This window comes from Atopomonas hussainii (genome assembly GCF_900109735.1).
Lineage (GTDB): Bacteria > Pseudomonadota > Gammaproteobacteria > Pseudomonadales > Pseudomonadaceae > Atopomonas > Atopomonas hussainii.
Genome location: NZ_FOAS01000003.1, coordinates 1 through 114,454, shown reverse-complemented (window position 1 = coordinate 114,454; position 114,454 = coordinate 1). Strand labels below are relative to the sequence as shown.

Genomic DNA, 114,454 nt, shown 5'->3' with positions numbered 1-114,454 from the left:
CGGGGTTGCGCCAGCTGATGATGAAGGTCTGCAAGCCATGCTTTAAGCAGTAGCGCACAAAGCTTTTTTCCGGCGACAGGTCGAAGATATAAAACTTGTTGATCTGCGGCGGCACGATCAGCAGAGGCTTAGCGTAGACCTGTTCGGTAAGCGGTTTGTATTGAATCAGCTCGAACATGTCGCTGCGATACACCACGGCGCCTTCGCTGGTGGCGAGGTTTTTACCCACTTCGAAGGCGTGCTTGCTCACTTGGCTAGGCAGGCCGCCATTGTGCAGCCAGTCGTCAAACAAGTTGCGTAGGCCTTTGACCACGCTGTAGCCGGCGGTATCGAACAGCTCTTTAACCGCCTGCGGGTTAATCAGCGCGTTGCTCGGTGATGCGGCGTCGGTCAGTAGGCCCATCACAAACAGGGCGCGGGCTTTGTCTTCGCCAGGCAAGTCACTTTCTTTTAGCCAGCTGTGCAGCTGTTGCTGTACGGCTAAGTAGCTCTGCATGGTGCGGCGGTACAGCGGATTGAATTGCCACGTCGGGTCGTTAAAGCGTAAGTCGGTTTTGTTCGGCGCAATGGCGCTATCGCCCAGCACTACATGCCCCAAGGACTTACCCAGTTGGCCCAGATGCTTCAGGGTGTGCAGTGGCTGGCGCAAACCATGAAAGGCGATCTGGCGCAGACTGCCGAGTAAATTGCTGCCGCTGACGCCCACCATGGCGTTGCTGGCCACCATGATTTCGGCGTTACTGGGAAGTTCAGCGGGGTTTTGACGATGGGGCATGACAAAGCACTCCTGTGCAAAGCTCAGGTCAGTTCAATCGGCTGGAAAGGTGAGTCGTGCGCCTAACTGCGGCACGAAGGCATAAGCGTAGTCGCTGCGGGGCGACTACGCCGGTAACGCGGGGATTAAGAGCGGGCCAGCTGCGGGCGCGGGTGGATAATGGCACGCTGACGTTCCTCTTCGAGGAATTTCATAATGATGGGGGCAACGGTTTCGGCGCGGGTGACGAGGAACAGATGGCCATCATCGATGACATGTAACTCGGCATTGGGAATGCGCCAAGCCAGCAAACGCATGTTGGCCAGCGGGATAATCGGGTCATCATCGCCGGCCAGCACGAGGGTCGGTTGCTTGATCTTGTGCAGCCAGTGAATGCTGGTCCAGCCGAGGCCGGCAGCCAGCTGCCAGTAGTAGCCTACCTTGCCGGACGAACGCACTTTGGCCGCATGCTTCATGGCCAGGCCCGGGTCGCGGCGAAACGCACCACCGTAGATGTCTGGGGCGATATGTACGCCGTAAGACGGCTGAATGTAGCGCCGCGGACTGGCCATGCGCATCAGCACTTTGGGCTTGCCGGGGATCATCACGGCGCCGGCGGAGGTAGCGCACAGCACCAGCTTTTTGCAGCGCTCGGGGTAGTCGTGGGCAAATTGCTGCGCCAAGGCGCCGCCCCACGACACGCCGAGGGCGCACACTTGACCGTAATCTAAGTAGTCGAGCATGCGCGCGGCCAACTTCGCCAAACCGGGAAAACGGTAGGGCGTCGACGGCGTGGAGGAGCCGCCCACGCCCGGCACGTCAAACGCAATCACTTCTAAGTCGGGGCTCAGCGCTTGAACAAAGGGAAAGACCAGTTCCAAGTTGGCACCGATGCCATTGAACAGCAGTAACGGCGTGAGTGTGCCGTTACCGGGGCGGACAGCGGTACGAATCCGCTGGCCGTCCAGTTCAATGGTGCGAAAAATAAATGCGTTGGACATGACGACCGCTTCCTGTCTTGCTTATCGCTCGTGCACGTAAGTGCCGGGCGCAGCTTCAGCGGCGGGGAACTTGTTACTACCCACGCCTGCCGGAGCTTCTTTGTGTTTGCCGGAATGTTCGGTAATCCACTTGCCCCAGTGCAGCCACCAGGAATCCGTGTGCTTCGTACCTTTCTTCAGCCACTCATCCGGTGTGCCGGCCATATCCGGGTTGGTAATAAAGCGTGCCTTGGGGTTGCCAGGCGGGTTCAGAATACTCTGAATGTGGCCGCTCTGCGAAAGCACGAACTCGCACTTGCCGCCGAACATCTGCGCAGATTTGTAGCAGGCTTGCCACGGGGTGATGTGGTCGGTGACACCGGCCACGTAATACATGTCGCATTTGACCTGCTTGAGATCAATCGGTGTGCCACAGACTTCCAGCGCACCGGGGCGGGCCAGCGAGTTGTTCTTCAGCAGGTCAATGAAGTCGCCATGCAGGGCTGCCGGTAGACGCGTGGTGTCGTTGTTCCAGAACAGGATGTCGAACGCTGGCGGCTCATTGCCGAGCAGGTAGTTGTTAACCCAGTAGTTCCAGATCAGGTCGTTGGGGCGCATCCAGGCGAACACTTTGGCCATCTCGCTGCCTTCCAGCACGCCAGCTTGGTAGGAGTGGCGCTTGGCCGCTTCCAGCGTGCGCTCGTCGGCGAACAGGGCAGCCGGGGTGTCGACGCCTTGTTGCGGCTCGGTGTTCATCACGCTCACCAACTGGGTGAAGCTGTGCACCTTCTTTTGTCCCAGTGCGGCGTAGTGGCCCAGCAGCGATGAGGTGGTGATGCCGCCCGAGCAAGCGCCGATCATGTTGACGTCTTTGCTGCCGGTGATCGACAGGACGACATCGATGGCTTCTTTCAGGGCTTCGATATAGGTGTTCAACCCCCACTCGCGCTGCGACTTAGTCGGGTTGCGCCAGCTGATTACGAAGGTTTGCAGGCCTGTTTTAACGCAGAAGCGCGCCAAGGATTTTTCCGGCGACAGGTCGAAGACATAAAACTTGTTGATCTGCGGCGGCACCACTAACAGGGGGCGCTCAAGCACTTGCTCGCTCAGCGGCTTGTACTGAATCAGCTCCAGCACATCGTGGCGGAACACCACGTTGCCTTCGGTAAGGGCTAAGTTCTTGCCCACTTCAAAGGCTTTTTTGTTCACTTGGCTGGGCATGCCGCCGTTTTGCACCAAGTCTTTGGCCAGATTACTTAAGCCATCCAGCAGGCTTTTGCCGCCGGTTTCAAAAAAACGCTTCAGCGCTGCCGGGTTGGCCAGGCTGTTGGTCGGCGACATGGCTTCGGTCATCAGGGCGATAACGAATTTGCCGCGTTGCCGATCGAGGTCGGAGAGGCTGCTCTGGTCGGCCCAGTCATTGAGCTCTTTGCGCCAAGCTAAGTAGGTCTGCATGTAGCGCTTATACAGCGGGTTTTGGCTCCATGCCGGGTCACTAAAGCGGCGGTCATCGGCGGTGGGGGTCAGCTCAGATTGGCCGAGCATGACGTTCTTTAATTCAACGCCAAAGTGGCCGACGTGCTTGAGGCTATGCACAGGCTGACGCAGAAACTGCATCATCACCATGCGTGCCGACGACAGAATATCGCGCCCTTGAATACTGATGACCGGGTTCAGGTTCAGCGTATTCTCAGCTGCCTGGTCCTTTAGCTGCTCTTTTTCGTGACTCATGTCGTTCTCCGTCATCCTCGAAAGAGGGGAATCCAGCGGGACAGCAACGCATCGCGAACCGTGACGCTGGTCTGTTTGCTTATTTTTCTTGTCAAACGCAAAGCGCCATTACCTGTTACTCCAGTTACACGGTAATGACAAGCAAAAGACAAACACGCAAAAACTTGGCCAATTATGCCAACAAGCGGTTAGAAATTACTTTCTAGAGTTGACGTAGATGTGTGGTGTTTTGTAGCGCGGTGTTACAACCGAACGATGGTTGTGTGCGGGTCGCGGCTTTGTCCGGCGTCACGCAGCTGCTCTAGATAGCGGGCCCAAAGCTGTTCGCGCTGCGTGGCGAGGTGATACAGATAATCCCAGCTGTATAGACCGGAATCGTGGCCGTCATCGAAAACTAATTTCAACGCGTATTGCCCGGCAGGTTCGAGCGATACGAGGGCAACGTGTTGTTTGCCGTGCTGTAAAACAGGGCGTCCGTGGCCACGCACTTCGGCTGACGGTGAATGCACACGCAGGAACTCGGCGCTGAGCCGATAGCACTGTTCGCCGTAGCAAAGTTCTAGCTCGCGTGAGGCTTTGTGCAGTTTGATTTTGCTGGGCAGCATCAAGCCATCCTCCGGCGAAATAACGCCCCCAGCGCTGCTTGAGCGCTGGGGGCGTTCACTTAGCGATTGCCGCGATTGTCGTTACCGCCGCTACCACCTTTGCCGCCGTTGCCACGGTTGTTGGGCTTGCGACTGCCACCGCCACGGCGGCGATTGCTGCTGGGCTTGGCCGGTGCTTTGGGCACGTAATCGACACGGTTACCGAAGTCGTCATCGATGTTGTCAGGCAGATCCGGCATGTCGATTTGCAGGGTCTTCAGCAGCGCTGGGCGCTCGCGCTCTTGGCGGGACCAGGGCGTGTCGAGCAGGTCTTCCATGCGTGGCATGTTATGCCCGCCAAACGGCTTGCGCCCCGACTGGCGTGGTTGCCCTCCACGCCCGGTATTGTTGTTAGCTGGGCGGCGCTCTTGGTTATTGCGCGGATTGCTGCCGTTTTGCTCGCCGCGCGGCTTGCGTGGACGGTTCTCGCCGTTGTTATCACGCGCGCTATTACGCGGGTTTTCGCTGGCGGCAGCTGGGGTGCTGGTTTCGGCGCCGTCGGTGGGCTTTTTGCCACGGCGACGACGCTTCTTCTGCGCGTCACTGTTACTGGCGTCGCTGTTTTCATGGCGCGGCTTGTCGCCACGACCGTGGCCGCGACCTTGGCGTGGCGGGCGCGGGGCGTCTTGGCTTTGGCTTAAGTCGATGCTGCCCGCATCAAAGCCCATGCTGTCGCCGGCGGGAATCTTCTGCTGGGTGAACTTTTCGATCGCCTTGAGCAGTTTTTCTTCATCCGGTGCGACCAGCGAGATGGCCTCGCCACTACGCCCGGCGCGGCCGGTACGGCCAATGCGGTGCACGTAGTCTTCTTCGACATTGGGCAGCTCGTAGTTGACCACGTGCGGCAGTTGGTCGATATCCAAGCCACGTGCCGCGATATCGGTGGCGACCAAGACGCGAACTTCGTTGGCTTTAAAGTCAGCCAAGGCTTTGGTGCGGGCGTTTTGGCTCTTATTGCCGTGAATCGCCGCCGCGGTGAGGCCCTGCTTGATCAGGTATTCGGCCAGCCGATTGGCGCCGTGCTTGGTGCGGGTGAAGACTAGCACTTGCTCCCAGGCACCTTGGGTGATCAAGTGGGCCAGGAGCGGGCGCTTATGGGCGTTTTCCAACCGGTACACCGCTTGAGCGATGCGCTCGACGGTGGTGTTTGGTGGAGTGACTTCGATGCGCTCGGGGTTATCCAGCAGGCGGTTGGCCAGCGCGATGATGTCTTTATTAAAGGTGGCCGAGAACAGCAGGTTCTGCCGCTTGGCGGGCAAGCGGGCGAGCACCTTTTTAACGTCGTGGATAAAGCCCATGTCGAGCATGCGGTCGGCTTCGTCCAGCACAAGAATTTCAACTTGGCTCAGGTCTACGGCGTTTTGTCCCAGCAGGTCGAGCAGGCGTCCGGGACAGGCGACCAGCACGTCGACGCCCTTGCTGAGCTTTTTGATCTGCGGGGTCATGCCCACGCCGCCAAAAATACACGCGCTATTGAGCAGCAGGTCACGGGCATACAGCTGGAAGCTGTCGTGCACTTGCGCGGCTAGCTCGCGGGTGGGGGTCAATACCAGCACGCGGGCTTGCTTGGCACCGTGGCGCTGCTCGCGATCGGGGTGCCCGGCGGGGAAGAGTTTTTCCAGCACGGGCAAGGCAAAACCGCCGGTTTTACCGGTACCGGTTTGTGCCGCAACCATCAAATCGCGGCCGCTTAATACGGCGGGGATGGCGCGTTGCTGGACAGGGGTGGGTTCGTTGTAGCCTGCAGCGGCTACGGCTTGGCTCAACGCCTCAGAAAGTCCGAGGTTTGCAAATGGCATGCACTGTACCTATGTGGTCGGCGGGGCCGATCGTCATGCGCGGGTCTATGCATCTGGCAAACTGGTGAGTTCCGTCGGCGGCTTGCTCCGTGCGCTGGGAGCAGGCTCCGGCGGCGGCCGGATGCGAATAAGCGAAGCAGTTCGCAGTACCACAACAGCAGGCGGGTGAGCGGCCTTCAACGCTGAAGGCCGCCAAGGTTTAGCGCGGTAACTTCAAGTTGTGCCAGATGGCAAGGCTGGGCTCGGCTTGGTTCAGTGTGTAGAAGTGCAGGCCGGGGGCGCCGCCTTGAAGGAGGCGTTCGCACATGGCGGTGATCACTTCTTCACCAAAGGCCTGGATGCTGTCGATGTCGTCACCGTAGGCTTCCAGCTGTTTGCGGATCCAGCGGGGGATTTCCGCGCCGCAGGCGTCCGAGAAACGGGCCAGCTTGCTGTAGTTGGTAATCGGCATGATGCCCGGCACGATCGGTTGTGTCACCCCTAATTTTTCTGCGCACTCGACAAAATGGAAATAACAGTCGGCGTTGAAGAAGTATTGGGTGATGGCACTGTCGGCGCCGGCCTGCATTTTGCGCACGAAGTTGTTCAGGTCGGTTTCGAAGCTGCGCGCCTGCGGGTGGGCTTCGGGATAGGCGGCCACTTCAATGTGAAAATGATCGCCGGTTTCGGCGCGAATGAATTCGACCAACTCGTTGGCAAAGCGCAGTTCGCCGGAGGCCATGCCCATGCCAGAAGGCAGGTCGCCACGCAGCGCAACGATGCGTTGAATGCCGTTGCTTTGGTAGGTATTGAGCAGCTCGCGCAGCTCGGCTTTGCTGTCGCCGACGCAGGATAAATGCGGTGCGGTGGGGACTTTCACCTCGCCATCCAACTGCAAAACAGTGTTGAGCGTGCGGTCGCGGGTGGAGCCACCGGCGCCATAGGTGCAGGAGAAAAAGTCCGGGTTATAGCCAGCCAGTTGGCGGGCGACGTTGAGCAGTTTTTCGTGGCCAGCGTCGGTCTTCGTCGGGAAGAACTCAAAGCTGTAGCGGCGTTCTTGAGACATACACAATCCGTCAGTCAGGGCAGCTTAGGCTGCCCAACGTAAAAATGACGATGGGCAGCGGCTGCCCATCGTGCGGGCCAGGCTTAGTAGCGGTAGGTGTCCGGCTTGAAGGGGCCTTCTTGCGGCACGTCGATGTACTCGGCTTGCTTGCTGGTCAGCTGGGTTACCACGCCGCCGAAGCCTTTCACCATTTCCAAGGCGACTTCTTCGTCGAGCTTCTTCGGCAGCACAGTCACGCTCAGCTTGGCGGCTTTGTCGGCAGCCGGTAACTCAGCGAACTTGCGTTCGAACAGGTACATCTGCGCCAGTACTTGGTTGGCGAACGAGCCATCCATGATGCGGCTTGGGTGGCCAGTAGCGTTGCCCAAGTTCACCAAGCGGCCTTCGGCCAGCAGGATCAGATAGTCATCATTGGTCGGATCGAGGTCTTTGCCGGTGCGGTGAATCTTGTGCACCTGCGGCTTCACTTCTTCCCAAGCCCAGTTGGCGCGCATGAAGGCGGTGTCGATTTCGTTGTCGAAGTGGCCGATGTTGCACACCACAGCGCGGGCTTTCAGTGCCTTGAGCATGCCGGCGTCGCAGACGTTGACGTTGCCGGTGGTGGTGACGATCAGGTCGATCTTGCCCAGCAGCGCAGCGTCGACGCTGGCGTCGGTGCCGTCGTTAATGCCGTTCTTGTACGGCGAAACCACTTCGTAGCCGTCCATGCAGGCTTGCATGGCGCAGATCGGGTCGACTTCGGTGACTTTAACGATCATGCCTTCTTGGCGCAGCGAAGCAGCTGAGCCCTTGCCCACGTCGCCGTAACCGATCACCAGCGCTTGCTTGCCAGACAGCAGGTGGTCGGTGCCGCGCTTGATGGCGTCGTTAAGGCTGTGACGGCAGCCGTACTTGTTGTCGTTCTTACTCTTGGTGACCGAGTCGTTGACGTTGATGGCCGGCACTTTCAGGGTGCCTTTTTTCAGCATCTCAACCAGACGATGTACGCCGGTGGTGGTTTCTTCGGTGATGCCGTGGATCTTCTCCAGCATCGCCGGGTACTTCTGGTGGATGATCTGGGTCAGGTCGCCGCCGTCATCCAGAATCATGTTGGCGTCCCACGGCTGGCCATCTTTGAGGATGGTTTGCTCGATGCACCACTCGTACTCTTCTTCAGTTTCACCTTTCCACGCGAAGACCGGAATGCCGGCGTTGGCGATGGCCGCAGCGGCTTGGTCTTGGGTGGAGAAAATGTTGCAGCTCGACCAGCGCACTTCGGCACCCAGGGCGATCAGGGTTTCGATCAGTACGGCGGTTTGGATGGTCATGTGGATACAGCCGATGATCTTCGCGCCTTTCAGCGGCTGCTCGCCGGCATATTTGCGGCGCAGGCCCATCAGGGCAGGCATTTCAGATTCGGCGATGATGATTTCTTTGCGGCCCCAATCGGCCAGGCTTATGTCGGCAACCTTAAAGTCTGCAAACGCGGTCATGCGCTTCTCCATTCGTTGTGTGAATGGGCGCCGTTGTGCGTGTGACCATGCTGGTCGAACGCGCCCCAACCGAGCCTGACAGAGAACCTGCTGCAGCGCCCCTCGGGTGGGTGGCGGGACACGGCGTAGCGCCGTGCAAAGTGCAGGCAAGTATAGCGGCCACGGCGGGTCTGCCCAAGGCTTTCTGTCGTTTGCGGAGATTTTTACTAACAGTTTTTGTCTAGGGCCAAAGGCTGGGCTCGGGCACACTGCGCGGCTTTTGTTGCTGAGGCAGTGGGCATGCAGTGGTTGCGTTGGTTGGGGTGTTGCAGTGTGGTGTTGTTGGTGGGCTGCAAAGAGGTCGACCCCAATTCGCCTGAGGGCAAGCGCAGCGCGGTGTTTAAACAAATGCTCAGCCACAGCCAGACCTTGCGTGATTATCAGCGTGGTGAACGATTATTCGATTCGGCTGAGGTGGCCCAGCACGCGCAAGCCTTGGCCGGCTTGAGTGGGCAGGCGTGGCAGTATTATCCGCCATTGCCGGAGGATGCCGATGTGGCGCAGTCGGCGCGTCAAGCACAGTTTGCCGGCTATGCGCAGCAGCTTGAACAGGCGGCCCAGCGCTTGCAACAAGTGACGCAAGAGTTGCCGGCGGTAAACGCGACGTTTGTGGAGGCGCTACAGGCCGTGAATGCCGGGTGCAGCGGTTGCCATCAAGAGTTTCGTGGTTATTAAGGCATGAGCTGCTGAGCGGCGAGCAGTTTGCGACAAGCATAAAAAAACGGCGCGCCGGATCTCCGAGCGCGCCGTTTTTTATGGCGGGGCTTACAGGCCGGCAGCAGCTCGCAGTGCGGCGGCTTTGTCGGTCTGTTCCCACGAGAAGGTGGTGAAGGTGTCGTCGCCGACGGTGATTTGCTCCGGCAGGCGACCAAAGTGGCCGTACGCGGCGGTGCGGCGGTACATGGGGTGCAGCAGGTCGAGCATCTTAGTGATGGCGTACGGACGCAGGTCGAAATGCTCACGCACCAGCTGAATGATCTGCGCATCGCTGAGCTTGCCGGTGCCGAAGGTGTTCAGCGAAATGGACGTCGGCTGCGCCACACCGATGGCGTAGGACACCTGAATTTCGCACTTGTCGGCCAGGCCGGCGGCGACGATGTTCTTCGCCACGTAACGACCGGCGTAGGCGGCCGAGCGGTCCACCTTAGATGGGTCTTTACCAGAGAACGCGCCGCCGCCGTGGCGGGCCATGCCGCCGTAGGTGTCGACGATGATTTTACGGCCGGTTAAGCCGCAGTCGCCCACCGGGCCGCCGATCACAAAGTTGCCGGTCGGGTTGATGTGGAACTGGGTGTCTTTGTGCAGCAGCTCGGCAGGGATGACGTGCTTAACGATCAGCTCCATCACGCCTTCACGCAGGTCGGCTAGCGACACATCGGGGTTGTGCTGGGTCGACAGTACGATGGCGTCGATGCCGGCCACTTTGCCGTTTTCGTAGCGGCAGGTGACTTGGCTTTTCGCATCCGGGCGCAGCCACGGCAGTAGGCCGCTCTTGCGCGCTTCGGCTTGACGCTCGACCAAACGGTGGCTGAAGCAGATCGGCGCAGGCATCAGCACGTCGGTTTCGTTGCTGGCGTAGCCAAACATCAGGCCTTGGTCGCCGGCGCCTTGGTCTTCGGGCTTGCTGCGGTCGACGCCTTGGGCGATGTCCACCGATTGCTTGCCGATCACGTTCATCACGCCGCAAGTAGAGCCGTCGAAGCCCACTTCGCTGCTGGTGTAGCCGATGTCGTTGATCACATCACGCACGATCTGCTCAAGGTCGACCCACGCGCTGGTGGTGACTTCGCCGGCGACAATCGCCACGCCGGTTTTTACCAGCGTTTCCACTGCCACGCGGGCGTGCTTGTCTTCGGTGATGATGGCGTCCAGTACGGCATCGGAGATCTGGTCGGCGATCTTGTCCGGATGGCCTTCAGAGACGGATTCAGAGGTAAACAGGGAGTATTCGCTCATTGGGGCAATGTCCTATGACCGGAGTGTGGAAACGTCTGCCGTAGGCAGGCGATAAAAATGGCGGATTTGCAGTTGGAAGCCGTTACGCAGGCCTAAGTACAGGCTGTCGCCGCTGGCAAGCTCGGCGTGCGAGGCCCACTGGGCCAATTCTTCTTGCTCGAAGCCTAGCCACAGATCGCCGCAGGCGTCGCGCGCCCAGGCTTGATCGTGCGGGCACAACTCGCTAATCAGTAAATGACCGCCGGGCTTCACCAGCTGGCTGAGTGCTTGCAGCGCCTCGGCGGGCGCTGGCAAGTGATGCAGCACCATGTTCAGCACCACGCAGTCAGCCGGCGCGCAGGGCTGTTGCAGGGCGTCGGCCAGCAGTAGTTTGACGTGCTTGAGGCCTGCGCTGTGGCAGTGCTCGCGGGCTTGTTCGAGCATTGCTGGGCTGTTGTCTAGCGCGATCACACGGCTAAAACGCTCGGCCAGCGCCGGTAAAAAACGTCCATCGCCGGAGCCCACGTCAATCGCGCAGGCGTTGTCTGGCAGGCTCAAGGTGTCGAGCAGGTTAAGCACGGCGTCGTGGTACTGCTCTAGGCCGGCGATCAGATCCTGCTGGGCTTGGAATTTATCTGCCACACGGGCGAAGTAGTCGCGGCTGACGGCGGCGCGCTGCGCGTGGATGAGCTCGATTTGCTCGCTGATGGCTGCTTCTAACTCGCACTGATCGACACTCGCCAGCAGGGCGCTGTGCAGCGCGGTATGCGGATGCTCGGCTTTGGGTAGGGCACGGCGATAGAAGATCGCATTGCCTTCACGGCGTGTAGCCACCAAGCAAGCTTGGGCAAGCACTTTTAAGTGGTGGCTCATGCCCGATTGGGTGGTGGCGAAGATCTGCGCCAGTTCCAGCACGCCGAACGAATCGTTGGCCAGCGCACGCAAAATATTCAGGCGCAGCGCATCGCCGGCAGCTTTATTCAGCTGCGCGAGGCTGTCGAGCGTCGAGAAGGCGGGCGTGGCGATACTGTTCATGGCGAGCCAGTCTAGAGAGGTAATTCCGACTCGGCAAGCAAAGCATCAAAAAAAATTGATATAGGTTTTGGCTAATAGGTGTCGATGGGGTCGACATCCAACGACCAGCGCACCTTGCGGCCCTCGGGCAGGCTCTCAAGTTGCGCCAGCCATGGCGCGAGCAGTTGATGCAGCGGCGCGCGTTGTTCGCTGAGCAGTAACAGCTGCGCGCGATGCTTGCCGCCGCGCTTGGCCATGGGCGCGGGCACGGGGCCCAGTAGTTCGACACTGGCGCTTGGGCATAGGCCCTCGGCCAGCGTGCAGGCCTGCTGCAAAAACTGCTCGGCCAGCGCCGGTTGGTTGGCTTCGGCGCGCAGCAAGGCCATCTGGCTAAAGGGTGGCAGGCCGGCTTGGCGGCGCTCGTGCAGGGCTTGTTCGGCAAAGGCGAAATAGCCGCTTTCGCACAGCTGCACCAATAAAGGATGGTCGGCCAGCTGGCTTTGGATCAGTACACGGCCGGGTTGGCTATCGCGCCCGGCGCGCCCAGCGACCTGAATAATCTGCTGCGCCATGCGCTCGGCGGCGCGGAAGTCTGCCGAGAACAGCCCGCCGTCGGCTTCCAGAATGGCCACTAAGGTGACCTGTGGAAAGTGATGCCCTTTGGCGAGCATTTGCGTGCCCAGCAAGATGCACGGCTCGCCGCGTTGAATCTGCGCGAACAAGGCTTGCATGCTGTGCTTGCCGCGCGTGCTGTCGCGGTCGATGCGCAGCACCGGGTAGTCGGGGAAGAGTTCTAGCAGGCGCTCTTCGCTGCGTTCGGTGCCCACGCCAATCGGCAGTAACTCAGTGGATTGGCATTTGGGACAGGCCTCCGGAATGCGCCGCTGACTATCGCAGTGATGGCAGCGCAAACGTTGCTGGCGTTGGTGTAGGGTCAGGCGTGCATCGCAGCGCGAGCACTCGGCCTGCCAGCCGCAATGGCTGCACAGCAGGGTGGGGGCAAAGCCGCGCCGGTTAAGAAACACCAATACCTGCTGGCCTTTGCCGAGCGTGTCACGCATGGCGCCGAGCAAAGGTTGCGACAGACCGCCATCCAGCGGGCGGCTTTTAATATCTAGGCGCAATAGCTTGGGCGGCTGGGCGTGACCGGCGCGCTGGTTGAGTTTGAGCTGCGCATAGCGGCCTTGTTGGGCGTTGTGCAGGCTTTCCAGCGACGGCGTGGCGGAGCCAAGCAGCACCGGTACGTTCTCTAGACGGCCGCGCAGCACAGCTAGATCGCGCGCGTGATAGCGCAGGCCTTCCTGCTGCTTATACGAGGCGTCGTGTTCCTCGTCGACCACAATCAGGCCGGGCTTAGCCAGCGGCGTGAACAGTGCCGAGCGGGTGCCGATGACGATATCCAGCTCACCGGCGCGGGCTTTAAGCCATACATCCAAGCGTTCGCGGTCGGTGAGGTTGGAGTGCAGCATGGCGATGCGTGCATTAAAACGCTCGGTAAAGCGGCTTAGGGTTTGCGGGCCAAGGTTGATCTCCGGGATCAGCACCAGCACTTGCTGGCCAGCACGCAGCACTTGGTGAATTAGCTGCAAATACACTTCGGTTTTGCCGCTGCCGGTGACACCAGCCAATAAGTACGGCTGAAAGCGGCCAAGCCCGGCGCTCAGGGCGTGCAGTGCTGTTTGTTGCTCGCTGTTCAGCGGCAGCTCGGCAGCATGCAGCCATTGACTGGGGCGTGGCTTGCTCTGGTGGCGGTGACAGGTGAGGCTCACCAAACCTTTGCTTTGCAGGTTATCTAGAGTGGCTTTTTGTAAGTCGAAACGCGCCAGATTGGTGTGCTGGATGCCGTGCGGGTGCTGCTTGAGTACGCGCAATGCGGCTTGCTGTTTGGGTGCGCGATTAAGGCTTGGGTCGTCGGCGCGCGCTTCTGGCGCTGCCTGCCAAATCCACTGGTCGGGCATTTGCGCGGCTTCGCCTTGGCGCAACAGGCTTGGCAGTGCCCACGCCAAGGTGTCGCCTAAGCTGTGCTGGTAATACTGCGCGGTGCGCAAGGCGAGCTGCCAAACGCTGTCGGGCAGCAGTGGCTCGTGGTCGAGTAGCTCGAGCGCGGCGCGCAGTTTGTCGGCCGGCACTTCGCTGTGCTGCTGCGTGCGAATCAACACGCCGACCACTTCACGACGGCCAAACGGCACGCGCAAACGCACGCCGGGGCGCAGCAGAGCTGGGTTGCAACCGAGCGGTGGCAGGTAGTCGAATAAGCGGCGCAGGGGCGAGGGCAAAGCCAGTTGCAGAATCACAGGGCAGCCACGGCGAATAAATACGGGCCGGCGAGCATAGCACGCAGGCGCAAAAGTCTTGCCCACCTGCCGCACTCTGGTATGATGCCGCCCTATTTTTCCGCACAGCGCTGGCTGTGTTAATGCGTGCGGTGCCCGTTCAAGTCGGATGGGTGGCGGCACTACTCTTAATGAGGATCTCCCATGAAAGCTGATATCCATCCGCGCTACGAAGACATCGAAGCTACCTGCAGCTGCGGTGCCACCATCAAGACTCGCTCTACCCTGTGCGCCCCGATCCACCTGGACGTTTGCGCTTCTTGCCACCCGTTCTACACCGGCAAGCAGAAGATCGTTGACGCTGGCGGCCGTATCGATCGCTTCAAGCAGCGCTTCGGCGTGGTTAGCAGCAAGAAGTAATCTTGCTGTGGCGAGCAAGCTGATGCAGCTTGGCAAGCTAGTAAAAAAGGCGCTGATGATCAGCGCCTTTTTTGTGCCCATGGGTTTTGTGCAAGCCGCCTGTGAGGCACCCACCAAGCTCACGTGGCATACGGTGGCTAAGGTGGTGGATGGCGATACGCTAAAGCTCGCCGATGGCCGGAGCGTGCGCTTAATTGGCATCAATACGCCTGAGCTGGCGCGCCAAGGGCGCAGCGCCGAGCCGTTTGCTGAGCAGGCACGGCGCGCCTTGCAGGCTGAGTTGAGCGCTAGTGGTGGTGAAGTCGGCTTGCTGCTCGGGCGCGATCGCCAGGATCACTACGGCCGTACCTTAGCGCACGGTTTCACTCGCAGCGGCAGTAATCTTGAGGAGCACTTGCTGCGTGATGGCTTGGGCTGGCAAGTGGCGATAGCGCCGAACACTCAGCTTGCCGCTTGTCACTTGGCGGCCGAACGCGTGGCGCAGCAGGGCAAGCGTGGTGTGTGGTCGCGCCCCTTGAGTGCGCACGTGCAGCAGGCAGGGTTTCAGCCTTTGCTGGCGCGCGTTAAAACGGTGCAGCGCAATCGTGGTGGTATCTGGCTAGAGCTGGAAAACGGCGCCGTGGCGCGTATTGCTTGGGCGCATGCTAAACAGGTCTGGCCCAGTGATACGCAGCTGCAAGCGCGCCAGTGGCTGGTCAAAGGCTGGTGGCGCGATCGTCAGCGCGAGGTGGCCGCCAGCGGGCGCGCGCGTTGGTTGGTAGACTTGCAGCATCCAAGCATGTTGAGGGAATGGCCATGATGTCTTGTGTGCGCAGCGTATTGGCGCTGCTGCTGTTGGGTTTGCTCGCCGGATGCGCGGTCAACCCGGCCACCGGTAAAACCGATTTTGTGATGATGAGCGAGCGCGACGAAGTCAGCCTCGGCCAGCGCTATCACCAAGAGGTGCTCAAGCAATACAGCTTGGTGGAAGACCAAGCCTTGCGTGCTTACGTCGAGCGCATCGGTCAGCGCATGGCGCGCGCCAGTCACCGCAGTAATCTCAATTACCAGTTCACTGTGGTGGATAGCCCGGATGTCAACGCCTTCGCGCTGCCCGGTGGCTATATCTATATCCATCGCGGCCTGCTCAGTTACTTAAACACCGAAGCCGAGTTGGCCGCGGTGTTGGGTCATGAGATTGGCCACGTTACTGCGCGACATAGCGTGCGCCAGCATGGCCAGTCGACCGCGCTTAGCGTGCTTGCCAACGTGGTGGCAATCGGCACCGGCGTAGGCGCGGCGGGCGATTTGACCAACGTGCTCGGCACCGCCGTGGTGCGTGGCTATGGCCGCGATATGGAGCTAGAAGCCGACGGCTTCGGTGCGCAGTATTTAGCGCGCGCCGGTTATGACCCGCAGGCGATGATCCAAGTGGTGCGCGTGCTCAAGGCGCAGGAGGACTATGCCAAGGCTCGCGCTGCCGCGCAGGGCAAGCCCGTGCAAACCGGTTACCACGGTTTGTTTGATACCCACCCCGATAACGATCGCCGTTTGCAAGAAGTGATCGCCAAAGTGCCTGGTGGCGGCGCGGGTGAGGTGAATCGCGAGGCCTTCTTGCAGGCGCTTAATGGCATGGCCTTTGGTGACTCAGCTGCCTCGGGGGTGCGCCGTGGGCAGCGTTTTTATCATGCGGATTTGAACTTCACCCTCGAATACCCAGCGGGCTGGGGCATAGTCAATCAGCCGGATAAACTGATCGGCCATACGTCCGACGAGCAGGCCTTCATCATCATGGGCATGGAAGATAAAGACGCGCGCCTGACGCCCGAAGAGTTCTTGCGCAAGAAGCTTGGTCGCGAGCGCTTGGTGGATGAGTTTCAGCTCAATCAGTCCGGTGTGACCGGCTATGCCGCGATGATCCCCGGCGACAAAGCGCGGCGCCTAGCGGTGCTTTATCACGACAAGTACGCCTACCTGTTTGTCGCAGCCGTGAAAGGCCGAGCGCCGATTGAAACGCAAGACGATCAGTTCTTGCGGGTGATTCGTAGCTTCCGCCCGCTGACCAGCAAAGAAAAAGCCTTGGCGCAGCCGCTGCGCATTCGCCTACACACGGTCAAGGCCGGCGAAACCATTCGTAGCCTCGCGGCGAAGAGCAAATTTAACGACGACGGCGAAAATCAGCTGCGCTTACTCAATGGCCTGTATCCGCAGGGCGAGGTACGTGCCGGGCAGGTGATTAAGGTCGTCAAGTAAGCCCAGCGAGCGAATCTTGACCTGTGCGTCGAGCTTTGTTCTTGAGCGATTAGGGGAGTTTTCGTATGCTCGACGACCTCCCCGTTGTCACCACCAACCGGAACTGTAGACATGTCTGATCTGAAACAAGCTGCACTCGCGTATCACGCCGAGCCCCGTCCGGGCAAAATCAGCGTAGAAATCAGCAAACCCACCGCCACGGCGCGTGACCTGACCTTGGCCTACAGCCCCGGTGTGGCAGAGCCTGTGCGTGAGATTGCGAAAGATCCGGAAGATGCCTACAAGTACACCGCCAAGGGCAACTTGGTCGCGGTGATTTCCGACGGCACGGCGATTTTGGGCTTAGGTAACTTGGGCCCGCTGGCCTCCAAGCCGGTGATGGAAGGCAAGGGTGTTTTATTCAAGCGTTTTGCCGGTGTGGACGTGTTCGACATCGAAGTGGCCTCAGAAAGCCCGCAAGCGTTTATCGATACCGTTAAGCGCATCTCGATTACCTTCGGTGGCATCAACCTCGAAGACATCAAGGCTCCTGAGTGCTTTGAAATCGAGCGCGCACTGATTGAGCAGTGCGACATTCCGGTCTTCCACGATGACCAGCACGGCACCGCCATTGTGACCGCTGCCGGCATGCTCAATGCGCTGGAAATCGCCAACAAGAAGATTGAAGACGCGCGCATCGTGTGTTTGGGCGCCGGTGCGGCGGCCATCGCGTGCATGAAGTTGCTGGTGAGCATGGGCGCGAAGATCGAAAACATCTTCATGCTTGACCGCAAAGGCGTGATTCACGCCGGTCGTGATGACCTGAACCAGTACAAAGCTATGTTCGCCCACGAAACCGCTGCACGCACCTTAAGCGATGCCATGGACGGTGCGGATGTGTTCGTTGGTCTGTCGGGCGCTAACCTGCTGTCGCCGGAAGACCTCAAGCGCATGGCGCCGAATCCGGTGGTGTTTGCCTGCTCTAACCCGGACCCAGAAATTCAGCCTGAGCTGGCCCATCAAACCCGCTCTGACCTGATCATGGCCACCGGTCGTTCGGACTACCCGAACCAAGTGAACAACGTGCTGGGCTTCCCCTTCATCTTCCGCGGTGCGCTAGACGTGCGTGCGACGCGCATCAATGAAGAGATGAAGATCGCCGCTGCCTACGCCCTGCGTGATCTGGCCAAAGAGCCAGTGCCGCAAGAAGTACTGACCGCGTATGGCGTGGATAAGCTGGAATACGGCACTGAGTACATCATTCCTAAGCCGTTGGACCCGCGCCTGATTTCTGTGGTTTCCGCAGCTGTAGCGCAAGCGGCGGTCGACAGTGGCGTCGCTTCGCTGCCGTATCCGGCGCACTATCCGCTGGGCAGTGTGGATGACGTGTTTAAGCGCTAACCGCGCCGTGTAAAAAAAGCCCCGCGAATGCGGGGCTTTTTTGTTGGGGTTGGCTGGCGGCTAAGCGCTTAGAACAAGTCAATCGGTGCAGCGCTACCGCCAGCGCTGGGCGCGCCACCGTAGTTGTCCTGCGGGAAGCTGCCAATCGGCTCGGCCGGCGGTGGCGTGTGTTCTGATTTGAACACTTCGAAATAGGCATCGTTGGCGCCCGGTGCGGCGGCGCGGCCCGTGTTGGGGTCTACGCGCATGCTCACCATGCCAGCCGGTTCGCTGGGCAGATGGTTGGGCATGTCTTGCAATGCGGCGCCCATGTAGCTCATCCAGATGGGCAGGGCTGCGGTGCCGCCGTACTCGTTGCGGCCGAGGCTTTCCGGCTGGTCGAAGCCGACCCAGACAGTGGTCACTAGGTCGGCGTTGTAGCCGGAGAACCAGGCATCTTTGCTGTCGTTGGTGGTGCCGGTTTTGCCGGCCAAGTCGCTGCGCCCTAAGGCTAATGCGCGCCGCCCGGTGCCGCGACGGATCACGTCTTGCAGCATGCTGGTCATCAGGTAAGCGGTGCGCTCGTCGATTACTTGCTGCATGTGCAGGTCTTCGACGGCAGCCTCGTTCGCGGCGACTTCGGCAGCCAGTTGGCTAAGGCTCATACTTTCGCCGGTTTCTTCTTGGTCGAGCGCGGTGGTTTGTTTAGCTGGCGGCAGGGTGCTGAACAGCTCTTTGCCGTCGCGGTCGGTGATGCGTTCGATCAAGTAGGGTTTGATCTGGTAACCACCGTTGGCAAACACACTCCAGCCCGTGGCGATTTGCATCGGCGTGAGGCTGGCGGTGCCCAAGGCGAGCGAGTAATTGCGCGGCAGGTCGTCGGGCTCGAAGCCAAACAGCTGAGCGTATTTCAGTGCGTAGTCGATGCCGATGTCTTGCAGCAGGCGAATCGACACTAAGTTGCGTGAGCGATACAGCGCTTCGCGTAGGGTAATGGGGCCGAGGAACGTGTTGTTGTCATTCTTCGGGCGCCACACCTTGTCGAGATGCTCATCGACAAACACGATCGGTGCGTCGTTGACTAGGCTGGCCGGGGAGTAGCCCTTGTCCAGCGCGGCAGCATAGATAAACGGCTTAAAGCTGGAGCCCGGCTGGCGCTTGGCCTGCACGGCGCGGTTGTAGTTGCTTTGCTCAAACGAGAAGCCGCCGACAAGTGCTTCAATTGCCCCTGTGTGCGGGTTGAGCGATACCAGTGCGCTTTGCGCTTTGGGTACTTGGGCAAACTGCCAGCTCTGCACCTCGTCTTTAGTAATTTTCTCAAGGCGAATGATATCGCCCACTTGCACCACGTCAGCGGGCTGCTTGGGGCTGGCACCCATGCTGCGGCTGTTGATGAACGGGCGTGCCCATTTCATGCTGTCCCAGGCCACTACGTGCTCTTCGCCATTGCGCAGGCGCGCCATCAGGCCGCTGGCCTCAACGCTGGTGACTAGCGCTGGCTCCATGCCGTTCATGGTGCTGAGTTGGCTGAGGCGTTGCAGTTGTTCGGCAAGTGGCTTGTCACCAAGGCGCGCTTCCGGACCGCGATAGCCGTGGCGGTGGTCGTACTCAATCAGGCCTTTACGCAGTGCCTGATTGGCAATTTGCTGTCGCTCACTGTTGATGGTGACGAACACATTGAAGCCGTCGGTATACGCCGCGCTGCCATAGCGGCCGACCATCTCCGCGCGGGCCATTTCGGCAATATAGGGGGCGCTGACTTCGGGGCTGGGCACGTGATAGCGAGCATCCACTGGGGCGCTCAGTGCCACTTGCAGGCTTGGCTCGTCGATATAGCCCAGCTTGTTCATGCGGCCGAGAATCCAGTCACGTCGCTCTTTAGCGCGCTCAGGGTTGACCAGCGGGTTGAAGCGCGAAGGCGCTTTGGGCAGGCCAGCGATCATCGCTAGCTGCGCGAGAGAGAGCTCTTGGATGCCTTTGCCGTAGTAAACATTGGCAGCCGCCTCAATGCCGTAGGCGCGGTTGCCGAGGTAAATCTTGTTCACGTACAGCTCAAGAATTTCATCCTTGCTCAGCTGACGTTCGATCTGTAATGCCAGCAGGATCTCATTCAGTTTGCGCGAGAAGCTACGCTCACTGGAGAGGAAGAAGTTTTTCGCCACCTGCATGGTGATGGTCGAGCCGCCCGTTTGAATGCGCCCGCTTTGCAATAATTGAGCGGCAGCGCGCATCAAGCTTTTTACATCGACGCCATAATGATGTTGAAAGTTGTCGTCTTCAGCGGCCAGTAACGCATGGACAAAATCCTGCGGCACTTGCTCGATCGTGATGGGGTTGCGGCGCATTTCGCCAAATTCGGCGATCAAGCGCTGATCCTGGCTGTAGACGCGCAGAGGGATCTGCAACTGCACCGACTTCAGAGCGTCGACGTCGGGCAGGGTGGGGTTGAGGTACAGAAAGGCACCGCTTAGAGCCATGATGGGTGCGCAAAGCAACGCCAGCAGCGACCACCAGAAAAACTTAATAACGCGCATGGGGCTGAGAAAGTCCTGAAAAAATAACAGGTTAAGAAATGCGGATGAGGACAGGAGGAAGCGCTTCACATTATACGCGGATTTTTTCGTGGTGAGCTATTTGCGCTTCTGTCAAGTCTGTTATTTAATGTTGAAAAACATAAATCGTCCGTAAGTGTCGGATGTTGATAGGGAATTAGCCGTGCTAGGGCTCAATAAGAAAGCGAATACGCTCCTGGGGATCGACATCAGCTCTACTTCGGTGAAGCTGCTCGAACTGAGTAAATCTGGCTCTCGCTACAAGGTCGAGGCCTATGCTGTGGAGCCACTTCCACCGAACGCGGTGGAAGAGAAAAACGTGGCCGACATCGAGCAGGTCGGGCAAATCGTTGCCCGCGTGCTGGCTAAGTCGAAGTCTGGTGTCAAAGTCGCCGCCGTAGCCGTGTCCGGCTCTGCGGTGATCACCAAGACCATCGAGATGGAAGCTGGCTTGTCGGATGACGAGTTGGAAAATCAGATCCGTCTCGAAGCTGATCAGTACATCCCCTACCCGCTGGATGAAGTGGCCTTAGACTTCGAGGTCATTGGCCCCTCTAAGCGTAATCCTGAGCGTGTCGATGTTTTGCTCGCCGCCTGCCGTCGTGAAAACGTTGAAGATCGTGAAGCGGTGCTCTCAGTCGCTGCGCTAACCGCCAAAGTGGTGGATATCGAAGCGCATGCGATGGAGCGCGCTTGCGAGCTGATCATGCCGACGCTTGGTGGCGATGCGGAAGACTTAACCGTTGCCGTCGTGGATATCGGTGCCACGATGACCACGCTTAACGTGTTGCATGGTGGGCGTAACGTTTACAACCGCGAGCTTTTGTTCGGCGGCAAGCAGCTGACCGAGGAAATTCAGCGGCGTTATGGTCTGTCTGTTGAAGAGGCCGGCCTTGCCAAAAAGCAGGGTGGCCTGCCGGACGACTACGAGACAGAAGTGCTGGCTCCCTTTAAAGAGCAAGTTGTGCTGCAGGTTTCTCGTGCGTTGCAGTTCTTCTTCGCTGGCGGCCAGTTCAATGATGTCGACCATATTCTTTTGGCTGGCGGCACCGCGTCCATTGCTGGGCTGGATCAGTTGATCCAGCAAAAGATTGGTACCCCAACGCAAGTGGCAAACCCGTTCGCGCAGATGGCTTTAGGCGGCAAGGTTAATGCCGGAGCGCTGGCCAGTGATGCGCCCGCGCTGATGATTGCCTGCGGTCTGGCGATGAGGAGTTTCGACTAATGGCAAAAATTAACCTTTTACCGTGGCGCGAAAAACTCCGCGAAGAGCGCAAGCAACGCTTTATTGCCTCAATCATGGGGGTGTTAATGGTGGCTGCTGGCTTGGTGTTTCTGGGCGGGCAATACCTTTCCTCGCAAATTGAGTATCAAAATGCTCGCGCTGAGTATCTGCGCAAGGAAATTGCTGTCCTAGATGCGCGTATTTCTGAAATTAAAGAACTGCAAGAGCGTCGTAAGCAGTTGCTTGAGCGGATGAAAATTATTTCCGACTTACAGGGTAATCGACCGGTCATTGTTCGTGGCTTTGATGAGCTGGTGCGTACGCTTCCTGATGGTGTTTTCTTTACCAAGTTGAGCAGTAAAGGTCAGCAAATATCAGTCGAGGGTATGGCAGAGTCTAATAACCGTGTTTCCAAGCTGATGCGGCAACTGGATGCGTCTGACTGGCTTAATGGGCCGGTGTTGACGGGTGTGAAGGCTCTAACTCAGGGGGAGGTGGAGCAGAGAAATAGTTTTGCTTTGACAGTTACCCGTGTGGCGCCGAAAGCAGAGGAGTCTGGTAAATGAGCTTTCAGCAAAGCCTGCAGGGCTTGAAAGATTTCGATCTTAATGATCTTGATTTTGAAAATGTCGGTTCTTGGCCAGCAGCAGTAAAGGTAATAGCTTGTGTTTTGGTGTTTATCCTAGTTCTTTTTTTGGGGTATAACTTCTACCTAAAAGATTTGCAAGGAAGCTTGGATGCGGCAATCTCTAAAGAATCAAATTTAAAACAAGATTTTCAGCGTAAAGCGTTTCAAGCGGCGAACTTGGAAGCTTATAAAGAGCAGATGGTTGAAATGGAAGCGTCATTTGGCGCTTTGCTTCGTCAGCTTCCGAGTGATACAGAAGTGCCTGGCTTGCTCGAAGATATCACTCGTACAGGGCTTGGTGCAGGTTTGGAGTTTGAGGAAATAAAACTTCAGCCTGAGGTTGCCCAGCAGTTTTATATTGAGTTGCCAATTTTGATTTCGGTTGTTGGCGGTTATCACGATCTGGCTACTTTCGTTAGCGGTGTCGCGGCTTTGCCTCGCATTGTTACTTTGCACGATTTTGAAATTGTGCCAGAGAAGGCAGATCAAGCTGGCGCTTCTAGGTTGCGTATGAGTATTACGGCAAAAACCTATCGCTATAACGATAAGGGGGCTAAGTAATGAAAGGGATGCTGGGTGTTTCTCTTCTTTCTGTCCTCTTGGTTGGCTGTACGGGCGGTGATTTTAGTGACTTAAATGCCTTTATGGATGAGGTTAGGGCTAAGCCAAAGGGTAGTATTGAGCCGTTGCCTCAGTTTACGCCCTATGAGGCTTTTGCCTACAGTGCGGTTAATATGCGCTCCCCCTTCCAGCCTCCCGTTAAGTTTGAAGTTGTTCAGCGGCAGAAGGGCGAAAAAGAAGTGAAGCCTGATGAAGCTCGCGTGAAGCAGTTCCTTGAAGGCTTCAATATCGAAACGTTTACAATGGTTGGCACCTTGGGTGATCAGCGCGGCCTTTTTGCTCTGGTTAGCGGTGCGGGAAGCGTTCATCGTGTGATGGTCGGCGACTATCTGGGGCGTAATCACGGCAGGATTGTCGCAATTGATGCCGGGAAGATTGAGGTCTTGGAAATCGTCCCTGATGGAGAGGGCGGGTGGCTTGAGCGTCCTCGTCAACTGCCGTTAAGAGATAACGGATAAAGAAAAGACAGCTAGTGGGATTAATGAAATGAAAATTATAAGTAATGGCTTTGCCCTTCTTGCTGCGCTTGGGCTGATCTCTTCGGCGGTTAATGCGGCGGATTTAAAAACCTTAGATGTGGTTACCTTGCCGGGTGATCGCATGGAGTTACGCATGGGCTTTGATAGCCCGGTAGATATTCCTCGTGGATATACCATTGAGCAGCCTGCGCGTATCGCTTTGGATCTGCCGGGGGTAAAGAATAAGCTGGGCGTTAAGGTGCGAGAGTTGGGCATGGGGAATGCCCGTAGCGTTACCTTTGTGGAGGCAGCAGATCGCACCCGGATGATCATTAATATGACTACGCTCACGCCGTACTCTGCTCGTGCAGAAGGGAGCAGCGTGATTGTGGTTGTTGGCGCTGGCGAGAAAGCGGTGGTAGCTCCTGTGAAGCCGGTGGTTGTTGCGCCAGCAGGCGTTCCAAGCATTAAAAATCTAGACTTTCAGCGCGGTGAAAATGGTGAGGGCAGTGTTGTTATTGAGCTGTCGGATCCCTCCATCGCTCCTGATATTCAAGATGTTGGCGGTAAGATTCGTCTTGAGTTTCCCAAGACGCAACTGCCGGAAGCGTTGCGCGTCCGCCTGGACGTGAAAGATTTTGCTACTCCAGTTCAGTATGTCTACGCACGCGGCGCATCTGATAAATCGACGGTGATTATTGAGCCAACGGGTTTCTATGATTATTTGGCTTATCAGACTGATAATAAGCTTACCGTTAGTGTAAAGCCTTTGACTCGCGAAGAGTCTGAAAAGCGCAACTCTGATAAGTTCGCTTACACTGGCGAGAAGTTATCGCTGAACTTCCAGGATATTGATGTTCGATCTGTTTTGCAGCTGATTGCTGATTTTACTGACTTGAACTTGGTGGCTAGTGATACTGTTCAGGGCAGCATCACTCTACGTCTCCAAAATGTCCCATGGGACCAAGCGCTTGATCTTGTCCTGAAAACGAAAGGCCTTGATCAGCGGAAGGTCGGCAATGTTTTGCTTGTAGCTCCAGCTGATGAGATTGCCGCACGTGAAAGGCAGGAATTGGAGACTCAGCGTCAGTTAGCCGAGCTTTCTCCAATTGTTAGAGAGGTTCTTCAGGTTAACTATGCTAAAGCTTGTGATTTGGCCAAACTCTTTGATGAGTTCACTGAGGCTGGCGAGCAAAAGGATATGCGTGGGTCGATTATTTGTGATGATCGATCAAACAGCTTGATTGCTCACTATACTCGTGAGCGGATGGAAGAATTGCGTCGTATCGTTGCTCAGCTCGATATACCTGTGCGGCAGGTAATGATTGAGGCGCGTATTGTTGAGGCGAATGTTGATTATAATCGTCAGCTCGGTGTTGAGTGGCGTGGCATTAGTCGGGCTGATAATAATTTTGTGGTGGGTGGTACGAATAGTCTGGAAAAGGGCACAGATCCTCTGGAGTTTCAGGCGGGTAGCTTCGTTAATCTAGGCGCACCTGGTCGCACCTCGGGTATAAATATTGGCTTTATAACGGACAATACTTTGCTGGATCTTGAGTTGTCTGCGATGGAGAAGACCGGCAATGGAGAAGTCGTGTCGCAGCCTAAGGTGGTTACTTCGGATAAAGAGACGGCGAAAATCCTGAAGGGTACAGAAATTCCTTTTCAGGAGGCTAGCTCAAGCGGTGCAACAACAACCTCATTTAAAGAGGCGGCGCTTTCCTTAGAGGTCACTCCGCAAATTACGCCAGATAGCCGAGTGATTATGGATGTTAAGGTCAATAAGGACTCGCCGGATTTTTCTCGCTCTGTTGGTGGTGTTCCCCCGATCAATACGAACGAGGTAACCGCTAAGGTTTTGGTAAATGACGGCGAAACTGCTGTAATTGGTGGGGTGTTTACAAATACTCAGACTAAAACGGTCGATAAAATTCCATTCCTTGGCGATCTTCCGGTGGTTGGACGGCTCTTTAAGCGAGACTTGATCGAGGATAGTAAAACGGAGTTGCTGATTTTCTTAACTCCGCGCATCCTGAACAGCCAAGGCGTTGCCCTTAAGAACTGATCGTTCGTGAACTTAGTCCTCGTAGGCCCGATGGGTGCTGGCAAAAGCACCATCGGGCGTCTTCTTGCTAAAGAGCTGCGTTTGCCCTTTATTGACTCCGATAAAGAAATTGAGGAGCGCACAGGGGCGGATATCCCGTGGATTTTTGACGTTGAAGGCGAGCAGGGCTTTCGTGATCGTGAGCAGGCGGTTATCGAAGAGTTACTGCTTGACGATAACCAGCTACTGGCAACCGGTGGCGGTGCGGTTATGCGCGAGGCTAATCGTGCGGCGCTTAAGCGTGGTGCCGTTGTGGTCTACTTGTTCGCCTCTGTAGAGCAGCAGATTGTGCGCACGGCGCGAGATCGCAATCGGCCTTTGTTGCAAACGGAAGATCCTGCCGCTGTACTTCGCCAGTTGATGGCGGTGCGTGATCCGCTGTATCGAGAAGTTGCCGATATCGTGGTGGAGACCGATGAGCGTCCGCCGCGGATGGTGGTTCAGGAAATCCTCGCGCAGCTCGACTCCCGCAACCCTGCCTGACAGGTTATCCTAGCGCCTTCTGAGCGCGAGGATGGTATGGCGACACTCAAGGTTGATTTAGCTGAGCGTAGTTACCCGATCTACATTGGTGAGGGACTACTGGATCAGGCAGAGCTGTTTCAGGCGCATATCAAAGGGCGCCAGGTTGCAGTTGTAACCAACGAAACGGTTGCTCCGCTATACCTTGCTCGCCTAGAGGCAGCATTGAGCGGCTATCAGGTTGATAGCGTGGTGCTCCCTGATGGTGAGCAGTTCAAAAATTGGCAAACCCTTAATCTGATTTTTGATCGCCTGCTGGAGTGTCGTCACGACCGAAAAACCACTCTGATTGCCTTGGGCGGTGGTGTTATCGGCGATATGACGGGTTTTGCGGCTGCGTGCTATCAGCGAGGCGTGCATTTTATTCAGGTGCCGACAACCTTGCTATCGCAGGTAGATTCGTCGGTGGGCGGTAAGACCGGTATCAATCATCCATTGGGAAAAAATATGGTGGGGGCCTTTTATCAGCCCGACGCCGTGATTATCGATACCGCAAGCCTAAATACTTTGCCCGCGCGCGAGTTGTCCGCCGGTTTGGCGGAAGTGATTAAGTATGGCTTGATTTGTGATCAAGACTTTTTTGTCTGGCTTGAAGCAAATCTAGAACGCTTGTTGGCATTAGATGCGGCGGCGCTCACGGAGGCGATTGAGCGCTCCTGTGCAGCGAAGGCGGATGTGGTGGCACAGGATGAGCGCGAAGGCGGAATTCGCGCGATTCTCAATTTGGGCCACACCTTCGGGCACGCCATTGAGACCGAGCAAGGTTACGGCACTTGGCTGCACGGTGAAGCTGTAGCGGCGGGCACAGTGATGGCGCTGGAGTTATCGCACCGTCTCGGTTGGATTGACGAAAGTGTCGTGCGTCGCGGTTGCGCCCTGCTTGAGCGGGCTAAGTTGCCGGTCGCGCCGCCTGCGGGCATGACTGCGCAGGCCTTTATCCAGCACATGGCGGTGGATAAAAAGGTTCTCGATGGTCAATTGCGCCTGATTCTGTTGAAAGGCCTCGGTGAGGCTTGTGTGACCGCTGATTTTTCTCGTGAAGCCCTGCAGGCTACCTTGCAGGCGCGTTACCCCCTTTTCGTTGCTTGAGTGTTAGTGATGCTGCATGCGGATGATGCTTTCTTAGACCATTACGGCTTTGCTCATGACCCCTTTGCGGCTCGTGTGCCGGGGATGAAGTTTTTCCCGGCGCAGCGCAAAACGGTTTTGAGTCAGTTGCATCACTTGGCGCGCTACAGTCAGCTGATGCTGCTGGTAAGCGGCCCTGAAGGGAGCGGGAAAACCTTGCTGCGCAAGGCCTTGGCCGGTAGCGCAAATAAAGATTCGGTCAAATGCGTTGTGTTAAGTGGGCGCGGCCTAATGGCTTCGCGCGACGTATTGATGGGTATTGCGCAGGGGCTCGGGGGCGCTTCCAGTGATCTTGAGGAAGTGTTTGAGCAAATTGAGCAGTTGGCTTTAACCGGACAGGAGCTCTACCTGTTGGTGGATGAGGCCGATGACCTTCCGGATGAGCTGTTGCCGTTGTTGTTCACCTTGGCAGATGGTCAAGGGCAGGCGCGACCGCATGTGTTTTTGTTTGGCACCGCAGCTTTGGCCGCGCGCTTAGAGCGCTTAGCTGGCGATCAGGAGCGTTTCCACCCCATCACCCTTGCGCCTTATGAATATGAAGATACTTGCGAGTATTTAGCTCAGCGCTTGAAAGCGGCGGGAGCTGACTTGGATATCTTCAGCGAAGAGCAGCTGGAGCACATTCACGAAGAGTCTGGCGGCTGGCCTGGCTTGATCAATCAAGTGGCGCGAGAAGCGGCTATTGATGCCATGCAGGATGGCCAGGATGCTCCTGAAGCCGGGCGCAAGGCGCGCTTTCCGATTAAGCACCTCGCTATGGTGGCGGTGATTGCTTTGGGGGTTGGTGCTGCGTGGTTTATGCAGGGCAAGAGTGGCGATGATGTGGTTGCTACGCAGTCGTCTGAGTTGACGCTGCCGCCAGTCACACCTGTGGTTGAGGCGACAGTTGAGCCTGTTGCGGCCAATCCTGAGCCGACCCTTGCTGAAGTCAGTGAGCCTGCTCAGCAAGAGCCGCAAGTACAGTTCGACGGGGTTGCGCAGCCATTACCGTTACCGGTGCCGACGCAGCCCATTGAGCGCAGCGCTACACCTGCTCCGGCTGAGGCGGCTTCCGCGCCAGAGCCGGCGCCTGTGGTTGTTGAGCCAAGTGCGGCACCAGTCGCTGCGCCTGTGGTGGCGGCAAAGCCAGTTGTCGAGCCGGCGCCTAAGGCTCAAGAGCCGGCTAAGCCGGTTGCTACGCCCGTCGCTAAGCCTGCGCCTGTGACTGCTTCAGTGTCAGCAGTTGCCGGAGAGGGGCATGAGGGTTGGTACGCCGCTCAGGCGGGTGGTCAGTATGCGTTGCAAGTGTCGGCGTTATCATCGGCTGTAGCCGCTAAGGCGGTGGTCGCCAAGGAAGGGGCGCAGTTCCGTTTTTATCGCAAGTTGGTGTCGGGCAAACCTATGTTTGTCGTCACCTACGGCCAGTTTGCTACGGCGCTGGAGGCCAAGCAGGCTGTGGCTAAGTTGCCTGCGCAGTATCAGCGTAATAAGCCTTGGCCAAAGCGTTTTGCGGATATTCAGCGCGAAATCCGCGCGTCGCGCTGACGCCATAGCTGCGCCGCGCAAGGCGTGCGCAGTGTTGACCGGCGGGTCATTAACATGCGGGCCGGTTGCAAGCCATTCGTAATCGCGACATTGGCTTTAACTCAGGTGTCACGAAAATTTGTGGGGGCGTAGGGTGGTGTGTACAATGACCTCCCTTTTGCCCTTGTGTAGGGCTTTTTGCGCCCAAAATTTTGTGGCAAGTATTTGATTTTTAAAGGTTTTCCAGGTGAGGGTCTATGAAAGCAGGTTTGTATCATCCTGGTGAGTTCAAGGATAACTGCGGATTTGGTCTGATCGCCCATATGCAGGGCCAGCCCAGTCACCACCTGTTGCAGACAGCCATTGAAGCGCTGACCTGCATGACCCACCGTGGCGGCATCAACGCTGACGGCAAGACGGGTGACGGTTGCGGTCTGTTGATCCAGAAGCCGGACGAATTCCTCCGCGCGACGGCTAAGGAAGCCTTTGCATGTGATCTGCCGGCGCAGTACGCCGTAGGCATGGTGTTCTTTAACCAAGACGCCGCCAAAGCAGAAGCCGCGCGTGCCAACATGAATCGCGAGATCGAGGCCGCTGGCCTTAAGCTGATCGGCTGGCGCCAAGTGCCGATCGACACCAGCGTGCTCGGTGAGCTGGCCTTGGCACGTCTGCCGCAAATTGAACAAGTGTTTATTGGCGGTGAAGGGCTGGACGACCAGCAATTCGCGGTCAAGCTGTTTAGCGCGCGCCGTCGTTCTTCGGTGGCTAACGCCGAAGACAGCGATCACTACATTTGTAGCTTCTCGCACAAGACCATCATTTATAAGGGCCTGATGATGCCGGCGGACCTCGCCGCGTTTTATCCGGACTTAAGCGACGAGCGCCTGAAAACCGCTATCTGCGTGTTCCACCAGCGCTTCTCGACCAACACCTTGCCCAAGTGGCCGCTGGCTCAGCCGTTCCGCTTCTTGGCGCACAACGGTGAAATCAACACCATCACTGGCAACCGTAACTGGGCGCAGGCGCGTCGCACTAAGTTTGCCAATGAGATGATTCCGGATCTGGAAGAGCTCGGCCCGCTGGTTAACCGCGTGGGCTCTGACTCCTCAAGCATGGACAACATGCTCGAGCTGATGGTTACCGGTGGCATCGACCTGTTCCGTGGCGTACGCATGATCATTCCGCCGGCTTGGCAGAACGTCGACACCATGGACGCCGAGCTGCGCGCCTTCTACGAATACAACTCCATGCACATGGAGCCGTGGGATGGCCCTGCCGGTGTGGTACTGACCGACGGTCGCTACGCGGCGTGCTTGCTTGACCGTAACGGCTTGCGTCCGGCGCGTTGGGTGACCACCAAGAACGGTTACATCACCTTGGCCTCGGAAATCGGCGTGTGGAGTTACCAGCCCGAAGACGTACTGGCCAAAGGCCGCGTGGGCCCAGGGCAGATTCTGGCGGTGGATACCCAGACCGGCCAAGTGCTGCACACCAAAGATATCGATGACCGCTTGAAGTCGCGCCATCCGTATAAGCAGTGGCTGCGTCAGAGCGCGCTGCGTATTCGTGCCAACTTGGACGAAGATCACGGCAGCGCCAGCTACGACCAAGAGCAGCTCAAGCAGTACATGAAGATGTTCCAGGTCACCTTCGAAGAGCGTGACCAAGTACTGCGCCCGATGGCCGAGCAAGGCCAAGAGGCCGTGGGCTCGATGGGCGACGACACGCCAATGGCGGTGCTCAGTCAGCGTGTGCGCTCGGTGTACGACTACTTCCGCCAGCAGTTCGCCCAGGTGACCAACCCGCCGATCGACCCGCTGCGCGAATCCATCGTGATGTCGCTGGAAACCTGTTTGGGTGCCGAGCGCAACATCTTCGATGAAACCGTTGATCACGCGAAGCGCGCGATTCTCACCTCGCCGGTTATTTCTCCGGCCAAGTGGGCGTCGATCCTCGAACTGCAGGATGAAGCCTTCAGCCATCAGCGTATCGACCTCAACTACGACGAAGCGCTGGGCCTGAAAGCCGCGATTGAAAATATCGCCGATCAAGCCGAAGAAGCCGTGCGTGCTGGTAAAGTGCTGCTGGTGCTGTCGGATCGCAATATCGCTCCGGGCAAGCTGCCGGTGCATGCCGCCTTGGCTACCGGTGCGGTGCACCACCGTTTGGTGGAAAAAGGCCTGCGTTGCGACTGCAACATCTTGGTAGAAACCGCCACGGCGCGCGACCCGCACCACTATGCCGTGCTGCTGGGCTTCGGTGCCTCGGCGGTGTACCCGTACTTGGCTTACGAAGTGCTGGAAGACTTGGTACGCAGCGGCGAAGTGCTGGGCGATAGCCATGAAATCTTCAAGTATTACCGCAAAGGCATCGCTAAGGGCCTGATGAAGATCCTGTCGAAGATGGGTATCTCCACTGTGGCGTCTTACCGTGGTGCGCAGCTGTTTGAAGCCGTGGGTCTGTCGAAAGATGTCACCGAGTTGTGCTTCCGTGGTGTGGCCAGCCGTATTCAGGGCGCCCGCTTCGAAGACTTAGAAGCCGAGCAAAAGCTGCTGGCTGGCGAAGCTTGGGCAGCGCGTAAGCCGATCCAACAGGGTGGCCTGCTGAAGTTCGTCCACGGTGGCGAATACCATGCCTACAACCCGGATGTGGTGAACACCCTGCAAGCGGCGGTACAGCAGGACTCCTACGAGAAGTATCAAGAGTACGCCGAGCTGGTGAACAGCCGTCCGGTGTCGTCGCTGCGTGACATGTTTAAGGTCAAGTTGGCTGACGCACCGCTGTCGCTGGACGACATCGAGCCGCTGGAAGCCATCTTCAAGCGCTTTGACTCGGCCGGTATTTCACTGGGCGCCTTGTCGCCCGAGGCGCACGAAGCCATCGCCGAGGCGATGAACCGCTTGGGCGCGCGCTCTAACTCCGGTGAGGGTGGCGAAGATCCGGTGCGTTACGGCACCATGAAAACCTCAAAAATTAAGCAGGTGGCCTCGGGCCGCTTTGGTGTGACGCCGGAATATCTGGTCAACGCCGAAGTGATCCAGATTAAAGTCGCGCAGGGCGCTAAGCCCGGCGAAGGCGGCCAGCTGCCCGGTGGTAAGGTGAATCCGCTGATTGCTCGCCTGCGTTACGCAGTGCCGGGGGTGACGCTGATTTCCCCGCCGCCGCACCACGACATTTACTCGATCGAAGACTTGGCGCAGCTGATTTTCGACCTCAAGCAGGTCAACCCTGCCGCACAAGTGTCGGTCAAGCTGGTAGCTGAAGCGGGCGTGGGCACCATCGCCGCTGGTGTGGCCAAGGCCTATGCCGACCTGATCACCATCTCCGGTTACGACGGTGGTACCGGCGCTTCGCCGCTGACCTCCATCAAGTACGCCGGTAGCCCGTGGGAGCTGGGTCTGTCTGAAGCGCACCAAGCGCTACGTGCCAACGACCTGCGTGGCAAGGTGCGGGTACAGACTGACGGCGGCCTGAAGACCGGCCTCGACGTGGTCAAAGCGGCTATCTTGGGCGCAGAAAGCTTCGGCTTCGGCACCGCGCCGATGATCGCACTGGGCTGTAAGTACCTGCGTATTTGTCACCTGAACAACTGCGCTACCGGTGTGGCTACCCAGAACGAGCGTCTGCGTCGCGACCACTACATCGGCACCGTAGAAATGGTGATGAACTTCTTCACCTACGTGGCGATGGAAACCCGCGAGTGGCTGGCCAAGCTTGGCGTGCGCAGCTTGGAAGAGCTGATCGGCCGGACTGATCTGTTGGAAGTGCTGCCGGGCAGCACTGGCAAGCAGAACAACCTCGACCTGTCGCCGCTGCTGGCTAACGACCTGATTCCGGCCGATAAGCCGCAGTTCTGCCTGAGCGAGCGCAACGCGCCGTTCGACAAGGGCGAGCTGGCTGAGCGCATGGTTGAACTGGCCAAAGATGCCATCGCCAACAAGGCGGGCGGCACCTATGAGCTGGATGTGTGTAACTGCGACCGTTCGATTGGTGCGCGGGTGTCGGGCGAAATCGCCAAGGCCCACGGCAACCAAGGCATGGTCGATGCGCCGATTACCTTCCGCTTTAACGGCACCGCCGGGCAGAGCTTCGGCGTGTGGAACGCCGGCGGCCTGAACTTGTACCTCGAAGGCGATGCCAACGACTACGTGGGCAAAGGCATGACTGGCGGTAAGCTGGTGATTGCACCGCCCAAAGGCAGCCCGTTTGCCAGCCAAGAAAGCGCCATTATCGGTAATACCTGCTTGTACGGTGCCACCGGTGGCACCTTGTTCGCTGCCGGTACTGCCGGTGAGCGTTTCGCGGTGCGTAACTCGGGTGCGCATGCGGTTATCGAAGGCGCTGGCGACCACTGCTGCGAATACATGACCGGCGGCATGATCTGCGTGCTGGGCCGTACCGGCTACAACTTCGGTGCGGGTATGACCGGTGGCTTCGCGTATGTGCTCGACGAAGACAATAGCTTCGTTGACCGCGTGAACCACGAGTTGGTGGAAATCACCCGCATCAGCAGCGAAGCGATGGAAGCCTACCGCAGCCATCTGCAAGAAGTGATTGCCGAGTACGTGACCGAAACTGGCAGTGCTTGGGGCACCAACCTGCTGGAGAACTTGGATGACTACATCCGTAAGTTCTGGCTGGTCAAACCGAAAGCGGCCAACTTGGCGTCGTTGCTGTCTTCGACCCGCGCTAACCCGCAATAACAAGCCCCGCACGGCAAGCCTGTTCGCAGGCTTGCCGGCTACCGTGAAAGTCTTGCGGTGTGCCGCTAAGCGTGCCGCTGCAATAAAGAGGTTTTGATATGGCTGAACGTCTGAATAACGACTTCCAGTTCATCGAAGTGGGGCGTAAAGACCCGAAGAAGAAGCTGCTGCGTCAGCGCAAGAAGGAGTTCGTGGAAATCTACGACACCTTCAAGCCGGCACAGGCGTGCGAGCAAGCGCACCGTTGCTTGGGTTGCGGTAACCCGTACTGCGAGTGGAAGTGCCCGGTACACAACTACATTCCTAACTGGCTGAAGCTGGTCAGCGAAGGCAACATTCTGAAAGCGGCCGAGCTGTCGCATCAGACCAACACCCTGCCGGAAGTGTGTGGCCGCGTATGCCCGCAAGACCGCCTGTGTGAAGGCGCCTGTACGCTGAACGACGGTTTCGGCGCGGTAACCATTGGCTCGGTGGAGAAGTACATTACCGATACCGCCTTTGCCATGGGCTGGCGTCCGGACATGTCCAACGTCAAACCGACCGGCAAGAAAGTCGCGATTATCGGCGCCGGCCCGGCAGGCCTTGGCTGTGCCGACATTCTGGTGCGTAACGGCGTCACCCCGGTGGTGTTCGATAAGAACCCCGAGATCGGTGGCTTGCTGACCTTCGGTATCCCCGAATTCAAGCTGGAAAAAACCGTTATGAGCCGCCGCCGTGAAGTGTTCACCGGCATGGGTATCGAGTTCCGCCTGAACACCGAAATCGGTACAGACGTGCAGATCGACGATCTGTTGCGCGATTACGACGCGGTGTTCATGGGCATGGGCACTTACACCTACATGAAAGGCGGCTTCCCCGGTGAAGACCTGCCGGGCGTGTATGACGCGTTGGACTTCCTCATCGCCAACGTCAACCGCAACCTGGGTTTCGAGAAGTCGGCCGACGACTTTATCGACATGAAAGGTAAGCAAGTTGTGGTGCTTGGCGGTGGTGACACCGCGATGGACTGTAACCGTACCTCGATTCGTCAGGGCGCGACTAAGGTCACCTGTGCCTACCGTCGTGACGAAGAAAACATGCCCGGCTCGCGCAAAGAAGTGAAAAACGCCCGCGAAGAGGGTGTGCAATTCCTCTTCAATCGCCAGCCCATCGCTATCGTCGGCGAAGGCAAGGTGGAAGGCGTGAAAGTGGTGGAAACCCGCTTGGGTGAGCCCGATGCGCGTGGCCGTCGTAGCCCTGAGCCAATTCCCGGCTCTGAGCAAGTCATTCCGGCGGATGCCGTGCTGGTGGCCTTCGGCTTCCGTCCGAGCCCGGCCAGCTGGTTCGAGGCGCAAAACATCAAGACCGACAGCAGTGGTCGCGTGATTGCCCCGAGCGCCGCACAGTACAAGTTCCAGACCAGCAACCCGAAGATCTTCGCCGGTGGCGATATGGTGCGCGGTTCGGACTTAGTAGTCACCGCGATCCACGAAGGTCGCGAAGCCGCTGAAGGTATCCTTGACTACCTCGGCGTGTAATCGAGCTGATTGGCGCTTGCGCTAGATCAACCGCTTAGCAAAAGGCACGGCACTCACCGTGCCTTTTGTTTTTGCCTTTGCGACAATGCGCGCAACTGAATTTGGGGTGATGTATGTCTGAACTGAAAAACGACCGTTTCCTGCGTGCGCTGCTCAAGCAACCCGTGGACGTCACGCCGGTATGGATGATGCGCCAAGCGGGCCGCTACCTGCCGGAATACCGCGCTACCCGCGCCAAAGCCGGCGACTTTATGAGCCTGTGCAAAAACGCCGAGCTGGCTTGCGAAGTTACTTTGCAGCCGCTGGAGCGTTACCCGCAAATCGACGCGGCAATTCTGTTCTCAGACATCCTCACTGTGCCGGATGCGATGGGCTTAGGCCTGTACTTCGAAACCGGCGAAGGCCCGCGTTTTAAAAAGGTGGTCGATACCCCAGAAGCCATCGACGCGCTGCCGATCCCCGATGCGGAAAAAGACTTGGGCTATGTGATGGATGCCGTGCGCACCATCCGCCGCGAGCTGAACGGCCGCGTGCCGCTGATCGGCTTCTCCGGCAGCCCGTGGACGCTGGCGACCTACATGGTGGAAGGCGGCTCGAGCAAAGACTTCCGCAAGTCCAAGGCCATGCTCTACAGCAACCCGCAAGCCATGCACCAGTTGCTGGATAAGCTCGCGCAGTCGGTCACCGCTTACTTAAACGGGCAGATCAAGGCCGGCGCGCAAGCGGTGCAGATTTTTGACTCATGGGGCGGCTCGCTGTCAGCCGCTGCGTACCAAGAGTTCTCACTGGCCTATATGCAGAAGATTGTTAACGGCCTGATCCGCGAGCACGAAGGCCGTCAGGTGCCGGTGATTCTGTTCACCAAAGGCGGCGGCTTATGGCTGGAATCTATGGCCGACAGCGGCGCCGAAGCCTTGGGCCTCGACTGGACCTGCGACATCGCCAGCGCCCGTCAGCGCGTGGGTCACAAAGTCGCCCTGCAAGGCAACATGGACCCCAGCGTGCTGTACGCCAGCCCAGCGGCGATTCGCGCCGAAGTCGGGCGCATTTTGGCCGCCTACGGCACCGGCAGCGGCCACGTGTTCAACCTCGGCCACGGCATCACCCCCGAGGTTAACCCCGAGCACGCCAAAGCTTTCTTCGAGGCCGTGCACGAGCTGTCGGCGCAGTATCACTAAGCAGCACCACCTGCTTAGAAACAACAAGGGCCGCAGTTGCGGCCCTTGTTGTTGGTGCAGCACGCTTAGGGCTGCTTGAGGGTGCGAATATGCGCCACCAGCTGGTCTATCTCAGCATCCGTGAGTGTGCCCTCGTAGGCCGGCATCGCACCGGGGCCGCGGCGAATGGCTGCGGCCAGTTCGTCGTCGGACTCGCGGCTTTGCCAACTGGCTTTACTCAGGTTCTGCGCGAAGAACAGCCAGCCACGCAGGGTGCGCGCTTTGCCGTTGTCACCGTGACATTTGCTGCAGTGCTCGCTATACAGCTCTTTGCCAAGAGGCGTCTCAGCGTTGGCGGCTGTGCCGAGAGTCATGGCAATGAACAGCGCAAAGTAGATATGTTTGTTTTTCATTGTTCTATTCGATGTTGGTAATAGTGCCGCGTAACGCAACGCTGGCGACTACTAAGCCAGAGTGACATTGGAACTTATCTTTGCTCTTATAAACATCTCGTGCATAGTAGCTGACTATTCCAGTGACGGCATTTGCACCGAGAGACTTGGCTTTATTTTGCAACGCGATTAGAGCTGTTTGTGCAGCCCACAAACAGGCTTCTTCTGAGGTTTTATTAGAAGAGTTTGTTTTACGGTGAGCTGTCACGCTATCACGAAGATGAAGGCTAGCTGGAAGTTGCTCGCCTTCCATGAAAAACCTGACCGAGCCATCTAGTTGGCCTGCGTCGGTTGCTCGTGTGATGGCCTCTTGGATACTGAAGTACTCCGGGGTTTCGGCGCCTTGCTTGACGATTCCTAAGTTATCAGCGTAAGCATGGCCGGCGCTTAAATCAAGCTCCTTTAGAATGTTGTTTCTAAGGTTGTTGACCCACTTGTTGTAGCTGCGGTGAATCTTTTCCCCAGACTGATTTAAGCCCCAGCTGCTTCGATAGTTGATGCTGAATCCAGTGTTGCTATAGGGGATGTCTACTTCGGCGTGGTGCCGGTTGCGCACGGTAAGTTCGGCTTGGATTAAATTTGGCTTGACTGACTGCACTTGCCATTGCCGATCGTTAATGGCAGTAATAATGGCGCGCTGTACTTGTTGCTCATCAATGTTTAAGTCACGTGAGAAAGACTCTGAGGCGTTATGGATTTTAGCGCTGGTACAGCCGCCCAGAGCTAAAAGTATTAACAAGAGTCCTGTTATACGAGTTTTACTGCGTGTCATTCCCTGATCTCCTTTCGGTGCTGAGTTAAGCCCAACGGCGGAAAATCAACGAAGTGTTGACGCCGCCGAAGGCAAAATTGTTGTTCATCACGTATTCGTTGCTGATCACGCGGTCTTCGCCGCGCAGGTAATCCAGTTCGCCGCAGCGCGGGTCAATATCGACCAAGTTGAGCGTGGGTAGGTAGCGGTCGCTGTTGAGCATTTCGATGCTGAACCAAGACTCCAGCGCGCCGCAGGCGCCTAAGGTATGACCGAGGTAGCTCTTTTGCGAGCTAAGCGGCATCTGCGTGCCGAACAGGCTGCTGGTAGCTTGGGTTTCCGCAATGTCGCCTTGCTCGGTGGCGGTGCCGTGGCCGTTTACGTAGCCAATTGCGCTGGGCGGCAGGTTGGCATCGGCCAACGCCAGCTCCATCGCGCCGCGCATGGTGGCTTGTTCGGGGCGGGTGGTGTGTTGGCCGTCGGCATTGCAGCCAAAGCCGACGATTTCGGCATAAATGGTCGCGCCGCGAGCCTTGGCGTGTTCGAGCTCTTCGAGCACCAGCATGCCGGCAGCTTCGCCGATCACCAGGCCGTCACGGCCACTGTCGTAAGGGCGCGGGCTCAGCTGGGGGGTGTCGTTTTTCAGGCTGGTGGCATACAGCGCGTCGAACACCATGGCCTCGGTGGGGCACAGTTCTTCCGCGCCGCCGGCGAGCATCATCGGCAGGCGGCCAAACTTGATTGCCTCGTAAGCGAAACCAATCCCTTGGCTGCCGCTAGTGCAAGCGCTAGAGGTAGGAATCAAACGCCCCTTCAGGCCAAAGAAGATGCTGATATTGGCGGCTGTGGTGTGCGGCATCATGCGCACATAGGAGTTGGCATTCAGGCCGTCGGCGCTGCCATTGAGCAGCATGTTGCCGAAGGCTTTGACTTCGTCGGTGCTGCCGGTGGATGAGCCGCAGGCAACGCCCATGCGCCCATCACGAATGCTGGCGTCATCGCTCAGGCCTGCTTGGGCTAGCGCCAGCTCGGCGGCGCGCACCGACAAGCGTGATACGCGGCCCATACTGCGCATTTGCTTGCGTGTCCAATGGCTGGGGGCTTGAAAGTCATCCACCGGGCCGCCTAGGCGGGTGTTGAGGTCGGCATAGCGGTCCCATTCGCTCATGTAGCGAATGCCGCTGCGCCCGGCGCGAAACGCGCTGGCGATGCTTGGCCAGTCGCTGCCCAGTGAGGTGATGCCGGCCATGCCGGTGACGACGACGCGTTTGAAACTACTCATTCAACACAAACCACCATTAACCGCCAGCACTTGGCGTGTGATGTAACCTGCTTCGGCAGACATTAAAAAATTAACCGCCGCGGCGACTTCTTCCGGGCTGCCCATGCGCGCGGCGGGAATCATTTTTAGAATCTCGTCGATGGGCACGTGCTCGTCCAGCATGTCGGTTTCAATCAGCCCCGGCGCAACGCAATTCACGGTGATCTTACGTTTACCCAGTTCAATGGCCAGCGCTTTAGCGGCGCCGATCACCCCGGCTTTGGACGCACTGTAATTGACTTGCCCACGGTTGCCGATCAGCCCCGATACCGAAGTGATGCAGACGATACGGCCGGCCGCGCGGCGGCGGATCATCGGCATGATCAGCGGATGCAGCACATTGTAAAAGCCATCGAGATTGGTGCGTAGCACTTGGTCCCAATCTTCTTCGCTCAGCGCCGGGAAGGCGCCATCACGGGTCAGCCCGGCATTGCACACCACACCGTAGTAGGCGCCGTGGGCTTCGATGTCGGCCTCCAGGGCGGCGCGGCTCTGTGCGCGGTCGCTGACATCGAATTGCAGAATCTGCACTTGGCGGCCCAGGGCGATGATCTGCTCTGCCACCTGTTCGGCTTCGTCACGGCGGCTGCGGCAGTGCAGCACGATATCGAAGCCAGCTAGCGCCAAGCGCAGGGCGATGGCACGGCCAATGCCACGGCTTGAGCCAGTCACGAGGATGCGGTCAGTCATTGCGATTGCGGGCTCCGGGGGCGGGTTCGTTGAGGTAATCGGCGATGTTGTTCGGCCGATACACGTTTAAGCGCGCCTGCAGTTGAATGTCGTCGCTGCTTAAGCGGCATTCAAAAACGGCCATGCCGCTGTCATCTTGCAAGGTGCGCTCTACCTGTAACTGCAGCACTGTACCGGCCGGTAAGCGGTCGTGGCTGGTGTGAAATTGCCGGGTGCCGAGTAAAAAACCCAGCTCTGGCGCTTGCCCGGCGGCGCGCGCATGGCAGCCGGCATAGGCGGCGATGCCTTGCGCCATGATTTCAATGCCCACCCACGCGGGCAGGCTGTCGTCAGCTTGGTTAAACAAACCCTGCCGGTTAATGGTGACTTGGGCCTGCAAGTGCTCCGCGCCGTATTCGAGCACGTGATCGAGCAGAATCATATCGCCGGCATGCGGCACTAGCTCGTGGATTGGCCAGAGGCTCATGTGCTGGCTCCTAAAATGACGCAGGCATTGTTGCCGCCAAAGGCAAAGGAGTTGCTCATGGCGTAGGGCTTGGCCAGGCGTGCGTTGCTGTCAGCTAAGGCTAAGCGGGGTAGTTTGGGATCGGCTTGGCCATCCCAGCAGTGCAGCGGCAGGCGCCGCTCGGGGTTGTAGTCGGGGTGCAAGGTGAGCCAGCAGAAAGCCGCTTCCAACGCACCGGCAGCACCTAAGGTGTGGCCGGTCAGCGGTTTGGTGGATGAGCAGGGCACGTGCTCGGCAAACAGCTGGTGCGCGGCGAGGCTTTCCATGGCGTCGTTATGCACCGTCGCGGTGCCGTGCAAGTTGAGATAGCCGATGTCGCTCGCGCTCAGTTGCGCATCCTTGAGCGCGCCTTGCATGGCGCGCAGCGCCCCTTGGCCGCTGGGGTCGGGGGCAGACATATGGTGCGCGTCGCTGCTGGCGGCGGCGCCTAATAAGCGAATCGGGCTGGGTTCTTTGCTAAGCAAAAACAGCGCTGCTGCCTCGCCGATATTGATGCCTTGGCGGTTAGCCGATAGCGGCTGACAGGGCTCGGCGGCAATCGCTTCCAAGGCATTAAAACCGTTCAGCGTGAGGTGGCATAACGAGTCGGCGCCGCCGCACAGCACGACATCGCACAGATCACTGTGCAGCAGACGCTTGGCGGTGAGCAGCGCCCGCGCGCCTGAGGTGCAGGCGGTGGAAATCAAAATCACCGGCCCTTGCAAGCCTAAATACTGCTCCAGCCAGCGGGTGGCCGAGGTCAGTTCTTGGCGGCCATAGTGCGCTGCGGCGTGGCCTTCGCGCACCGCTTGGCCGCCTTCCAAAATACCCGCCGTGCTAGTGCCGATGACCAACCCCACACGTGCGCGGCCATAGCGGGTTAGCGCTTGGTCGAGCTCGGCGGCTAAGGGCGCTAAGGCGGCATACAGCAGGCGATTACAGCGGTTCTCGTAGGCGTGCAGCGCGTCGGGCAATGCCGCGAGCGGGGTGTTAACCGCGCCGACCGGGATTGATTGCTCAGGGATCCAGCCCGCTTGCTTTTGCAAGCCACTGCGGCCACTGAACAGTGCCTGCGCCGTGCTAGCAAGGTCGTTACCCAGCGGCGAGATCAGGCCTAGCGCATTCAGGTAGGTGTTCATGGCTGGGCCTCCGTGCGGGTGATGGGTTGCAGAGTTAATTGCAGGCCATTGCTGAGCGTTAACTGGGCGGGCGCTAGTGTGCCCTCTGGGTAGCTGACCTGCCAACGACACTCCGTCGTACGCGGTGTGGGTAGGCAGCGCTGCTGTGCTGTGCTGCGCGCGGTGGGGAACGCTTTAACCACCTGCTCGGTAGGGGTGAGGGCAAATTGCAGCGCAGCAAACAGCTCACGACTGTCGGTGAGGGTAAAGGGTGGCAGAAAGCCTTGGCGTTGCCATTGGCCAGACTGCCAAAGCAGACGCTCGCGCGGTACGCCTAGCGGGTCGTAGAGCGCCCACAGACTACCCTGTGCTTGGTTTTGCACCACCAACAGCCACGCTTGCAGCGCGCCTTGCGCGGGGCGGTGTTCAAGCAGCCATTGCTGCGGGCTGGCCAGTGTCACGCTGGGGTTAAGCGTGGCGACATTGGCGCAGCCGCTGAGCAGGGCCAGCGCAAGGCTAATCAGGCCAGCGCGCATAGCTCACTGACCACGCGCAGACGGCGCTTGGCTTCGGCGACAAAGGGGTTGTCGGCATTCCAGGCGTAGCCAGCCAGAATCGCGCAGATCATTTTCTTGATCTCATTGTTGCGCTCGCTCTGGAAGATCACGTTTTGGAAGCTGCCGTCGTACCAGCCCTCGACATAGGCGCGGAAGGTGTTCACGCCGCGCATCAGTGGGGTGCTAAAGGCGCTGTCCCAGTCGATCTGCTCGCCGCCCAGCTGACGATGCACAAGACCCGCGGCCAAGCTGGCGGAGTGCATGGCGATGGTGACGCCGGAGGAGAACACCGGATCGAGAAATTCTGCGGCATTACCCAGCAAGGCGAAATTGCGCCCGTGCAGTGCTTTGACGTTGGCGGAGTAACCGGCTTGGCGGTTCACTGGGGTGTCCCACACGGCGTTCTTCAGCAGGCGGGCCAGCATCGGCGGTTCGCTGGCCAGCTTTTGCAGGCAGGCTTGCAGTTCGGCGGGCTGGTCGCGGTAGAAGCTTTCTTCGGCCACTACGCCGAGCGAACAGCGGCCGTTACTGAACGGGATCAGCCAGTACCACACGCCGCGATGTTCTGGGTGGATGGTGATGAGGATCTTGTTGCGGTCGAAGTCGGGGTCGTCGATACGGTCTTCGATATGGGTGAATACCGCGCAGCGGTTGGGGAAGGCCGAGGGCGTGTCGAGATCGAGCAGGCGTGGCAAGACGCGGCCATAGCCGCTGCCGTCGAGGACAAACTGGGCGCTCACCTCGTATTCGCTGCCGTCTTCACGCTGTACGCGCAGCGCGGCTTGCGCACCGCTAAAGTCGGCGGCGATGACGCTTTCGCCGTAGCGAATCGCGACCCCTTGCAGCGCGGCTTGATCGGCCAGCAGTTTGTCGAAGCTGGCACGCTGTACCTGAAAGGTGCTATCGCGGCCGTGGCCAAATTTGTCGCCAAAGTCGAAGTCGGTGTAGCGCTCGCCCCAGCTGAATGCCGCGCCGTTTTTAAACTGAAAGCCGGCCGCTTCTACTGCCGGCAACATGCCGGCCTCTTCAACAAAGTCGAGGCAGTGGGTGAGCAAACTCTCGCCGATACTAAAGCGGGGGAAATGCTGGCGCTCCAGCACCAGCACATCGTGACCTTGGCGCTTGAGCAAGGCGCTGGCAATCGCGCCGGAGGGCCCAGCACCGATAACGACGACTTCACGTGTTTGCATGATGACTCCGCAACATGGACGCGCTGGCCAGTGGCGTCAGCGCAAGAGTGGCAGCCAGGCCAAGGCTAAGGGTGAGGCCAAAATTATGAATTACTGGGGTTTGGCTGAGCGCCAGTAGGCCAAACGACAGCAGAGTTGTCGCTGCCTGCAGCCACAAGCCGCAGGCGGTGCTGAGGCTAAATTGCTGCTGGATAAAAATGGCGTAATCCACGCCGATCGCCAGCACTAACCACAGGGCAAACAGGCTGAATAGGGTCAGCGGCTCGCCCAGTAAACCCAGCAAGCCCAGACTGGCCGCGCTGGCCAGCACAGGCACACTTAAAATACGCAGCCCCGCGCGCAGCCCACAGCGCAGCACCAGCAGCAACCCCATGCAGGCACTGGCCAAGGCAATCAGCCAAGCGGCGTGTTGCCGCGTGTTGTTCAGTTGTTGCTGTACTTGCGCGAGCGGGTCGGCCCAGCGCACCCCGGGCAGATCACTTAACGTGGCCATAGCCTCGGTATCGCGCAGGCCATTGAGGCTCACCACGCTATGCAGCTGGCCATCGTGCTCGCCTAGCCACAGCACAGCAAAGGGTTGGCCGGTTTGGCTGGCTAACCAGTCCTCAATACTCACCAAGGGCAGCGCCGCTAGCGACTGCAGCGCTGCTTTAAGTGTGTTTGGCGAAACACCAGCGGCTTGCCAGCGCGGTAGTGCCAGCGAGCTGTCAGCCAGCTGGCGGAACTGCTGCTGCAGCGCCTGTTGGGTTGACGGTGGGGTGAACTGCTGGCTTAGCGCTAGGGCGCTGTTAAGCCTGCCTTGATCAATCAACGGCTGCAGCTTAGCCAGCAGCGCCTGCTCGCGCTGCAACAGCTCGCTGAGGTTGGCGCCGCTAACAATAAAGTGCTGACTGGTGGGTTGCTGGCCGGACAGCTGGGCAAAGCGTTGCTCCTGCTGTTGCAGTGCGGGCGGGGTACTTACCCAGCTGCGCAAGCCTTCGCCAAAACCCAGCTGCGGGGCGCCGGCCAATAAGAGCAGCACACTCACGATCGCGGCTAACGGGGCTAGGTAGCGGCTGTGTAGCCAAGCCTGCACCGGGCGGGCCAGCCAGCCGGGCGCGGGCTGTGCTGGCCAGTTGCGCAGTAGGCGCGGCAGCAAGGCGATCACGCTGCAGTAGGCGGCGAGCAAGCCGCTGGCGGAAAACACCGCGACTTGCTGCAGCGCCGGCATGGGCGTTGAACCCAGCAGTAGGTAGCCAGCCAGACTGGTGACAAGGCCTAGGGTCAGGCTCGGTAACAGATAACTGAGGGCGCGCTCAGCGGGCCAGCGTTCGGCTTGCCAGCGCTTGGCCAACAGGTGCAGCGGATAGTCGATGGCCACGCCCAGCAAGCTGCAGCCGAGCACTAGGGTGAGCACATGCACGCTGTCAAACCAGCACAGGGTCACCAGCGTGCCCGCGGCCATGCCCAAACAGACCGGCAACAAAGCGCTGAGGGCGCGCACGCTGCGAAAGCTCACGGCGAGCAGTAGCACGATGCCGAACAGACCGCCGCCGCCGACCAGATTGATTTCGCGCTGCGCCTGTTGTTGTGCAGCGGCGGCATGCAGCACGCCGCCGCTGGCCAACAAGGTCACGCCTTGGGCGGCCAGCTGTTGTTGGCTGTCTTGCAGTAAGGCGGCAATCTGCGTGGGGCTGTCTAGCTGCCATGCATCGCTATGGCTGCGCGCTTGCAGCAGCAACCAGTGTTGCCCCTCGGCGTGGCGTTGCAGGCTGCCATCGGCAAGTTGCAGATTAAAATCAGCCAGCGGCGCGCGCAGGCTGAAATTGGCTAGGCCAAACCAGTCTTCAGGTAATGGCAGTAGGTCGTCACGCAGCGGGCTAAACAAGCGTGCGCTGCGTTCGTCGAGCCATTGGCTGGGCTTATCGAGCAGTGCCTGAACCTCATGCGCCGGTAGCCGCGCCAGACGCTGCTGGCGCAGTGTTTCACGCAGCTGCGCAAGGTCACCCTGAAACTGCCAGCGCACCTCACGAAATAAACCACTGTCTTGCCAATCGGCGCTGAGCTGGGCGGCGGCTGGCGCTAAGCGCGCGGCATCTGGATGACCGATCAGCAACCACAGTTGGCCATTCACTGCTGCTTGCATGCGCGCTTGGGCGCGCTGGCTGAGCGGGTCTTGCGCCAGCGTGGGCAACAGTTGCAATAAGTCGGCACTGACTTGCGCTTGGCGTGCGCCACTGCCGAGCAGTAACAGCGGCAGTAGCAGCAACAGCGCTAAACCGAACCAGCTGGCGTTGCGGGCGAGGCTGTCAGGGCGCAAGATCGAGCGCTTCCTGCGGGCTGAGTGGCTGGTCGGTGTGCTGCGCGCTAAAGGTGAGGCGGGTGTGCTCGCCGCTGGTGTCGTGCAGGTCGATCTGCTCAAGCAGCGCGCCGCCGCGCACCTCGATACGGGTAAAAATTTGCTTCAGCAGCAGGCTCTTGGGCTGCAAGGTCAGCTGCCATTGCGCACTGCTGCCGCTGAGTTGGCTGTCGAACAGCTTGTCGAGCTCGGCGCGATCACCGCGCAGCAACGCCAAGAACAAACGCGAGGTGTGGCTGCTGGCATGTTGTGCGTTAAGGCTCAGCCATTGACCGTCTTGTTGCTGCGCGAGGCCTTGCGCGGTTAAGCGCAGGTTAAGTTGCCAAGGCTGCGCTAACTGCCAGAGCAAACCCTGCTGGCGATCCATCACAAAACGGCCGTGGCTTTGCAGCGGCGCGGCTAAGCCGGGAATAAACCGGCTTTGGCTGAACTGGCCGTGAATACGCTGGTGGTGTGCGAGCTGCTGCTCCAGCGCAGCCAAGTCAAACCCCCAGGCGTGACTGGCGAGTAGGGCGAGCGCGAAACAGACTGCGCGCATCATGCGGGCTTGGCTGCCAAAGTGCGTTCAACGGCGTCGGTAAATACGCGCGGTGAAGCCAGCTGCATTTCCATACTGTGCACCTCGACAGCCACTTGGATGGTGCTGGCGCGGGTGAGCCTCTCGCCACTGGCGGCATCACAGACGAGGTAGTGAATCTTCAGGCGATTTTCCCACTCGATCAGGTCGGCGGTGACGCGCAGTTGCTGGCCGAAACGCGCCGGTTTTACGTAGCGCACTTGCAGGTCGATCACCGGCCAGGCGTAGCCTGATTCGAACATCTGCGTGTAGCCATGGCCGATGCGGTCGAGCAGCAAGCAGCGCGCTTGTTCGAGGTATTTGATGTAGTGGCCGTGCCAGACCACGGTCATCATATCGACATCAAAAAACGGCACTTCCAGCTCGAAGCTGGCTTGCAGCACACCTTTACCGCGCATAGAGCCTCCAGTGCTGGGCGCGCAGTTGGCTGAGCAGCTGGCGCAGCTCGGCTTCTAGGGCGCGGTCTTCGATGACGGGCGGGTAATCGTGATTCAGGCTGGCGTAGGTTTCGGCCAAGGGCGCGGGTAGCTCGCCTAGCTCGCCGGCTTGTTCGCGCAGCCACAGGCCTTGGCGCGCCGCCAACAGCGTGGCCACGGCGACTTGCTCGGTGAGGCTCAGTACGCGCAACGCATCGCGCGCGGCGATGGTGCCCATGCTGACCTTGTCTTGGTTGTGGCACTCGGTCGAGCGGGAGAACACGCTGGCCGGCATGGTGTGTTTAAGCGCTTCGGCAGTCCAAGCGCTGGCGCCGATCTGCACGGCTTTAAAGCCGTGGTTGAGCATGGCGCGCTCGTGCGGCGCGCCGGATAAGTTGCTCGGCAGGCCATGGTTGTAGCGGGTGTCGACCAGCAGGGCCAGTTGCCGGTCGAGCAAATCGGCGACGTTGGCGATCAGGTTTTTCAGGCTGTCCATAGCAAAGGCGATGTGCCCGCCGTAGAAGTGCCCGCCATGCAGTACGCGCTCGGCGTGTGGGTCGATCAGCGGGTTGTCGTTGGCGCTATTCAGTTCGGTTTCGATCAGTTGGCGCAGGAACGGCAGGCTGTCGGCCAGTACGCCCAGCACATGCGGCGCACAGCGCAGCGAGTAGCGATCTTGCAGGCGATGCAGCGGCGCTTGCGGGCCTTCAATCGCCAGATCCGCACGTAGCCACGCAGCGACTTGGGTTTGCCCAGGGTGTGGTTTGGCGGCAAACAGGCGCTCGTCAAAGTGCTGGGGGTTGCCTTGCAAGGCGACCACGTTCATCGCGGTGATGCGCGTGGCCAGCTGTAGCAGATAGTTGGCGCGGTCGAAGGCCAGACAGGCCAGTGCCGTCATCACCGCCGTGCCGTTCATCAGCGCTAAGCCTTCTTTGGGCTTGAGCGGCAAGGGCGCGCGGCCGCAGGCGCGCAGGGCGTCGGCAGCGCTTAGGCGCTCGCCCTGGTGGCGCACGTCGCGTTCGCCAGCCAGCGCTGCGGCGACGTAGCTCAGCGGGGTGAGATCGCCACTGGCGCCGACCGAGCCTTCTTCGGGAATCAGCGGCAGCACATCGTGCTCTAGCAGCGCGTGCAGTTGCTCCAGCAGCTCATAGCGCACGCCCGACACACCCTGACACAGCGACTGTAAGCGCACGGCCAGCACAGCACGGGTGGCTTCATCGTCGAGCAGTTGGCCTAAGCCACAGCCGTGGAAGGTGTACAAATGGCGCGGCAGTTCATCGACCACCGCCGGTGGAATCGCCACCACACAGGAGTCGCCATAGCCGGTGGTGACGCCGTAGATCACCCCTTCGCGGGCCAGCAGGTTTTCCAGAAAACGCGCCCCAGCACGGATGTTCTCAACAAAATCCGCTGCGTTGTCGAGCTGGCTGCGCGTGCTGCGGCGGGCCAACGCAACAATGTCTTCAATGCGTAACGCGGCGGTGCCAAACGTCAGGCCGGGTTCAGTCTTGGCGGGGGGCATGGGAACTCCAGAAGGGATAAAAATTGAACCATTGCAGCGGTGCGCGTAGGCACTGCTCGGCCAAGCGGTCGGCGTAGCGCTGCGCCTGCTCGGCAATCACCGCCTCGCGGGTGCTGCGCTTCCAGCGAATGCCATCGCTAAAGTGTTCGAGGTCGATACGAAATTGCTTGCCCTGGCGCAGGCAAAACAGCAAATACACCGGGCATTGCAGCAAGCCGGCGAGTAGGTACGGGCCTTGCGGTAGCGGGGCTTTGGCGCCGAGGAAGTCCACCTCTACGGTGCGGCCGCCGTGCACGGGGATGCGGTCGCCGACAATCACTACCCATTCGCCGCGTGCTAGGCGCTCGTTGAGCATCATCATGGTGTCGGGGCCGACTTCGGTGACTTGCAGCAGGTTAAGGTGGCTGGCGCCGCTATCGCCGAGCAGCTGGTTGAACTGCACGGCGTGCTTGGTGTGCACCAGCACATTGAGCGGCACGCGGTCGGTGAGCTGCGCCATGGCGCGGCAGACCTCTAAATTGCCTAAGTGCGAGCCCATCAGCAGCACGCCTTGGCCTTGGCGCTGCAAGCGCGGAATCAACTCGGGGTCGTTAAACAGCAGTTGCTGGCGCTGAATCTTGCCTTGCCAGGCGTCCAGCTTGTCGAGCAACGCTTCGGCAAAGCACATGAATTGCTGGAACACTCGCCAGTAGCTGGCCGCTGGTTGTTGCTCGGGGGCGAACTTCGCCAGTTGGCTTTGGTAGGTGTAAATGCTCTGGCGCGCACGGCGGCCAAAAATAAAAAAGTACAGCACGATCACGTGCAGCAGCGGGCTAATCAGGCGCCGACCTAAATGCCGCGCACACCACGCGGTGAAGCGCATCAGCAGCAATGAACCGCGCTCTTTTTCTTGCGCCCAGGTGTTCTGGCTCATCGGCGATCTGCCCTCAAGCGGCGGTACAGCAAGGCTGGGGCGCGGCACAACATGCCGAAGAACAGCCGCGCGTGCATGCGCGATATCAGCCAGTTGTCTTGCCATAAGCGAAAGTGTGAGAGGCCGTCTTCGGGGTAGGTCACTCGGGTGGCCAGCCACTGCATGGGCTGCCCGCGCCAATGCAGGCGCACGAGAATTTCCGGATCGAAATCCATGCGCAGGCCCAGTTTGGCGCTGTCGAGCACGGCCAGTACGGGCGTTAAAGGGTAGAGGCGAAAGCCGCACATAGAATCGCGAATGCTCAGCGAGAGGGTGTTAATCCATACCCACACATGGGTCAGATAACGACCGTACAAACGCCCCTTAGGGATGCTGGCGTCGTATTCCGGGTAGCCGCAAATTAGCTGTTCAGGGGCTGCCGCGCCGGCAGACAGAAAACGCTGCACGTCATCCAGGCAATGCTGGCCGTCGGCATCGACCTGTAAGGCATGAGTAAAGCCTTGCGCGTCCGCCGCACGTAAACCAGCCATCACCGCGCCGCCTTTGCCGAGGTTATGCGGCAGACTGACCAGATACACCGCAGGCTCTGCCGCTAAACGTTGCATCACCGCTTGGCAGCTGGCGCTGGAGGCATCGTCGACCAGCACGCAAGGCAAGCCAGCGGCACGCAGGGCAGCCACCACGCCGGGCAGTGGGCCTTCGTGGTTATACACGGGGATTACCGCACAGGGCTTAAACATCTGTGCTCTCCCAGCGAATGCGGCCGCTGGCGCAGGGCTCGTCGGCGCAGCGCACGGCGAAGTGCAGTTTGCCTTTGGCGGCATCAAAACGCAGGGTCATCACCGGCTCGTCGCCGGGGCGCAGTAGGCGTTGGAACTTGATCACTTCCATGCCGCTAAAACGCCCAGCTAGCTGCAGGTACTGACGACCGAAGTCGATGGCCCAGTCGATCAGCAGCACGCCCGGTACCACCGGGGTGGCGGGGAAGTGGCCGCTAAAGTGGGCCAGATCCAACGGGATGCGCAGCTGTAAATGCAGGCCATCAGCACTGCTGTGTTGATTAAGCACCTCGGCGTGGCGTGGACGCTCAGCCAAGAGCAAGGCGTTGATCTGCGCTTGGCCTAATTTGCCTTGGGCGTTGACCGGCAACTGCTCGAGCAAGCGCCAGCGGCGCGGCAAGGCGAGGTTTTCGCAGTGGCCATGGAGGTGTTTGCGTAGGGCGTCGGTCAGTGCGCGGCGACCACCATTACGTAAGGCGTGACGCCCGGCAGTGTTAAGCACCACGAGCGCGCCTAGATGCGCGCGGCCCGCTTCAATCAGCCCGAGACGACATTCGGCGACCCACGGATGTTGCTCTAAACGCTGTTCTAGTGCGGGCAGGGCGATGCGCTTTTCTTCCAATTTAACGATGCGGTCGAGGCGTTGCAGCAGACGCATGCCTTGCGGCGCGAAGGCGACCTGATCGGCCATCACCTCACAGTGCCCGGCCGGTAAAAACGCCGAACGCACCTGTAGCGCGCCGCTTTCATCGGCGCTGAGCGCAACGCCCGGCAGGGCTTGCCAATACTCGCCGCCTTGGCGCCAGGCAATGCCGCCGGTTTCTGAGCTGCCATAGATTTCCAGCGGCGCGTGACCTAGCCAGTCGGCCACTTGCGCGCTGGCGCTGGCGGGCAGTGGTCCACCGGAAGAAAACACGCTGCACAGGCGCTCGCGCTGGGCCGACCAAGGCAGGTGCTCAGGAAGGCGTTTGAGCAAGGCCGGGCTCGCCACCCACGCGCTGCGCGGTTGGCGCTGCACCTGTGCGAGCACATCTTCGGGATAACCCAGTTGTAAGGGGTGTAAGCAACGCCCAGCGGCCATGGGCCACAACAGGCGGAATAACAAGCCGTACAGATGCTGCGTGGCGACGCTACCTAGGATTTGCGCGCTGCCCAACTGCGCGCCCCAGAGCTGCTCGAGCACCTGCACCTCGGCCGCCAGTTGGGCGAGGGTCTTGCGGATTTGTTTTGGCTGGCCGCTGGAGCCAGAGGTGCACACCCACAGGCAGGCTTGCTCGGCGGCTAGGGCTTGGCCGGCTAAGGGCTCGTGAGCGTTGGCAATCAGTTGTTCGATGTCGGTAAGCGGCGCTTGCTGATGGTCGCCCAAGCAGAGATCGGCACGGCCTTCTAGGTTGGCAAGGCTGGCAGGTTGCACATCGCTAAGCAGGTAAACCTCAGCACCCACGCGCCACGCGGCAAATAGACCGCTGGCTAGGTTAAGGGCGTCTAAACAGTGCAGGGCAATCCGCTGGCTGTTGCACTCGGCTAGGCTGGCGGCCAAGCGCAAGGTGCGCGCTTGCCACTGGCTTAGGCTCAGTTCGGGTTGCTGGCACAGCAGACGGTCGTGTGTCGGTGCGAGCAATAGCTCGTGTAGATTAATCCAGCTCATGCTTGGGCCTTAACGCGCTGGCGCACCAGCCATTCCACAATAAACAGACAGCCCATTAGCAGGTAGGCAATCAGGCCGTTGTACAGCGTCCACCAACTTAGCGGCGCCCACAGGCTGAGCAGCAGTGCAACGCTGCCGTTGGCGAGAAAAAACGCCAGCCAGACTTTGGTCACTTGCCGGGTATAACGCACGCCGCTCGGTGGTAAGTCCGGCTCTTGCAGACGCGCTAAGCGCTCAATGACCGGCATGCCGTGATACAAACTGTGGGCGAACAAGGCGGCGAGGCCGGCGTTAATCAGCACGGGGTAGAGGCGTAGTAGCTGGTCGTCGGCGCTAATTGCCAACACGCCGCAAAACACCAAGGCCAGTGCGGGTAGTTGCCAAGTGCCCGGCTGGCGGGTAGCCGTCAGCGCCCGCATTAGCCAGAGGGCGGCCAGCAGTAGGGCAAACCAGCGTGGTGAAACATGCTCTAGGCCAAAGTACACGGCAAACGGGTAGAGCAAGCCCACCAGCACCAGAGCGGTGCTGGCTAGGCGTGTCATGCGTCTTGCTGGGCGAGGCGGAACACCGCATCGACCACGTCGTCGACGGTGCGCACGCTCTTAAAGTCTTCGGCGGCCAGCTTTTTGCCGGTCTGGCGCTTGATGTGGTCGATCAGGTCGACGGCGTCGATGCTGTCGATTTCCAAATCTTCATACAGGTTAGCGTCGCCGGTGATGCTCTCCGGGCTTAGTTCAAACAGTTCGATCAGCGCTTCGCGCAGGGTATTGAATACGTCTTCTCGGCTTTGCATGGGGAGGGCGTCCTTAGGCGCTACGGTGCTGGCTGACAAAGGCCGCTAGGCTGGCCACGTTGCGAAAATGCTCACGGGTGTCTTTGGATTCCGCGTCGATTTTAATGCCGTAGCGCTTTTGAATCGCCAGGCCCAATTCCAAAGCGTCGACACTGTCGAGACCCAAACCGTCGCCAAATAAAACCGCTTGGCTGTCGATATCGCTGGGCGTCATATCCTCTAAGCCGAGGGACTCAATGATGAGCGTTTTGATCTCTTGTTCCAGTTGGCTCATACGGCGAGCTCCTGCGTGTATTGCTGATGGAGTTGTTGGTTGAGATGGCGCGAGGCAATGGGCGCCGAGTGCCCCGCTAGATACTGCGCCGGCTGCAGGTCGGCGCCGACGCGCAGCTGGTAGTGCATGCGGCGTGCGGGGATGCGATACCAGGGCTCGGCTTTGGTCAGCGTGGTGGGGTTAACGCTGATGTAGACCGGGGTAATGACCTGCGCGCCGCGCAGGGCAATGGCTGCCGCGCCGCGATGGAAGGTCGGCGGCAGGCCCGGCGTGGTGCGCGTGCCTTCGGGGAAGATGATCAGGGTTTGCCCATCGCGCAGGGTTTGCGCGGCGTCGTCGAGCATCTCAGCGCTGCCGTTATTGCTGATGTAGCCGCAGGCTTGCACTGGGCCGCGCATGCTAGGGTTGCGCCACAGGCTCTCTTTGACCACGCAGCCGGTGTCGCGCAGGTGGGCAATTAAGAACACCACATCCAGTAGCGAAGGATGGTTGGCAATAATCAGCTGGCCGGGGCGGCCGAGGCGTTCGGCGCCGTCGAACTGAAAGGTCAGCACGCCCATGGCGCGCATGAACTTAATAAAGAACATAAAGAGGCGACTGACGGTAAGGCGCGCACGACGGCGGCGTTGCAAGGCGTCGCCCGGTAGTAGGCTCTGTAGCGGGAACACCACCAGTAAGAGGATCACGCCACCGATGCCGAACACGCTGAAGCTAAGCGCGGTGGCGATGAGGCGCCAATAGTAGGCGTCTTGTTTTACTGCGCTCTGTGGCATTGCCAGCTCCAACTACGTTGTGTGCCGTGGTGTTGCCAAGCTGGCGTGTTTAACAGCCAGTGGCGTAGCCAGTTCAATGGGTTAGGTAAAGAAGCGGCCGGTGAGCTGGCCGTGGCTTGCCAGCTCAGTTGGCACTGTGAACCGCGGCTTAACAGCAGCCCCAATGCATAGGCGTGCGGAATATCATCAATAGCGGCGGCATACAGGGGCGCCGGCTGTTCTTCGGCGGCGATGAGTAACACCTGCGGATGCTCCTGTAACAGGAGTGCTGCCTCGATAAGCGCCTGTTCAAAGCCGTCTTCACCGCCGGACAGCGCGGTCATTTCGGTCGTTTCGCCGCGCAGAATTGACCATTGGCCGATGATCGCGTTGTGTACAGAAAGGCCAAACTGGGTGGGTGAGAGTGGTTCGGCGTTAGCTAAGCATTGCAATAACTCAGCCGTGCGGCCGGTTTCGCCATGCCGTGAATAAAACACTAACGGCAGCTGCTCACAGCCCTCCGCCAGCGGCCAGCCGACGTGAAAGGCCATGCGCGCGAGCGGGCTGAGGCGGCGTCGTTGCATGGCGGGCAAAAAGTCGACCTTGGGCGCGCTGTAATCATTTTGCGCGCGCACTTCACCCTTGGCCCAAAGTAGCCAACGGTCGAAGGTATCAATGTCGGGTGCCCAGGCTTGCCAGGCAGCAATAGAAAAGTTCAGCACGGTCATCCTGCGAGCTACTTCATACTTCCCTGCGGGAGTGCTTGCAGAGTCGTCTCGACTCAAGGGCGCGAATGATATCACCCTAACTTTTGTCGGCCTACAGCAGGTTGTCGTATGCTCGCAGCACATTACGTGCCCAATACACGCTGCAAGGCCTGAAGGAAACGGGTGCGATAAGCTGGGTTTAGTCTGCAGGAATGCTGGGGGTAGGTATGCGACGCGTAGTGTTTAACCAAAAAGGCGGGGTGGGTAAGTCGAGTATTACCTGCAATTTGGCGGCGGTGAGTGCGCAGCAGGGCTTGCGCACGTTGGTGGTGGATTTGGATGCGCAGGCCAATACCACGCATTACTTAACTGGGCTGGTGGGTGATGAGATTCCCGAAGGCATGGCGGAGTTTTTTAAGCAGGTGTTGTCCTCTGGGCTTCTTGCTAAGAAGCCGGTAGCGCAGATCCATGAAACCCAGTTTGAAAACCTGCACATCATCACTGCCTCGGCGGAGTTGGCCGAGCTGCAGCCGAAGCTGGAAGCCAAACACAAGATCAACAACCTGCGAAAGTTGTTGGAGAACTTGAGCAAGGACTACGAGCGGATTTATATCGATACGCCGCCGGCGCTGAATTTTTATACCGTTTCCGCGCTGATCGCCGCCGATCGCTGCTTGATTCCCTTCGATTGCGACAGCTTCTCGCGCCAGGCCTTGTACGGTTTGCTGCATGAGCTGGCGGATTTAAAAGAAGACCACAATGAAGACCTCGAAGTGGAAGGCATTGTGGTCAATCAGTTTCAGCCGCGCGCGAGCTTGCCGCAGCAGTTGCTGGATGAGTTGATCGCCGAAGAGTTGCCTGTGCTGCCGGTGCACTTGACCAGCTCGGTGAAGATGCGTGAATCGCACCAGCTGTGTAAGCCGCTGATCTACTTAGACCCACGGCATAAACTCACTCAGCAGTTTGTGTCGCTGTATGAGCATCTGGAAGGTTAAGAAACATCGAAGGGGCCGCGAGGCCCCTTCGTTTTATCTGCACTCTGTATTACTTACAGATCAGCAAGTCACACGGGGGATTGCGCAGGTAGTGCTGGGTGAGGCTGCCCAGCAGGGCTTCGGAGATCACTCCACGGCCATGGCTGCCCAAGGCCAGAAGTTGGCTGTGACGGGTGTAGATGCTTTCGTCCAGCGCATTGGCGATGCCGCCTTGGCGCACGTCGTGGTGAATGGTCGGGCCGTCGACACCTAAGCGCTCCTGCTCGTCTTTCACCAGTTGGGCGATCATTTGTTTCTGCGTTTCGATCATCTTCTCGGTGCTGCGCGGGCGACCTAAGAAGCCTGAGGCCGGCAGGTCGAACACGTGCAGGGCGAAGATGTCGGCATTGCTGGGCAGTAAGTCGAACAAGTTGCCTAAGGCATGGGTGGCGCACAGCGAGAAATCTAGCGCAATGCTGGCGCGGCCGTAGGGTTGGCCGTCGGCGTTTTTCACCACCAGCACCGGCAGGGCGCTTTGCCGTACCACGCGCTCTAGCGTGGTGCCGACAAACATCTCGGGGCTTTTCTGGTGGTGCAGGCCCATGACGATTAAATCGACGTCGCCTTCGTGAGAGTTCTCTAAGATGGTTTCCGCCACGCGGCCTTGGATGATGGTCAGCTGGGTATCGCTGGGGGCGCCGGTGCGACGCAGGCTTTCATCCAGCGCGCGCTGAGCGGCTTCTTTGGCGGAGGCCATCACGGCTGGCGGTAAGTGCCCTTGAATGACGTGCAGCACATGCAGCTCGGCATCATGCTGGCGGCTCAGCTGCACGGCACGCAGCAGCGCGGCGTCGGCTTCATGGCTGAGGTCGTGAACAATCATCAGAGAACGCATGGGCTGCTCCTTTAGCGGTGTGCGTTAAGTATGCGTCAGCGTTGTGACGCTACGTTGACCTGTGACAGTTTAGCGGCCGATTTGGCGTAATTGGTACTGGCCTTGGCTGATGGCGACGACTGCGCCTTGGGCGTCTTTTAGCTCTAGGGTCAGGGTGTAAGGCGCTTTGCCGTCGGTTTCGGCCTGTTGCTCGATGCGCTGAATTTCTGCATCGCTAAGGCGGGCGGTAACGCTAATATCGCCCAAGGCGGGGCGCTTAAAGTCGACGTTCATGCCTTTAAGCACCGGGTAAAAACGCTGCGTGTTGAAGCTGGTGAGAAACAGCGCGCCACCGGGGATTTCTGCCAAGGTAAACAGCGCGCCGGCGTACATGCTGCCGATGTGGTTTTGGTTGCCGGCGGCGGGGGCCAGTAGCTCGACATGGCCGCGCTCCAGCACTTCAGCCTTTAAGCCCATGCGTTTAACGAAGTCGATTTTTTCTTCCAGCAGTTGTTTCAGCACGCGGTTCTCCTTATCTGGGCTGCGGCGGCGCAGCGTTGAGCGCGCCGCCGTGTGGCTTAGGGCTTAAGCGCTGGCGCGTAGGGCTTGGTCGAGGTCGGCGAGAATGTCGTCGCTGTGCTCGATGCCAATCGACAAGCGCACCATGTCGGCACTCACCCCGGCGCGGGCCAGTTCTTCGGCATTCAGCTGGCGGTGGGTGGTGCTGGCGGGGTGGCAGGCCAGCGATTTGGCATCGCCGATGTTAACCAAGCGCACGATGAGCTGTAGGGCGTCGATAAAGCGCGCGCCCGCCTCGGCGCCGCCTTTGATGCCGAAGCTTAGAATCGACGCTGGGGTACCCTGCATATAGCGCTGTGCGAGGGCGTGGTCGGGGTGGCTAGGCAGGCCGGCATAGCTGACCCACTCCACTTGCGCGTGGTTTTGCAGAAATTCGGCGACTTTCAGCGCGTTTTCGCAGTGACGCTCCATGCGCAGCGGCAAGGTTTCCAGCCCCTGCAAAATCAGGAAGGCATTAAACGGTGACAGTGCCGCGCCCATGTTGCGCAGCGGCACCACACGGCAGCGGCCGATAAAAGCCGCAGGGCCGAAGGCCTCGGTGTACACCACGCCGTGGTACGAGGCATCCGGGGTATTGAAATGCGGGAAGCGCTCGCGCTGCTCGGTCCATGGGAATTTACCGGAGTCGACCACCATGCCGCCGATGCTGGTGCCGTGGCCGCCGATGTATTTGGTCAGCGAGTGCACCACGATATCCGCGCCGTGCTCAAACGGCCGGCACAGCGCCGGACTGGCCACGGTGTTGTCGACAATCACCGGTACGCCGTGACTGTGCGCCATGCTGCTTAGCGCGGCGAGGTCGGTGATATTACCGGCGGGGTTGCCGATCGACTCACAGAACACCGCGCGGGTGTTGGCGTCGATCAGTTGCTCCATGCCGGCGATATCGTCGTGTGCGGCGAAGCGGACTTCGATGCCGTAGCGCGGCAGGGTGTGGGCAAACAGGTTGTAGGTGCCGCCGTACAGCTTGCTGCTGGCGATGATGTTATCGCCGGCCTGCGCCAAGGTGAGAATCGCGTAGGTGATCGCCGCCATGCCCGAGGCCACCGCCAGTGCGCCGACGCCGCCTTCCAGCGCGGCAATGCGCTGTTCGAGCACGTCGTGGGTGGGGTTCATGATCCGGGTGTAGATATTGCCCGGCACTTTTAAATCGAACAGGTCGGCGCCGTGTTGGGTGCTATCGAAGGCGTATGAGCTGGTCTGGTAGATAGGCACCGCCACCGCTTTAGTGGTCGGGTCTGGGCTGTAACCGGCGTGGATGGCTAAGGTTTCGCGTTTCATCGGGTCCCTCGAAGCAGGCAAGAAAACCCCGAGCATGGCCGAGCCGCGCGCAGGGTTCAATACATCCAAAGAGGTGTGACGGGATAGCCCTTGGTTTCGGCACGGCAAGCCGTGCCTATGAAACGGGGTTACAACGGAGCAAGTGCGGGCTTAGAAAGGGAAACACAGTGGGATGACGATCATCCCCACAATCCACATTAAAAAGTTCAGCGGGCTGCCGACTTTCATAAAGTCGGTAAAGCGGTAGCCGCCGGCGTTATACACAAAGGTGTTGGTTTGGTAGCCAATCGGCGTGGCAAAGCTGGCGCTGGCAGCGAACATCACCGCGACCACAAAGGGCATGGGGCTCACGCCTAAGGTTTCTGCCAAGCCAATACCAATCGGCGCGATCAGTACCGCCACGGCGTTGTTCGACAGCACTTCGGTCAGCGCCGAGGTCATAAAGTAGATAAACGCCAGCATGATCAGCGGGTGCGCGGTGGGCGTCACCGCCATCACGCCATCGACAATCACGCTCACCAGCCCGACCTTGTCCATCGCGATACTGACCGCGAGCATGCCGAGAATCAGGCCGAGAATCTTCCATTCCACCGCCTTGTAGGCGTCTTCGACATCCAAGCAGCCGGTGGCCAGCACAGTGACGGCAGCGATCATCGCCAAGCCTTCAATGGGCATGACTTTAAACGCGGCTAACACCATCACCGCGAGGGTAGCGATGATGGCAATCGGTGCCTTATCGCGACGGTAGGCGCGCTCTTGCACGGTGTTGAGGCTGATCAGCTCACCGTTATCGGCAAAACGCTTGATCTGCGCGGGGGTGCCTTCGAGCAGCATTACATCGCCAAATTGCAGCTCGAAATCATCCAAGTTGCCCTGAATATTTTCGTCTTGGCGGTGCACGGCCAGCACATGAATGCCGTAACGCGCGGTTAAGTCGAGGTCGCGCATCGGGCGATGGCTGTAGCGCGAGTTTCGCCCCACGATGGCTTCGGCCAGCACCACGTCGCGGGTGCTGATGGTCTCGAAGGCCTCGCCACGGTTGAACTCCAGTAGACCGCTTTCGCGCAGCTCCACCACATCCTGCCGCGTGGTGTGCAGCACCAGCTGATCGCCGGCCTGCAGAACAGTGGTGTTGGCCGGCTCGGTGATGGCTTCATCGGCGCGGAAAATCTTCAGTACCTTAAGGCCAGAACCGCCGTTTAAGCTGGCCTCGCTGATGCTTTTGCCCACCACAGGCGAGCCTGCGGGCACCAATAGCTCGCTCATAAAGGTGCGGCCAGTATTGCTGCGCAGGGTGCGCGAGAAGGGCTCGCGATCAGGCAGCAGGCGATAGCCGAAGGTGAGCATGTAGATGAAGCCCACGGCGGCCATCACTAGGCCCGGCAAGGTGATGTCGAACATGCCAATCGGCGGCAGGCCGGCATTACGCGCCACGCCATCGACCAGAATATTGGTCGAGGTGCCGATCAGCGTTAGCGTGCCGCCCATGATGGTGGCGTACGACAGCGGAATCAGCAGCTTAGAGGGCATAGTGCCGGCGCGGGCGGCCAAGGCAATCGCTACCGGGGTCATGATGGCGACCACCGGGGTGTTGTTGATAAACGCCGAGACCAGCATCGCGGTGGCCATTAAACCAGCCAGCGCTTTCAGCGGGCTGCCGCCGACTAAGTTGCTCAGCCACGCGCCGAGGGCATCCACACAGCCGGTGCGCTCTAAGGCGGCGGACAAGACGAACATACAGGCGATAGTGATCGGCGCCGGGTTAGACAGCACGCTGAGCACTTCGGCAGGGGTGAGAATTTGCACGGCAAGCAAAATGGCCACGGCAATCCCGGCCACCACATCGGGGCTCCAGGTTTCGCGGACAAACGCTACCAGCACACCGATAAGTAAGGCTGCGACCAGTAGCAGAGACATTGTTTCGCCGAGCATGACACCCTCAAAGGCGGTTTTCCTGAGGGCGCCACGATAAATAAGCTTGGCTTAGAATGTCCAAGACTGTTTTCTGAAATTTATATGCTTTTGAGGAATATGCTGCTTAGCGGTTTTCAGGGGAGCTAAGTAGGTTGCGCAGGTATTCATACTCGGCATCCGCAAGGCGGAGCTGATAGTCGCCAATTACCAATGAGTCTTTGCGCAGGTTCGCGGTAGAGACTGTGCCGTCGGTATGGGTGAGGCTGATGGTAAGCGCGGGTAAAAAAGTGCCGTGCACCGGCAGCCAGCCCCAGCGGTGGTCTGTTAGCCACGCGTCAAACTGAGCGGTGGCGACGGGCGACAGCGGTTTTACCTCGCCCTGCAGTTTGCCGTTTTGCCACTGAGTGACGCTGGCTTGGCTTATCGAGTCGGTTTTCACAGTGCAGCCCGCTAACAGAGCGGCCATGAAGAGAGCCGCTAGGCAGCGCAGCAGCGTTTTTGCGCTTTGAAAGGTGGACAGGCGAGCCATGGTTCTGCGTATGCCTTAAGACGAGCAGCTAATGCACAAGCGCTTACCGTCTTCCGGCGGGGCGCTGCTTAAGTCGTCGCAGCCCGGTTGTGCGCTAAAGGGTTGGCTGAGCACGCGGTGCAGGCGGCGCAGTGGGGCGAAGTCGTTGTTTTCCGCGGCGCGGATGACCTGTTGCGCTAGGTGATTGCGCAGCACATACAGTGGGTTAACCGCTTGCATGGCGGCCATGCGTTGGCTGTCGTCGCCGGGTTGTTGCTGCAGGCGCTGTTGGTAGGCGCTGAGCCACTGGCGGGCGCCGGTTAAATCGGCGAAGTGCTCGGCCTGCTGCATAAGCTCGGCTTGCGGCGTGCTGCTTAGGCGGCGGTGGCTTAAGTGAAAGTCCGCTTGGCTACGGGCGAGCAGGCTCAGCCAGTCGCGGGTCAGCTCGTCATCACCGGCTAGCGCGCTGCTTAAGCCCAAGCGCTGGCGCATGAGGGCCAAGAAGGCATTTTGGTACTGCGGTAAAAACTGCGCGTGCAGGCTGCGTAGCTGTTCGCCGTCCACCAGCGGGGTGAGCGCTTGGGCGAAGGCGGCGAGGTTCCACGCGGCGATATCCACCTGACGGTTAAAGGCGTAGCGGCCGTAGTCGTCGGAGGCGTTGCAGATATAGCCCGGCTCGTAATCATCGAGAAAGGCGTAGGGGCCGAAGTCGAAGGTTTGCCCGGTGAGCGCCATGTTGTCGGTGTTCATCACGCCATGACAGAAGCCATAGGCTTGCCAATACGCGAGCAAGTTGGCGGTGCGCTGCACCACCTCGGTATACAGCGCGGCGTAGGGCTGGGCTTGCTGTTGCGCGCTGGGGAAGTAGTGCTCAAGGGCGTAGTCAGCGAGCTGTTTGAGCCGGTCGAACTGTTGGCGGTAATAGAACAGCTCGAAGTGGCCAAAGCGCAGGTGACAGGGCGCCACGCGCAGCAGGCTAGCACCGCGCTCCAGCTGCTCGCGCTGTACCGGCGAGTTGGAGCTGATCACGCACAGCGCGCGGGTGGTGGGAATGCCTAGGGCGGCTAAGTATTCGCTGGCGAGAAATTCACGAATCGACGAGCGCAGCACCGCGCGGCCATCGCCCATGCGTGAATAGGGTGTTAAGCCCGCTCCTTTTAGGTGCAAGTCCCATGAGCTGCCGTGGGCGTCGCGCACTTGGCCGAGTAGCAAGCCACGGCCATCGCCAAGCTGCGGGTTGTAGCCGCCAAACTGGTGGCCGGCGTAGATCATCGCCAGCGGGTCGCTGTCGGCCCAGCGCTGCGCTCCGGCGCACACGCTGACTAAGGCTGGGTCGTTGGCGGTGTCGGCGTCGAGGCCGAGTAACTCCAGCACGCTGGGGCTGACCACGGCCAGTTGCGGTTCGCGCAGCGGGGTGGGTTCTACGCGGGTGTAGAAGGCCTCGCCAAGACGGGCAAAGTGATTATCAAAGGGTAATTCGGCCCAGCGCACGACAGCGGCTCCTGCAACAACAAACCCGAGCATTGTGCTCGGGTTTGTGCTGGCTGGCCAGTTGGCGCGGGGCTGCGTTTGCTCCGCTTAGCCTTGGCTGGGCGGTAGTTCGCGCTTGTCGACTAGCTGCTGTTCTTCGCCTTTGAAGTTTTTCACGAAGATATCCAGCTGACGGAAGGCGATCTCGATGTGGTGCTCACGGAACAGCTGATCGATGCGCCGGTTGATTTCGTCGGTGGCCGCTAAGCGGTCGCCCAACTCGCGCACATGGAAGCGCACTTCGTGATCCAACGTGCTTTCGCCGAACACCAAGAACAGCACTTGCGGCTCGGGCTCGCTCATCACCCGGCTGTTTTCGCGCACCGCTTGCAGCAGCAGTTGTTTGGTTAGCGCAAGGTCTGAGCCATAGGCCACGCCGACATTTAGCACCACGCGGGTGACGGCGTCGGTGAGCGTCCAGTTGATCAGCTGATCGGTGACGAACACCTTGTTCGGCACGATGATTTCTTTGCGGTCGAAGTCGGTGATGGTGGTGGCGCGGATACGAATGCGGCTGACTGTGCCAGACAGATTGCCGAGGGTGACGGTGTCACCAATGCGCACCGGGCGCTCGAACAGAATGATCAGGCCCGAGACAAAGTTGGCGAAGATTTCCTGCAAGCCAAAGCCCAAACCCACCGAGAGCGCGGCGACCAGCCATTGCAGTTTGTCCCAGCTGACCCCGAGCGAACTCATGGCGCTGACAATACCGATGGCGGTAATCACATACGACAGCAAGGTGGTAATGGCGTAGGAGCTGCCTTGCTTTAAGTGCATCTTCGACAGCACCAGCACTTCCAAGAGGCCGGGCAGGTTGCGCCCCAAGGCGACGGTGACGGCCACCACCAGCAAGGCAGCCAGCACATCGCGCACGCTGATCGGCACTAAGGCGGGGCCTTCTGGGGTTTCGCTGCTGTATTCCCACAGGGTGACGGTTTCGAGGTAATTCACCACGCTGAGCAGGTCGGCCCACACCCAGTACAGGCTGATAAAGAAGATCGCCATCAGCGCGAGGCGAATCAGACGCAGCGATTGCTGGTTGATTTGCTCGATATCCAGCTCGTTGTCGTCGCTCAGTTCGCTGCCGTCGGCGCCTTCGCGGGTGTTGCCTTCGCGGCGTTTGAGGGCGCGTTGGTAGGCCAAACGGCGCGCGGCCAAGCTCATGCCGCGCACAAACATGGCTTCGAGCAGAATCCAGCCGGCGAGCATGGCCAAGGTCAGGACATACAGGCCGAATAGTTTCAGTGCGGTGTAGAAGTAGCCCATGAAAACCATCGCCAGCAGAGCCAGCGGCAGGCAGACCATGGTTAGCCCGGCAAAAAAGTGAATGGTGTGCGAATTCAGTAGCGGCGGTTGCTTGCGGAACAGCTGCCACGAAATCACGCTCAGCGCCGAGAAGCTGATTAGGCAAAAGAAGATGCCAATCACATCGCTGGCCAAGCGCGCAGGCTGCAGGGCGGCCACGTTGACCACCAGAATCAGCGGGAACAGCAGGCAGCCGATGAGAAAGATCTTGCGGCGAATCAGCTGCACGCGGGCCGGGTCCCAGCGGAAATGCCGTTCGGCCACCTTGTTATGGCTGAGGATGCGTCGGGCAAAGGCCATCGCCCACCACAGGGCGGCCATTTCCACTAATGTCTGCACCATCACCGGGTCGTGCCCCGGCGTGCTGGTTAGCAAGTAGCTGGTGCAGAGGAAAATCAACGGAATGGGCAGCGCTAACAAACTGTGCAGCAGCAGGGCATACGGCGTGACCAGTTGATTGTCGTGCTGGTAGTGGCCGACTTTGCTTTTTAACTCTTCCAGCTTGGCCTTGATGGCATTGCGGCGCTGCAGCAAAAACAGAATCAGCGCGATGGCCGGGAAGTAAAACAGTGGGTTGTCGATGCTGCCGCCCGCTTCTTGCAGCGAGCGCAGACCAGGCAGGTCTTCGACCTCGGCAACAAACAGTTCCGGCACGCTTTGCAGCCATTTCCAGTCCAGCGGGCGGTTGCTGGGAATCCAGAACATCTGCGCTTCTAAGGTTTCGCTTAAGTGCGTGCTGCTGCGCTGCAGGTCTTTTTGAATCAGCTGCAGGTTAATCGCTTGGGTGAGCACGCTGTTTAGCTCGCCGTTCAAACGCTCCATTAAATCGCGGCGGTTGCTGACCAAGCGCTGTAGCTCATCGCGCAGCAGCGGGGTGATGTTTTCTGGCGGCTCTTTTTCCAGTTGTGCATCGAGATACACATCGGGGTTGCTGAGCTCTTGGCGGCGCTTGCCCAGCTCGAATTGGTAGAGGCGCAAGTCGCCAATTTCGTCGGTGAGGCGGTTATCCAAGTGCAGTTTGGGCAGGGCTTGCTTCTGCTGGTAGAGGATTTTCGACAGCAGCAGGCTGCCTTTGAGCACGTTGATTTGCTCATCCAGCGCGCGCTCGATTTGTCGCAGGTTATCCAGCTGTTGGCGACCTTCTTGGGTCAGGCGGTTTAATTCATTGAGGCGCGCGGTGGTGCTCAGCAGGTATTCGCTGAGCTGCTGGTTGAGGCGGCTCTGTCTGGCCAACACGCTGTCGGGCGCGCCTTGGGCGCCGCTGTTGGCTTGAGCGACGGCGGCTTCGCTTTCGGCCAAGCGCTTTTGGCTGATCATCTGCTGCAGAATTTGAATTTCCTGCTCGCTCAGGGCGATGCGCTTGGTCAGCAAGTTGCGGCGATTGTTGGCTAACTCTTGCAGCACGCCGTTACTGGCCAGCTCGTCGCGGTTCAGCTGCGAGCGTTCTTCTAACGCTTGGCGTTCGATTTTCAGGCGCTGAATTTCTTCGCTGCGCAGTTCGCGGCTGCTGTTGCGCCCGCTGATAAGCTGGGTGTTGACCGTGATCAGGCGCGCTTGTGCGGCGGTCAGCTCGTTTTGCGCGCGTTCGGGGCGGGTCTGGGTGGTGATCAGCAGGTTGTTGGCGGCTGACAAGTCACTTTGCCACACCGACAGCTGACTGGTTTTCTCGCCCAAGCGACTGGTTAGGGTATTCAGGTCGAGGGCTTGGTGGCGTTGTAGCAGTGCTTCTTCCGAGAGTTCTTGCAAGCGGCCCATTTCGCGCTGCGCATCGCTGATCTGCTTGGGCGCTTTATCCAGCTGCTCGGTGAGCTGGTTGCGCCGCTCGCGGGTTTCGCTGAGCTGGTCGATAAATATCACAGACTTTTCCAGCGCGTTGCGCACGATCTTTTCATCGGCTTCGCTGAGTTTGCGTTCAGGCAGGCTTTCGAGCTGTTGCTGCAGCGCATCGCGCTTAGGCAGCGGTTGCTCCTCGGCGTGCACTAAGCCGAGTTGCAAGGTGAACAGCAGGCTGACAAGCAGGGTGGTCAAACGCATAAAGTTCCTAGCGCCGAGGCGCAATGGGCTTGGGTTGTTGATTGAGCAGAAGGGCACAGGTTGCACTACGCCGCGCGGCCGTAAGACACGGCGTTTTGTTGCCGCGATTTAATCAGTGCCATGTTAGAAAAACAATTTTGGCCCTTGGCTGCCATGCGGCAGACGCACGCCGATTTTGCGGATCTGGCCGTCATCCAGCGCGGCAACGGTCCAAGTTAGTTGTAGCCATTCGACGGCATCACCGACCACAGGTTCCCCGCCAATCAGCTGAGCAATTTTTGCCCCCAGCAGCATTTGCGGGTCGTCGTCTTCGCCGAGCTTTAAGCCATACAGGCGCGCGACATCGAGCAGCGGCGCGCCGCTTTCCAGCACGAAGTCACCGAAGAAACGGGTGCCCAGCTTGCGCTCGGGCGCTTGGCTAAACAGCTTGCCGAGGGCGGGAATATCGCTCTCGCGACCGACCACGCACAAGATATCGCTCACCTCCAGCACAGTGCTGCCGGTGGGCGGCAGAGAGTCATCACCGCGAAACAGAATCGCCACGCGGGTGCCCGGTGGCATGTGCAGGTCACGCAGTGGCGCGCCGACGCACCAGTTGTCTTTGCCCAGCTGATAGGTGAATAGCTCCCAGTCGCTGGTTGGCCACGGCTCTAGCCCGGCGCGGCTGGTGGGGGTGAGCTGCGGCGGCACTTCAACCTTGGCGATGCGCGCCGCCAAAGGCAGGCTGGTGCCTTGCAGCAGCAGCGAGATCAGCACGATAAAAAACGCCACGTTAAAGAACAGCTGCGCCTGCTCAAGGCCGGCCATCATGGGGAACACCGCGAGAATAATCGGCACCGCTCCGCGCAGCCCCACCCAGCTGATAAAGCCGCGCTCGGGCAGGTGAAAGCTGCGAAAGGGCAGCAAGCCCAGCACCACCGACAATGGCCGCGCCACGAGCATCAACCACAGGGCAAGGCCGAGTGCCGGCAGGGCGATGGGCAGCAGTTCGTGCGGGGTAACTAACAAACCTAGCACCAAGAACATGCCGATTTGCCCAAGCCAAGCGAGGCCGTCGCTCATGTGCAAAATGCCGTGACGGCTGCGCACCGCGTGGTTGCCGAGCATTAAACCGGCCAGATAAATCGCCAAGAAACCGCTGCCGCCCACCGCGTTGGTGCCGGCAAACACAGTAAGCCCGGCGCTGATCGCCAATAGCGGGTACAAGCCTTGCGCCAATTGCATGCGGTTGATTAAACGCACCAGCAACCAGCCGCCGCCTAAGCCAAACAAGATGCCGATGGAAAACTGCTGCACTAAGGCCAGCAAAAAGCTGCTGCTAAAGCTGCCATCCAAACGGATGATGTCGATCAGGCTGATGGTAAGAAACACCGCCATCGGGTCGTTGCTGCCGGATTCGATCTCCAGCGTGGAAGACACCCGCTGGTTGAGTGACAAGCCGTGGCCGCTGAGCAGCGAAAACACCGCCGCGGCATCGGTCGAGCTGACAATCGCGCCCAGCAGTAAGCCTTCCATCAGGCTTAAGTCAAAAAGCCACATCGCCGCCCAGCCAGTCAGCCCGGCGGTGACCAGCACACCGACGGTGGCCAGCGACAGCGCCGGCTTTAAACCCACGCGGAAGGTTTCCACCTTAGTGCGCAGGCCGCCATCAAAGAGAATGATCGCCAGCGCCAAGTTGCCGATTAGGTAGGCCAACGGGTAGTTGTCGAACAGAATATCGCCGGGGCCATCTTCACCGGCGAGCATGCCAATACCGAGAAACACCAACAGCAACGGCACACCTAAGCGTGACGACAACGAGCTGACCAAAATGCTCGCGCCGACCAATAAGGCGCCGATCAGAAACAGGTTGTTGACGGTTACGGCATCCATGAAGGCGGGGAGTCCTCGGCATTGGGCAGCTGCCAGTGAGTATGGCAGCTGCCGCTGTGGCATGAGCGATTAGCTAGGGAGTAAGCGACACGTCAGGCTCTTGATATAGCGGGTTTCGGCGATGGCCGGGTGCACCGGGTGATCGGGGCCTTGTGCGCCGCGCTCGAGAATTTGCAGGTGGCGATCCAGATGGCGGCTGCTGGCCAAGAGGATGTTCTGCAGGTTGTCTTCGGCCAAGTGCATCGAGCAGCTGGCGCTGACCAGAATGCCGTCTTTATTGAGCAGGCGCATGGCTTGCTCGTTGAGGCGGCGGTAGGCGGCCTCACCGTTTTTGATGTCTTTTTTGCGCTTAATAAAGGCCGGCGGATCGGCAACGATCACGTCGAAGCGCTCTTCGGCGGCTTTCAGCTCGCGCAGGGCGGCGAACACATCGCCTTCGACGGCAACCACGCTTTCGCTCAAACCGTTCAGTGCGGCGTTGCGCTCGACGCCATCTAAGGCAAAGCCCGAGGCATCCACGCACATCACTTCGCTGGCGCCAAACGCCGCAGCCTGAATACCCCAACCGCCGATGTAGCTGAATAAATCCAGCACGCGCTTACCGGCCACATAGGGCGCCAGACGGGCGCGGTTCATGCGGTGATCGTAGAACCAGCCGGTTTTCTGCCCAGCCAGTACGGGGGCTTCAAAGCGCACGCCGTTTTCCACCAGCGGCACCCAGTCGGGCACTTCGCCGTAGGCGACGTCTACATAGCTGGGCAGTTCTTCGGCGGCACGCGCGCTGCCATCGTTTTTAAACACGATGCCGCTAGGTTTAAGCACCTGCACCAAGGCGTCGACGATGGCGTCTTTGTGCAGTTCCATGGCGGCCGAGCTGATTTGCACCACGGCGATATCGAAGAAGCGGTCAACCACCAGCCCCGGCAGCAGGTCGCTGTCGCCGTAGATCAGGCGGTAGCAGGGCTCGCTAAAGGCGCGCTCACGCAGGCTTAAGGCGATGTTGAAGCGGTGCACCAGCAGCGACTTATCCAGCTTGTGCTTGGCGTCGCGGCTGATCAGGCGGCCGCAAATCAGGTTCTTCGGGCTGAGTACGGCAATGCCCAGCGGCTTGCCCGAGGCGGTTTGCACCAGCGCTTGGTCGCCAGCCTCAAAAGCATTGAGAGGGGTCAAGGCAACGTCCACTTCGTTGCTGTAAATCCACAGGTGGCCAGCGCGCAGACGGCGCTCGGCATTATTTTTCAAACTGAGGATAGGCAGGGACATGGCTCGGCTCCGCAAAAAGCGCGATTATACCCGTCGCACTGCCGGCCGATGGTCGAATTTATCCGCCTGTAGCTCGCGTGTTAGTCAGGAAGTACGCCGGCGTTGACCGTGTACAGTTTGTTTCCGGAGAGAAAGCCCAGCATGGATTACACTGCAGAGGTTACCGCTGAGGGAGTGCTCGGCATGAGCTACGAACTGGATGAGGCGCAAATCCTCCAGGCACTGCAAGGCATCAGCGTGCCGCCGCAACCGCAAATCATGGTCGACTTGCAGATGGAGCAAGTCATGCCTGAGCCAGATTTGCGCAATATCGCTAAATTAATCAGCCAAGACCCAGGGCTTTCTGGCGCCTTATTGAAGGTCGTCAACTCACCTTTTTTTGGCTTGTCGAACACGATTAGTTCGATCCAGCAGGCGGTCAACCTGCTGGGCAGCAAGATGGTCATCAACTTGGTCAACGCGCTGTCGATCAAAGGCGAGATGAGCGATGAAACCATCGTCCAGCTCAATCGCTTTTGGGACACCGCACAAGACGTGGCCATGACTTGCATGAGCTTGGCCAAGCGCCTCGGCTACCAAGCACCGGACGAGGCCTATTCGCTGGGCTTGTTCCACAACTGCGGCATTCCGCTGATGCTCGGGCGCTTTGCCGATTTCATCAGCGTGATGGAAGAGGCCTACGCCAGTGCCAGTCCTGAGTGGCGTATCGTCGATACGGAAAATCGCCGCTACAACACCAACCATGCGGTGGTGGGTTTTTACACCGCTAAGTCGTGGCGCCTGCCCAAACATTTGTGCGATGCGATTGCCAATCACCACAATGCGCTGTCGATTTTCTCCGAGTCGTCCAGTCGCGACTCTAACCTGCGCACCTTGCTGGCGATTTTGAAAATGGCCGAGCACATTTGCCAGACCTCGCGCACCTTGGGCAATCAAACCGAAGACCGTGAGTGGGCGTCGATTCAAACCTTTGTGCTGGAGTACATGGGCCTGTCGGAATACGACTTCGAGCAAATCAAAGAAACCCTGCGCGACATGGGCGGCTCACTGTGACCTTTACCGTGCGTAAAGCCGAAGAGGCGGATGTCGCCGCCTTAGTGCCCTTGTTCGCCGCCTATCTGACCTTCTATGAGCGCCCCGCGCCTTTAAAAGATATTCGTGCCTTTTTAGCCGAGCGTTTGCAGCACCGTGAGGCGGTGATTCTGTTGCTCGAGCAACAGGGCAAGATGCTCGGTTTCGCCTTGCTCTATCCCTTCTTCGCCTCGCTGCAACTGAGCCCGGCTTGGCTGCTGCATGATATGTATGTGGATAGCTCAGTGCGCCGCCAAGGCGTGGGCAAAACCTTGCTGCAAGCGGTGCGCAAACAGGCCGAGGCCAGTGGCGCGTGTGGCGTGCAGTTAGAAACCGCGCACAGCAATTTCGCCGCGCAAGGCTTGTATGAGCAGCTGGGCTTTGTGCGCGATGAGGAGTTTTTTACCTATTGGTTGGCCCTGCCGCCGGCCATGGCAGAGGAGTAAAGCATGCAGCATTGGATCTTAACCGTGATGGCGCCGGATCAGCCCGGCTTGGTCGAGCGACTGGCGAAAGTGGTGGCCGCCCACGGTGGCAACTGGTTGGAAAGCCGCATGGCGCGTATGGCTGGGCAGTTCGCCGGCATTCTGCGCGTGGCCGTGGCTGAGGCGGATAGCCAGCCGCTACTCGCCGAGCTGGAAGGCTTGGCCGCGCACAATATTCGCGTGCAAGTGGCCGCCAGTGGCGATAACCCCGGTGGTCAGTGGCAAGCCATGCGTTTAGACCTGCTGGGCAACGATCGCGCCGGTATCGTGCGGGATATCAGCCGGCACTTGGCCGAACGCGGCGTGAACGTGGAAAGCCTCACCACCGAGGTGCGTCCGGCGCCGATGTCGGGCGAGCCGCTGTTCCATGCCGAGGCGTTACTGGCGGTGCCGGCAAGCTTATCCACGGCCGATTTGAAAGAGCATCTAGAAGCGCTGGCCGATGACCTGATGGTGGAGCTAAAACTCGGCATCGATTAAGTCGCCAAGGCCATAGCCTGAGCGTGCGCCAAGGCAGGCTCCGTAGGGGCTGTGGCCGGCTTAAGGTAAAAAAGCCAAAAATGTGAAGCGATTCACGTTTGCTTGTGTTTTGTGTGACCTGTTTCGCGTCTACACTGTGATGGCGCCCACGAAAATCGGGGGCTGCCGCTCTGCTGAGCATGAGGTCAGCACTTTTCTTTCTTGGAAACGGATAGCAGTAACGGCGAAAGCCAGGAGGTAGCGAATGGACTCGACAAGAACCGAGCAGCGTCAGTTTCACGCTCTGCGTAAACACATAGAACAACTCTTCAGCGATGGCTGGGTGGTTGTTTCCCGTGTGCCACTGCGTTTGGAACACGAAGGCCAGCGCTGCATCGTGCGCCATGGCATGTTGATCAGCGAAGTCGGTTTCCCAGGCCGTTTGGCCAGCTGATCCACCTTTTCGATACAGACTTCTCATCAGCCGCAGCGTTTTACGTTGCGGCTTTTTTGCGTGGGCGCTGTGTAAAGCGTGGTGGTTTAGCGGTGGCTTTGCTTAGGCAGCGTTGCCCCTGTGTACAGACGCTGGTTTCTCCCCAGAAGTGTGGGGTAAGTCTGTGGATAAGCTTTGCGTGACTGCGTGCAGGCCTTGTCGGGCGTGGGCTGGGCAAGGTTGCTCAAGAAATAACCAAAGATTGTCTGACTGGCTGGTCGCTGTTTTTAAGTGATTGAAAAATAGCCATTTATTGGAGTTTTGCGGGCTCGGCAGAGGTTTCTGTAGGGTTTTGTGAAGTGGCCGGCAGAATTCTGCGCACAGGCTCTAGCTGGCTCGGGTTATCCCCGGATGTTGTGGATAACTCTGTGAGTGAGTTTGGGAAGACTAGCGCCGGCCAGCGCCAGTTCTGGGCTGGCCAGCGCTGGTTGTTTTTTCACCAGCTACAGGGCTTTGCGGGTCAGCCAGCGCCAGCTGTCGAAACTGAACACCAACAAGGCGACCCAAATGCAGGCAAAGGCGAACAGGCGATGCACGTCGAAGGGCTCGTCGTATACCCACACCGCCGCCATCAACACTAAGGTCGGCGCGATGTACTGCAAGAAGCCTAAGGTCGAGAGCGGTAACTGCCGCGCCGCAGCGGCAAAACAGAGTAAGGGCACTAAGGTCACCAGGCCGGCAAGGCTTAACCATAAACCCAGCGGGCTTAACCACAGTTCGCTGGTTTGCGTCGGCCCTTGGCTAAAGCCCAGCCACCAGATTAGCGCCAGCGGCACCATAAACCAGGTTTCCACCACTAAACCCGGCAGGGCGCTGACCTGCGCTTGCTTGCGAATCAGCGCATAAAAGCCAAACGAGAACGCCAGCCCCAGCGATACCCACGGCACGGCGCCGTATTGGATGACTTGCGTCACCACGCCGGCGGCGGCTAGGCCCACGGCTAACCATTGCAGCGGGCGTAAGCGCTCGCCGAGCAGCAGTAGACCGAGCAACACGTTAATCAAGGGGTTGATGTAGTAGCCAAGGCTGGCTTCCACCATGCGCTCGTTGGTCACTGCCCAGACATAGAGCGTCCAGTTAAAACCAATCAGCAAGCCGCTGGCTGCTAAGGCCAGCAGGCGTTTAGGGTTGTCGCGCAGTTCGCGCCACCAGCCGGGGTGACGCCACCACAGCAGGAGCAAGCTGCCGACCAAGGCGCAGCCGAGCACGCGCTGGACGATGATTTCCAGCGCCGGAATGCTTTCCAGTGGTTTGAAGTAAAACGGAAATAATCCCCACAGAACGTAGGACGTCAGGCCGAGTAAATAGCCTTGGCGAAGCGAAGCCATGCGCACACCTATGCGTTAAAAACGCAGTCTAGAGGTTGCACCAGAGGTGAACACCTAACAGCGGCGCCTTAATAGAGCGTAACAGTTGGCTGGTCTAAGGCGCGGCGCTGCTCGTCAAAACGCCGGGCTTGGGAGGCCCAGTAGCCGTTTTGGTCAAACCACGGGAAGGCTTTGGGAAACGCCGGGTCGCTCCAGCGTTTGGCCAGCCACGCATCGTGCAGCACCAAGCGCAGGGCACGCAGCGGTTCGATCAGCGCTAGCTCGGCACGCGGAAAATCGCGGAATTCTTCATAGCCATCCAGCAGCTCGGTGAGTTGGCGGCGCTGGCTGTCCGGCTCGGGGCTTAATAGCAGCCAGAGGTCTTGCATGGCCGGCGCCATGCGGGTGTCGTCTAAGTCGACCAGCCACAGCTGTTCGTCGCGGTACAGCAAGTTGCCGATATGGCAGTCGCCGTGGCCGCGCAGCAGGCTGGGGTTCACGGCGTTAAAGCGTGCTTGGGCCTGCTCGATAAGCTGCCGGGCGGCGGTTAAATACCCACTTTCGTGCCCGGTAAAGGCCTCGAGTGCTGCCAGCGCGTGCTGCGCCAGCGCCGGGGTTAACGACTCGCGATGGGCAAACGGCTGGGTGGCACCGATGTTATGCAGACGGCCGAGAAATTGGCCGAGGCGATACAGCAGTTCCGGGTCTTCGGCTTCCGGGGAATGCCCGCCGCGCCGCGGAAACAGTGCAAAACGAAAGCCTTGGTGGCTGAACAAGCTACTGCCGTCGATCACCAAGGGCGCCACCACCGGTAGCTCGTGGGCGGCCAGCTCAAGGGCGAAGGCGTGCTCCTCGGCAATCGCTGCATCGCTCCAGCGCTCGGGGCGATAGAACTTGGCGATCAGCGGCGTTTGCTCGTCGATACCCACTTGATAGACACGATTTTCGTAGCTGTTCAGTGCCAGCAGGCGGCCGTCGGTGATCAGGCCGAGGCTGTCCACCGCATCCAGGATAAGGTCGGGGGTTAAGGCGTCGTAAGGATGTGCGTTCATCGGCGCAGTGTACTGCGCTGGCGGCTTATTGGCTTCTGGCGGTGCGCGCCAAACAGTAAATATCCACCTGCTGCGCGCCGGCCTTGAGCAGCACTTGGCTGATGGCGTTGGCGGTGCTGCCGGTGGTGACAATGTCATCCACCAGGGCAATGTGCAGGCCTTGCGGCTGCGCCTGTTTCGTCAAACTGAAGGCACTGTTGAGGTTGCGCGCACGGGCTTTGGCGTCGAGGGTTTTCTGGCTCAGGTGTTGGCCGTTATCGCTGAGCCAGTGTTTTTGCCACGGCAGTTTTAACTCGCGGCTCAGCCAGCGGGTTAGCCACAGGGCTTGGTTAAAGCCGCGCTGGCGCAGGCGTTGCGGGCTTTGCGGCACAGGCAGGAGCAGGTCGGGGCGGGCTAGGCCGTCGTTAAAGCGGTGTTGTAGCTCGCGGGCCAGTAGCTGGCAGAGCAGGCGGCCATAGTGGCTGGCGTGGTCGGCTTTAAAGCGTGCTACCAGCGCATCGACTGGAAAGGCGTAGCGCAGCGGGCTGATCACCTGATGAAAAGCCGGCTGTTTGCGTTGGCAGCGGGGGCATAACTGCGCGCTCGGTAGCGGCTCGGCGCAGCAAGGGCAGTGACTCAGTAGCCAGGGTAAGTCGTCTTCACAGCCATGACACAGAGGCAGAGTGCCGTCGCTTGGCTCATCACACAGTAAACAGTTATGGTTGATTTTTAACCAGCTGTAAACCTTGCAAAGTGATCTTGGTTGACAGTCCATATTGCCTCGTTATTATCCAGACATCCTGTCCGGCATTTACCTTAGGCCGGGCCCCGTCTTGCTGCAAGGAACCCGCTATGTCCGCTACTGCCGCCGCGCCGCTTCGTCACGACTGGAGCCTCGACGAGGTAAAAGCGCTGTTCACTCAGCCGTTCAACGATTTGCTGTTTCAAGCGCAGAGCGTGCACCGCGCGCATTTCGACCCCAATCGCGTGCAGGTCTCGACCTTGCTATCGATCAAGACCGGCGCTTGCCCCGAAGACTGCAAATATTGTCCGCAGTCGGGGCACTACAACACCGGCCTCGATAAAGAAAAGCTGATGGAAGTCGAGAAGGTGCTGCAGGCCGCAGCCGAGGCGAAGAGCATCGGCTCGACGCGCTTCTGCATGGGCGCGGCGTGGAAGCACCCGTCGGCCAAAGACATGCCCTACGTGCTGAAAATGGTCGAAGGCGTGAAGGCCATGGGGCTGGAAACCTGCATGACCTTAGGCAAGCTCGACGAAGAGCAAACCCGCGCGCTGGCCAAGGCGGGGCTGGATTACTACAACCACAATCTGGACACCTCGCCCGAGTTCTACGGCAACATCATCACCACTCGCACCTACAGCGAGCGCCTGCAAACGCTGAGCTATGTGCGTGATGCGGGGATGAAGATTTGCTCAGGCGGCATCTTGGGCATGGGTGAGTCGCTGGATGACCGCGCGGGCTTGCTGATTCAGCTGGCTAACCTGCCGGAACACCCGGAATCCGTACCTATCAACATGCTGGTTAAGGTCAAGGGCACGCCGCTGGCGGAAGAGCAGGATGTCGCCCCGTTTGACTTCATTCGCATGCTGGCGGTGGCGCGCATCATGATGCCTAAGTCGCACGTGCGCCTGTCCGCCGGGCGAGAACAGATGAACGAGCAAATGCAGGCGCTGGCTTTCTTGGCGGGCGCTAACTCGATTTTCTACGGCGAAAAACTGCTCACCACCGCCAATCCGCAAGCCGATAAAGACATGGCCCTGTTCAAGCGTTTAGGCATCAAGCCCGAAGAGCGCGAAGAGCACGCCGATGAAGTGCATCAAGCCGCCATCGAACAAGCCTTGGTCGAGCAGCGCGACACTAAGCTGTTTTACGACGCTGCATCGGCCTAAACGCCGCTCGCCTGCGGGCGAGTGCGACACGCTGAACTCCTCGCCTTAAGTGGGCGAGGGGTGTTTTCCTTTGGATGCGCGAGTATCGCTATGCCGTTTGATCTGACTAGCCGCCTTGCCGAGCGCCGCGCGGCCGATTTGTACCGCCAGCGGCCGCTGCTGCAAACCCCGCAAGGGCCCGAGGTGGTGGTCGATGGTCAGCCGCTGTTGGCGTTCTGCTCGAATGATTATCTGGGCCTCGCTAATCACCCCGAGGTGCGCGCTGCCTTTAACGTAGGCATTGAGCGCTGGGGCGTGGGCGGTGGCGCTTCGCATTTAGTCATCGGCCATAGCGCGCCGCACCATGAGCTGGAAGAGGCGCTCGCGGCATTCACCGGCCGCCCGCGTGCACTGCTGTTTTCCACCGGCTATATGGCCAATCTGGCCGCTGTCACGGCGCTGGTCGGGCAGGGCGATACCGTGCTGGAAGATCGCCTTAATCATGCGTCTTTGCTGGATGCTGGTTTGCTCAGCGGCGCGCGCTTTAGTCGTTATCTGCACAACGATGCGAACAGCTTGGCGAGTCGTTTAGCCAAGGCGCAGGGCAATACCTTAGTGGTCACCGATGGCGTGTTCAGCATGGATGGCGACTGCGCCGACTTGCCCGCCTTGTGCGCCACCGCCAAGCAGCATGGCGCGTGGCTGATGGTGGATGACGCCCACGGCTTTGGCCCGCTCGGCGCGCACGGTGGTGGTGTGGTGGAACACTATCAGCTGAGCATCGAGGATGTGCCTGTGCTGGTCGGTACGCTGGGTAAAGCCTTCGGCACCGCCGGCGCGTTTGTCGCCGGCAGCGATGAGCTAATCGAAACCCTGATTCAATTTGCTCGTCCGTACATTTACACCACCAGCCAGCCGCCGGCGGTGGCCTGTGCCTCATTAAAGAGTTTGCAGTTGCTGCAAGGCGAAACCTGGCGTCGCGAGCATTTGCAGGCGCTGATCAAGCAGTTCCGCCATGGCGCCGAGCAGTTGGGTTTGACCTTGATGCCCAGTGATACGCCGATTCAGCCCATCGTGGTGGGTGAGAGCGGGCATGCGTTGCGCTTAGCGGCGCACCTGCGTGAGCAAGGCGTGCTGGTCGGCGCGATTCGCCCGCCCACCGTGCCTGCCGGCAGTGCGCGCCTGCGCGTGACGTTGTCGGCGGCGCATAGCTCGGCACAGGTAGATCGCTTGCTGAGCGCGCTCGATATCGCGTGGCGTGCCCTGCGGCAGGAGTGTGAGCATGCGTAATCATTTGGCCTTGTTGCCCGGCTGGGGTTTCTCGGTTGATGTGCTTGAGCCCTTACGGCAAGCCTTGTTGGCGCGTAACCCGCACTGGCACATCAGTGTGCATCGTTTGCCGGAAGTGCCAGCGGAGCACTGGCTGGCCGCGCTGGAGCAGGATGTGCCGGCAGACGCTTGGCTGCTCGGTTGGTCGTTGGGAGGGCAGTTGGCGCAGGCTTTAGCGGCGCAGCGCGGCGAGCATTGCCCCGGCGTGATCAGCCTGGCGGCCAGCCCTAGTTTTGTCGCGCGCCCTGATTGGCCGCATGGTATGCCGCCTGCCACATTGCAGGCGTTTAGCGAGGGTTTAAGCCAAGCCCTGCAGGCCACGCTGAAGCGCTTTGGTCTGCTGTGTAGCCAAGGCGCTGCCGAACCGCGAGCGCTAGCGCGAGCTCTGCAAAGCCACGCGCTAACCGAGTGCACTGCGCTGCCGGCGGGCTTGGCGCACTTGGCCGCGCTGGATAACCGCGCGGCGTTAGCCAGCTATCTCGGCCCGCAGTTGTATGTTTTGGCCGGTAATGATGCGTTGGTGCCAGCCGAGGTCGCGCCCGATCTGCTGGCGATTCTGCCGGATGTCGAAGTGCAGCTGATTGAAGACCTAAGCCACGCCTTGCTGTTGGAACAACCGGAGTTGTTGGCTGAGCTGGTCGATGTGTTTGTCCATGAGGCCGCCGATGTCTGAGGCCTATCGCCTGCCGGATAAAGCCTTAGTGGCTGCCTCGTTCTCTAAGGCGGCGGGCAGTTACGACGGTGTTGCCGAGCTACAACGGCAAGTCGCCGATGCGCTGCTGGCGCGCCTGCCAACGCACACGGTGCAGCGTTGGTTGGATGTCGGCGTTGGCACTGGGTATTGCTCGCGCGCCTTGGCCTGCCGTTATCCACACGCGCAGGGTGTGGCGCTGGATCTGGCTATGGGCATGCTGCAGGTGGCGCGCCAGCAAGAGGCTGCGTCTGCGTATGTGCAAGGCGATGCGGAGGCGCTGCCGCTGGCCAGCGACAGTGTCGATTTGCTCATCAGTAGTTTGGCGGTGCAGTGGTGTGGCGATTTTGCCGCCGTGCTCAGCGAGGCGCGGCGAGTTTTACGTCCCGGCGGTGTGCTGGCGTTTAGTAGTTTGTGCCAAGGCACCTTGCACGAGTTACGCAGCAGCTGGCAGGCGGTGGATGGCGGTGTACACGTCAATCGTTTTCGCCGTTGGGATGATTATCAGAACTTGGTCGCAGACTGTGACATGCAGCTGATCGGGTTACAGGAGCAGGCGCATATCCTGTGCTTTAATGATTTGCGCAGCTTAACGCGTTCGTTAAAAGAAGTCGGTGCGCACAATATTAATCAGGGGCGCCCTGAGGGTTTAACTGGTCGTGCTCGCCTGCGGGCCTTACAGCAGGCGTATGAAAGCTTTCGCACGGAAGACGGTTTGCCAGCAACCTACCGGGTAGTCTACGGCCTATTACGCAAGGTTTAAGGAGCGAACATGGCAGCGTTTTTTGTTACCGGTACAGACACCGAAGTCGGTAAAACCACCATCGCCGCGGGCCTGCTGTGCAAGGCGCGGCAAGAAGGCATGACCACCGCTGCCGGCAAGCCGGTCGCCTCTGGCAGCATTGTCACGCCACAAGGGCTGCGCAATGAAGATGCGCTGGCGCTGCAAGCCCAATGCTTTCCGCCGTTAACCTATGAGCAGGTCAATCCGTTTGCCTTCTTTCCGGCGATTGCTCCGCACATTGCCGCGCGTGAAGCCGGCGAGGATTTGTCCGTTGCGCGCCTAAAACAAGCGCTAGAAACGGTGCTTAAGCGCGGTGCCGACTTCACCATAGTTGAAGGCGCAGGTGGTTGGCGCGTGCCTTTATATAAGCATGAGACCTTGGCGGATTTGGCCAAGGCGCTGCGGTTTCCGGTGATTCTGGTGGTGGGCGTGCGCTTGGGCTGCATCAACCATGCGTTACTCACCGCTGAAGCCATTCAGCGCGATGGCTTACGCCTTGCGGGCTGGGTGGCCAATGTTGTCGATCCCAATACCACTCGCTTGGCGGAAAACCTCAATACCCTGCACAGCCTGTTGCCGGCGCCTTGCCTGGGCGAGGTGCCTTATTTGCAGGACGCCAACGCGGCTACCGTGGCCGGTCATCTTGAACTGGCGCCATTGGTCGGTGCGCTGGCTTCGGTTGTATAAAAAACGATCAATCCTTGTTTTAATCAAGGTGAATCCATCCGCCTGACGGAGGTATCACCATGCAAATTTCCGGAAGTGCACTGAGTGCCGGCCTTGGCGCCGTGCAGGCAGGGCAGCGCCGTATCGATCAGGCAGGCAGTGACATCGCCCGGCAAACCCTGCCGCAGCGTGAAGAGCAGCCAGCCGCAGCGGCGCAAGCGCAGCAGGCCAATCGACCTGACCCAGCGCAGAACACCCCGCCAGTGCGTGCGCCAGAACCCACCGCTGATGTGGCCGATAGCCTCGTCGAACTGCGCGTCGGGCAAACCGAAGCGCAGGCCGGTGCGCAAGTCATCACCACCGCTGACGAAGTGCTCGGTACGCTGGTGGACGTGCGCGCCTAAGGCACTGCGAGCAAGGTCATGAACGTCTCGCCGCTCCCGGCGCTGCCTGTGCAAAGCGTAGCGGTTGCGCCGGTACGCACTACGCAAGCCCCTGTGATTGCTGATCCCAGCCAAACCACGCTGCCACCAGTGAATGAAGGCAGTGCGGCGCTGGGCTCTGCGCGCTCGCCGGACGAGCAGGGGCGTGCGCAGCGCGAGCAATCTCAAGCTGAACAGCTGCGCGCTCAGCAGGAGCAAGAAGCGCAAGAAGCCAAGGTGCGCGATCAGCAAGACGCTGAGCAGCAGCAAAAGGATCAGCAAGAGATCAGCCGTTTATCTGCGCGCGATGCCGAAGTGCGTGCCCACGAGCAAGCGCATGCGGCGGTGGGTGGGCAATATGCCGGCGCGCCGTCCTACACCTTTAAGCGCGGCCCGGATGGGCGTAGCTATGCCGTTGCGGGCGAAGTGTCGATTGATGCTTCGCCGGTTAATGGCGACCCCGAGGCTACGTTAGCCAAAATGCAGCAGGTGCTGCGTGCCGCGTTGGCACCGGCGGAGCCGTCCTCGGCCGACTTACGTATTGCCGCGCAAGCGCAGGCGGCGCTGACTGAGGCGCGTGCCGAGCTGGCGGAGAAAAACCGCAACGAGCAAGTGCAGGCGCAAGAGCAGCGCGAAGCCGATCGTTTAGCGGCCGAAGAAGATGATCAGCAACGCCAGCAAGACCGTGAGCAAAGCGAGCGCTTAACTCGCTCGCCGTTTGATTTAACCTTGTACCGACGCCTGTCGGCGTTATCGCCCGCTGAGGGTGTCGGTTTCAGTGCTGAGGCCTGAGGGCTTGACAAGTTTGCTGGCGTAAACGTATGTTTCAAACGCCTGTTTGATATCCGGCCTGCTACGCTGAAAAAGTTCTAGCGCCGGATGGGGTGGCACCGCCCATCCCCAGACGCGAACGCATGGTGCGTTCGTCTTCCAAGGACTCAATCTCTGAGGTTTACCGATATGCCCGAGTACAAGGCTCCCTTGCGTGATATCCGCTTCGTACGTGACGAATTGCTGGGCTATGAAGCCCACTACGCAAGCCTGCCAGGTTGCGAAGAAGCCACCCCGGACATGTGCAACGCCATTCTTGAGGAAGGCGCTAAGTTCTGTGAGCAGGTTCTTGCTCCGCTGAACCGCGTTGGTGACCTCGAAGGCTGTACTTGGTCGGAAGACGGCGTAAAAACCCCGACTGGTTTTAAAGCAGCTTACCAGCAGTACGTTGAAGGCGGCTGGCCGAGCTTGGCTCACTCTGTTGAGCATGGTGGTCAAGGCCTGCCAGAGTCGCTGGGTCTGGTGATCAGCGAGCTGGTTGGTGAATCCAACTGGTCGTGGGGCATGTACCCAGGTCTGTCGCACGGCGCTATGAATACGCTGGCCGAGCACGGTACCGACGAGCAGAAGCATGCCTACCTGACCAAGCTGGTAACCGGCGAGTGGACCGGCACCATGTGCTTGACCGAGCCGCATTGCGGTACTGACTTGGGCATGCTGCGCACCAAGGCCGAGCCGCAGGCTGACGGCTCTTACAAAGTGACCGGCACCAAGATCTTTATTTCTGCCGGTGAGCACGACATGTCTGAGAACATCGTGCACATCGTACTGGCGCGTCTGCCCGACGCACCGGCTGGCACTAAGGGTATCTCCCTGTTCATCGTGCCGAAGTTTCTGCCGAACGCTGCGGGCGATGCCGGCGAGCGTAACGCTGTTTCTTGTGGCTCGATCGAGCACAAGATGGGTATCCACGGTAACGCTACTTGCGTGATGAACTTTGATGGCGCCACCGGTTATCTGATCGGCCCCGCCAACAAAGGTCTGAACTGCATGTTCACCTTCATGAACACTGCCCGTCTGGGTACTGCTCTGCAAGGTTTGGCGCACGCCGAAATCGGTTTCCAAGGTGGTCTGAAGTACGCTCGTGAGCGTCTGCAAATGCGTTCGCTGACTGGCCCGAAAGCGCCGGAAAAAGCCGCTGACCCGATCATCGTGCACCCAGACGTGCGTCGTATGCTGCTGACCATGAAAGCCTTCGCTGAAGGTAACCGTGCGATGGTGTACTTCACCGCCAAGCTGGTTGACGTGGTTAAGTACAGCAAAGACGAAGAAGCCGTTAAGCAAGCCGATGCGCTGCTGGCCTTCATGACGCCGATTGCTAAAGCCTTCATGACTGAAGTGGGTTTCGAAGCTGCTAACCACGGCGTACAAATCTACGGCGGCCACGGCTTTATCGCTGAGTGGGGCATGGAGCAGAACGTCCGCGACAGCCGTATCTCTATGCTGTACGAAGGCACCACCGGTGTTCAGGCGATCGACCTGCTGGGTCGTAAGGTTCTGATGACCCAAGGCGAAGCCCTGAAAGGCTTCACCAAGATCGTGCACAAGTTCATCCAGGCCAACGAAGGCAACGAAGCGATCAAGCCGTTGCTGGCTAAGCTGGCGCCGTTGAACAAAGAGTGGGGCGATCTGACCATGAAGGTTGGTATGGCCGCGATGAAAGACCGCGAAGAAGTCGGTGCCGCCTCGGTGGACTACCTGATGTACTCCGGTTACGCCTGCTTGGCTTACTTCTGGGCTGACATGGCGCGCTTGGCAGCTGAGAAGCTGGCAGCCGGCACCAGCGAAGAGGCCTTCTACAAGGCTAAGCTGCAGACCGCTAAGTTCTACTTCGACCGTATCCTGCCGCGTACCCGCATGCATGCTGAAGCTATGCTGTCCGGTGCTGGCAACCTGATGGATTTGGCTGAAGAAGACTTCGCGCTGGGCTACTAATCGCCCGCGTTGTCTGAGTCAAAAAACGCCCGCCGCTTCGGTGGGCGTTTTTTATTGGGCGGCAACTAATGGCGTGACCTTTCGGTCTTAATGTGACGCTACAGGCCTGATTCGTTGTTCGGCTAGAATTGCAGTCACACTCATGCTAGCGCTGGCGCGAGCATGCCCTGAACCGGATAGAGGAACGCACCATGGCAGATTATCAGGCCCCGCTGCGCGACATGCGCTTTGTGCTCAATGAAGTTTTTGAAGTGTCCAAGCTGTGGGCACAGTTGCCAGGCCTGGCCGAGGTGGTGGATGAAGAAACCGCCAGCGCCATTCTGGAAGAAGCCGGCAAAGTCATGGCCGGCACCATCGCTCCGCTAAACCGTAGCGGTGACGAAGAAGGCTGCTCCTGGACTGACGGCGTGGTGAAGACCCCGGCCGGCTTCCCCGCAGCCTATAACACCTATGCCGAAGGCGGCTGGGTGGGTGTTGGCGGCTCGCCGGAGTTCGGCGGCATGGGCATGCCCAAGGTGATCGGCGCGCAAGTCGAAGAAATGGTCAACTCGGCCAACCTGTCGTTCGGTCTGTACCCGATGCTGACCGCTGGCGCCTGTCTGTCGATCCTCAACCACGCCAGCGAAGAGCTGAAAGCGCAGTACCTGCCGAACATGTACTCCGGCGTGTGGGCGGGCTCCATGTGCTTGACCGAGCCGCATGCCGGCACCGACTTGGGCATCATCCGTACTAAGGCCGAGCCGCAAGCCGATGGCAGCTACAAAATCTCCGGTACGAAGATTTTCATCACCGGCGGTGAGCACGACCTGACCGAAAACATCATTCACTTGGTACTGGCCAAGCTGCCTGACGCGCCAGCTGGCCCGAAAGGTATCTCGCTGTTCCTGGTGCCGAAAGTGATGGTCAACGCCGATGGCTCGCTGGGTGAGAAGAACACCTTGGGCTGTGGCTCTATCGAACACAAGATGGGCATCAAGGCTTCGGCTACCTGTGTGATGAACTTCGATGGCGCTACCGGTTACCTGATCGGTGAAGTGAACAAGGGCCTGAATGCCATGTTCACCATGATGAACTACGAGCGTTTGGGTGTAGGCATCCAAGGTTTGTCGCTGGGTGAGCGCTCTTACCAGAACGCCATTGAGTACGCTCGTGACCGTATCCAGAGCCGTGCGCCGACTGGCCCGGTGGCGAAAGACAAGGCCGCCGACCCGATCATCGTGCATCCGGACGTGCGCCGCATGTTGCTGACCATGAAAGCGCTGAACGAAGGCGGCCGTGCTTTCTCCAGCTACGTGGCTATGCAGCTGGACACTGCCAAGTACAGCGAAGACAAAGCCGTTGCTACCCGCGCCGAAGAATTGGTGGCACTGCTGACCCCGGTTGCCAAGGCCTTCCTGACCGACATGGGTCTGGAAACCACGGTGCATGGCCAGCAAATTTTCGGCGGCCACGGCTTCATTCGTGAGTGGGGCCAAGAGCAGCTGATTCGCGATTGCCGCATCACCCAGATCTACGAAGGCACCAATGGCATTCAGTCGCTGGACCTGATGGGGCGTAAGGTGGTGGGTAACGGTGGCAGCTTCTACAAGCACTTCGCCGATGAAATCAAAACCTTCATCGCCGGTGCTGACGCCAATTTGACCGAGTTCACCGCGCCGCTGAAGGCCGCGGTAGAAAACCTCGACGAGCTGACCAACTGGGTACTGGCGCAAGCCAAGCAAAACCCCAACGAAATCGGTGCGGCGTCGGTCGAGTACCTGCAAGTGTTTGGCTACACCGCCTATGCCTATATGTGGGCATTGATGGCGCGTACTGCGCTGGCCAAGCAAGATCAGGACGAGTTCTACGTGAGCAAGTTGGGCACCGCGCGCTTCTTCTTCGCGCGCCTGCTGCCGCGTACGCAATCGCTGACCGCATCGGTTAAAGCCGGTAGCGAGTCACTGTATCTGCTCGACGCTGCGCAGTTCTAAGGAGACGCTGATTTAATGCCTGCACGACTCAATCGCTGTGTTGTGCGGTGCTCACAATCTCGCCTACCTGACGGTATGTCTCGGTTGCTGCGCGCCGTACGCCTTGCGCTTGATTCGTTCGCCGATTAAGTCAGCGCCCCTTGGCGTTCGTTAGGCAATAAAAAACCCGCTTCGGCGGGTTTTTTATTGGGGCTGCGGTTAAGGCACTAACTCGTTGACCAGTGCCGGGTTGTCGATAAACGCATTGCGGTTGCCTTGTATGCCTTCAATAACATCGTTTCGGGCGCGTTCGGCGTCATCCACAGGGTCGAGCTGGTGCCATTCTTTGTACATTTGCTCCTGCCCAATAATCGGCAGGCCGTATTCGCGATGCATGTAGAAGATGGCGCGGGCGATGTTGCCCTTGGCGGCATCACGCGGCTCGACCACTTGGAAGGTGGTGCGGAACTCGCAGTCGATATCGGCAAACTTACTCGGCACGCTGTCGGCCAAGTCGCCAAAATTGGCATTGCGCCGGCTTAGCTCAACGCGGGAGAGGGCCGGGTACAGGTTATGTAAATCCGACAGCATGTGCTGGTAGCGGCCCGACTTCAGCGCACATTGCTTGTCGGTCAAGCAGCGCAGCGCACTTTTGATTTGCTTCTTGGTGTACACCGCCGAGGCGGTAAACAAGCCACCCTCTTCATTGAAGGCCTTGTCGCAATACAGCGAACTGCCGCCATTGGCATACACCACAGGCCAGAAGAACTCTTGCTCGGCTTGTTTGGGATCACTCAAACGCTCTTGACCACCTCCAGAGGCAAAGGCCCAAGGTGAAAGCAGGCAGAGAGCCAACACGGCATAGCTTTGGCGCATAGTAGACCTCGCATGAATGCTGATCTGTTTATTTTTATAAGTGTGAACTGAGTCTAGAACAGAGCTTTTAGTTAGAAAACACCTGCGCCTTTTATTCTTGCTGACGCCGTGTAAGTTTTGGCTTACACAACGTGGCGGCAATGGCTGCTTTTGCTCACCCCGTGTAACCCGTATCTTTACTCACACAAGGACGTTGTGCAGGACGCACACACAGCAAAGGGATTGAAGGGAACAGTGCTAGGACGGCACTCTGATCAAGGATTGTCAGAATTTTTAGTCTGCAAACCCCGCCTCGGCGGGGTTTCTTTTTTGCCCAGAGAAAAGTGACAAAGCCCGCAGGTTGAATACTGCGGGCTTTGTCGTTTCTAGCCGACGGTTTAGTGGCTAAGGCTCAGCATACGGATACGGCTGATGCGGTGGCGATAGATCTCGCGCAGGTAACGGATGGCCTTCTTGATGTTGGTGGCACTGAGGCGGATGTCGTTAATCGAGGTAAAGCGTTCGTCATCGCGAATCAACTCGCGGTACTTGCGCTCGTACATCGGCTTAATGGCAAACCAGTTGGTGTCGAGAATCTTCGCCGGGTTTTCGTAGGCGTTGACCAGTTCGTCGATCTGCGCTTCGTCGAAGTCATCGTTCTGAATCAAATCGAGAATGCGTTGGTCGAGGCGCTCGTCAAAACGGTATTCGTCCTTGGCGAAGCAGCGCTTGATATAGGCCACCAGCAGGGTGAGGAAGTCATCCGACAGGCACGGACTTTTCGCCACTAAGGTGGTCAGCGACAGGTTGGCGGAGGCGCCAATTACCAGCGCGTAGCGCTTAAGCGTGGTGTTGGGAAATAAGTTATTCAGGTGCGTTTTCAGGCGGTTGAGGTCTACGTACGACAGCTTGTAGTCCTTGGGCAGCGAGACAATCGACACCACCGACGAGCAGTTCTTGAAGAAGTGCAGCTCGCGCAGGCTGGCGGCGTTGTAGTCACCTTCGCGGAAGCTTTGCAGGGCCTCGCGGTAGTGTCCTGCCTCCACCGGCAGCAAGCTAATGCCCTCAATGGCGCGTGTTTGCTCGTTAAAGTGCGGTAGGTCGATGGAGCGGCAGAACAGGTCGTCGATATCGATCTGCCCGCTGCGCTTCTCGCCGTTGAGGTCTGGCACCACGCTTTCGGCGTAGGCAATCGCCACGGGGCCGGCGAGGCTCATAAACAGGTCGTTGGCGTCGAGGCGAATGGTTTCGCCAATGTCGATGCCGGCGCGGCGGAAGTAGTGATCGTCGTAGTCCGAGGTCACCGCTTGCGCAGTAAGAATGTTGAAGATCTGCTGCGAGATGTACTGGTTGGCGTATCGCTCCATCGAATTGACGTCGATGTCGCGGGTCACCGCGTCGTCGCTGGCTTCGGCGTAGCGCATGATGTCGTTGGAGATCAGCATCATGGCGTTCCACGGGCGAATGCGCTGCATGACGTTTTCTACGCCATCGCGTTCGCGTTCGTCTTCGTAGTTGTAGGAGAAGTCCCACTCCTCCGACAGGTATTTACACAGCAGACGGCCGGCGTTGATGTGCAGCGCTTCGGACAGCTCGACCTTGTCGTCGCTGATATTGGGCAGAATGCAGATGCCACTGGTGAAGATAGGCTCGAAGACAAACGAGTGGCGCTGGTTGTCTTCGGCTTCTGGCTCGGCCACTTCGAAGGTTTTGGTCAGATAGGCGTTTTGCTGGGCGAGGCCGAATTCTGAGGCCATGCCCGAGCCGGTGCCGCCGCCGGCGCTGAAAATATAGAAATACAGCCGCGATTGGTTGGCTTTAATGCCGCACGAGTCGATGAGGTAGGCGTGCAATTGGCGCCAGCTTTCATGACTGAACTGCGCGGCCTCGCGATTCAGAATAATGCGGCCCAAGTACTGGCCCAAAATCGGCGCGTTACCGGCGCCGCCGGCGTGAACTTCCGAGAGGTCCATGACCTGCATCTTGCGGTAGTCGCGCAGGAAGTTGTTCTGATTATTGCGGGTGGAGAGGCGAATGCGCCCGCTGATGTCTTTGTCCAAATCGCCGAGCAGCACGATGGGCTCGATCAAATACACCGGATTAATCTTGTTGCGCGGCATGTGCAGCTGGCGGCGAATCCAGCGTAGCGAGGTGCCTTCGGGGTCTTGCTGGGCTTTTTCTTCGTTAAACGCTTCGTTTAGATAAAACATTCGCGCGTTGTAAACGAGGCTGGCCACATCGAGCGCGATGTTAGAACCGCAGCGGCCCAGGCCAATCAAGCACACCGAGGGAAAGTGGTTTTCCGAGGGGATAAATTCTTCGCTATCGGGGCGCGGGTAAATTTCGCTGCGCAGGCCGTCTAAGTGCTGAAGAATTTCTTCCAGATCGCGCTCGACAAAATACAGCGGCTTGCGGCCATCCACCGGCAGGGTTTCTGGGGCGCTGACTTTGCGCTTGCTGGCGCTTTTGGCTTTGTTGGTTTTTTCGACGGTGTTGTCGTCTTGGCTCGCCTCGACGGTGCCTTGCTCTTCTTGTTTTGCCATCACCTACTCCTTGGGTGTGCCAAGCTTTTTGTTATTGCAGCCGGCAGAGGGTGATGGCGGTAGAAAACGTCCGGGGTGCTGCACTGATAAATAAGTAGCAGCTCACAGGGGTGAAACGCGTTTCCTACACAAGCCACCTCGCACTGACGCCTTGTCTCTAAACCTAATGGTGTGCGTGCTTTCAAGCAAGCATCAGGTTTAACCCTAGTGCAGGGTTAGAAGCGGCGCCAGTGCGAAGTGGGGCGCGGGGCGATTAGAACCACGCATCCTGCATGGCTAAACAGGTGTCGTCGCGCGCTTCCAGTAGGGCCAGTTCGTGCTGGCAGCTGGGCACTTCCCAGGTGAGGAAGTAGCGTGCCGCTTGCAGCTTGCCCTGATAGAAAGCCACGTCGTCGCCTTGAGCCGTGTTTAGAGCCTGTTGTGCGACCACCGCTTGCGCCAGCCAACGCCAGCCGACCACCGCGTGACCAAAGGCTTTGAGGTACAGCGCCGAGTTGGCCAAGCCTTGGTTGACCTTGCCGGCTATTAAGTCGCCGAGCAGTGCCAAGGTGACCGTTTGTAAGCGGTTGACCAGTTGTTCCAGTGGCGTACGCAGACCGTTCAGCTCGGGCATTTCGGCCGCTTGTGCGCAAGTGCTGTGGATTTGCTTGAGCAAGGCTTTCAGCGCCGCGCCGCCGTTCATCGATACTTTGCGGCCGAGCAAGTCCAGCGACTGAATGCCGTGCGTGCCTTCGTGGATGGGGTTCAGGCGGTTGTCGCGGTAGTACTGCTCCACCGGGTATTCGCGGGTGTAGCCATGGCCGCCGAGGATTTGTATCGCCAGCTCGTTGGCCTTGAGGCAGAACTCCGACGGCCACGATTTAATAATCGGCGTGAGCAGGTCGAGCAGCTCCAATGCTTGCTGGCGCTCGTCTTCAGTCGGCAGGGTCAGGCTGTCATCAAACAGTCGCGCACCGAGCAGGCCCAAATCGAAGGCGCCTTCGACATAGGCTTTCTGGGTGAGCAGCATACGCCGTACATCGGCATGTTCGACGATGCTGACCTGCGCGCTGCTCGGGTTTTTGCCATCGGGGTGGCGGCCCTGTGGGCGGTTGCGGGCGTAATCCAGCGAATACAAATAGCCGGCGTAGCCAAGCATAGTGGCGCCCATGCCGACGCCGATGCGCGCTTCGTTCATCATCTGGAACATATACGCCAAGCCGTGGTGTGGCTTGCCGACCAAGTAACCCACGCAGTTGTCGTTATCGCCAAAGTTCAGCGCCGTGGAGGTGGTGCCGCGCCAGCCCATTTTGTGGAACAAACCCGCCAGCGCCACATCGTTACGCGCGCCGAGGCTGCCGTCGTCGTTGACTAAAAACTTGGGCACGATAAACAAGCTGATGCCCTTCACCCCGGCTGGGGCGTCGGGCAGCTTGGCGAGCACCATGTGTACGATGTTCTCGGAGATCGGCTGATCGCCGCCGGAGATAAAAATCTTGTTGCCTTTGATCCGGTAGCTGCCATCGGCGGCGGGCTCGGCCTTGGTGCGGATGTCCGATAGGGACGAGCCAGCATGCGGCTCGGTGAGCGCCATGGTGCCGAAGAAGCGGCCTTCGATCATTGGGGTTAAAAAGCGCTGCTGTTGCTCGGCGCTGCCAAAGGCTTCGATCAGATTACTGGCGCCCATGGTCAGCATGGCGTACGAGCTAGAGGCAATATTGGCCGACTGAAAATGCGCAAAGCAGGCCTGCGAGAGCAAGTTAGGCAGCTGCATGCCGCCGACCTCGAAGTCGCGCGTGGCATTTAAAAAACCCGCTTCGATAAACGCGGTCAGCGCCGGTGCGACCTCTGGGATCAGCTCGGCGGCGCCATTCACATACTGCGGCTCGTGCTCATCGCCTTTGCGATTGTGCGGGGCGAACAAATCACGGGCGATGCTGTGCGCGGTGCCTAAGGCGGCGTCGAAGGTTTCGCGGTTGTGCTCGGCAAACCGCGGGCGCTCGCACAGCGCTTCGGCGTTGTGCATTTCGTACAGTTCAAACGCCAAGTTACGGCGGCAAAGTAGGGTGTCGGCCATGTGTGCGTGCCTTCGTTGAGGGTCAGTTTTGGCAGAGTACGCCACCACAAGAGGGGCGCAAATCATCATGGCAAGCGGGAATGGCGGGCGATAATTAAGCTGGCAGCGCTACAATGCGCACCTGCTCAATGAGGTTTGTATGAATTATCGCCACGCCTACCACGCCGGCAATTTTGCTGATGTCTTAAAACACGCCGTGCTGCAACGCATGTTAGTGCTGATGCAGCGCAAAGAGGCGCCCATCGCTTATTTGGATAGCCATGCCGGCGTTGGTTTATATGACTTGCACGGTGTGGAGGCGGGTAAAACTGGCGAGTGGCACAGCGGCATTGGTCGTTTGCCTGCGCAGAGTAACAGCCCCTTGTTGGCCGATTACCTCGCGCAAGTGGCGGCGCTAAATAGCGAGGGAGAGCGGCGCTATTACCCGGGCTCCCCAGAGCTGGCGCGCCGTGTATTGCGCGAGTACGACAGCCTGCAGCTGTGTGAAAAACATCCGCAAGATTTTGCTTTGCTCAAAGACAACATGCGCCACGACGAGCGGGTGATCTGCCATCAGCGTGACGGCTGGCAGATTGGTAAAGCCTTGCTGCCGACAGAAGAAAAGCGCGCATTGTTGCTGATCGACCCGCCGTTTGAAGCGGAAGACGAATTCAGCCAAGCGGTTAACACCCTGCAAGAGGCCATTGGCCGCATGCGGCAAGTGGTAGTGGCTATCTGGTACCCGATCAAGGCCGAAAAGCAGCTCAAAGGCTTTTACCAAGCGCTGGCGAACAGTGGCGCGCCAAAGCTGTTGCGTGCCGAGTTGTGGGTACGCCCGGCGGATAACGCCGCGTCACTCAATGGCAGTGGCTTAGCGATTGTGAACCCGCCGTGGCCGCTGGAAGAGGAGCTGCGTACTGGCCTGCCGGAGCTGCTAAAGCTGCTCGATCAAGGTGGCGGCGGCTATCGCCTCGACTGGTTGATCGAAGAGCCGGTGCTGGCACCGACTCCGGGAGCGAAGCCGCGTAAGCCGCGGCAAAAAGCACGTTGAGCCTTGAGGGAAGCCCTCAAGGCTCTGCAGCGATTATTAGTACGCAGCACCTTGCACGGTAATGGTGACGCGATCCCCGGTATTCACCTGTAAACCCTGCTTGCGGCAGTCAAAGGTGGGCGCGTCACTGTTAAAGCGAACACGTTGCCCGGTGGTCACGTTACGGCAAATGACGCGCTGTACTGAAACGCCCTGCGTGCTTGCCCCTACTGCGGGTAGCGAATTGAAGTACAGGCTGCCGTACAAAGCAGGTACTCCGCCTTCACAGTGCTGCTCAAAGTTTACCCCGAGGCTTTTTAGCTTGCCGGCTTCGTCATAACCCACTTCGAGTACTTCGAATTGCCCGGTGAGCGTATTACAGCCACGGCCTGAACCGCTGAAGTTCAAGCCGGGTTTACCGGCACTTTGAAATGGGAAGCGCTCGGCATTGAGATACACGCCGGGCTTGAGTTGCGTTTTGTCGCCACTGACTAAGATCAACGACCACCACTCATTGCCCGCGTTAATATTGACGGTAATGCCTTTGTGGTAGTTCTCGGTGTATTGGAAAGTCGCTGCAGGTTCGCTGTAGCTGTATTGCTTACCGCCACCGATATAGTCCCCTGGCTCACTGAAAAGTTTGAGGGATGATTCGGCGTAGGCGCTGGAGGTAAAAGCGGCGGCAAGCATAGCCGCGCCGATAAGGCTTTTTTGCATAAGACACTCCGTGTCGTAGGGCCGCACTCGGGCTGAGCGCGGCTGACCTAGTCTAGCTGGCCGCGTTGTCCTGTCGAGTGAGGTGTTGCGCGGTTTTGCACTTAGCTTTCGCCAAAACACACGCCCGTACCGCGCAGCCCACAGTAACCGCCGGGGTTCTTGTGCAGGTATTGCTGGTGGTAATCCTCGGCGGCATAAAAGGGCACGTTATCGCGGATTTCTGTGGTGATGGAGCCGAAGCCGGCGCGGCGCAGTTCGGCTTCAAAAACGGCGGCGCTGGCTTGGGCGGCTTGTAATTGCGCTGGGGTGTGGCAATAGATCGCGGAGCGGTATTGGCTGCCGCGGTCGTTGCCTTGGCGCATGCCTTGGGTGGGGTCGTGGGCTTCCCAGAACAGCGTCAGCAAGTCGGCAAAGCTGATTTTGCCCGGGTCAAACACTACCTGTACCACTTCGGTGTGCCCGGTTAGCCCGGTGCAGGTTTCTTCATAGGTAGGGTTTGGCGTATAGCCGCCGGCATAGCCTGCTGCGGTGCTCCACACGCCGGGTTGCTGCCAGAAGCGCCGCTCGGCCCCCCAAAAACAGCCCATGCCAAACTGTGCAACCTCTAAGTGCTCGGGAAAGGGGCCGATTAACGGGTTGCCGTTAACAGCATGCACATTGTGCAGCGGCAGGGGAGTAGGCCGGCCGGGTAAGGCTTGCTCGGCGGTGGGTAGGCTGGACTTATCGCTCATGTCAGTCTCCTCGGTTGTTGCGATGGCGACGGCCGTTTGGGTGCGGTGCTCTTATTCAGAGTGCGTGCGGCGTTGCCTGTTACGTCGATAGTACGCGCAGCAGGCGTTTAGCGCTGGTAGCGTTTCAGGCGTTCGATCAACTCATCCGGCGGCAGTGGCTTGTCAAACAGGTAGCCTTGGCCGATGTCGCATTTGTGCAGGCGTAAGAACTGCAGCTGCTCGCGGGTTTCGATGCCCTCGGCGACCACGTTCAGGCGTAGGTTGTGCGCCATGGCGATCACCGCGGCGGTGATTTCCATGTCTTCCTCTTGCTGAGGAATATCCATGACGAAGCTGCGATCGATTTTCAGCACGTCGATGGGGAATTTTTTCAGGTAGCTGAGCGATGAGTAGCCGGTGCCGAAGTCGTCCATGGCTAGGCTTAAGCCTAGGGATTTGAGGGACTCGAGCACATCCAAGAGCGGTTGGCTGGCGTCCATCAGCAGGCTTTCGGTGAGTTCCAGTTCGATCCGTGTGCCGTCGATGTTTTCTTCTTGGAGAATTTTCGCAATCGCGCCAGCAAGATCGGGTTCGGAGAATTGCTTAGGCGATAAGTTGATGGCGATTTTGACTTGATCTAGACCATGGCTGCCTAAGCGCTTGAGCATTTGGCAGGCTTCGCGGATCACCCACTTGCCAATCGGCAGGATCAGCCCGGTTTCTTCCGCCACGCTGATGAACTGATCAGGGCGAATCATGCCTTTTTCCGGGTGGCGCCAGCGCAGCAGGGCTTCGAGCCCTTGCAGCTTGCCGTGGCCAAGGTGGATTTTCGGCTGGTAATGCACTTCCAGCTCGCCCAGCTCTAGAGCACGGTGCAGGTTGTTTTCTAAGAACAGGCGGTAAGAGGCTTCAGCAATCAGGCTTTCATCAAAGGCGCAGGCGCGATTTTTGCCGCTTGATTTGGCTTTGTGCAGGGCAAGGCCTGCATGCTTCAGCAGGGTCGGCGGGTCTTCGGCGTGTTGTTTGGCGCAGGCCAAGCCCAGTGACACGGTGAGGTTAATCAGCTGGTTATCGAAAAACAGCGGTTTGCTCAGGGTGTCTAGCGCCTCATCGGCCACGCTGTGCGCGGCGCTGAGGTCGCAGTCTTCCAACAGCACGGCAAACTCATTGCCGGCCAGCCGCGCCAGCTTGCCCATTTGCCGCACGCTGTTGCCCAGTCGCTTGGCCAAGGCCATCAGCAGTTTGTCGCCGGTCTGGTGGCCGAGGCTGTCGTTGATGCGCTTGAAGTTGTCCACGTCGATGAGCATCAAGCAGGCTTCGCGTTCGCCGTGGGCATCGCGGCTGCCAAAAAAGTCATCCAACTCTTGCAGGAAGTAAGCGCGATTGCCGAGGCCAGTGAGGTCGTCGACGTAGGCCAAACGTTCGATACGCTGCTGGTCGAGCTTGCTTTGCGTGATGTCTTCAAAGATGCCCAGGTAGTGGGTCAGTTCGCCATGCTCGCTGAGTACGCGCGACAGCGACAGCTGTGCCCAATAAGGCGCTAAGTCTTTGCGATAGCTTTTGAATTCGCCTTGCCAGCGATGATCGGCGCCGAAGGTTTGGTGCGGCTGGCGCAATAAGGCGGCAAGTGGGGCGAGGAACTCTTGTTCGCTGAGCAGCTGCCCGTTCAGTTGTTCGGGCTCGTATTGGGTGATGTCGCTAAAGCGGCTGTTGGTGTATTCGATGCGCCCCAAGCGGTCGACCAGAATCACCGCACTGGCGCTTTGCTCCAGCGCACGACGGAACAGGTTGAGCGTGCTGCTGGCCTGCTGGCGCTCTTCGAGCAGCAGCGCTTGGCTGAGCTGGTCGGCCAGCGCGGCGGCAAACGCGATTTCGTCGGCTTGCCAATGGCGGGTCTCGCCTTGGCGCTCAAGGCACAGCACGCCGACCACTTGGCCCTCGGCGCGAATGGCGGCATCCAGCATCGAGCTGATATTCAGCGGCTTGAGGTAGTTCAGGGTTAATTCGCTGGTGCGCGGGTCTTGCTGGGCGTTGTGCGCATCAATACTGCGGCCGCTTTGCAGGGCTTTGAGGTAACGCGGAAAGAGTTGAATATCCAGCGTATCGACTTTGGCAAAGCAGCCCTCGTCACGCTGATACAAGGCGATGGGGATCAGCAGTGAGCCTTGTAGCCGCCACGCGCCAATACGGTTGACGTTGAACACCTCACAGGCGGCGCGGGTGATCATCTGCCCAGCCTCTAACAGCGGGCTTGCGGTGTGGTAAGCGTGCTTGGTGATCGCCAGCAACAAATCTTGCTGCGCGCGCGAACGGGCAAGGTGTTCGAGGTGGCTGTCCTGTGCTTTGCGGTATAGCTCCAGCGAGCTGCGCAGGCGTTCGTTATCGGTCTGCAGTGTTTGTAGTTGGCGAGCTTCTTCGGGCGCTGGTTCTAGCCAGAGGTAGCCGCGCAGGGTGTCGTGGTCGGCTGCTTGGCGTTGTCCGGTTTCGCAAACCCGATGTAAGCCGCCGGGGGTTTGCAGGTAGTAATGCAGACGAAAAAAGCCGCGTTTACTCAGCTGCTGTTGCACTTCGGCGTGCAGTTGCTCGCGATTGCAGGCATACAGGCAGCGCGCATAACTGTGCTCGCTGCAGCACAACTGCTCGGCGTTAAGGCCTAGAATGGCGCTGCAGGCTTCGTCCACCGAGAGCATCTGCCAGCTGGCATCATTGCGGCGCACATAGCGCAGCAGCCCCAGCTGCGCGAGGTGCGGTAACGCTTGAGCGTTGTCTAAGCCTGCGCTATGCGGCGCGTTGGCGGGTTTTTCCATGCTCGCTTCTCAACGAGGCGCGCTGCCGTGGCAGGGCCTGCGGTATTCTCTTTGGGGCATCTAACAGCAATGTAGCAATCCGGCGAAGGTGAAGCATGGTTAGGCAACTAAAAAAACAACTCCATAAAGCCTGTATCGGCCTAGTCATTCTCAGCTTTAGCTGGGCGGTGCAGGCTGAGTCTGCCTTGCAGAGTGACGAGCAGCAGCAATATCTGCAAGAGCTGCGCACGCTTTATCTGACCAAGAGCGACCGTGAAGCCTTGCTACGGCACGCCAACAGCTTGTTGCAGACCCATGCGTACCGGGCTGGCTATCAGGTGGGGCAAGCCGATGCGCAAGACTTGATTTATCAGCTCAACAGCCCCGAGAAGGGTGTGCTGCAAGCGCGTGAAGAGCGCCGCCAGCAAGGCCGTGTGCAGGTACGCAACAGCCAGTTGGCGGTGTTTGGTATCGACCCGTTTATTGAGTACCGCTGCGAGGCCAGCAAGCCGGTTTGCCAGATTCTCAGCCCGCGCGATAACAGCGTATGGCTGACCATAGTGCGTGATCACGCGGGCGCAGCAGAGCTGGCGAAAACCTTGTCGTTCTTGATTCGCAACTTGCAGCGCGGTTAAGCCGCGCCGCAGGTTTTTTATAGGTAGGTGGTAAAAGCGCTCTGCCAATCCGGCAGGGCGATGGCCCAGGTGCCGCGCAGCTTGTTACAGCACAGTTGCGAGTTGGCTGGGCGTTGCGCTGGGGTGGGGTAGTCGCTACTGGGAATGCCGGACAGCTTAGCGGTAAGGCGCTGCTCGCTAGCCAGTTGTGCGGCAATCGCTTCGGCAAAGCCCAGCCAGTGGGTAACCCCTGTGGGCGTGCAGTGATAAATGCCGCTGTGCCATTGCCCGGCTTGCCAGCGATCGAGCAGCTGCAGCACCACCTCGGCCAGCCAGCCTGCGGGCGTCGGGGTGCCGAATTGGTCATCCACTACATTCACCGCATCGCGCTGGCTAAGCAGGCGGCGCATGGTGAGGTAGAAATTCTTTCCGCCGCCGCTGTACACCCAGCTGGTGCGTAAAATCACATGGGCGCAGCCGCTGGCCGCAATCGCTTGCTCGCCGGCTAACTTGCTGGCGCCGTACACGTTGAGCGGCTGCGGCGTGTCGCTTTCTAGCCAAGCGCCTTGCTTGCTGCCATTGAACACATAGTCGGTGGAGAAGTGAATCAGCGGGATGCCTAAACGCGCCGCTCCTTCGGCCAGCTGCTTGGGTGCGATGGCGTTGATGGCGAAGGCGGCATCTTGGTCGCTCTCTGCTTGATCGACGGCGGTGTAGGCGGCCGGGTTGATGATGATGTCCGGCTGATGCGCGTCCAGCGCGCGCTCAATGCTGGTGGACTCGCTAAGGTCCAGCCTGTGGCGATCTAAGGCAATCAGCTCATGCGGCAGCGTGCTGCGGCTCAGCGCCTGCTGGATGGCGGCGCCGACTTGGCCGTTGATGCCGGTGAGGAGAATCTTCACGGGTACACCTCGGCCGCGGCCAATGTGCAAGCCGCTTGGTCTTTACCCGAGAGTTGCGGGGTGATGCCGTCCAGCGGCCACTCAATCGCCAGTGCCGGGTCGTCCCAGCGAATCGCTCGTTCGTGCTCGGGGGCGTAGTAGTCGGTGGTTTTGTAAAGAAAGTCGGCTGACTCGCTAAGCACCACAAAGCCGTGGGCAAAGCCGGCGGGCACCCACAGTTGACGGTGATTGTCGCCGGTTAATTCGACGCCCACCCACTGACCAAAACGCGGTGAGCTGCGGCGGATATCCACCGCTACATCGAACACGCGGCCTTGGGTGACACGCACCAACTTGCCCTGTGCCTGCTCCAGTTGATAGTGCAAGCCACGCAGCACGCCTTGTTGCGAGCGCGAGTGGTTGTCTTGCACAAAGTTCACGTTAAGCCCGGTGACTTCGGCAAAGGTTTTGGCGTTGAAACTTTCCAGAAAAAAACCACGACTGTCACCGAACACCTTAGGTTCGAGAATCAGTACTTCCGGCAGCGCGGTAGCGGTGGCCTTCATGCCTTTTCTCCGGCCAGACGCTTGAGGTATTGGCCGTAGCCGGTTTTGCCCAGTGCGTTGGCTTGGCTGAGCAGTTGCTCGCGGCTAATCCAGCCGTGTTGGTAGGCGATTTCTTCCAAGCAGGCGACCTTCAGGCCTTGGCGCGCCTCGATGGTTTGTACGTAATGCGAGGCTTCGAGCAGGCTGTCGTGGGTGCCGGTGTCGAGCCAAGCAAAGCCACGGCCAAGTTTCTCCACACGTAAATCGCCGCGTTTGAGGTAGGCGTTGTTCACATCGGTGATTTCCAGCTCGCCGCGCGGTGAAGGCTGCACGGCTTTGGCGATCTCGACCACGCTGTTGTCGTAGAAGTACAGGCCGGTGACTGCGTAGGGCGACTTGGGTTGGCTGGGCTTTTCTTCAATCGAGATGGCTTTGCCTTGCGCGTCGAACTCCACCACACCGAAACGCTCCGGGTCGCTGACCCAGTAACCGAATACGGTGGCGCCTTGCGGATGGTGCGCGGCGCGCTGCAGCTTTTCCGTGAAGTGCTGACCGTGGAAGATATTGTCGCCGAGGATCAGGCACACGCTGTCGTCGCCGATAAAGTCTTCACCGAGGATAAACGCCTGTGCGAGGCCGTCCGGCGAGGGTTGCTCGACGTAGCTAAAACGCACGCCGAACTGGCTGCCATCGCCGAGCAGTTTTTCGAAGTTAGGCAGGTCGTGCGGGGTGGAGATGATCAGAATCTCGCGGATGCCAGCGAGCATCAGCACCGAGATCGGGTAGTAGATCATCGGCTTGTCGTAAATCGGCAGCATCTGCTTGGAGGTGCCGAGGGTCAGCGGATGCAAGCGCGTGCCAGAGCCGCCGGCGAGGACGATGCCTTTCATTAACTCGATGCTCCTAAACGTTGCCCTTGATAACTGCCATCCTGAACATGCTGGCACCAGGTGGCGTTGGCCAAATACCACTGCACGGTTTTACGCAGGCCGCTGGCGAAGGTTTCTTGCGGTACCCAGCCGAGTTCGCGCTGGATCTTGCTCGCGTCGATGGCGTAGCGCACATCGTGCCCAGGGCGATCGGTGACGAAGGTAATTAGGTCGCAGTAGTGGGCGATGCCTGCGGGCTTCTCGGGGGCGAGTTCTTCCAGCAGGTCACACAAGCTCTGCACCACATGCAGGTTGGTTTGCTCGTTATGCCCGCCGATGTTGTAGGTCTCGCCGACCTTGCCTTGGCTAACCACGGTGAGCAGTGCGCGGGCGTGGTCTTCCACGTACAACCAGTCGCGAATCTGCTGACCGTCGCCATACACCGGCAGCGGTTTGCCTTGCAGGGCATTCAAAATCATCAACGGAATGAGCTTTTCCGGGAAATGGAACGGCCCGTAGTTATTCGAACAGTTGGTGATCAGCACCGGCAGGCCGTAGGTGCGTTGCCAGGCGCGGACTAAGTGATCGGATGCCGCTTTGCTGGCCGAGTAAGGCGAGCTGGGCGCGTAGGGCGTGGTTTCGGTGAAGAAATCATCGCTGCCGTGCAAGTCGCCATACACCTCATCGGTAGAGATATGGTGAAAGCGAAACGCGCTCTTCGTGTCCGCCGGCAGCGTGCCCCAGTAGCGGCGCACGCTTTCCAGCAGGGCGTAGGTGCCGACGATATTGGTCTGGATAAACTCGGCGGGGCCGTCGATGGAACGATCCACATGGCTTTCCGCCGCTAAATGCATCACCGCATCAGGCTGAAACTCGCTGAGCAGTTGGCCGACTAAGGCGCTGTCAGCGATGTCACCCTGCACAAAGCGGTAGCGCGGATGATCGGCGACACTGGCCAACGATTCTAGATTGCCGGCGTAGGTGAGTTTGTCGAGGTTGAGCACCTGGTGCTCAGTGTCGTTAATCAGGTGACGCACCAGCGCCGAGCCAATAAAGCCGGCGCCGCCGGTGAGTAAAATCTTCATGGGAATCCGCCGTAAAAATTTGCCGGCATGATAGCAACTTGGTTAAAGCTGGGCGAAAAAAAGCCCCGCAAAGCGGGGCATAAGGCGTGGATGAAACAAACCGGTTTACAGCAATAAGGTGCGGATCTCGCCGAGCAAATCACCCAGCAGCTTAGTGAAGCGCGCTGCCGAAGCGCCGTTGATCACCCGGTGGTCGTAAGATAGCGACAGCGGCAGCATCAGGTGCGGCTGGAAGGCTTTGCCGTCCCACACTGGCTGCATGCTGGCTTTGCTGACGCCCAAGATCGCTACTTCTGGCGCGTTGACGATCGGCGTAAAGCCGGTGCCGCCAATGTGGCCGAGGCTGGAGATAGTGAAGCAAGCGCCTTGCATGGCATCCGGGCTGAGCTTTTTGTTGCGCGCCTTGTCGGCCAGTTCGGCGGCCTCGGCGGCTAATTGCAGCAGGCCTTTTTTGTCGGCGTCGCGAATCACTGGCACCAGCAAGCCGTCCGGGGTGTCTACGGCAAAGCCGATATGCACATAGCCCTTACGGATGACCGCTTTGCCGTTGGGGGCAAGCGAGCTGTTGAAGTCCGGCAGTTCTTTCAGCGCGCGAGCGCAGGCCATGATCAAGAACGGCAGAATGGTCAGCTTCACCCCGGCTTTTTCTGCGGCGCCTTTTTGGCTGACGCGGAAGGCTTCAAGGCTGCTGATATCCGCCAGATCGAACTGGGTCACGTGCGGCACGTTGAGCCAGCTGCGGTGCAAATTGGCTGCGCCGATTTGCATCAGGCGGGTCATCGGCACCTCTTCCACTGGGCCGAACTTGCTGAAGTCGACCTCAGGAATCGGCGGAATACCCATGCCGCCACTGACGGTGCCGCTGCCCGCTTGTTTGGCTTTGGCCAGCTGCGCTTTCACATAAGCTTGCACGTCTTCTTTGACCACGCGGCCATGACGGCCGGTGCCGCTTAAGTCGCTCAGCTCCACGCCCATTTCGCGCGCCAGCTTGCGTACCGCAGGGCCGGCGTGTGCTTTGCTACCGCCCGGTGTGGGCGCGCCTACCGGAGCTGGCTCTTCCGCTGCTTCGGCTGGAGCAGGTGCTGCAGCGGGAGCGGAACTAGCGCTGGGCGCGGCAGGCGCAGCGGCGGGTGCCGGTGTACTGGCTGCGGGCGCGGCACCGGCGGTTTTCAGGGTCAGGATCAGGTCGCCGGTGCCGACTTCGTCGTCCAGCTTGATCGCCACAGACTCCACCACGCCATCGGCGGGGCAGGGGATTTCCATGCTCGCCTTGTCGGACTCCAGCACGATCAGCGACTGCTCGGCGCTGACGCTGTCGCCCGCTTTGACCAGCACTTCGATGATTTTGGCTTTGCCGGATGAACCAATATCCGGCACATGAATCGGCTGGCTTTGACTGGCGGCTGGGCTGGGCGCAGCGGCAGCCGGGGCAGGCGCTGGTGCTGGTTCAGCAGCCGGTGCGGCGGTAGGGCTGGCTTCGGCAGGCGCAGCTGTCGCCGCTTCGCCGCTGTCGAGTACCAGCAGCTCGTCGCCTTCTTTGAGTTTGTCGCCCAGTTTAATTTTTAGCGCGGTAATTACCCCCGCTTTAGGGGCGGGGATTTCCATGCTGGCCTTGTCAGATTCCAGCGTTAGCAGGCTTTGATCGGCTTCGATGCGGTCGCCGACTTTGACGAACAGCTCAATCACTTCACCTTCGCCGGTGCCGATATCGGGTACGCGAATCACTTCACTCATCGCTTCTCTCCTTAGCAGTCCAGCGGGTTGATCTTGTTCGGGTCGATGCCGAATTTGGCGATCGCCTCGGCGACCACTTTCGGCTCAATCTCGCCACGATCCGCCAGCGCTTCCAGCGCCGCGAGGACGACGAAGTAACGGTCCACTTCAAAGAAGTGCCGCAGCTTGGCGCGGCTGTCGCTGCGGCCAAAACCGTCGGTACCGAGTACCTTGTACTCTTTGCTCGGTACCCATTGGCGCACTTGGTCGGCGAACAGCTTCATGTAATCGGTGCTGGCGACGACTGGCCCTTTGCGGCCGCTTAGGCACTGCTCGATATAGCTTTGCTGCGGTTTTTGCTCGGGGTGCAAGCGGTTGTAGCGCTCGACCGCTAAGCCATCGCGGCGCAGCTCGTTAAAGCTGGTGACGCTCCACACATCGGCGCCGATGCCGAACTCATCGCGCAGAATCTGCGCTGCTTCGCGCACTTCGCGCAGGATGGTGCCGCTGCCCAGCAGCTGCACGCGGCAGGCGGCGTCGCGCTTGTCTTCTTCCAGCAGATACATGCCTTTGATGATGCCGTCTTCACAGCCTGCCGGCATGGCGGGTTGGGTGTAGGCCTCGTTCATCACGGTGAGGTAGTAGAAGACGTTCTCCTGCTCCTCGGTCATGCGGCGGATACCTTCGCGGATAATCACCGCCAGCTCGTAGCCGTAGGTGGGGTCGTAGCTGCGGCAGTTGGGGATGGTCGAGGCCAGAATGTGGCTATGGCCATCTTCGTGCTGCAAGCCTTCGCCGTTCAGCGTAGTGCGGCCAGCGGTGCCGCCGACCAAGAAGCCACGGGCGCGGCTGTCGCCGGCGGCCCAAGCCAAGTCGCCAATACGCTGGAAGCCGAACATCGAATAGAAGATGTAGAACGGCAGCATCGGCTGGTTGTGCGTGCTGTAACTGGTGGCAGCGGCAATCCAGCTCGACATGGCGCCGGCTTCGTTGATGCCTTCTTCGAGAATCTGCCCCTTCATGTCCTCGCGGTAGAACATGACTTGGTCTTTATCCACCGGCTCATACAGCTGGCCGACCGAGGAGTAGATGCCCAGCTGACGGAACATACCTTCCATACCGAAGGTGCGCGCTTCGTCCGGCACGATGGGCACGATGCGCTCGCCCAGCTCTTTATCTTTCACCAGCTGCGCCAAGATGCGTACGAAGGCCATGGTGGTGGAGATTTCGCGGTCGCCACTGCCATCCAGAATGGCTTTTAAAGTATCCAGCGGCGGCGTGGGGATGCTGAAGCTCTTGCTGCGCCGCTGCGGCATAAAGCCGCCGAGGCTTTCGCGGCGCTGTAGCAGGTAACGGGCTTCGGCGCTGCCTTCTTCCGGGCGGTAGAAGGGCAGTTTTTCCAAGTCGGCGTCTTGTACCGGAATATCGAAGCGGTCGCGGAATTTCTTCAGGCTGTCGATATCCACCTTCTTCACGTTGTGGGCGATGTTCTTCGCCTCACCAGAGCCGGTGCCGTAGCCTTTAATGGTCTTGGCGAGAATCACGCTCGGCTGACCCTTGTGGTTCACCGCATCGTGGTACGCGGCATACACCTTGTACGGGTCGTGGCCGCCGCGGTTGAGCTTCCAGATTTCTTGGTCAGAGAGGTCTTTGACCATCTCTTTCAGCTCTGGGCGCGCGCCAAAGAAGTGTTCGCGCACGTAGGCGCCGTCTTTGGCTTTGTAGTTTTGGTATTCGCCGTCGACCACTTCGTCCATGCGCGCTTGCAGCAGGCCGTGGTGATCTTTGGCAAACAGCGGGTCCCAGAAGCGGCCCCAGATAACTTTCGTTACGTTCCAGTCGGCGCCGCGGAACACGCCTTCCAGTTCTTGAATGATCTTGCCGTTACCGCGCACGGGGCCGTCGAGGCGCTGCAGGTTACAGTTGATGACGAATATCAGGTTGTCGAGCTTTTCGCGGCCTGCCAGTGAGATAGCGCCTAAGGATTCTGGCTCGTCGCACTCGCCGTCGCCCAAGAAGCACCAGACCTTCTGCTTGCCAGCGGGAATAAAGCCGCGGTGCTCGAGGTACTTCATAAAGCGCGCTTGATAGATGGCTTGGATCGGGCCCAGGCCCATCGATACGGTGGGGAACTGCCAGAAGTCTGGCATCAGCCATGGGTGGGGGTAAGACGACAGGCCTTGGCCATCCACTTCGCGGCGGAAGTTATTCAGTTGGTCTTCGCTGATGCGGCCTTCTAAGAAGGCGCGGGCGTAAATGCCCGGTGCTGCGTGACCTTGGAAATAGATCAGGTCGCCGCCGTGCTCTTCGGTGGGGGCTTGGAAGAAGTAGTTAAAGCCCACGTCATACAGGGTGGCGCTGGAGGCGAAAGTAGAGATGTGCCCGCCCAGATCCGGGTCCGCCATATTGGTGCGCATCACCATGGCCAGCGCGTTCCAGCGCACCAGCGAGCGGATGCGGCGCTCCATGAACAAATCGCCCGGCATGCGTGCCTCGTGGGTCACCGGGATGGTGTTGCGATACGGCGTGGTGATGGCATAGGGCAGCTCAGTGCCGGTGCGGCTAGCGAGCTCGGCCATGCGGGTTAGCAGGTACTGGGCGCGGCTCTCGCCTTCGTGCTCGAGAACGGATTCCAGGGCGTCCAGCCATTCCTGCGTTTCAATCGGATCAAGGTCTTGCATGTGGTTGCTCCAGGGCAAAAAGGCTTCCAGAATCGAGGCAACCCTCGGGCTTTTGGCGTGAGGATCAGGTTCGGGAAACCGGAGGATTCTGTCCGGCATGTAGTTTTACTACAAAATGACGCGCCGGTCAGCCCTGAAGACACCGACTAAGGTAGGAAAACTACAAAATTGATCGCGATCAGGTTTGTTTTCGCTACATCTGGGCTCTGAGCGCGTCAGCACCGAAAAGGATAGACCATGAATCGACCAGCACTGGCCGCGCTCACCGAGGCTTGGCAAAGCCGCGCCGATTGGGCGTTGCAAGCGTTGGATGAGCGCGCCGCTGAGGATGGCGAGCGCGCTGCCTATCACGCTTGGCAAGCGCCTGCGCGCGAGCAATTAAATCGCGTGTTGGCGGGCAGTGATTTTGTCGTCGAGCAAGCGCGCCGTCTGCCGGCGATGTTGGCAAACCTTCACGGCAGCGGTTGGCTAGCCCGTGCCTTGGCCGCTGGCGAGCTGCGTGCGGCGCTGGCAGCACAGTTGGGCGAGCTAGGCGAACAAGCCGATGACGATCAGCTCGGCGCGCTGCTGCGCAACTTTCGTAATGCTCAGCAGGTGCGCATCATTTGGCGCGACGTGACTCGCCAAGCGGACTTGGCCGAGACCTGCCGCGACCTATCCGACCTGGCCGATGCCTGTATCGACTTGGCCTACCACTGGCTATACCCCAAACACTGTGCGCAGTTCGGCACGCCGCTAGGGCGCTATTCGCAGCAAGCGCAGCATTTAGTCATTCTCGGCATGGGCAAGTTGGGCGCGGGCGAGCTGAATTTGTCCTCCGATATTGACCTGATCTTTGCATACCCCGAAGGCGGCGAAACTGAAGGCGGGCGGCGCAGCTTAGATAACCAAGAGTTCTTCACCCGCTTAGGTCAGCGCCTCATCAAAGCCTTGGATGCGCACACCGTGGATGGCTTCGTGTTCCGCACCGACATGCGCTTGCGCCCGTATGGCTCCAGCGGCCCGTTGGTGTACAGCTTCGCGGCGATGGAGCAGTACTACCAAGACCAAGGCCGCGACTGGGAACGCTACGCGATGATCAAAGCGCGGGTGGTTGGCGGTGATGCTGTGGCCGGCGCGCACTTGCTCGAACAGCTGCGGCCGTTTGTGTATCGCCGCTATTTGGATTTCTCCGCGATTGAAGCGCTGCGCACCATGAAGGGCTTGATCCAGCAAGAAGTGCAGCGGCGCGGCATGGCGCAAAACATCAAGCTCGGCGCCGGCGGGATTCGTGAGGTGGAGTTTATCGCGCAAGCCTTCCAGCTGATTCACGGCGGGCGCGATCTATCCCTGCAGCAGCGCCCATTGCTGGGCGTGTTGGATACCCTGTGCGATCAAGGCTATCTGCCCGATGACGTGGTGAGTGAATTAAAAGAAGCCTACGGCTTTCTGCGCTACGTCGAGCACGCCCTGCAGGCGGTGGCCGACCAGCAAACGCAAATGCTCCCCGAGGCGCCCGAAGCGCGTGCACGCATCGCTTGGTTGATGGGGTACAGCGACTGGGCCAGCTTTTACGACGACCTCGCGCATTGGCGCGAGCGCGTGGCATGGCACTTCGCACAAGTGATTGCCGACCCCGACGACGATGCGCCGAAAGCCCAAGCGCACCCTGCCGATGAGTGGCAGCCCTTGTGGCTCAGTGGGCCGAATCAAGATGAGGCGGCAGCGCTGGAGCAGCTGCGCGACGCCGGTTTCGCCGATGCGGATGAAGCGTGGCGCAAGCTCTGCGGCTTGCAGGCCAGCCCCGCGCTGCGCCAAGTGCAGCGGGTCGGGCGCGAGCGCTTGGATGCTTTCGTGCCGCGTTTGCTGGCGCAAATCAGCGAGCATGCCCAGCCAGACTTAGCCTTGGCGCGTGTACTGCCCTTGGTCGAGGCGGTGCTGCGCCGCTCGGCTTATTTAGTGCTGCTCACCGAAAACCCCGGCGCCTTGCAGCAGCTGGTCATCCTTTGTGCGGCTAGCCCGTACATTGCTGCGCAAATGGCGCGTTATCCGCTATTGCTTGACGAGCTGTTAAATGAAGGGCGCCTGTACAGCCCGCCGCAAGCCGATGAGCTAGCCAGTGAGCTGCGGCAACGCTTGTTGCGCATCCCCGAAGAAGACCTCGAGCAGCAAATGGAAGCGCTGCGCCACTTTAAACTGGCGCACAGCCTGCGCGTAGCCGCCTCGGAAGTCGCCGGCACCCTGCCGCTGATGAAGGTCAGTGACTATTTAACCTGGCTCGCCGAAGCGATTCTGCGCGAAGTGCTTAACTTGGCGTGGCAGCAAATGGTGCTGCGTCATGGGCGGCCACGGCGTGCCGATGGCGGGGTGTGTGATCCGGACTTCATCATCGTCGGTTACGGCAAAGTGGGGGGCATCGAACTGGGGCACAGCTCCGACCTCGACTTAGTGTTTATCCACGGCGCCGACCCGCAAGCGGAAACCGATGGCGAGCGCTCAATCGACGGCGCGCAGTTCTTTACTCGGTTAGGTCAGCGGATTATTCACCTGTTAACCACACAAACCACCTCGGGCCAGCTCTATGAAGTGGATATGCGTCTGCGTCCGTCGGGCGCGTCGGGCCTGTTAGTCAGCTCGCTGGCAGCCTTCCATAAATACCAGCAGCTGGAAGCGTGGACGTGGGAGCACCAAGCGCTGGTGCGCGCGCGCATGCTCGCTGGCAGCGAGTCGGTGGCCACCGCCTTTGAGGCGATTCGCTGCGAAGTGCTGGGGCAAGCGCGCGAGCTAGCGGCGCTGCAGCAAGAAGTCGCCGGCATGCGCGCGAAGATGCGCGACAACTTAGGCAGTCGCGAAACCGCCGCTGGTACAGCGGACAACGCCTTTAGCGCAACAGCGCCGTTTGACTTGAAGCATGACGCCGGCGGTATCGTCGATATTGAATTTATGGTGCAATATGCCGTCTTAGCTTGGTCCGCACAGTGCCCGGCGCTACTGCGCTTCACTGACAATATCCGCATCCTGGAAGAGCTGGAACGGGCTGGCCTGATCGCCAGCGAGGACGTCCGTCTCCTGCAAGAGGCCTACAAAGCCTATCGCGCAGCCGCGCACCGCCTAGCATTGCAGCAACTGCCGGGTGTGGTCAGCGGTGATCTTTTTCACGATGAACGCCATGGGGTGCGTCGCATATGGCAAAGCCTTGGGCTCGGTTAGGGGAAACGCCGATTTAATGGCTGCACAACTCAATCACCGCGTTGTGCGGTGCTCGCAACCTCGCCTACCAAGGCGGTATGTCTCGGTTGCTGCGCTCCGTACGCCTTGTGCTTGAGTCGTTCGCCGAATAAATCAATCGCTTCCCTCAGTGGACTGATAGTTTTTTACTTACATTTTGTAATTTGGATGCTTTTTAGGAGCTGGCAGCTATGTCGATGTCCGACCGCGATGGTCTGATCTGGTATGACGGTAAAATGGTGCCTTGGCGTGACGCCACCACCCACGTACTCACCCACACCCTGCACTACGGCATGGGCGTGTTCGAAGGCGTGCGTGCGTACGAAACCCCCAAGGGTACGGCGATCTTCCGCCTGCAAGAGCACACCAACCGCCTGTTTGATTCCGCCAAGATCATGAACATGCAGATCCCGTTCACTAAGGACGAGATCAACGAAGCGCAGCGCGCTGCGGTGGCTGAAAACGGCTTGGCCTCGGCTTACCTGCGCCCGATGGTGTTCTTCGGCAGCGAAGGCATGGGCCTGCGCGCCACTGGCCTGAAAGTGCACGTGATTGTTGCTGCGTGGCACTGGGGCGCCTACATGGGCGAAGAAGCCCTGAAGACCGGCATCAAGGTGCGTACCAGCTCGTTCACCCGTCACCACGTGAACATCTCGATGACCCGCGCTAAGGCCAACGGTCATTACATCAACTCGATGCTGGCCCTGCAGGAAGCGATTTCTGGCGGCGCCGACGAAGCCCTGCTACTCGACCCGGAAGGCTACGTGGCCGAAGGTTCTGGCGAGAATATCTTCATCGTTAAAGACGGCGTGATTTACACCCCCGAGGTGACTGCCTGCCTGAACGGCATTACCCGTAACACCATCCTCACCCTGGCTAACGAGCTGGGTCTGAAGCTGGTCGAGAAGCGCATCACCCGCGACGAGGTGTACATCGCTGACGAGGCTTTCTTCACCGGCACCGCTGCGGAAGTAACACCGATTCGCGAGCTGGACGGCCGCGTGATAGGCGCCGGTCAACGTGGCCCGATCACCGAGAAGCTGCAGAGCCGTTACTTCGATCTGGTCAGCGGTCGCACGGAAGACCACGCGCAGTGGCGCACGCTGGTTAAGTAAAGCGCTCGCGCCGCTGCATTGATGGCAGCGGCGCGGCGAAACCGCTTAAGTACTCTATGAATATCCTGATTGTAGGCCCGAGCTGGGTAGGCGACATGGTCATGGCGCAGACCCTGTTCACCTGCCTGAAACAGCAGTATCCGGATTGCCAAATAGACGTGCTCGCCCCCGCGTGGAGTGAGCCGCTGCTGGCGCGCATGCCGGAAGTGCGCCAAGCCATCAGCATGCCGCTGGGCCATGGCGTGCTCGATTTGGCCACCCGCCGCAAGCTCGGGCAGGGCATGCGCGGCGCTTACGATCAGGCGATTCTGCTGCCGAACTCGTTGAAGTCGGCCCTCACGCCGTTTTTCGCCAAAATCCCCAAGCGCACCGGCTGGCGTGGCGAAATGCGCTACGGCCTGCTGAACGATGTGCGCGTGCTGGATAAACAGCGCTACCCGCTGATGATCGAGCGCTTTATGGCGCTGGGTTATGCGCCCGATGCCGAGCTGCCTAAACCGTATCCGCGCCCCACGTTGCAGATTGATCCGGCCAGCCGCGATGCCGCCTTGGCTGCGTTTGGCCTGCATCTGGATCGCCCCGTGTTGGCCCTGTGCCCCGGCGCCGAGTTTGGTGAGGCCAAGCGCTGGCCCGCCGAGCACTACGCCAAAGTCGCTGAGCTGAAAATTCGTGCCGGTTGGCAGGTGTGGCTGTTTGGTTCCAGCAACGATCACCCCGGTTGCGAAGAACTGCGTCAGCGGCTGATTCCCGGTCTGCGCGAGGAGTGCTTCAATCTCGCCGGGCAGACCTCGCTGGCCCAAGCAGTGGACTTGCTATCGGCCGCAACGGCGGTGGTCAGCAATGATTCTGGCCTGATGCACGTCGCCGCGGCGCTTAATCGCCCGTTGGTGGCGGTGTATGGCTCGACGTCCGACCAGTTCACTCCGCCGTTGGCTGAGCAGGTAGAAGTGGTGCGTTTGGGCTTGGAATGCAGCCCGTGCTTTGAGCGCACTTGCCGCTTTGGTCATTACGACTGCCTGCGCCAGCTCAAGCCACGCCCGGTGGTGGAAGCCTTGGACCGCCTGGTCGGCGACCCGGTTGAGGTTCGCTAGTGCGGGTGCTGTTGATTAAAACCTCCTCGCTGGGCGATGTGGTGCATACCTTGCCCGCGCTCACCGATGCCGCCCGTGCCTTGCCCAGCATTCAGTTCGACTGGGTGGTGGAAGAAGGCTTTGCCGAGATCCCCCGCTGGCACCCCGCCGTGCACGAAGTGATCCCCGTGGCCATTCGCCGCTGGCGCAAGAACCTTGTACAAACGTGGCGCAGTGGCGACTGGGCGGCGTTTAAACAGCGCTTGCGCCGTGGTCGCTATGATTTAGTGCTTGACGCTCAAGGCTTGTTGAAAAGTGCCTGGCTAACCCGTTACGCCAACGCCCCCGTGGCAGGGCTCAATAAAGACTCTGCACGCGAGCCGTTGGCGAGCCGTTTTTATGACCATGGCTACCCCGTAGCGTGGGGTCAGCATGCGGTGGAGCGTACCCGCCAGCTGTTTGCTCAGGCCTTAAATTACCCACTGCCCAGCAGTATCGGCGATTACGGCCTGCCGCGAGCGCAGCTGGCAGGCCAAGCTCCGGCTAGCCCTTATGTGCTGTTTTTGCATGGCACCACATGGCCCAGTAAACATTGGCCAGAAAACGACTGGCGTGCCTTGGCTGAACAGTTAAATAGCGTCGGCATGGCCGTGCGTTTGCCGTGGGGCAACTCGGCAGAAAAAGCCCGTGCCGAACGCATCGCGGCTAAGCTGCCGCTGGTCAGCGTGCTGCCGAAAATGAACCTCGCCGGCGTCGCGCAGGTGATCGCCGGTGCGCGCGCCTGTGTGGCCGTGGATACCGGCCTAGGCCATTTAGCCGCCGCGTTGGATGTGCCGAGCATTTCACTCTACGGCCCCACCTTGCCGGCCAAAGTCGGTGCTTACGGTCGCGGTCAAGTGCACCTGTGTGCCACCGGGCCGTTGGCCGGGCAGGGCAACCGTGAACAGCCCTGTTTCGAGGGCTTAGGGCATGCCGAAGTGTGGCAGGCGTTGGCGCCGTTAATAAAGGAACCCGCCTGATGCAGTTGGCGTTTGTGCTGTACAAATACTTTCCGTTTGGCGGCCTGCAGCGCGACTTTATGCGCATCGCCCAAGAGTGTCAGGCGCGCGGCCACACGGTTCGCGTCTACACCCTGATTTGGGAAGGCGACGTGCCGCCGGGCTTCGAGGTGCTGGTCGCGCCAGTCAAGGCGCTGTTCAATCACAAGCGCAACGAGAAATTCACCGCCTGGGTGCAGCGCGACTTAGCGCAGCGCCCGGTCGATCAAGTGATCGGTTTTAACAAAATGCCGGGCCTCGACTGGTACTACGCCGCCGACCCGTGCTTTGAGGACAAAGCGCAAACCCTGCGCGGCGGCCTGTATCGCAAGTGGGGCCGCTATAAGCACTTTGCCGATTACGAGCGTGCCGTGTTTGGCCGCGAGGCACGTACCCAAGTGCTGATGATTTCTCAACTACAGCAGCCGCTGTTCGTGAAGCACTATCAAACTCCGGCTGAGCGTTTTCACCTGCTGCCGCCGGGCATCGCGCTGGATCGTCGTGCGCCAACTAATGCGGCAGAGATTCGCGCTGAGTTTCGCGCCGAGTTTAATTTGGCCGACGACGACTTGCTGTTAGTGCAGATTGGCTCAGGGTTTAAAACCAAGGGGCTGGATCGCAGCTTAAAAGCGCTCGATGCACTGCCGAAAACGCTGAAAAAACGCACCCGCTTGATCGCCATCGGCCAAGACGACCCTAAGCCTTTCTTGCTGCAAGCCAAGGCGCTGGGTGTGTCCGAGCAAGTGCAAATCCTTAAAGGGCGTAGCGATATTCCACGCTTCTTGCTTGGCGCCGATCTGCTGATTCACCCGGCCTATAACGAAAACACCGGCACTGTGCTGCTTGAGGCGTTGGTCGCTGGGCTGCCGGTGTTGGTTACCAATGTCTGCGGTTACGCCCATTACGTGGCCGAGGCCGAGGCGGGCGAGCTGATCGTCATGCCGTTCCAGCAAAAAGCCATGAACGCCCAGTTGGCTGCTGTTTTGGCTGATGACCAGCGTCGCGCACGCTATGCCGACAATGGCCTGCGCTTTGCCGAGCAGGCTGATATCTACAGCATGGCGCAGCATGCCGCCGATTTGATCGTTGGGGGCGCGGCGTGATCGAACTGCACGAACCGTTCGCCAGCCTGTGGCAAGGCAAAGACCCGTTTGTTGAGGTCGAACGTCTTGAGGGGCAGGTCTACCGCGAGCTGGAAGGCCGCCGCACGCTACGCACCGAAGTGGCTGAGCGCGGTTATTTCGTAAAAATTCATCGCGGCATCGGCTGGGGCGAAATCGCCAAAAATTTGCTTAGCGCCAAATTGCCGGTGCTCGGCGCGCGTAACGAACAGGTGGCTTTACAGCGTTTGGCAGCACTCGGTGTGCCAAGTATGCGCAGCGTGGCTTACGGCGTGCGTGGTGCTAATCCAGCGGCGCAGCACAGCTTTATCATCACCGAAGAGCTGGCGCCGACCACCGATCTGGAACAGTTCAGTCTTCACTGGGCCAAGCAGCCACCAGCGCCTGCGTTGAAACACGCGCTAATCGCCAAGGTGGCGGACATGGCCGGGCGCATGCACCGTGGCGGGGTTAACCACCGCGACTTTTATATCTGCCACTTTTTGCTGCACACCGATCAGCCGGTACAGGCAGGTAGCCTGCGCTTGTCGCTGATCGACCTGCACCGCGCGCAAACCCGCACGGCCACGCCTAAGCGCTGGCGCAATAAAGACCTCGCCGCGCTGTATTTCTCGGTGCTGGATATAGGCCTCACGCGCCGCGACCGTCTGCGCTTCTTGCGCGATTATTTTGCTCAGCCACTGCGTAAAACGCTGGCTGACGAAGCGCGTTTATTCACCTGGTTAGAAGGCAAGGCCGCCAAATTGTATGCGCGCAAGCAGCGCTATGGAGATGCGCTCTGATGGCTAGCTGGAAGCTCAATGCCGACTACCAGCATTTGCACAATGAGTTTGGCTCGTTGGAGGCGGTGTTTGCCTTGCAGGGCAAGCGTCTGACCAAAGATCCACTCAGTGAAGTGATCGTGCTTGAGCTGGCTGGCGTGCGCTATTACGTCAAACGCTATTGGGGGGCGGGCAAGCACTTACGCCGCTATTTGGGGCGTCCTCGGGTTAAGGCCGAGTGGCAGAATCTCCGCCACTTTGCACGTTGGGGCATGCCTACCGCCACTTTGGTGGCTTATGGCTTGGAGCGTAACAAAGGCCAATTTTTGCGCGGGGCGTTGATTACCCGAGAGCTGCCCAATACTCAGGATTTATCAGCGATTGCTCATGCCAAAGACCCGCGCCTGCAAGACCGCCAATGGCTGGCCGGTATTAGTCAGCAGTTGGCTAGCGCCACGGCCACCATGCATGCACATCACTTCGTGCATAACGACTTAAAGTGGCGCAACTTGCTCGTCGATGACCAAGCGCGGCTGTTTTTTATTGATTGCCCCGGTGGCAGCTTCTGGTTTGGCCCCATGCTGCGTTATCGCATCATCAAAGACTTAGCCTGCCTCGATAAAGTGGCCAAGTACCAGCTGCCGCGCAGCGTTCGCTTGCGCTTTTTTCTGCAGTATCGCGGGCATACTAAGCTCACCCCGGCGGATAAAAAAATGCTGCGGCGTATTCTCGGTTTCTTTGCGGGGCGCGAATGAACGACTTTATTGCCGCGCAAGATCAGCCCGTGTTGCAAGCGGCTGGGCTGGATAGCTTTGAGGCGTTGTGGGCGCTGCAGCTGCCCGCTGTCGATTTGCCCAATACCGAGCGCGGCGGCTGGAGCAGTGTTTGTCGGCTCGAAGTGGATGGCCGCGCCTACTACCTTAAACGGCAAAGTAACCATCTGACCCTAAGCCCGGCGCGACCCTTTGGCGAGCCAACCTTCGCGCGCGAGCTGCGTAATATTCGCCGCTATGCCCAGCTGGCAGTGCCTGCGCTGAGTGCGGCGTTTTATGCCGAGCGTAAAGTGGGCAAAGAGTGGCGCGCGATCTTGCTGACCCATGCGCTGGATGGCTGGCAAGACCTGCATGACTACCTAGAAAACCGCGGTCAGCAATCGGCCGCGCAAAACATGGCGATTGTTCAGGCATGTGCCGCACTGGTGGCACAGCTGCACGCGGCGGGCCTCTATCATGCTTGTTTGTACCCCAAGCATATTTTTTTGCAGCCCAGTGGCGCGGCGTTCAAGGCGTGCTTTATCGACTTGGAAAAAACCCGCAAAAGCGTGTTGCGTAACCGTGACCGCGTGCGGGATATCGACACCCTGCTGCGCCGCATCGGTGCGCGCTGGGGTGACGAGCAGGTCAGTGCCTTTTTGATTGCGTATCTGGCTGCGCTCGGCCAGTCGGCGCAGCTGGCGCGATGGCAGCAGGCCTTGGCCAAACGCCGCGCTCATAAGGAGCGCGCATGAGTCTGGCGCTGTTGCGTAAGGCCGGGCGCAATCCTGCATTGCCCATGTCTGTGCCGCTGGCTGATCAAAGCGTACTGCTTGAACAGTGGCTGCGCGTGCTGCCGGGCAAGCGTTATGTCGCGCGCGCACAGTGGCAGGGGCAGACAGTGTTGGCCAAATTGCTGGTCGGCGACAAAGCGGCACGCGACGCTCAGCAAGAGCGCGATGGTTTTGCCGCTCTGCAGCAGGCAGGCGTGGCGACACCAGAGCTGCTCACCAGCGGGCAAAACGAGCACGGCGCATGGCTGCTGTATCGGTTTATCGAGCAGGGGCAAAGTTTAGGCACACGCTGGCAAGCGTTGGCTGCGCAGCCGCTGCTCAGCGCTGAGCAAGCGACATTGCTGCAAAAGGCCTTGACCTGTATCGGCCAGCTGCACGCCCAAGGGCTTTGGCAAGAAGACCTGCACTTAGACAATCTACTTGCCGATGGCGCGCAGTTGTACTTGATTGATGCTGGCGGCATTCGTCAGCAAGCCTTGGGGCAGCCGCTGTCTGCCGCGCAGTGTCAGGCCAATTTGGCGGTGTTTTTTGCTCAGCTGCCGCCGCTGTCGGACGACCAGCTTGAACTGCTGCTGGTGAGTTACATGGCGCATAACCCGCAGGCGATTGCCCTCGATGCCTTGCGCGAGGCGGAGCGCAAGCTGCGCCAATGGCGCCTGCGCGATTACTTAAAAAAATGCGCGCGTGATTGCAGCCTGTTTGCCTTTAGCAAAAGCGCCACCGGCATTCTGGCGGTGCGCCGCGAGTGGCTAACGGTCTTGGCGCCGCTCTTGGCTGAGCCAGACCGCTTTATCGACGCCGGGCACATCTACAAAACCGGCGGCGCCGCCACGGTGGCGCGGGTGGAGGTCGACGGGCGGCCGTTGTTGGTCAAGCGCTACAACATCAAAAACACCGCGCACTGGCTCAAGCGCTGCTGGCGACCGAGTCGTGCATGGCACAGCTGGATCGAAGGCAATCGGCTGCTGCATTTAGGCATCGCCACGCCCACGCCATTGGCGGTGATCGAGCGGCGCAGCTGGGGTTTGCGCCGCACGGCCTACCTGATTACCGAATATTGTCCGGGTGGGGATATAATCGCCCGTTTCGATCCTGCCGGGCAGCAATTGCCGCCCGACGATGAGTTGGCTGCGTTGGCGCAGCTGCTAACGCAGATGAAGGCGCAGCGTCTCAGTCATGGCGATTTGAAAGGGCACAACGTGTTCTGGATGGCGTCGGGCTTTGGCCTGATCGACCTCGATGCCATGCAGCAGCACCGTTGCCAGCGGCGTTTTGCCAAGGCATTTGCCCGCGATCGGGCCCGCCTGCTGCGCAATTGGCCGAGCGACTCGCCGCTGCACAAGCAGCTGGATCACGTATTACCGACGGCAGACTAATCTGCCGCACGCCAGTCGGCGTTAACGAATACTGTTTTAGCGGTGGCTCAGTAGCCACACAACCAAGAGGCAAACCCAGTGGCATTGACCGTGCCTAGCCTTTCTGGCGCCTTAATTCACGCCCCCTTCGCGGCTATTCTGCGCGGCGCTGCTCGGTACCGTGGCGGCGCAAATGCTCACGGTTGATCGCTCGAGCCCCTTTATGGCTTTTACCTTTGAAGTGCATAAAGACGGCACTTCACGTACGCAGGTACTCCTGCGTGAATACAACCAGCGCTGGTGTGACCTGAAGAAAGAACTGGAAAATTTCACCTGCAACGGTGTGCCGCTAACTATCTCGCTAAATAGCCTTGGCGAACCGGTGATTTGTTCGTCGAACAAGGATGGATGTGACTGACATGACGCGCTCTGATGGATTGCTGATTAGCGTTGTTATTCCTACCTATAACTATGCGGACATGCTGCCGCGTGCTTTGAACTCAGTGCTCGAGCAGTTGAGTGATGATTCTGAGCTGATTGTGGTGGATGATGGCTCGACAGACAGTACGCCTGTCGTGCTGGCGGATTACCAGTCGCGTCACCCCACTTTGCGGGTAATTAGTCAGGTTAATGCGGGCGCTGCTGCAGCACGCAATAGAGGCGTCGATGAGGCGGCTGGCCGCTATGTGTTATTGCTGGACGCTGATGACGAGTTGATGCCCGAGGCTTTGGAAACTCTGCGGAGGCGGGTGTTGGCACAGCCGATGTTGGGTATGGTTCTAGGAGCGCAAATATCTGTGCGCGCTAATGGCCGCGAGCGTCTACGGACTCCACCAGCTGTGCCTGCTGTCGATTCACGAGCCTTGATTTTTCGCTATTTGTTACAAAAGCGCATCAGTATCTCCCATGGCTGTTCGTTATTTCGTCGTGACCTATTGTTGCAGCGTCCCTATCCGACTCACTTACGCAGCGGTGAAGACATAGCCGTGTTTGCTTATTTGCTGATCAGTGCCCCAGTAGCGGTGATTAGTACGCCATTGGCACGTATTTATAAGCATGCAGGGAGCCTGAGGCATAGCCGAGACAAGGCTGAAGAATATGCGCTGGGCATAGTTGAAGAAGTGTTTGCTAGTCTGCCGGTTGACTGCCAGTCATTGCGTCAGCGCTATACCGCACAGCGCTATCTGTCGTTGTTTCGTGCGTCACAGAGTGCAGGAGAGAGTGGTCAAGCTCGCCATTACTATGTATTAGCCTTGCGCTTAGGGAAACGCTGATTTATTAAGCCTCACACCAGCACCAGTGCCGATTCGCAGCGCAAAATCAGAAAACCAGCTCGATTCCCCGCATGACTAGCGCCTTTTGGCGTTAGCGCAGCCTCCGTAGAGGCCATTTCCCGTCAGCAAGACGGATTTATCCCGTGAGCACGCATCAAATGTCGCTTGGATAGCAGCAAATTCGCGAAGCCAAACAGGCTGAACAGCTGCGCCGTGTTTTTCGTCAGACCGCGATAGCGCGTTTTGCGGTAATGAAACAGATTTTTAACCACGTGAAAGGGATGCTCGACTTTGGCGCGCACTTTGGCTTTCAGGCGTTCTATTTGCTCT

At 59.3% G+C, this 114,454-nt stretch carries 98 protein-coding genes, 1 pseudogene and 1 riboswitch (1 of these 100 cut by a window edge); of the genes and pseudogenes, 43 read left to right on the top strand and 56 right to left on the bottom strand.

Going from position 1 to position 114,454, the window contains the following annotated elements; genetic code table 11:
* The 7 genes and pseudogenes from phaC (BMX80_RS03595) to ahcY form a co-directional block, all read right to left on the bottom strand.
* On the bottom strand, positions 1-775 hold the 5' end (the start) of the coding sequence (phaC, locus tag BMX80_RS03595) for a class II poly(R)-hydroxyalkanoic acid synthase (protein WP_074865220.1). The gene continues 911 nt to the left of window position 1, outside the view; the window shows 775 of its 1,686 coding nt (coding positions 1-775); the start codon lies at positions 773-775; its stop codon lies off the left edge, out of view.
* Between the two features lie 125 nt (positions 776-900).
* Positions 901-1,755, bottom strand: a complete 855-nt coding sequence (phaZ, locus tag BMX80_RS03590) for a poly(3-hydroxyalkanoate) depolymerase (protein WP_071870906.1) — start codon at positions 1,753-1,755, stop codon at positions 901-903.
* Positions 1,756-1,776: 21 nt separating this feature from the next.
* Complete coding sequence (gene phaC, locus BMX80_RS03585; RefSeq protein ID WP_071870905.1) at positions 1,777-3,465, bottom strand: class II poly(R)-hydroxyalkanoic acid synthase; 1,689 nt, start codon at positions 3,463-3,465, stop codon at positions 1,777-1,779.
* Between the two features lie 242 nt (positions 3,466-3,707).
* On the bottom strand, positions 3,708-4,073 hold the full coding sequence (locus BMX80_RS03580; RefSeq protein WP_074865219.1) for a gamma-butyrobetaine hydroxylase family protein: 366 nt from the start codon (positions 4,071-4,073) through the stop codon (positions 3,708-3,710).
* 688 nt (positions 4,074-4,761) lie between these two features.
* A pseudogene (locus BMX80_RS18075) lies at positions 4,762-5,908 on the bottom strand (DEAD/DEAH box helicase); the annotation flags it as partial.
* Positions 5,909-6,107: 199 nt separating this feature from the next.
* The gene (gene metF, locus BMX80_RS03570) at positions 6,108-6,953 is read right to left on the bottom strand and encodes a methylenetetrahydrofolate reductase [NAD(P)H] (protein WP_074865216.1); all 846 of its coding nucleotides are present in this window, start codon (positions 6,951-6,953) and stop codon (positions 6,108-6,110) included.
* 83 nt (positions 6,954-7,036) lie between these two features.
* On the bottom strand, positions 7,037-8,437 hold the full coding sequence (ahcY, locus tag BMX80_RS03565; protein WP_074865211.1) for an adenosylhomocysteinase: 1,401 nt from the start codon (positions 8,435-8,437) through the stop codon (positions 7,037-7,039).
* 6 nt (positions 8,438-8,443) lie between these two features.
* Positions 8,444-8,535: riboswitch (S-adenosyl-L-homocysteine riboswitch) on the bottom strand.
* A 169-nt stretch (positions 8,536-8,704) separates the two neighbouring features.
* On the opposite strand from ahcY, the gene BMX80_RS03560 reads away from it, so the two are divergent.
* The gene (locus BMX80_RS03560; RefSeq protein WP_074865208.1) at positions 8,705-9,139 is read left to right on the top strand and encodes a c-type cytochrome; all 435 of its coding nucleotides are present in this window, start codon (positions 8,705-8,707) and stop codon (positions 9,137-9,139) included.
* 90 nt (positions 9,140-9,229) lie between these two features.
* Here the strand turns inward: BMX80_RS03560 and metK are convergent, their stop codons facing one another.
* The 3 genes from metK to BMX80_RS03545 form a co-directional block, all read right to left on the bottom strand.
* Positions 9,230-10,420, bottom strand: a complete 1,191-nt coding sequence (metK, locus tag BMX80_RS03555; RefSeq protein WP_074865204.1) for a methionine adenosyltransferase — start codon at positions 10,418-10,420, stop codon at positions 9,230-9,232.
* Positions 10,421-10,432: 12 nt separating this feature from the next.
* Positions 10,433-11,434 (bottom strand): ArsR/SmtB family transcription factor, encoded by a 1,002-nt coding sequence (locus tag BMX80_RS03550; protein WP_074865202.1) that lies wholly within the window; start codon positions 11,432-11,434, stop codon positions 10,433-10,435.
* Positions 11,435-11,505: 71 nt separating this feature from the next.
* A complete protein-coding gene (locus BMX80_RS03545) occupies positions 11,506-13,707 on the bottom strand; it encodes a primosomal protein N' (RefSeq protein WP_235821597.1) in 2,202 nt (733 codons plus the stop codon).
* A 183-nt stretch (positions 13,708-13,890) separates the two neighbouring features.
* Between BMX80_RS03545 and rpmE the strand changes: the two genes are divergently transcribed.
* From rpmE to BMX80_RS03525, 4 genes are all read left to right on the top strand, one after another.
* Positions 13,891-14,106: a 50S ribosomal protein L31 gene (gene rpmE, locus BMX80_RS03540; RefSeq protein WP_071870899.1), complete on the top strand. Its 216-nt coding sequence runs from the start codon at positions 13,891-13,893 to the stop codon at positions 14,104-14,106.
* 55 nt (positions 14,107-14,161) lie between these two features.
* Positions 14,162-14,905, top strand: coding sequence for a thermonuclease family protein (locus BMX80_RS03535; protein WP_407922773.1), 744 nt, complete (start codon positions 14,162-14,164; stop codon positions 14,903-14,905).
* Complete coding sequence (locus BMX80_RS03530) at positions 14,905-16,338, top strand: M48 family metalloprotease (RefSeq protein WP_074865573.1); 1,434 nt, start codon at positions 14,905-14,907, stop codon at positions 16,336-16,338. The genes BMX80_RS03535 and BMX80_RS03530 overlap by 1 nt, the downstream gene beginning before the upstream one ends.
* Before the next feature lie 111 nt (positions 16,339-16,449).
* Complete coding sequence (locus BMX80_RS03525) at positions 16,450-17,718, top strand: malic enzyme-like NAD(P)-binding protein (RefSeq protein ID WP_071870898.1); 1,269 nt, start codon at positions 16,450-16,452, stop codon at positions 17,716-17,718.
* Positions 17,719-17,786: 68 nt separating this feature from the next.
* Here BMX80_RS03525 and BMX80_RS03520 read toward each other — a convergent pair whose 3' ends face one another.
* Entirely contained in the window at positions 17,787-20,231 is a 2,445-nt protein-coding gene (locus BMX80_RS03520; RefSeq protein ID WP_074865200.1) for a penicillin-binding protein 1A, read from the bottom strand.
* A gap of 181 nt (positions 20,232-20,412) precedes the next feature.
* On the opposite strand from BMX80_RS03520, the gene BMX80_RS03515 reads away from it, so the two are divergent.
* The 11 genes from BMX80_RS03515 to hemE all read left to right on the top strand — a co-directional run bounded on the left by BMX80_RS03515 (position 20,413) and on the right by hemE (position 35,836).
* A complete protein-coding gene (locus BMX80_RS03515) occupies positions 20,413-21,474 on the top strand; it encodes a pilus assembly protein PilM (protein ID WP_071870896.1) in 1,062 nt (353 codons plus the stop codon).
* Positions 21,474-22,040, top strand: a complete 567-nt coding sequence (locus BMX80_RS03510; protein WP_074865197.1) for a PilN domain-containing protein — start codon at positions 21,474-21,476, stop codon at positions 22,038-22,040. Before BMX80_RS03515 ends, BMX80_RS03510 begins: the two co-directional genes overlap by 1 nt.
* Positions 22,037-22,663: a type 4a pilus biogenesis protein PilO gene (gene pilO, locus BMX80_RS03505; protein WP_074865193.1), complete on the top strand. Its 627-nt coding sequence runs from the start codon at positions 22,037-22,039 to the stop codon at positions 22,661-22,663. Before BMX80_RS03510 ends, pilO begins: the two co-directional genes overlap by 4 nt.
* Positions 22,663-23,181: a type 4a pilus biogenesis lipoprotein PilP gene (gene pilP / locus BMX80_RS03500; protein ID WP_074865191.1), complete on the top strand. Its 519-nt coding sequence runs from the start codon at positions 22,663-22,665 to the stop codon at positions 23,179-23,181. Before pilO ends, pilP begins: the two co-directional genes overlap by 1 nt.
* A gap of 28 nt (positions 23,182-23,209) precedes the next feature.
* Entirely contained in the window at positions 23,210-25,246 is a 2,037-nt protein-coding gene (gene pilQ / locus BMX80_RS03495; RefSeq protein WP_074865188.1) for a type IV pilus secretin PilQ family protein, read from the top strand.
* Positions 25,247-25,252: 6 nt separating this feature from the next.
* Complete coding sequence (gene aroK / locus BMX80_RS03490; protein WP_268875119.1) at positions 25,253-25,768, top strand: shikimate kinase AroK; 516 nt, start codon at positions 25,253-25,255, stop codon at positions 25,766-25,768.
* A 36-nt stretch (positions 25,769-25,804) separates the two neighbouring features.
* On the top strand, positions 25,805-26,896 hold the full coding sequence (gene aroB / locus BMX80_RS03485) for a 3-dehydroquinate synthase (RefSeq protein ID WP_074865185.1): 1,092 nt from the start codon (positions 25,805-25,807) through the stop codon (positions 26,894-26,896).
* 9 nt (positions 26,897-26,905) lie between these two features.
* A complete protein-coding gene (locus tag BMX80_RS03480; RefSeq protein ID WP_074865568.1) occupies positions 26,906-28,459 on the top strand; it encodes an AAA family ATPase in 1,554 nt (517 codons plus the stop codon).
* 236 nt (positions 28,460-28,695) lie between these two features.
* Complete coding sequence (gene gltB / locus BMX80_RS03475) at positions 28,696-33,141, top strand: glutamate synthase large subunit (RefSeq protein ID WP_074865182.1); 4,446 nt, start codon at positions 28,696-28,698, stop codon at positions 33,139-33,141.
* A gap of 98 nt (positions 33,142-33,239) precedes the next feature.
* Positions 33,240-34,658, top strand: coding sequence for an FAD-dependent oxidoreductase (locus BMX80_RS03470; protein WP_071870889.1), 1,419 nt, complete (start codon positions 33,240-33,242; stop codon positions 34,656-34,658).
* A gap of 113 nt (positions 34,659-34,771) precedes the next feature.
* Entirely contained in the window at positions 34,772-35,836 is a 1,065-nt protein-coding gene (gene hemE, locus BMX80_RS03465) for a uroporphyrinogen decarboxylase (RefSeq protein ID WP_074865180.1), read from the top strand.
* Positions 35,837-35,901: 65 nt separating this feature from the next.
* Here hemE and BMX80_RS03460 read toward each other — a convergent pair whose 3' ends face one another.
* From BMX80_RS03460 to BMX80_RS03365, 20 genes are read right to left on the bottom strand one after another with little or no spacing between them, the layout of a single operon-like run.
* Positions 35,902-36,228 carry a c-type cytochrome gene (locus tag BMX80_RS03460; protein ID WP_074865177.1) on the bottom strand — a complete coding sequence of 109 codons (327 nt, stop codon included), beginning with the start codon at positions 36,226-36,228 and terminating at the stop codon, positions 35,902-35,904.
* A gap of 4 nt (positions 36,229-36,232) precedes the next feature.
* Positions 36,233-37,039 carry a hypothetical protein gene (locus tag BMX80_RS03455; RefSeq protein ID WP_074865174.1) on the bottom strand — a complete coding sequence of 269 codons (807 nt, stop codon included), beginning with the start codon at positions 37,037-37,039 and terminating at the stop codon, positions 36,233-36,235.
* 25 nt (positions 37,040-37,064) lie between these two features.
* Positions 37,065-38,300: a beta-ketoacyl-ACP synthase gene (locus BMX80_RS03450; RefSeq protein WP_074865172.1), complete on the bottom strand. Its 1,236-nt coding sequence runs from the start codon at positions 38,298-38,300 to the stop codon at positions 37,065-37,067.
* The gene (fabG, locus tag BMX80_RS03445) at positions 38,301-39,029 is read right to left on the bottom strand and encodes a 3-oxoacyl-ACP reductase FabG (protein WP_074865169.1); all 729 of its coding nucleotides are present in this window, start codon (positions 39,027-39,029) and stop codon (positions 38,301-38,303) included.
* Complete coding sequence (locus tag BMX80_RS03440) at positions 39,022-39,495, bottom strand: hotdog family protein (RefSeq protein ID WP_074865165.1); 474 nt, start codon at positions 39,493-39,495, stop codon at positions 39,022-39,024. Before BMX80_RS03440 ends, fabG begins: the two co-directional genes overlap by 8 nt.
* Positions 39,492-40,652: a beta-ketoacyl-ACP synthase gene (locus tag BMX80_RS03435; protein ID WP_074865162.1), complete on the bottom strand. Its 1,161-nt coding sequence runs from the start codon at positions 40,650-40,652 to the stop codon at positions 39,492-39,494. The genes BMX80_RS03440 and BMX80_RS03435 overlap by 4 nt, the downstream gene beginning before the upstream one ends.
* Entirely contained in the window at positions 40,649-41,167 is a 519-nt protein-coding gene (locus BMX80_RS03430) for a hypothetical protein (RefSeq protein ID WP_074865159.1), read from the bottom strand. The genes BMX80_RS03435 and BMX80_RS03430 overlap by 4 nt, the downstream gene beginning before the upstream one ends.
* Positions 41,152-42,378: an NAD(P)/FAD-dependent oxidoreductase gene (locus tag BMX80_RS03425; RefSeq protein ID WP_074865156.1), complete on the bottom strand. Its 1,227-nt coding sequence runs from the start codon at positions 42,376-42,378 to the stop codon at positions 41,152-41,154. The genes BMX80_RS03430 and BMX80_RS03425 overlap by 16 nt, the downstream gene beginning before the upstream one ends.
* Positions 42,365-44,677: an MMPL family transporter gene (locus BMX80_RS03420; RefSeq protein ID WP_083394227.1), complete on the bottom strand. Its 2,313-nt coding sequence runs from the start codon at positions 44,675-44,677 to the stop codon at positions 42,365-42,367. The genes BMX80_RS03425 and BMX80_RS03420 overlap by 14 nt, the downstream gene beginning before the upstream one ends.
* Positions 44,667-45,254, bottom strand: coding sequence for an outer membrane lipoprotein carrier protein LolA (locus BMX80_RS03415; protein WP_074865561.1), 588 nt, complete (start codon positions 45,252-45,254; stop codon positions 44,667-44,669). Before BMX80_RS03415 ends, BMX80_RS03420 begins: the two co-directional genes overlap by 11 nt.
* Complete coding sequence (locus BMX80_RS03410) at positions 45,254-45,691, bottom strand: acyl-CoA thioesterase (RefSeq protein ID WP_074865154.1); 438 nt, start codon at positions 45,689-45,691, stop codon at positions 45,254-45,256. Before BMX80_RS03410 ends, BMX80_RS03415 begins: the two co-directional genes overlap by 1 nt.
* Positions 45,681-47,231: an HAL/PAL/TAL family ammonia-lyase gene (locus tag BMX80_RS03405; protein WP_074865152.1), complete on the bottom strand. Its 1,551-nt coding sequence runs from the start codon at positions 47,229-47,231 to the stop codon at positions 45,681-45,683. Before BMX80_RS03405 ends, BMX80_RS03410 begins: the two co-directional genes overlap by 11 nt.
* Positions 47,212-48,144 (bottom strand): LpxL/LpxP family acyltransferase, encoded by a 933-nt coding sequence (locus tag BMX80_RS03400; RefSeq protein ID WP_074865149.1) that lies wholly within the window; start codon positions 48,142-48,144, stop codon positions 47,212-47,214. Before BMX80_RS03400 ends, BMX80_RS03405 begins: the two co-directional genes overlap by 20 nt.
* Positions 48,141-48,884, bottom strand: a complete 744-nt coding sequence (locus BMX80_RS03395) for a glycosyltransferase family 2 protein (RefSeq protein WP_074865146.1) — start codon at positions 48,882-48,884, stop codon at positions 48,141-48,143. Before BMX80_RS03395 ends, BMX80_RS03400 begins: the two co-directional genes overlap by 4 nt.
* Positions 48,877-50,571, bottom strand: coding sequence for an AMP-binding protein (locus BMX80_RS03390; RefSeq protein WP_074865142.1), 1,695 nt, complete (start codon positions 50,569-50,571; stop codon positions 48,877-48,879). Before BMX80_RS03390 ends, BMX80_RS03395 begins: the two co-directional genes overlap by 8 nt.
* On the bottom strand, positions 50,568-51,113 hold the full coding sequence (locus BMX80_RS03385; protein WP_074865140.1) for a COG4648 family protein: 546 nt from the start codon (positions 51,111-51,113) through the stop codon (positions 50,568-50,570). Before BMX80_RS03385 ends, BMX80_RS03390 begins: the two co-directional genes overlap by 4 nt.
* Complete coding sequence (locus tag BMX80_RS03380; protein ID WP_074865137.1) at positions 51,110-51,364, bottom strand: acyl carrier protein; 255 nt, start codon at positions 51,362-51,364, stop codon at positions 51,110-51,112. The genes BMX80_RS03385 and BMX80_RS03380 overlap by 4 nt, the downstream gene beginning before the upstream one ends.
* Before the next feature lie 13 nt (positions 51,365-51,377).
* Complete coding sequence (locus BMX80_RS03375; protein ID WP_074865134.1) at positions 51,378-51,638, bottom strand: phosphopantetheine-binding protein; 261 nt, start codon at positions 51,636-51,638, stop codon at positions 51,378-51,380.
* Positions 51,635-52,423: a lysophospholipid acyltransferase family protein gene (locus BMX80_RS03370; protein WP_074865132.1), complete on the bottom strand. Its 789-nt coding sequence runs from the start codon at positions 52,421-52,423 to the stop codon at positions 51,635-51,637. Before BMX80_RS03370 ends, BMX80_RS03375 begins: the two co-directional genes overlap by 4 nt.
* Positions 52,393-53,118 carry a beta-ketoacyl synthase chain length factor gene (locus BMX80_RS03365; RefSeq protein ID WP_139214018.1) on the bottom strand — a complete coding sequence of 242 codons (726 nt, stop codon included), beginning with the start codon at positions 53,116-53,118 and terminating at the stop codon, positions 52,393-52,395. Before BMX80_RS03365 ends, BMX80_RS03370 begins: the two co-directional genes overlap by 31 nt.
* Positions 53,119-53,324: 206 nt before the next feature.
* Here BMX80_RS03365 and BMX80_RS03360 point away from each other — a divergent pair, with 206 nt between their 5' ends.
* Positions 53,325-54,092, top strand: coding sequence for a ParA family protein (locus BMX80_RS03360; RefSeq protein ID WP_074865555.1), 768 nt, complete (start codon positions 53,325-53,327; stop codon positions 54,090-54,092).
* A gap of 49 nt (positions 54,093-54,141) precedes the next feature.
* Here the strand turns inward: BMX80_RS03360 and BMX80_RS03355 are convergent, their stop codons facing one another.
* The 9 genes from BMX80_RS03355 to BMX80_RS03315 all read right to left on the bottom strand — a co-directional run bounded on the left by BMX80_RS03355 (position 54,142) and on the right by BMX80_RS03315 (position 67,231).
* On the bottom strand, positions 54,142-54,966 hold the full coding sequence (locus tag BMX80_RS03355) for a universal stress protein (protein ID WP_071870886.1): 825 nt from the start codon (positions 54,964-54,966) through the stop codon (positions 54,142-54,144).
* 69 nt (positions 54,967-55,035) lie between these two features.
* Positions 55,036-55,467, bottom strand: a complete 432-nt coding sequence (locus tag BMX80_RS03350; RefSeq protein WP_074865129.1) for a YiiD C-terminal domain-containing protein — start codon at positions 55,465-55,467, stop codon at positions 55,036-55,038.
* 63 nt (positions 55,468-55,530) lie between these two features.
* Positions 55,531-56,805: a bifunctional O-acetylhomoserine aminocarboxypropyltransferase/cysteine synthase gene (locus BMX80_RS03345; RefSeq protein WP_074865126.1), complete on the bottom strand. Its 1,275-nt coding sequence runs from the start codon at positions 56,803-56,805 to the stop codon at positions 55,531-55,533.
* Between the two features lie 150 nt (positions 56,806-56,955).
* Entirely contained in the window at positions 56,956-58,737 is a 1,782-nt protein-coding gene (locus tag BMX80_RS03340) for an SLC13 family permease (protein ID WP_074865123.1), read from the bottom strand.
* Between the two features lie 106 nt (positions 58,738-58,843).
* The gene (locus tag BMX80_RS03335; RefSeq protein ID WP_139214008.1) at positions 58,844-59,185 is read right to left on the bottom strand and encodes a hypothetical protein; all 342 of its coding nucleotides are present in this window, start codon (positions 59,183-59,185) and stop codon (positions 58,844-58,846) included.
* A gap of 78 nt (positions 59,186-59,263) precedes the next feature.
* Positions 59,264-60,718, bottom strand: a complete 1,455-nt coding sequence (locus BMX80_RS03330; protein WP_407922772.1) for a protein adenylyltransferase SelO — start codon at positions 60,716-60,718, stop codon at positions 59,264-59,266.
* A gap of 87 nt (positions 60,719-60,805) precedes the next feature.
* Positions 60,806-64,096 (bottom strand): mechanosensitive channel MscK, encoded by a 3,291-nt coding sequence (mscK, locus tag BMX80_RS03325; protein WP_074865114.1) that lies wholly within the window; start codon positions 64,094-64,096, stop codon positions 60,806-60,808.
* Between the two features lie 123 nt (positions 64,097-64,219).
* Positions 64,220-65,968, bottom strand: coding sequence for a potassium/proton antiporter (locus tag BMX80_RS03320; RefSeq protein ID WP_074865112.1), 1,749 nt, complete (start codon positions 65,966-65,968; stop codon positions 64,220-64,222).
* A gap of 69 nt (positions 65,969-66,037) precedes the next feature.
* Positions 66,038-67,231, bottom strand: coding sequence for a class I SAM-dependent rRNA methyltransferase (locus BMX80_RS03315; RefSeq protein ID WP_074865109.1), 1,194 nt, complete (start codon positions 67,229-67,231; stop codon positions 66,038-66,040).
* A gap of 183 nt (positions 67,232-67,414) precedes the next feature.
* On the opposite strand from BMX80_RS03315, the gene BMX80_RS03310 reads away from it, so the two are divergent.
* From BMX80_RS03310 to BMX80_RS03295, 4 genes are all read left to right on the top strand, one after another.
* Positions 67,415-68,284 (top strand): HDOD domain-containing protein, encoded by an 870-nt coding sequence (locus BMX80_RS03310; RefSeq protein ID WP_074865106.1) that lies wholly within the window; start codon positions 67,415-67,417, stop codon positions 68,282-68,284.
* The gene (locus tag BMX80_RS03305; protein ID WP_074865103.1) at positions 68,281-68,748 is read left to right on the top strand and encodes a GNAT family N-acetyltransferase; all 468 of its coding nucleotides are present in this window, start codon (positions 68,281-68,283) and stop codon (positions 68,746-68,748) included. Before BMX80_RS03310 ends, BMX80_RS03305 begins: the two co-directional genes overlap by 4 nt.
* A 3-nt stretch (positions 68,749-68,751) precedes the next feature.
* Positions 68,752-69,267 (top strand): glycine cleavage system transcriptional repressor, encoded by a 516-nt coding sequence (locus BMX80_RS03300; RefSeq protein ID WP_071870875.1) that lies wholly within the window; start codon positions 68,752-68,754, stop codon positions 69,265-69,267.
* Between the two features lie 244 nt (positions 69,268-69,511).
* Positions 69,512-69,700, top strand: coding sequence for a hypothetical protein (locus BMX80_RS03295; RefSeq protein ID WP_074865102.1), 189 nt, complete (start codon positions 69,512-69,514; stop codon positions 69,698-69,700).
* Between the two features lie 482 nt (positions 69,701-70,182).
* Here BMX80_RS03295 and rarD read toward each other — a convergent pair whose 3' ends face one another.
* The 3 genes from rarD to BMX80_RS03280 all read right to left on the bottom strand — a co-directional run bounded on the left by rarD (position 70,183) and on the right by BMX80_RS03280 (position 72,852).
* Positions 70,183-71,073 (bottom strand): EamA family transporter RarD, encoded by an 891-nt coding sequence (gene rarD / locus BMX80_RS03290; protein WP_139214007.1) that lies wholly within the window; start codon positions 71,071-71,073, stop codon positions 70,183-70,185.
* Between the two features lie 62 nt (positions 71,074-71,135).
* Entirely contained in the window at positions 71,136-72,098 is a 963-nt protein-coding gene (locus tag BMX80_RS03285) for a serine/threonine protein kinase (RefSeq protein WP_074865097.1), read from the bottom strand.
* Between the two features lie 25 nt (positions 72,099-72,123).
* Positions 72,124-72,852, bottom strand: coding sequence for a ComF family protein (locus tag BMX80_RS03280; RefSeq protein WP_074865096.1), 729 nt, complete (start codon positions 72,850-72,852; stop codon positions 72,124-72,126).
* Positions 72,853-72,929: 77 nt separating this feature from the next.
* On the opposite strand from BMX80_RS03280, the gene bioB reads away from it, so the two are divergent.
* The 9 genes from bioB to BMX80_RS03235 all read left to right on the top strand — a co-directional run bounded on the left by bioB (position 72,930) and on the right by BMX80_RS03235 (position 82,595).
* A complete protein-coding gene (gene bioB / locus BMX80_RS03275; protein ID WP_074865094.1) occupies positions 72,930-73,988 on the top strand; it encodes a biotin synthase BioB in 1,059 nt (352 codons plus the stop codon).
* Positions 73,989-74,078: 90 nt separating this feature from the next.
* Positions 74,079-75,257: an 8-amino-7-oxononanoate synthase gene (bioF, locus tag BMX80_RS03270; protein WP_074865091.1), complete on the top strand. Its 1,179-nt coding sequence runs from the start codon at positions 74,079-74,081 to the stop codon at positions 75,255-75,257.
* A complete protein-coding gene (locus BMX80_RS03265; protein ID WP_074865088.1) occupies positions 75,250-75,969 on the top strand; it encodes an alpha/beta fold hydrolase in 720 nt (239 codons plus the stop codon). The genes bioF and BMX80_RS03265 overlap by 8 nt, the downstream gene beginning before the upstream one ends.
* A complete protein-coding gene (gene bioC, locus BMX80_RS03260; protein WP_074865085.1) occupies positions 75,962-76,750 on the top strand; it encodes a malonyl-ACP O-methyltransferase BioC in 789 nt (262 codons plus the stop codon). The genes BMX80_RS03265 and bioC overlap by 8 nt, the downstream gene beginning before the upstream one ends.
* Before the next feature lie 9 nt (positions 76,751-76,759).
* Entirely contained in the window at positions 76,760-77,458 is a 699-nt protein-coding gene (gene bioD, locus BMX80_RS03255) for a dethiobiotin synthase (protein ID WP_071870866.1), read from the top strand.
* A 59-nt stretch (positions 77,459-77,517) separates the two neighbouring features.
* On the top strand, positions 77,518-77,841 hold the full coding sequence (locus tag BMX80_RS03250; RefSeq protein ID WP_071870865.1) for a hypothetical protein: 324 nt from the start codon (positions 77,518-77,520) through the stop codon (positions 77,839-77,841).
* Positions 77,842-77,859: 18 nt separating this feature from the next.
* The gene (locus BMX80_RS03245) at positions 77,860-78,651 is read left to right on the top strand and encodes a putative metalloprotease CJM1_0395 family protein (protein ID WP_074865081.1); all 792 of its coding nucleotides are present in this window, start codon (positions 77,860-77,862) and stop codon (positions 78,649-78,651) included.
* 168 nt (positions 78,652-78,819) lie between these two features.
* Complete coding sequence (locus BMX80_RS03240) at positions 78,820-80,625, top strand: phenylacyl-CoA dehydrogenase (RefSeq protein ID WP_074865078.1); 1,806 nt, start codon at positions 78,820-78,822, stop codon at positions 80,623-80,625.
* 191 nt (positions 80,626-80,816) lie between these two features.
* Entirely contained in the window at positions 80,817-82,595 is a 1,779-nt protein-coding gene (locus BMX80_RS03235; RefSeq protein WP_074865075.1) for an acyl-CoA dehydrogenase C-terminal domain-containing protein, read from the top strand.
* Between the two features lie 198 nt (positions 82,596-82,793).
* On the opposite strand, the gene BMX80_RS03230 is transcribed toward BMX80_RS03235, so the two are convergent.
* From BMX80_RS03230 to BMX80_RS03220, 3 genes are all read right to left on the bottom strand, one after another.
* Positions 82,794-83,450, bottom strand: a complete 657-nt coding sequence (locus tag BMX80_RS03230; RefSeq protein ID WP_074865073.1) for an endonuclease I family protein — start codon at positions 83,448-83,450, stop codon at positions 82,794-82,796.
* A 377-nt stretch (positions 83,451-83,827) separates the two neighbouring features.
* Positions 83,828-85,972, bottom strand: a complete 2,145-nt coding sequence (locus BMX80_RS03225) for a hypothetical protein (protein WP_074865070.1) — start codon at positions 85,970-85,972, stop codon at positions 83,828-83,830.
* Between the two features lie 253 nt (positions 85,973-86,225).
* A complete protein-coding gene (locus BMX80_RS03220) occupies positions 86,226-88,028 on the bottom strand; it encodes an acyl-CoA dehydrogenase (RefSeq protein ID WP_074865067.1) in 1,803 nt (600 codons plus the stop codon).
* 139 nt (positions 88,029-88,167) lie between these two features.
* On the opposite strand from BMX80_RS03220, the gene BMX80_RS03215 reads away from it, so the two are divergent.
* Positions 88,168-89,058 carry a 23S rRNA (adenine(2030)-N(6))-methyltransferase RlmJ gene (locus tag BMX80_RS03215; RefSeq protein WP_074865064.1) on the top strand — a complete coding sequence of 297 codons (891 nt, stop codon included), beginning with the start codon at positions 88,168-88,170 and terminating at the stop codon, positions 89,056-89,058.
* Between the two features lie 36 nt (positions 89,059-89,094).
* Here the strand turns inward: BMX80_RS03215 and BMX80_RS03210 are convergent, their stop codons facing one another.
* From BMX80_RS03210 to BMX80_RS03200, 3 genes are all read right to left on the bottom strand, one after another.
* Entirely contained in the window at positions 89,095-89,754 is a 660-nt protein-coding gene (locus BMX80_RS03210; protein ID WP_074865061.1) for a hypothetical protein, read from the bottom strand.
* A gap of 101 nt (positions 89,755-89,855) precedes the next feature.
* On the bottom strand, positions 89,856-90,485 hold the full coding sequence (msrA, locus tag BMX80_RS03205; protein WP_074865058.1) for a peptide-methionine (S)-S-oxide reductase MsrA: 630 nt from the start codon (positions 90,483-90,485) through the stop codon (positions 89,856-89,858).
* 107 nt (positions 90,486-90,592) lie between these two features.
* Positions 90,593-93,271, bottom strand: coding sequence for a sensor domain-containing phosphodiesterase (locus BMX80_RS03200; RefSeq protein WP_074865054.1), 2,679 nt, complete (start codon positions 93,269-93,271; stop codon positions 90,593-90,595).
* Between the two features lie 95 nt (positions 93,272-93,366).
* On the opposite strand from BMX80_RS03200, the gene BMX80_RS03195 reads away from it, so the two are divergent.
* Positions 93,367-93,885 (top strand): hypothetical protein, encoded by a 519-nt coding sequence (locus BMX80_RS03195; RefSeq protein WP_235821596.1) that lies wholly within the window; start codon positions 93,367-93,369, stop codon positions 93,883-93,885.
* Positions 93,886-93,902: 17 nt separating this feature from the next.
* On the opposite strand, the gene rfbD is transcribed toward BMX80_RS03195, so the two are convergent.
* The 6 genes from rfbD to aceE form a co-directional block, all read right to left on the bottom strand.
* Positions 93,903-94,766 carry a dTDP-4-dehydrorhamnose reductase gene (gene rfbD, locus BMX80_RS03190; RefSeq protein WP_074865049.1) on the bottom strand — a complete coding sequence of 288 codons (864 nt, stop codon included), beginning with the start codon at positions 94,764-94,766 and terminating at the stop codon, positions 93,903-93,905.
* The gene (gene rfbC, locus BMX80_RS03185) at positions 94,763-95,311 is read right to left on the bottom strand and encodes a dTDP-4-dehydrorhamnose 3,5-epimerase (protein ID WP_074865046.1); all 549 of its coding nucleotides are present in this window, start codon (positions 95,309-95,311) and stop codon (positions 94,763-94,765) included. The genes rfbD and rfbC overlap by 4 nt, the downstream gene beginning before the upstream one ends.
* Positions 95,308-96,180, bottom strand: coding sequence for a glucose-1-phosphate thymidylyltransferase RfbA (gene rfbA, locus BMX80_RS03180; protein WP_074865043.1), 873 nt, complete (start codon positions 96,178-96,180; stop codon positions 95,308-95,310). The genes rfbC and rfbA overlap by 4 nt, the downstream gene beginning before the upstream one ends.
* Entirely contained in the window at positions 96,180-97,244 is a 1,065-nt protein-coding gene (rfbB, locus tag BMX80_RS03175; RefSeq protein ID WP_074865041.1) for a dTDP-glucose 4,6-dehydratase, read from the bottom strand. Before rfbB ends, rfbA begins: the two co-directional genes overlap by 1 nt.
* Before the next feature lie 105 nt (positions 97,245-97,349).
* Positions 97,350-98,978 carry a dihydrolipoyllysine-residue acetyltransferase gene (gene aceF / locus BMX80_RS03170; RefSeq protein ID WP_074865039.1) on the bottom strand — a complete coding sequence of 543 codons (1,629 nt, stop codon included), beginning with the start codon at positions 98,976-98,978 and terminating at the stop codon, positions 97,350-97,352.
* Between the two features lie 11 nt (positions 98,979-98,989).
* Positions 98,990-101,638 (bottom strand): pyruvate dehydrogenase (acetyl-transferring), homodimeric type, encoded by a 2,649-nt coding sequence (gene aceE / locus BMX80_RS03165; RefSeq protein ID WP_074865036.1) that lies wholly within the window; start codon positions 101,636-101,638, stop codon positions 98,990-98,992.
* A 237-nt stretch (positions 101,639-101,875) separates the two neighbouring features.
* Between aceE and glnE the strand changes: the two genes are divergently transcribed.
* The 11 genes from glnE to BMX80_RS03110 all read left to right on the top strand — a co-directional run bounded on the left by glnE (position 101,876) and on the right by BMX80_RS03110 (position 114,124).
* Positions 101,876-104,827, top strand: a complete 2,952-nt coding sequence (glnE, locus tag BMX80_RS03160) for a bifunctional [glutamate--ammonia ligase]-adenylyl-L-tyrosine phosphorylase/[glutamate--ammonia-ligase] adenylyltransferase (RefSeq protein ID WP_074865031.1) — start codon at positions 101,876-101,878, stop codon at positions 104,825-104,827.
* A gap of 209 nt (positions 104,828-105,036) precedes the next feature.
* Positions 105,037-105,960 carry a branched-chain amino acid transaminase gene (locus BMX80_RS03155; protein ID WP_071870848.1) on the top strand — a complete coding sequence of 308 codons (924 nt, stop codon included), beginning with the start codon at positions 105,037-105,039 and terminating at the stop codon, positions 105,958-105,960.
* A gap of 56 nt (positions 105,961-106,016) precedes the next feature.
* Complete coding sequence (gene waaF, locus BMX80_RS03150; protein ID WP_074865028.1) at positions 106,017-107,051, top strand: lipopolysaccharide heptosyltransferase II; 1,035 nt, start codon at positions 106,017-106,019, stop codon at positions 107,049-107,051.
* A complete protein-coding gene (gene waaC / locus BMX80_RS03145) occupies positions 107,051-108,049 on the top strand; it encodes a lipopolysaccharide heptosyltransferase I (RefSeq protein ID WP_074865025.1) in 999 nt (332 codons plus the stop codon). Before waaF ends, waaC begins: the two co-directional genes overlap by 1 nt.
* Positions 108,049-109,170, top strand: a complete 1,122-nt coding sequence (locus BMX80_RS03140) for a glycosyltransferase family 4 protein (RefSeq protein WP_074865022.1) — start codon at positions 108,049-108,051, stop codon at positions 109,168-109,170. The genes waaC and BMX80_RS03140 overlap by 1 nt, the downstream gene beginning before the upstream one ends.
* On the top strand, positions 109,167-109,970 hold the full coding sequence (rfaP, locus tag BMX80_RS03135) for a lipopolysaccharide core heptose(I) kinase RfaP (RefSeq protein WP_074865019.1): 804 nt from the start codon (positions 109,167-109,169) through the stop codon (positions 109,968-109,970). The genes BMX80_RS03140 and rfaP overlap by 4 nt, the downstream gene beginning before the upstream one ends.
* The gene (locus tag BMX80_RS03130) at positions 109,970-110,704 is read left to right on the top strand and encodes a lipopolysaccharide kinase InaA family protein (protein WP_074865016.1); all 735 of its coding nucleotides are present in this window, start codon (positions 109,970-109,972) and stop codon (positions 110,702-110,704) included. The genes rfaP and BMX80_RS03130 overlap by 1 nt, the downstream gene beginning before the upstream one ends.
* Positions 110,701-111,456 (top strand): lipopolysaccharide kinase InaA family protein, encoded by a 756-nt coding sequence (locus tag BMX80_RS03125; protein ID WP_074865013.1) that lies wholly within the window; start codon positions 110,701-110,703, stop codon positions 111,454-111,456. The genes BMX80_RS03130 and BMX80_RS03125 overlap by 4 nt, the downstream gene beginning before the upstream one ends.
* Complete coding sequence (locus BMX80_RS03120) at positions 111,453-112,871, top strand: lipopolysaccharide kinase InaA family protein (protein ID WP_074865011.1); 1,419 nt, start codon at positions 111,453-111,455, stop codon at positions 112,869-112,871. The genes BMX80_RS03125 and BMX80_RS03120 overlap by 4 nt, the downstream gene beginning before the upstream one ends.
* A gap of 148 nt (positions 112,872-113,019) precedes the next feature.
* Entirely contained in the window at positions 113,020-113,268 is a 249-nt protein-coding gene (locus tag BMX80_RS03115; RefSeq protein ID WP_407922775.1) for a carbamoyltransferase C-terminal domain-containing protein, read from the top strand.
* A gap of 1 nt (position 113,269) precedes the next feature.
* Positions 113,270-114,124 carry a glycosyltransferase family 2 protein gene (locus BMX80_RS03110; RefSeq protein WP_074865006.1) on the top strand — a complete coding sequence of 285 codons (855 nt, stop codon included), beginning with the start codon at positions 113,270-113,272 and terminating at the stop codon, positions 114,122-114,124.
* Between the two features lie 122 nt (positions 114,125-114,246).
* Here BMX80_RS03110 and BMX80_RS03105 read toward each other — a convergent pair.
* Positions 114,247-114,454, bottom strand: a 208-nt coding sequence (locus BMX80_RS03105) for a transposase (RefSeq protein WP_139214006.1), incomplete at its 5' end; no start/stop codon positions are given.

What these genes read in the sequence shown, in the direction of transcription:
- BMX80_RS03480 (WP_074865568.1), top strand. Translation starts at nt 26,906, where the DNA reads ATGCTGCATGCGGATGATGCTTTCTTAGACCATTACGGCTTTGCTCAT.
- BMX80_RS03265 (WP_074865088.1), top strand. Translation starts at nt 75,250, where the DNA reads ATGCGTAATCATTTGGCCTTGTTGCCCGGCTGGGGTTTCTCGGTTGAT.
- gltB (WP_074865182.1), top strand. Translation starts at nt 28,696, where the DNA reads ATGAAAGCAGGTTTGTATCATCCTGGTGAGTTCAAGGATAACTGCGGA.
- BMX80_RS03295 (WP_074865102.1), top strand. Translation starts at nt 69,512, where the DNA reads ATGGACTCGACAAGAACCGAGCAGCGTCAGTTTCACGCTCTGCGTAAA.
- BMX80_RS03400 (WP_074865149.1), bottom strand. Translation starts at nt 48,144, where the DNA reads ATGAGCCAGAACACCTGGGCGCAAGAAAAAGAGCGCGGTTCATTGCTG.
- BMX80_RS03410 (WP_074865154.1), bottom strand. Translation starts at nt 45,691, where the DNA reads ATGCGCGGTAAAGGTGTGCTGCAAGCCAGCTTCGAGCTGGAAGTGCCG.
- BMX80_RS03225 (WP_074865070.1), bottom strand. Translation starts at nt 85,972, where the DNA reads ATGGCAAAACAAGAAGAGCAAGGCACCGTCGAGGCGAGCCAAGACGAC.
- hemE (WP_074865180.1), top strand. Translation starts at nt 34,772, where the DNA reads ATGTCTGAACTGAAAAACGACCGTTTCCTGCGTGCGCTGCTCAAGCAA.
- BMX80_RS03235 (WP_074865075.1), top strand. Translation starts at nt 80,817, where the DNA reads ATGGCAGATTATCAGGCCCCGCTGCGCGACATGCGCTTTGTGCTCAAT.
- fabG (WP_074865169.1), bottom strand. Translation starts at nt 39,029, where the DNA reads ATGACTGACCGCATCCTCGTGACTGGCTCAAGCCGTGGCATTGGCCGT.
- BMX80_RS03120 (WP_074865011.1), top strand. Translation starts at nt 111,453, where the DNA reads ATGAGTCTGGCGCTGTTGCGTAAGGCCGGGCGCAATCCTGCATTGCCC.
- BMX80_RS03430 (WP_074865159.1), bottom strand. Translation starts at nt 41,167, where the DNA reads ATGCGCGCTGGCCTGATTAGCCTTGCGCTGGCCCTGCTCAGCGGCTGC.
- BMX80_RS03125 (WP_074865013.1), top strand. Translation starts at nt 110,701, where the DNA reads ATGAACGACTTTATTGCCGCGCAAGATCAGCCCGTGTTGCAAGCGGCT.
- BMX80_RS03155 (WP_071870848.1), top strand. Translation starts at nt 105,037, where the DNA reads ATGTCGATGTCCGACCGCGATGGTCTGATCTGGTATGACGGTAAAATG.
- glnE (WP_074865031.1), top strand. Translation starts at nt 101,876, where the DNA reads ATGAATCGACCAGCACTGGCCGCGCTCACCGAGGCTTGGCAAAGCCGC.
- bioC (WP_074865085.1), top strand. Translation starts at nt 75,962, where the DNA reads ATGTCTGAGGCCTATCGCCTGCCGGATAAAGCCTTAGTGGCTGCCTCG.
- phaZ (WP_071870906.1), bottom strand. Translation starts at nt 1,755, where the DNA reads ATGTCCAACGCATTTATTTTTCGCACCATTGAACTGGACGGCCAGCGG.
- BMX80_RS03250 (WP_071870865.1), top strand. Translation starts at nt 77,518, where the DNA reads ATGCAAATTTCCGGAAGTGCACTGAGTGCCGGCCTTGGCGCCGTGCAG.
- BMX80_RS03395 (WP_074865146.1), bottom strand. Translation starts at nt 48,884, where the DNA reads ATGTTTAAGCCCTGTGCGGTAATCCCCGTGTATAACCACGAAGGCCCA.
- msrA (WP_074865058.1), bottom strand. Translation starts at nt 90,485, where the DNA reads ATGAGCGATAAGTCCAGCCTACCCACCGCCGAGCAAGCCTTACCCGGC.
- BMX80_RS03415 (WP_074865561.1), bottom strand. Translation starts at nt 45,254, where the DNA reads ATGCGCGCAGTCTGTTTCGCGCTCGCCCTACTCGCCAGTCACGCCTGG.
- metF (WP_074865216.1), bottom strand. Translation starts at nt 6,953, where the DNA reads ATGTCTCAAGAACGCCGCTACAGCTTTGAGTTCTTCCCGACGAAGACC.
- BMX80_RS03345 (WP_074865126.1), bottom strand. Translation starts at nt 56,805, where the DNA reads ATGAAACGCGAAACCTTAGCCATCCACGCCGGTTACAGCCCAGACCCG.
- BMX80_RS03470 (WP_071870889.1), top strand. Translation starts at nt 33,240, where the DNA reads ATGGCTGAACGTCTGAATAACGACTTCCAGTTCATCGAAGTGGGGCGT.
- BMX80_RS03510 (WP_074865197.1), top strand. Translation starts at nt 21,474, where the DNA reads ATGGCAAAAATTAACCTTTTACCGTGGCGCGAAAAACTCCGCGAAGAG.
- BMX80_RS03245 (WP_074865081.1), top strand. Translation starts at nt 77,860, where the DNA reads ATGAACGTCTCGCCGCTCCCGGCGCTGCCTGTGCAAAGCGTAGCGGTT.
- mscK (WP_074865114.1), bottom strand. Translation starts at nt 64,096, where the DNA reads ATGCGTTTGACCACCCTGCTTGTCAGCCTGCTGTTCACCTTGCAACTC.
- BMX80_RS03390 (WP_074865142.1), bottom strand. Translation starts at nt 50,571, where the DNA reads ATGAGCTGGATTAATCTACACGAGCTATTGCTCGCACCGACACACGAC.
- BMX80_RS03210 (WP_074865061.1), bottom strand. Translation starts at nt 89,754, where the DNA reads ATGCAAAAAAGCCTTATCGGCGCGGCTATGCTTGCCGCCGCTTTTACC.
- BMX80_RS03375 (WP_074865134.1), bottom strand. Translation starts at nt 51,638, where the DNA reads ATGAGCCAACTGGAACAAGAGATCAAAACGCTCATCATTGAGTCCCTC.
- BMX80_RS03435 (WP_074865162.1), bottom strand. Translation starts at nt 40,652, where the DNA reads ATGAACACCTACCTGAATGCGCTAGGCCTGATCTCGCCGCTGGGTAAC.
- BMX80_RS03455 (WP_074865174.1), bottom strand. Translation starts at nt 37,039, where the DNA reads ATGACACGCAGTAAAACTCGTATAACAGGACTCTTGTTAATACTTTTA.
- BMX80_RS03405 (WP_074865152.1), bottom strand. Translation starts at nt 47,231, where the DNA reads ATGCCCCCCGCCAAGACTGAACCCGGCCTGACGTTTGGCACCGCCGCG.
- ahcY (WP_074865211.1), bottom strand. Translation starts at nt 8,437, where the DNA reads ATGGAGAAGCGCATGACCGCGTTTGCAGACTTTAAGGTTGCCGACATA.
- bioD (WP_071870866.1), top strand. Translation starts at nt 76,760, where the DNA reads ATGGCAGCGTTTTTTGTTACCGGTACAGACACCGAAGTCGGTAAAACC.
- bioF (WP_074865091.1), top strand. Translation starts at nt 74,079, where the DNA reads ATGCCGTTTGATCTGACTAGCCGCCTTGCCGAGCGCCGCGCGGCCGAT.
- phaC (WP_071870905.1), bottom strand. Translation starts at nt 3,465, where the DNA reads ATGAGTCACGAAAAAGAGCAGCTAAAGGACCAGGCAGCTGAGAATACG.
- BMX80_RS03240 (WP_074865078.1), top strand. Translation starts at nt 78,820, where the DNA reads ATGCCCGAGTACAAGGCTCCCTTGCGTGATATCCGCTTCGTACGTGAC.
- BMX80_RS03525 (WP_071870898.1), top strand. Translation starts at nt 16,450, where the DNA reads ATGTCTGATCTGAAACAAGCTGCACTCGCGTATCACGCCGAGCCCCGT.
- aceE (WP_074865036.1), bottom strand. Translation starts at nt 101,638, where the DNA reads ATGCAAGACCTTGATCCGATTGAAACGCAGGAATGGCTGGACGCCCTG.
- BMX80_RS03450 (WP_074865172.1), bottom strand. Translation starts at nt 38,300, where the DNA reads ATGAGTAGTTTCAAACGCGTCGTCGTCACCGGCATGGCCGGCATCACC.
- aroB (WP_074865185.1), top strand. Translation starts at nt 25,805, where the DNA reads ATGGCGACACTCAAGGTTGATTTAGCTGAGCGTAGTTACCCGATCTAC.
- BMX80_RS03385 (WP_074865140.1), bottom strand. Translation starts at nt 51,113, where the DNA reads ATGACACGCCTAGCCAGCACCGCTCTGGTGCTGGTGGGCTTGCTCTAC.
- rfbC (WP_074865046.1), bottom strand. Translation starts at nt 95,311, where the DNA reads ATGAAGGCCACCGCTACCGCGCTGCCGGAAGTACTGATTCTCGAACCT.
- BMX80_RS03280 (WP_074865096.1), bottom strand. Translation starts at nt 72,852, where the DNA reads ATGGACTGTCAACCAAGATCACTTTGCAAGGTTTACAGCTGGTTAAAA.
- BMX80_RS03360 (WP_074865555.1), top strand. Translation starts at nt 53,325, where the DNA reads ATGCGACGCGTAGTGTTTAACCAAAAAGGCGGGGTGGGTAAGTCGAGT.
- BMX80_RS03560 (WP_074865208.1), top strand. Translation starts at nt 8,705, where the DNA reads ATGCAGTGGTTGCGTTGGTTGGGGTGTTGCAGTGTGGTGTTGTTGGTG.
- BMX80_RS03530 (WP_074865573.1), top strand. Translation starts at nt 14,905, where the DNA reads ATGTCTTGTGTGCGCAGCGTATTGGCGCTGCTGCTGTTGGGTTTGCTC.
- BMX80_RS03440 (WP_074865165.1), bottom strand. Translation starts at nt 39,495, where the DNA reads ATGAGCCTCTGGCCAATCCACGAGCTAGTGCCGCATGCCGGCGATATG.
- BMX80_RS03365 (WP_139214018.1), bottom strand. Translation starts at nt 53,118, where the DNA reads ATGACCGTGCTGAACTTTTCTATTGCTGCCTGGCAAGCCTGGGCACCC.
- BMX80_RS03320 (WP_074865112.1), bottom strand. Translation starts at nt 65,968, where the DNA reads ATGGATGCCGTAACCGTCAACAACCTGTTTCTGATCGGCGCCTTATTG.
- BMX80_RS03300 (WP_071870875.1), top strand. Translation starts at nt 68,752, where the DNA reads ATGCAGCATTGGATCTTAACCGTGATGGCGCCGGATCAGCCCGGCTTG.
- waaF (WP_074865028.1), top strand. Translation starts at nt 106,017, where the DNA reads ATGAATATCCTGATTGTAGGCCCGAGCTGGGTAGGCGACATGGTCATG.
- rfbA (WP_074865043.1), bottom strand. Translation starts at nt 96,180, where the DNA reads ATGAAAGGCATCGTCCTCGCCGGCGGCTCTGGCACGCGCTTGCATCCG.
- BMX80_RS03110 (WP_074865006.1), top strand. Translation starts at nt 113,270, where the DNA reads ATGACGCGCTCTGATGGATTGCTGATTAGCGTTGTTATTCCTACCTAT.
- BMX80_RS03355 (WP_071870886.1), bottom strand. Translation starts at nt 54,966, where the DNA reads ATGCGTTCTCTGATGATTGTTCACGACCTCAGCCATGAAGCCGACGCC.
- BMX80_RS03335 (WP_139214008.1), bottom strand. Translation starts at nt 59,185, where the DNA reads ATGGCCGCTCTGTTAGCGGGCTGCACTGTGAAAACCGACTCGATAAGC.
- BMX80_RS03220 (WP_074865067.1), bottom strand. Translation starts at nt 88,028, where the DNA reads ATGGCCGACACCCTACTTTGCCGCCGTAACTTGGCGTTTGAACTGTAC.
- BMX80_RS03460 (WP_074865177.1), bottom strand. Translation starts at nt 36,228, where the DNA reads ATGAAAAACAAACATATCTACTTTGCGCTGTTCATTGCCATGACTCTC.
- BMX80_RS03215 (WP_074865064.1), top strand. Translation starts at nt 88,168, where the DNA reads ATGAATTATCGCCACGCCTACCACGCCGGCAATTTTGCTGATGTCTTA.
- pilP (WP_074865191.1), top strand. Translation starts at nt 22,663, where the DNA reads ATGAAAGGGATGCTGGGTGTTTCTCTTCTTTCTGTCCTCTTGGTTGGC.
- bioB (WP_074865094.1), top strand. Translation starts at nt 72,930, where the DNA reads ATGTCCGCTACTGCCGCCGCGCCGCTTCGTCACGACTGGAGCCTCGAC.
- pilO (WP_074865193.1), top strand. Translation starts at nt 22,037, where the DNA reads ATGAGCTTTCAGCAAAGCCTGCAGGGCTTGAAAGATTTCGATCTTAAT.
- metK (WP_074865204.1), bottom strand. Translation starts at nt 10,420, where the DNA reads ATGAGCGAATACTCCCTGTTTACCTCTGAATCCGTCTCTGAAGGCCAT.
- BMX80_RS03285 (WP_074865097.1), bottom strand. Translation starts at nt 72,098, where the DNA reads ATGAACGCACATCCTTACGACGCCTTAACCCCCGACCTTATCCTGGAT.
- BMX80_RS03520 (WP_074865200.1), bottom strand. Translation starts at nt 20,231, where the DNA reads ATGCGCGTTATTAAGTTTTTCTGGTGGTCGCTGCTGGCGTTGCTTTGC.
- BMX80_RS03310 (WP_074865106.1), top strand. Translation starts at nt 67,415, where the DNA reads ATGAGCTACGAACTGGATGAGGCGCAAATCCTCCAGGCACTGCAAGGC.
- rfbB (WP_074865041.1), bottom strand. Translation starts at nt 97,244, where the DNA reads ATGAAGATTTTACTCACCGGCGGCGCCGGCTTTATTGGCTCGGCGCTG.
- BMX80_RS03340 (WP_074865123.1), bottom strand. Translation starts at nt 58,737, where the DNA reads ATGCTCGGCGAAACAATGTCTCTGCTACTGGTCGCAGCCTTACTTATC.
- rpmE (WP_071870899.1), top strand. Translation starts at nt 13,891, where the DNA reads ATGAAAGCTGATATCCATCCGCGCTACGAAGACATCGAAGCTACCTGC.
- BMX80_RS03550 (WP_074865202.1), bottom strand. Translation starts at nt 11,434, where the DNA reads ATGAACAGTATCGCCACGCCCGCCTTCTCGACGCTCGACAGCCTCGCG.
- BMX80_RS03425 (WP_074865156.1), bottom strand. Translation starts at nt 42,378, where the DNA reads ATGCAAACACGTGAAGTCGTCGTTATCGGTGCTGGGCCCTCCGGCGCG.
- BMX80_RS03535 (WP_407922773.1), top strand. Translation starts at nt 14,162, where the DNA reads ATGATCAGCGCCTTTTTTGTGCCCATGGGTTTTGTGCAAGCCGCCTGT.
- BMX80_RS03130 (WP_074865016.1), top strand. Translation starts at nt 109,970, where the DNA reads ATGGCTAGCTGGAAGCTCAATGCCGACTACCAGCATTTGCACAATGAG.
- BMX80_RS03200 (WP_074865054.1), bottom strand. Translation starts at nt 93,271, where the DNA reads ATGGAAAAACCCGCCAACGCGCCGCATAGCGCAGGCTTAGACAACGCT.
- BMX80_RS03195 (WP_235821596.1), top strand. Translation starts at nt 93,367, where the DNA reads ATGGTTAGGCAACTAAAAAAACAACTCCATAAAGCCTGTATCGGCCTA.
- BMX80_RS03140 (WP_074865022.1), top strand. Translation starts at nt 108,049, where the DNA reads ATGCAGTTGGCGTTTGTGCTGTACAAATACTTTCCGTTTGGCGGCCTG.
- aceF (WP_074865039.1), bottom strand. Translation starts at nt 98,978, where the DNA reads ATGAGTGAAGTGATTCGCGTACCCGATATCGGCACCGGCGAAGGTGAA.
- pilQ (WP_074865188.1), top strand. Translation starts at nt 23,210, where the DNA reads ATGAAAATTATAAGTAATGGCTTTGCCCTTCTTGCTGCGCTTGGGCTG.
- BMX80_RS03230 (WP_074865073.1), bottom strand. Translation starts at nt 83,450, where the DNA reads ATGCGCCAAAGCTATGCCGTGTTGGCTCTCTGCCTGCTTTCACCTTGG.
- BMX80_RS03315 (WP_074865109.1), bottom strand. Translation starts at nt 67,231, where the DNA reads ATGTCCCTGCCTATCCTCAGTTTGAAAAATAATGCCGAGCGCCGTCTG.
- BMX80_RS03380 (WP_074865137.1), bottom strand. Translation starts at nt 51,364, where the DNA reads ATGCAAAGCCGAGAAGACGTATTCAATACCCTGCGCGAAGCGCTGATC.